This window comes from Marinobacter sp. SBS5, assembly GCF_048285575.1.
Taxonomy (GTDB): domain Bacteria; phylum Pseudomonadota; class Gammaproteobacteria; order Pseudomonadales; family Oleiphilaceae; genus Marinobacter.
In genome coordinates this window covers 1-114,871 of the sequence record NZ_JBLWAZ010000001.1, presented here as the reverse complement: position 1 = coordinate 114,871, position 114,871 = coordinate 1, and the positions used below count along the sequence as shown (strand labels likewise).

Annotated in this window: 110 protein-coding genes and 2 pseudogenes (1 of these 112 cut by a window edge); 54 read left to right on the top strand and 58 right to left on the bottom strand. The window is 54.2% G+C overall.

The features are described 5' to 3' along the window. From ACNQ6O_RS00560 to ftsY, 5 genes are all read right to left on the bottom strand, one after another. Positions 1-595: the 5' portion of an NAD(P)-dependent oxidoreductase gene (locus ACNQ6O_RS00560; RefSeq protein WP_418051313.1), read on the bottom strand. The gene continues 317 nt to the left of window position 1, outside the view; 595 of the gene's 912 nt are visible here — the first part of the coding sequence; its start codon is at positions 593-595; the stop codon falls past the left edge of the window. Positions 596-841: 246 nt separating this feature from the next. Further along, positions 842-1,702 (bottom strand): RNA polymerase sigma factor RpoH, encoded by an 861-nt coding sequence (gene rpoH / locus ACNQ6O_RS00555; protein ID WP_418051312.1) that lies wholly within the window; start codon positions 1,700-1,702, stop codon positions 842-844. Positions 1,703-1,907: 205 nt separating this feature from the next. Then, the gene (gene ftsX, locus ACNQ6O_RS00550) at positions 1,908-2,915 is read right to left on the bottom strand and encodes a permease-like cell division protein FtsX (RefSeq protein ID WP_418051311.1); all 1,008 of its coding nucleotides are present in this window, start codon (positions 2,913-2,915) and stop codon (positions 1,908-1,910) included. Then, positions 2,905-3,597, bottom strand: coding sequence for a cell division ATP-binding protein FtsE (gene ftsE, locus ACNQ6O_RS00545; RefSeq protein WP_114335269.1), 693 nt, complete (start codon positions 3,595-3,597; stop codon positions 2,905-2,907). The genes ftsX and ftsE overlap by 11 nt, the downstream gene beginning before the upstream one ends. Positions 3,598-3,624: 27 nt before the next feature. Further along, positions 3,625-4,806: a signal recognition particle-docking protein FtsY gene (gene ftsY, locus ACNQ6O_RS00540; RefSeq protein ID WP_418051310.1), complete on the bottom strand. Its 1,182-nt coding sequence runs from the start codon at positions 4,804-4,806 to the stop codon at positions 3,625-3,627. Between the two features lie 158 nt (positions 4,807-4,964). On the opposite strand from ftsY, the gene rsmD reads away from it, so the two are divergent. Beyond that, on the top strand, positions 4,965-5,603 hold the full coding sequence (rsmD, locus tag ACNQ6O_RS00535) for a 16S rRNA (guanine(966)-N(2))-methyltransferase RsmD (RefSeq protein ID WP_418051309.1): 639 nt from the start codon (positions 4,965-4,967) through the stop codon (positions 5,601-5,603). 82 nt (positions 5,604-5,685) lie between these two features. Here the strand turns inward: rsmD and ACNQ6O_RS00530 are convergent, their stop codons facing one another. Further along, the gene (locus ACNQ6O_RS00530) at positions 5,686-6,864 is read right to left on the bottom strand and encodes a fatty acid desaturase (RefSeq protein ID WP_418051308.1); all 1,179 of its coding nucleotides are present in this window, start codon (positions 6,862-6,864) and stop codon (positions 5,686-5,688) included. Between the two features lie 182 nt (positions 6,865-7,046). On the opposite strand from ACNQ6O_RS00530, the gene mutM reads away from it, so the two are divergent. From mutM to ACNQ6O_RS00500, 6 genes are all read left to right on the top strand, one after another. After that, complete coding sequence (gene mutM, locus ACNQ6O_RS00525; RefSeq protein WP_418051307.1) at positions 7,047-7,859, top strand: bifunctional DNA-formamidopyrimidine glycosylase/DNA-(apurinic or apyrimidinic site) lyase; 813 nt, start codon at positions 7,047-7,049, stop codon at positions 7,857-7,859. Positions 7,860-8,051: 192 nt separating this feature from the next. After that, the gene (locus ACNQ6O_RS00520) at positions 8,052-8,384 is read left to right on the top strand and encodes a hypothetical protein (protein WP_418051306.1); all 333 of its coding nucleotides are present in this window, start codon (positions 8,052-8,054) and stop codon (positions 8,382-8,384) included. Positions 8,385-8,470: 86 nt separating this feature from the next. Next, complete coding sequence (gene yrfG / locus ACNQ6O_RS00515; protein WP_418051305.1) at positions 8,471-9,157, top strand: GMP/IMP nucleotidase; 687 nt, start codon at positions 8,471-8,473, stop codon at positions 9,155-9,157. A 68-nt stretch (positions 9,158-9,225) separates the two neighbouring features. Further along, the gene (gene hslR / locus ACNQ6O_RS00510) at positions 9,226-9,633 is read left to right on the top strand and encodes a ribosome-associated heat shock protein Hsp15 (protein WP_418051304.1); all 408 of its coding nucleotides are present in this window, start codon (positions 9,226-9,228) and stop codon (positions 9,631-9,633) included. Between the two features lie 99 nt (positions 9,634-9,732). Continuing rightward, complete coding sequence (gene hslO, locus ACNQ6O_RS00505) at positions 9,733-10,587, top strand: Hsp33 family molecular chaperone HslO (protein ID WP_418051303.1); 855 nt, start codon at positions 9,733-9,735, stop codon at positions 10,585-10,587. A 173-nt stretch (positions 10,588-10,760) separates the two neighbouring features. After that, positions 10,761-12,296 carry a phosphoenolpyruvate carboxykinase gene (locus ACNQ6O_RS00500; RefSeq protein ID WP_418051302.1) on the top strand — a complete coding sequence of 512 codons (1,536 nt, stop codon included), beginning with the start codon at positions 10,761-10,763 and terminating at the stop codon, positions 12,294-12,296. 64 nt (positions 12,297-12,360) lie between these two features. On the opposite strand, the gene ACNQ6O_RS00495 is transcribed toward ACNQ6O_RS00500, so the two are convergent. Then, a complete protein-coding gene (locus tag ACNQ6O_RS00495; protein ID WP_418051301.1) occupies positions 12,361-14,427 on the bottom strand; it encodes a TRAP transporter large permease subunit in 2,067 nt (688 codons plus the stop codon). A gap of 27 nt (positions 14,428-14,454) precedes the next feature. Continuing rightward, positions 14,455-15,507, bottom strand: a complete 1,053-nt coding sequence (locus ACNQ6O_RS00490; protein ID WP_418051300.1) for a hypothetical protein — start codon at positions 15,505-15,507, stop codon at positions 14,455-14,457. A gap of 156 nt (positions 15,508-15,663) precedes the next feature. Between ACNQ6O_RS00490 and ACNQ6O_RS00485 the strand changes: the two genes are divergently transcribed. Next, positions 15,664-15,936 (top strand): HU family DNA-binding protein, encoded by a 273-nt coding sequence (locus ACNQ6O_RS00485; protein WP_418051299.1) that lies wholly within the window; start codon positions 15,664-15,666, stop codon positions 15,934-15,936. A 42-nt stretch (positions 15,937-15,978) separates the two neighbouring features. Here the strand turns inward: ACNQ6O_RS00485 and ACNQ6O_RS00480 are convergent, their stop codons facing one another. From ACNQ6O_RS00480 to gshB, 8 genes are all read right to left on the bottom strand, one after another. After that, positions 15,979-17,004 (bottom strand): putative solute-binding protein, encoded by a 1,026-nt coding sequence (locus tag ACNQ6O_RS00480; protein ID WP_418051298.1) that lies wholly within the window; start codon positions 17,002-17,004, stop codon positions 15,979-15,981. Positions 17,005-17,209: 205 nt separating this feature from the next. Next, positions 17,210-18,508 (bottom strand): dihydroorotase, encoded by a 1,299-nt coding sequence (locus ACNQ6O_RS00475; protein WP_418051297.1) that lies wholly within the window; start codon positions 18,506-18,508, stop codon positions 17,210-17,212. Beyond that, a complete protein-coding gene (locus ACNQ6O_RS00470) occupies positions 18,505-19,524 on the bottom strand; it encodes an aspartate carbamoyltransferase catalytic subunit (protein WP_418051296.1) in 1,020 nt (339 codons plus the stop codon). Before ACNQ6O_RS00470 ends, ACNQ6O_RS00475 begins: the two co-directional genes overlap by 4 nt. Positions 19,525-19,551: 27 nt before the next feature. Beyond that, on the bottom strand, positions 19,552-20,061 hold the full coding sequence (pyrR, locus tag ACNQ6O_RS00465; RefSeq protein WP_418051295.1) for a bifunctional pyr operon transcriptional regulator/uracil phosphoribosyltransferase PyrR: 510 nt from the start codon (positions 20,059-20,061) through the stop codon (positions 19,552-19,554). A 19-nt stretch (positions 20,062-20,080) separates the two neighbouring features. After that, entirely contained in the window at positions 20,081-20,512 is a 432-nt protein-coding gene (gene ruvX, locus ACNQ6O_RS00460) for a Holliday junction resolvase RuvX (protein ID WP_418051294.1), read from the bottom strand. Further along, positions 20,505-21,071 (bottom strand): YqgE/AlgH family protein, encoded by a 567-nt coding sequence (locus tag ACNQ6O_RS00455; protein WP_418051293.1) that lies wholly within the window; start codon positions 21,069-21,071, stop codon positions 20,505-20,507. The genes ruvX and ACNQ6O_RS00455 overlap by 8 nt, the downstream gene beginning before the upstream one ends. Next, positions 21,068-21,925 (bottom strand): TonB family protein, encoded by an 858-nt coding sequence (locus tag ACNQ6O_RS00450; RefSeq protein WP_418051292.1) that lies wholly within the window; start codon positions 21,923-21,925, stop codon positions 21,068-21,070. Before ACNQ6O_RS00450 ends, ACNQ6O_RS00455 begins: the two co-directional genes overlap by 4 nt. 47 nt (positions 21,926-21,972) lie before the next feature. Then, the gene (gshB, locus tag ACNQ6O_RS00445) at positions 21,973-22,923 is read right to left on the bottom strand and encodes a glutathione synthase (RefSeq protein WP_418051291.1); all 951 of its coding nucleotides are present in this window, start codon (positions 22,921-22,923) and stop codon (positions 21,973-21,975) included. Positions 22,924-23,234: 311 nt separating this feature from the next. Here gshB and pilG point away from each other — a divergent pair, with 311 nt between their 5' ends. The 12 genes from pilG (at position 23,235) to ACNQ6O_RS00385 (ending at position 39,978) form a co-directional block, all read left to right on the top strand. After that, the gene (gene pilG, locus ACNQ6O_RS00440; RefSeq protein WP_114335249.1) at positions 23,235-23,627 is read left to right on the top strand and encodes a twitching motility response regulator PilG; all 393 of its coding nucleotides are present in this window, start codon (positions 23,235-23,237) and stop codon (positions 23,625-23,627) included. Positions 23,628-23,659: 32 nt separating this feature from the next. Further along, positions 23,660-24,022 (top strand): twitching motility response regulator PilH, encoded by a 363-nt coding sequence (gene pilH / locus ACNQ6O_RS00435; RefSeq protein ID WP_114335248.1) that lies wholly within the window; start codon positions 23,660-23,662, stop codon positions 24,020-24,022. 21 nt (positions 24,023-24,043) lie between these two features. Then, the gene (locus tag ACNQ6O_RS00430) at positions 24,044-24,589 is read left to right on the top strand and encodes a chemotaxis protein CheW (RefSeq protein ID WP_418051290.1); all 546 of its coding nucleotides are present in this window, start codon (positions 24,044-24,046) and stop codon (positions 24,587-24,589) included. A gap of 93 nt (positions 24,590-24,682) precedes the next feature. Further along, positions 24,683-26,755, top strand: a complete 2,073-nt coding sequence (locus tag ACNQ6O_RS00425) for a methyl-accepting chemotaxis protein (RefSeq protein WP_418051289.1) — start codon at positions 24,683-24,685, stop codon at positions 26,753-26,755. A 27-nt stretch (positions 26,756-26,782) separates the two neighbouring features. Next, the gene (locus ACNQ6O_RS00420; protein WP_418051288.1) at positions 26,783-27,682 is read left to right on the top strand and encodes a CheR family methyltransferase; all 900 of its coding nucleotides are present in this window, start codon (positions 26,783-26,785) and stop codon (positions 27,680-27,682) included. Between the two features lie 11 nt (positions 27,683-27,693). Next, the gene (locus ACNQ6O_RS00415; RefSeq protein WP_418051287.1) at positions 27,694-35,238 is read left to right on the top strand and encodes an Hpt domain-containing protein; all 7,545 of its coding nucleotides are present in this window, start codon (positions 27,694-27,696) and stop codon (positions 35,236-35,238) included. Beyond that, complete coding sequence (locus tag ACNQ6O_RS00410; RefSeq protein WP_418051286.1) at positions 35,238-36,290, top strand: chemotaxis protein CheB; 1,053 nt, start codon at positions 35,238-35,240, stop codon at positions 36,288-36,290. Before ACNQ6O_RS00415 ends, ACNQ6O_RS00410 begins: the two co-directional genes overlap by 1 nt. A gap of 11 nt (positions 36,291-36,301) precedes the next feature. Continuing rightward, positions 36,302-36,763 (top strand): chemotaxis protein CheW, encoded by a 462-nt coding sequence (locus ACNQ6O_RS00405; RefSeq protein ID WP_418051285.1) that lies wholly within the window; start codon positions 36,302-36,304, stop codon positions 36,761-36,763. A 72-nt stretch (positions 36,764-36,835) separates the two neighbouring features. Continuing rightward, a complete protein-coding gene (locus tag ACNQ6O_RS00400; protein ID WP_418051284.1) occupies positions 36,836-37,327 on the top strand; it encodes a Fur family transcriptional regulator in 492 nt (163 codons plus the stop codon). After that, positions 37,320-38,093, top strand: coding sequence for a zinc ABC transporter ATP-binding protein ZnuC (gene znuC / locus ACNQ6O_RS00395; RefSeq protein ID WP_418051283.1), 774 nt, complete (start codon positions 37,320-37,322; stop codon positions 38,091-38,093). Before ACNQ6O_RS00400 ends, znuC begins: the two co-directional genes overlap by 8 nt. Continuing rightward, entirely contained in the window at positions 38,080-38,892 is an 813-nt protein-coding gene (gene znuB, locus ACNQ6O_RS00390) for a zinc ABC transporter permease subunit ZnuB (RefSeq protein WP_418051282.1), read from the top strand. The genes znuC and znuB overlap by 14 nt, the downstream gene beginning before the upstream one ends. Positions 38,893-38,973: 81 nt before the next feature. Beyond that, positions 38,974-39,978 (top strand): histidine kinase, encoded by a 1,005-nt coding sequence (locus tag ACNQ6O_RS00385; protein WP_418051281.1) that lies wholly within the window; start codon positions 38,974-38,976, stop codon positions 39,976-39,978. 4 nt (positions 39,979-39,982) lie between these two features. On the opposite strand, the gene ACNQ6O_RS00380 is transcribed toward ACNQ6O_RS00385, so the two are convergent. Further along, entirely contained in the window at positions 39,983-41,065 is a 1,083-nt protein-coding gene (locus ACNQ6O_RS00380; protein WP_418051280.1) for a patatin-like phospholipase family protein, read from the bottom strand. A 214-nt stretch (positions 41,066-41,279) separates the two neighbouring features. Here ACNQ6O_RS00380 and ACNQ6O_RS00375 point away from each other — a divergent pair, with 214 nt between their 5' ends. After that, on the top strand, positions 41,280-42,365 hold the full coding sequence (locus ACNQ6O_RS00375) for a GGDEF domain-containing protein (RefSeq protein ID WP_418051279.1): 1,086 nt from the start codon (positions 41,280-41,282) through the stop codon (positions 42,363-42,365). Here the strand turns inward: ACNQ6O_RS00375 and ACNQ6O_RS00370 are convergent. Next, a complete protein-coding gene (locus ACNQ6O_RS00370; protein WP_418051278.1) occupies positions 42,362-43,291 on the bottom strand; it encodes an alpha/beta fold hydrolase in 930 nt (309 codons plus the stop codon). The genes ACNQ6O_RS00375 and ACNQ6O_RS00370 overlap by 4 nt on opposite strands. Before the next feature lie 173 nt (positions 43,292-43,464). Here ACNQ6O_RS00370 and folE point away from each other — a divergent pair, with 173 nt between their 5' ends. The 12 genes and pseudogenes from folE to ACNQ6O_RS00310 all read left to right on the top strand — a co-directional run bounded on the left by folE (position 43,465) and on the right by ACNQ6O_RS00310 (position 58,211). Beyond that, positions 43,465-44,037 (top strand): GTP cyclohydrolase I FolE, encoded by a 573-nt coding sequence (gene folE / locus ACNQ6O_RS00365; protein ID WP_114335236.1) that lies wholly within the window; start codon positions 43,465-43,467, stop codon positions 44,035-44,037. A gap of 177 nt (positions 44,038-44,214) precedes the next feature. Continuing rightward, positions 44,215-45,033 (top strand): annotated as a pseudogene (locus ACNQ6O_RS00360) (SDR family oxidoreductase); the annotation flags it as partial. Positions 45,034-45,186: 153 nt separating this feature from the next. Further along, positions 45,187-45,903 carry an enoyl-CoA hydratase/isomerase family protein gene (locus ACNQ6O_RS00355; RefSeq protein ID WP_418051277.1) on the top strand — a complete coding sequence of 239 codons (717 nt, stop codon included), beginning with the start codon at positions 45,187-45,189 and terminating at the stop codon, positions 45,901-45,903. 31 nt (positions 45,904-45,934) lie between these two features. Then, complete coding sequence (locus ACNQ6O_RS00350; RefSeq protein WP_418051276.1) at positions 45,935-46,357, top strand: CoA-binding protein; 423 nt, start codon at positions 45,935-45,937, stop codon at positions 46,355-46,357. A 48-nt stretch (positions 46,358-46,405) separates the two neighbouring features. Then, positions 46,406-47,677: an HD-GYP domain-containing protein gene (locus ACNQ6O_RS00345; RefSeq protein WP_418051275.1), complete on the top strand. Its 1,272-nt coding sequence runs from the start codon at positions 46,406-46,408 to the stop codon at positions 47,675-47,677. Positions 47,678-47,765: 88 nt separating this feature from the next. After that, positions 47,766-50,012 (top strand): EAL domain-containing protein, encoded by a 2,247-nt coding sequence (locus ACNQ6O_RS00340; protein ID WP_418052244.1) that lies wholly within the window; start codon positions 47,766-47,768, stop codon positions 50,010-50,012. A 55-nt stretch (positions 50,013-50,067) separates the two neighbouring features. Then, complete coding sequence (locus ACNQ6O_RS00335) at positions 50,068-50,388, top strand: hypothetical protein (RefSeq protein WP_418051274.1); 321 nt, start codon at positions 50,068-50,070, stop codon at positions 50,386-50,388. A 319-nt stretch (positions 50,389-50,707) separates the two neighbouring features. Next, complete coding sequence (locus tag ACNQ6O_RS00330) at positions 50,708-51,139, top strand: MerR family transcriptional regulator (protein ID WP_418051273.1); 432 nt, start codon at positions 50,708-50,710, stop codon at positions 51,137-51,139. 3 nt (positions 51,140-51,142) lie between these two features. Then, positions 51,143-53,740: a heavy metal translocating P-type ATPase gene (locus ACNQ6O_RS00325; protein ID WP_418051272.1), complete on the top strand. Its 2,598-nt coding sequence runs from the start codon at positions 51,143-51,145 to the stop codon at positions 53,738-53,740. A 120-nt stretch (positions 53,741-53,860) separates the two neighbouring features. Beyond that, the gene (locus ACNQ6O_RS00320) at positions 53,861-54,310 is read left to right on the top strand and encodes a DUF411 domain-containing protein (RefSeq protein ID WP_418051271.1); all 450 of its coding nucleotides are present in this window, start codon (positions 53,861-53,863) and stop codon (positions 54,308-54,310) included. Between the two features lie 124 nt (positions 54,311-54,434). Beyond that, positions 54,435-56,162, top strand: a complete 1,728-nt coding sequence (locus ACNQ6O_RS00315) for a diguanylate cyclase domain-containing protein (protein ID WP_418051270.1) — start codon at positions 54,435-54,437, stop codon at positions 56,160-56,162. A gap of 63 nt (positions 56,163-56,225) precedes the next feature. Further along, on the top strand, positions 56,226-58,211 hold the full coding sequence (locus ACNQ6O_RS00310; RefSeq protein WP_418051269.1) for a ribonuclease R family protein: 1,986 nt from the start codon (positions 56,226-56,228) through the stop codon (positions 58,209-58,211). 12 nt (positions 58,212-58,223) lie between these two features. Here the strand turns inward: ACNQ6O_RS00310 and ACNQ6O_RS00305 are convergent, their stop codons facing one another. Then, entirely contained in the window at positions 58,224-59,117 is an 894-nt protein-coding gene (locus ACNQ6O_RS00305) for an acyltransferase (RefSeq protein ID WP_418051268.1), read from the bottom strand. A 183-nt stretch (positions 59,118-59,300) separates the two neighbouring features. Here ACNQ6O_RS00305 and ACNQ6O_RS00300 point away from each other — a divergent pair, with 183 nt between their 5' ends. The 6 genes from ACNQ6O_RS00300 to ACNQ6O_RS00275 all read left to right on the top strand — a co-directional run bounded on the left by ACNQ6O_RS00300 (position 59,301) and on the right by ACNQ6O_RS00275 (position 65,758). Next, the gene (locus ACNQ6O_RS00300) at positions 59,301-60,452 is read left to right on the top strand and encodes an alpha/beta fold hydrolase (RefSeq protein WP_418051267.1); all 1,152 of its coding nucleotides are present in this window, start codon (positions 59,301-59,303) and stop codon (positions 60,450-60,452) included. A gap of 68 nt (positions 60,453-60,520) precedes the next feature. After that, entirely contained in the window at positions 60,521-61,432 is a 912-nt protein-coding gene (locus ACNQ6O_RS00295) for a LysR family transcriptional regulator (RefSeq protein WP_418051266.1), read from the top strand. Positions 61,433-61,660: 228 nt separating this feature from the next. Then, positions 61,661-62,878, top strand: coding sequence for a Bcr/CflA family multidrug efflux MFS transporter (locus ACNQ6O_RS00290; RefSeq protein WP_418051265.1), 1,218 nt, complete (start codon positions 61,661-61,663; stop codon positions 62,876-62,878). Between the two features lie 263 nt (positions 62,879-63,141). Next, a complete protein-coding gene (tpx, locus tag ACNQ6O_RS00285; protein ID WP_418051264.1) occupies positions 63,142-63,642 on the top strand; it encodes a thiol peroxidase in 501 nt (166 codons plus the stop codon). Between the two features lie 297 nt (positions 63,643-63,939). Continuing rightward, on the top strand, positions 63,940-65,235 hold the full coding sequence (locus ACNQ6O_RS00280; RefSeq protein ID WP_418052243.1) for an MATE family efflux transporter: 1,296 nt from the start codon (positions 63,940-63,942) through the stop codon (positions 65,233-65,235). Positions 65,236-65,566: 331 nt separating this feature from the next. Then, on the top strand, positions 65,567-65,758 hold the full coding sequence (locus tag ACNQ6O_RS00275) for a CsbD family protein (RefSeq protein WP_418051263.1): 192 nt from the start codon (positions 65,567-65,569) through the stop codon (positions 65,756-65,758). Between the two features lie 85 nt (positions 65,759-65,843). On the opposite strand, the gene ACNQ6O_RS00270 is transcribed toward ACNQ6O_RS00275, so the two are convergent. Continuing rightward, on the bottom strand, positions 65,844-66,269 hold the full coding sequence (locus ACNQ6O_RS00270; protein ID WP_418051262.1) for a thioesterase family protein: 426 nt from the start codon (positions 66,267-66,269) through the stop codon (positions 65,844-65,846). Positions 66,270-66,553: 284 nt separating this feature from the next. On the opposite strand from ACNQ6O_RS00270, the gene ACNQ6O_RS00265 reads away from it, so the two are divergent. Then, entirely contained in the window at positions 66,554-68,194 is a 1,641-nt protein-coding gene (locus ACNQ6O_RS00265) for an MBL fold metallo-hydrolase (RefSeq protein WP_418051261.1), read from the top strand. A gap of 8 nt (positions 68,195-68,202) precedes the next feature. Here ACNQ6O_RS00265 and ACNQ6O_RS00260 read toward each other — a convergent pair whose 3' ends face one another. Next, on the bottom strand, positions 68,203-68,361 hold the full coding sequence (locus ACNQ6O_RS00260) for a YqaE/Pmp3 family membrane protein (protein WP_091998138.1): 159 nt from the start codon (positions 68,359-68,361) through the stop codon (positions 68,203-68,205). 184 nt (positions 68,362-68,545) lie between these two features. Between ACNQ6O_RS00260 and ACNQ6O_RS00255 the strand changes: the two genes are divergently transcribed. Both ACNQ6O_RS00255 and ACNQ6O_RS00250 read left to right on the top strand, forming a co-directional pair. After that, positions 68,546-70,000 (top strand): succinylglutamate desuccinylase/aspartoacylase family protein, encoded by a 1,455-nt coding sequence (locus ACNQ6O_RS00255; RefSeq protein ID WP_418051260.1) that lies wholly within the window; start codon positions 68,546-68,548, stop codon positions 69,998-70,000. Between the two features lie 41 nt (positions 70,001-70,041). Then, positions 70,042-70,971: a DMT family transporter gene (locus tag ACNQ6O_RS00250; RefSeq protein ID WP_418051259.1), complete on the top strand. Its 930-nt coding sequence runs from the start codon at positions 70,042-70,044 to the stop codon at positions 70,969-70,971. A gap of 6 nt (positions 70,972-70,977) precedes the next feature. Here ACNQ6O_RS00250 and ACNQ6O_RS00245 read toward each other — a convergent pair whose 3' ends face one another. Then, positions 70,978-72,165 (bottom strand): MalY/PatB family protein, encoded by a 1,188-nt coding sequence (locus ACNQ6O_RS00245; RefSeq protein WP_418051258.1) that lies wholly within the window; start codon positions 72,163-72,165, stop codon positions 70,978-70,980. A gap of 89 nt (positions 72,166-72,254) precedes the next feature. On the opposite strand from ACNQ6O_RS00245, the gene ACNQ6O_RS00240 reads away from it, so the two are divergent. Further along, positions 72,255-73,142, top strand: a complete 888-nt coding sequence (locus ACNQ6O_RS00240) for an AEC family transporter (protein ID WP_418051257.1) — start codon at positions 72,255-72,257, stop codon at positions 73,140-73,142. 79 nt (positions 73,143-73,221) lie between these two features. Beyond that, entirely contained in the window at positions 73,222-75,726 is a 2,505-nt protein-coding gene (locus ACNQ6O_RS00235; RefSeq protein WP_418051256.1) for an acyl-CoA dehydrogenase, read from the top strand. 18 nt (positions 75,727-75,744) lie between these two features. On the opposite strand, the gene ACNQ6O_RS00230 is transcribed toward ACNQ6O_RS00235, so the two are convergent. Continuing rightward, the gene (locus ACNQ6O_RS00230; protein ID WP_418051255.1) at positions 75,745-76,692 is read right to left on the bottom strand and encodes a LysR substrate-binding domain-containing protein; all 948 of its coding nucleotides are present in this window, start codon (positions 76,690-76,692) and stop codon (positions 75,745-75,747) included. Between the two features lie 134 nt (positions 76,693-76,826). Here ACNQ6O_RS00230 and ACNQ6O_RS00225 point away from each other — a divergent pair, with 134 nt between their 5' ends. Continuing rightward, entirely contained in the window at positions 76,827-77,789 is a 963-nt protein-coding gene (locus tag ACNQ6O_RS00225) for a DMT family transporter (RefSeq protein ID WP_418051254.1), read from the top strand. Here the strand turns inward: ACNQ6O_RS00225 and ACNQ6O_RS00220 are convergent. From ACNQ6O_RS00220 to ACNQ6O_RS00205, 4 genes are all read right to left on the bottom strand, one after another. Then, a complete protein-coding gene (locus ACNQ6O_RS00220) occupies positions 77,735-78,310 on the bottom strand; it encodes a gamma-glutamylcyclotransferase (protein ID WP_418051253.1) in 576 nt (191 codons plus the stop codon). The genes ACNQ6O_RS00225 and ACNQ6O_RS00220 overlap by 55 nt on opposite strands. Before the next feature lie 35 nt (positions 78,311-78,345). Continuing rightward, a complete protein-coding gene (locus ACNQ6O_RS00215) occupies positions 78,346-78,978 on the bottom strand; it encodes a MarC family protein (RefSeq protein ID WP_418051252.1) in 633 nt (210 codons plus the stop codon). 96 nt (positions 78,979-79,074) lie between these two features. After that, positions 79,075-80,109, bottom strand: a complete 1,035-nt coding sequence (gene rluF, locus ACNQ6O_RS00210) for a 23S rRNA pseudouridine(2604) synthase RluF (protein ID WP_418051251.1) — start codon at positions 80,107-80,109, stop codon at positions 79,075-79,077. A gap of 175 nt (positions 80,110-80,284) precedes the next feature. After that, positions 80,285-81,397: an NADH:flavin oxidoreductase gene (locus ACNQ6O_RS00205; RefSeq protein ID WP_418051250.1), complete on the bottom strand. Its 1,113-nt coding sequence runs from the start codon at positions 81,395-81,397 to the stop codon at positions 80,285-80,287. 90 nt (positions 81,398-81,487) lie between these two features. Here ACNQ6O_RS00205 and ACNQ6O_RS00200 point away from each other — a divergent pair, with 90 nt between their 5' ends. Both ACNQ6O_RS00200 and ACNQ6O_RS00195 read left to right on the top strand, forming a co-directional pair. Next, a complete protein-coding gene (locus ACNQ6O_RS00200; RefSeq protein WP_418051249.1) occupies positions 81,488-81,952 on the top strand; it encodes a winged helix-turn-helix transcriptional regulator in 465 nt (154 codons plus the stop codon). A gap of 160 nt (positions 81,953-82,112) precedes the next feature. Next, positions 82,113-82,775 carry an OmpW/AlkL family protein gene (locus tag ACNQ6O_RS00195; RefSeq protein WP_418051248.1) on the top strand — a complete coding sequence of 221 codons (663 nt, stop codon included), beginning with the start codon at positions 82,113-82,115 and terminating at the stop codon, positions 82,773-82,775. A gap of 80 nt (positions 82,776-82,855) precedes the next feature. Here the strand turns inward: ACNQ6O_RS00195 and ACNQ6O_RS00190 are convergent, their stop codons facing one another. Beyond that, positions 82,856-84,157 carry a DEAD/DEAH box helicase gene (locus ACNQ6O_RS00190; protein ID WP_418051247.1) on the bottom strand — a complete coding sequence of 434 codons (1,302 nt, stop codon included), beginning with the start codon at positions 84,155-84,157 and terminating at the stop codon, positions 82,856-82,858. A gap of 346 nt (positions 84,158-84,503) precedes the next feature. Here ACNQ6O_RS00190 and ACNQ6O_RS00185 point away from each other — a divergent pair, with 346 nt between their 5' ends. After that, positions 84,504-85,319, top strand: a complete 816-nt coding sequence (locus ACNQ6O_RS00185; RefSeq protein WP_418051246.1) for a prolipoprotein diacylglyceryl transferase family protein — start codon at positions 84,504-84,506, stop codon at positions 85,317-85,319. Between the two features lie 11 nt (positions 85,320-85,330). Here the strand turns inward: ACNQ6O_RS00185 and ACNQ6O_RS00180 are convergent, their stop codons facing one another. The 5 genes from ACNQ6O_RS00180 to ACNQ6O_RS00160 form a co-directional block, all read right to left on the bottom strand. After that, the gene (locus tag ACNQ6O_RS00180) at positions 85,331-86,782 is read right to left on the bottom strand and encodes a flavin-containing monooxygenase (protein WP_418051245.1); all 1,452 of its coding nucleotides are present in this window, start codon (positions 86,780-86,782) and stop codon (positions 85,331-85,333) included. A 186-nt stretch (positions 86,783-86,968) separates the two neighbouring features. Next, positions 86,969-88,534 carry an alkyl hydroperoxide reductase subunit F gene (gene ahpF, locus ACNQ6O_RS00175; RefSeq protein WP_418051244.1) on the bottom strand — a complete coding sequence of 522 codons (1,566 nt, stop codon included), beginning with the start codon at positions 88,532-88,534 and terminating at the stop codon, positions 86,969-86,971. A 229-nt stretch (positions 88,535-88,763) separates the two neighbouring features. After that, a complete protein-coding gene (gene ahpC / locus ACNQ6O_RS00170; protein WP_418051243.1) occupies positions 88,764-89,327 on the bottom strand; it encodes an alkyl hydroperoxide reductase subunit C in 564 nt (187 codons plus the stop codon). Positions 89,328-89,547: 220 nt separating this feature from the next. Then, positions 89,548-92,343, bottom strand: a complete 2,796-nt coding sequence (locus ACNQ6O_RS00165) for an EAL domain-containing protein (protein WP_418051242.1) — start codon at positions 92,341-92,343, stop codon at positions 89,548-89,550. Further along, positions 92,340-93,422, bottom strand: coding sequence for a hypothetical protein (locus ACNQ6O_RS00160; RefSeq protein ID WP_418051241.1), 1,083 nt, complete (start codon positions 93,420-93,422; stop codon positions 92,340-92,342). Before ACNQ6O_RS00160 ends, ACNQ6O_RS00165 begins: the two co-directional genes overlap by 4 nt. Before the next feature lie 170 nt (positions 93,423-93,592). Between ACNQ6O_RS00160 and ACNQ6O_RS00155 the strand changes: the two genes are divergently transcribed. Next, entirely contained in the window at positions 93,593-95,077 is a 1,485-nt protein-coding gene (locus ACNQ6O_RS00155; RefSeq protein ID WP_418051240.1) for a ShlB/FhaC/HecB family hemolysin secretion/activation protein, read from the top strand. Between the two features lie 82 nt (positions 95,078-95,159). Here the strand turns inward: ACNQ6O_RS00155 and ACNQ6O_RS00150 are convergent, their stop codons facing one another. Beyond that, on the bottom strand, positions 95,160-96,197 hold the full coding sequence (locus ACNQ6O_RS00150; RefSeq protein ID WP_418051239.1) for an NAD(P)H-dependent flavin oxidoreductase: 1,038 nt from the start codon (positions 96,195-96,197) through the stop codon (positions 95,160-95,162). Beyond that, a complete protein-coding gene (locus ACNQ6O_RS00145; RefSeq protein ID WP_323750420.1) occupies positions 96,194-96,853 on the bottom strand; it encodes a glutathione S-transferase in 660 nt (219 codons plus the stop codon). The genes ACNQ6O_RS00150 and ACNQ6O_RS00145 overlap by 4 nt, the downstream gene beginning before the upstream one ends. Positions 96,854-97,039: 186 nt before the next feature. On the opposite strand from ACNQ6O_RS00145, the gene ACNQ6O_RS00140 reads away from it, so the two are divergent. Next, positions 97,040-99,037, top strand: a complete 1,998-nt coding sequence (locus ACNQ6O_RS00140; protein WP_418051238.1) for a putative bifunctional diguanylate cyclase/phosphodiesterase — start codon at positions 97,040-97,042, stop codon at positions 99,035-99,037. A gap of 70 nt (positions 99,038-99,107) precedes the next feature. Here the strand turns inward: ACNQ6O_RS00140 and ACNQ6O_RS00135 are convergent, their stop codons facing one another. Together ACNQ6O_RS00135 and ACNQ6O_RS00130 are read right to left on the bottom strand one after the other, a co-directional pair. Continuing rightward, complete coding sequence (locus ACNQ6O_RS00135; protein WP_418051237.1) at positions 99,108-99,986, bottom strand: DMT family transporter; 879 nt, start codon at positions 99,984-99,986, stop codon at positions 99,108-99,110. Between the two features lie 56 nt (positions 99,987-100,042). Beyond that, positions 100,043-100,630, bottom strand: a complete 588-nt coding sequence (locus ACNQ6O_RS00130; protein ID WP_418051236.1) for a TetR/AcrR family transcriptional regulator — start codon at positions 100,628-100,630, stop codon at positions 100,043-100,045. 112 nt (positions 100,631-100,742) lie between these two features. Between ACNQ6O_RS00130 and ACNQ6O_RS00125 the strand changes: the two genes are divergently transcribed. Then, positions 100,743-101,285, top strand: a complete 543-nt coding sequence (locus ACNQ6O_RS00125; protein WP_418051235.1) for a carboxymuconolactone decarboxylase family protein — start codon at positions 100,743-100,745, stop codon at positions 101,283-101,285. Between the two features lie 92 nt (positions 101,286-101,377). Here ACNQ6O_RS00125 and ACNQ6O_RS00120 read toward each other — a convergent pair whose 3' ends face one another. From ACNQ6O_RS00120 to ACNQ6O_RS00090, 7 genes are all read right to left on the bottom strand, one after another. Beyond that, positions 101,378-101,689, bottom strand: coding sequence for a hypothetical protein (locus tag ACNQ6O_RS00120; RefSeq protein WP_418051234.1), 312 nt, complete (start codon positions 101,687-101,689; stop codon positions 101,378-101,380). A gap of 56 nt (positions 101,690-101,745) precedes the next feature. After that, positions 101,746-102,147, bottom strand: coding sequence for a hypothetical protein (locus tag ACNQ6O_RS00115; protein ID WP_418051233.1), 402 nt, complete (start codon positions 102,145-102,147; stop codon positions 101,746-101,748). Positions 102,148-102,182: 35 nt separating this feature from the next. After that, positions 102,183-102,683 (bottom strand): hypothetical protein, encoded by a 501-nt coding sequence (locus ACNQ6O_RS00110; RefSeq protein WP_418051232.1) that lies wholly within the window; start codon positions 102,681-102,683, stop codon positions 102,183-102,185. A gap of 31 nt (positions 102,684-102,714) precedes the next feature. Next, a complete protein-coding gene (locus ACNQ6O_RS00105) occupies positions 102,715-103,026 on the bottom strand; it encodes a cupin domain-containing protein (RefSeq protein WP_418051231.1) in 312 nt (103 codons plus the stop codon). Positions 103,027-103,074: 48 nt separating this feature from the next. Further along, positions 103,075-103,566, bottom strand: coding sequence for a DUF523 domain-containing protein (locus ACNQ6O_RS00100; protein WP_418051230.1), 492 nt, complete (start codon positions 103,564-103,566; stop codon positions 103,075-103,077). A 52-nt stretch (positions 103,567-103,618) separates the two neighbouring features. Further along, on the bottom strand, positions 103,619-104,215 hold the full coding sequence (locus tag ACNQ6O_RS00095) for a DJ-1/PfpI family protein (RefSeq protein WP_418051229.1): 597 nt from the start codon (positions 104,213-104,215) through the stop codon (positions 103,619-103,621). Positions 104,216-104,289: 74 nt separating this feature from the next. Then, positions 104,290-104,781: a DUF2938 domain-containing protein gene (locus ACNQ6O_RS00090; RefSeq protein ID WP_418051228.1), complete on the bottom strand. Its 492-nt coding sequence runs from the start codon at positions 104,779-104,781 to the stop codon at positions 104,290-104,292. A 79-nt stretch (positions 104,782-104,860) separates the two neighbouring features. On the opposite strand from ACNQ6O_RS00090, the gene ACNQ6O_RS00085 reads away from it, so the two are divergent. Then, positions 104,861-105,319 carry a helix-turn-helix domain-containing protein gene (locus tag ACNQ6O_RS00085; RefSeq protein WP_418051227.1) on the top strand — a complete coding sequence of 153 codons (459 nt, stop codon included), beginning with the start codon at positions 104,861-104,863 and terminating at the stop codon, positions 105,317-105,319. A 20-nt stretch (positions 105,320-105,339) separates the two neighbouring features. Here the strand turns inward: ACNQ6O_RS00085 and ACNQ6O_RS00080 are convergent, their stop codons facing one another. Both ACNQ6O_RS00080 and ACNQ6O_RS00075 read right to left on the bottom strand, forming a co-directional pair. Beyond that, positions 105,340-105,879, bottom strand: a complete 540-nt coding sequence (locus tag ACNQ6O_RS00080; RefSeq protein ID WP_418051226.1) for a DUF1569 domain-containing protein — start codon at positions 105,877-105,879, stop codon at positions 105,340-105,342. 120 nt (positions 105,880-105,999) lie between these two features. After that, entirely contained in the window at positions 106,000-106,404 is a 405-nt protein-coding gene (locus ACNQ6O_RS00075) for a GFA family protein (protein WP_418051225.1), read from the bottom strand. On the opposite strand from ACNQ6O_RS00075, the pseudogene ACNQ6O_RS00070 reads away from it, so the two are divergent. Then, positions 106,324-106,569 (top strand): annotated as a pseudogene (locus ACNQ6O_RS00070) (type II toxin-antitoxin system CcdA family antitoxin); the annotation flags it as partial. The gene ACNQ6O_RS00075 and the pseudogene ACNQ6O_RS00070 overlap by 81 nt on opposite strands. Before the next feature lie 34 nt (positions 106,570-106,603). Here the strand turns inward: ACNQ6O_RS00070 and ACNQ6O_RS00065 are convergent. The 4 genes from ACNQ6O_RS00065 to ACNQ6O_RS00050 form a co-directional block, all read right to left on the bottom strand. Next, the gene (locus ACNQ6O_RS00065; RefSeq protein ID WP_418052277.1) at positions 106,604-106,921 is read right to left on the bottom strand and encodes a hypothetical protein; all 318 of its coding nucleotides are present in this window, start codon (positions 106,919-106,921) and stop codon (positions 106,604-106,606) included. A 152-nt stretch (positions 106,922-107,073) separates the two neighbouring features. Then, complete coding sequence (locus tag ACNQ6O_RS00060) at positions 107,074-107,250, bottom strand: type II toxin-antitoxin system RelE/ParE family toxin (RefSeq protein WP_418051224.1); 177 nt, start codon at positions 107,248-107,250, stop codon at positions 107,074-107,076. Beyond that, a complete protein-coding gene (locus ACNQ6O_RS00055; protein WP_418051223.1) occupies positions 107,240-107,428 on the bottom strand; it encodes a GNAT family N-acetyltransferase in 189 nt (62 codons plus the stop codon). The genes ACNQ6O_RS00060 and ACNQ6O_RS00055 overlap by 11 nt, the downstream gene beginning before the upstream one ends. Before the next feature lie 265 nt (positions 107,429-107,693). Beyond that, complete coding sequence (locus ACNQ6O_RS00050) at positions 107,694-108,275, bottom strand: TetR/AcrR family transcriptional regulator (RefSeq protein ID WP_418051222.1); 582 nt, start codon at positions 108,273-108,275, stop codon at positions 107,694-107,696. A 99-nt stretch (positions 108,276-108,374) separates the two neighbouring features. Here ACNQ6O_RS00050 and ACNQ6O_RS00045 point away from each other — a divergent pair, with 99 nt between their 5' ends. Next, on the top strand, positions 108,375-108,857 hold the full coding sequence (locus ACNQ6O_RS00045; protein WP_418051221.1) for an HPP family protein: 483 nt from the start codon (positions 108,375-108,377) through the stop codon (positions 108,855-108,857). On the opposite strand, the gene merF is transcribed toward ACNQ6O_RS00045, so the two are convergent. The 8 genes from merF to ACNQ6O_RS00005 all read right to left on the bottom strand — a co-directional run bounded on the left by merF (position 108,854) and on the right by ACNQ6O_RS00005 (position 114,747). Next, entirely contained in the window at positions 108,854-109,048 is a 195-nt protein-coding gene (gene merF / locus ACNQ6O_RS00040; RefSeq protein WP_418051220.1) for a mercury resistance system transport protein MerF, read from the bottom strand. The two genes, ACNQ6O_RS00045 and merF, sit on opposite strands and share 4 nt — an antisense overlap. A gap of 4 nt (positions 109,049-109,052) precedes the next feature. Further along, a complete protein-coding gene (locus ACNQ6O_RS00035) occupies positions 109,053-109,259 on the bottom strand; it encodes a GDCCVxC domain-containing (seleno)protein (RefSeq protein WP_418051219.1) in 207 nt (68 codons plus the stop codon). 80 nt (positions 109,260-109,339) lie between these two features. Beyond that, on the bottom strand, positions 109,340-109,660 hold the full coding sequence (locus tag ACNQ6O_RS00030) for a hypothetical protein (RefSeq protein WP_418051218.1): 321 nt from the start codon (positions 109,658-109,660) through the stop codon (positions 109,340-109,342). A gap of 166 nt (positions 109,661-109,826) precedes the next feature. Beyond that, on the bottom strand, positions 109,827-110,597 hold the full coding sequence (locus tag ACNQ6O_RS00025) for an alpha/beta fold hydrolase (RefSeq protein WP_418051217.1): 771 nt from the start codon (positions 110,595-110,597) through the stop codon (positions 109,827-109,829). A 109-nt stretch (positions 110,598-110,706) separates the two neighbouring features. Next, positions 110,707-111,126: a GFA family protein gene (locus ACNQ6O_RS00020; RefSeq protein ID WP_418051216.1), complete on the bottom strand. Its 420-nt coding sequence runs from the start codon at positions 111,124-111,126 to the stop codon at positions 110,707-110,709. A gap of 43 nt (positions 111,127-111,169) precedes the next feature. Next, on the bottom strand, positions 111,170-111,658 hold the full coding sequence (locus ACNQ6O_RS00015) for a hypothetical protein (RefSeq protein ID WP_418051215.1): 489 nt from the start codon (positions 111,656-111,658) through the stop codon (positions 111,170-111,172). A gap of 198 nt (positions 111,659-111,856) precedes the next feature. Next, on the bottom strand, positions 111,857-113,629 hold the full coding sequence (locus tag ACNQ6O_RS00010; protein WP_418051214.1) for an ATP-binding protein: 1,773 nt from the start codon (positions 113,627-113,629) through the stop codon (positions 111,857-111,859). Further along, the gene (locus ACNQ6O_RS00005) at positions 113,629-114,747 is read right to left on the bottom strand and encodes a hypothetical protein (RefSeq protein WP_418051213.1); all 1,119 of its coding nucleotides are present in this window, start codon (positions 114,745-114,747) and stop codon (positions 113,629-113,631) included. The genes ACNQ6O_RS00010 and ACNQ6O_RS00005 overlap by 1 nt, the downstream gene beginning before the upstream one ends. Between the last annotated feature and the right edge of the window lie 124 nt (positions 114,748-114,871).

The following is a 114,871-nucleotide window of genomic DNA, read 5'->3' as shown; positions in this document are numbered from 1 at the left end:
CAGCGCCGCCCTTAGCCGCCAACAGCAAGGCTTCAGACACCGCACCAATGGTAATCCCGACAATCGTCTGATTCGCCAGCTTAGCCAACTGCCCGGCCCCCACCGGCCCAATGCGAGTGCACTTCCCCAGCACCTCAAACACCGGCAGTGCCCGCGCCACATCCTCCTCGGAACCACCGGCCATAATGCTCAACCGAGCTTCTGCTGCACCCACCGTGCCACCCGACACCGGCGCATCCAAATACCCCGCACCCTGCTCCGCCGCCAACGCCGCATGACGCCGAGCCACCGACGGCTGCACCGAACTCATATCAATCACCAACGCGCCGTCCTTCAACGCGTCGATAGCGCCCTGCTCCACTAACACATCGTCCACCACCTGCCCGTTCTCAAGCATCGTGATCACCACATCCGCATCGGCCACCGCTTCGGCGGGTGACTTGGCGATGGTGGCATCGTCGGCAAACGGCTCGCACTTACTCTCGGTGCGGTTCCACAACGTCATTGGATAGCCTGCGTTCAGCAGGTTTCTGGTCATAGGTGCGCCCATCAGACCAATACCAAGAAAAGCGATACGAGGAAGTTCTATAGTCATCTTTTGGAATCCCACTCAAAGGTCCGACGAAGGGGTTGGGGCAGCCTTTCCAAAAATGTGCGCAGCCATGGATGGCGGAGCAGAAGCGCCACAAGGACGTGCCGAAGGAGCGGTTTTTGGAAAGGCTGCCCCAACCCCGTCACCCCGGAGGCATGTTTTGTAACAGATGTGTAGATTATACAAACAAAAACGCCACCAACCGCGAAACGGTGGTGGCGTTTTCAAACACTCAACACAAAAGGGCTATCAGGCCGCTTCCGTCATCTGAGCCTTAATCTTCTTCATGGCGTTCTTTTCCAACTGCCGAATCCGCTCAGCAGAAACACCATACTTATCTGCCAGCTCATGCAGCGTCGACTTACTGTCCGTCAACCAACGCTCACGCAGAATATCCTGACTGCGCTCATCCAATGCACTCAACGCATGCATCAAACGGCCGTTGGAATCCTCAGACCAGTTGGAATTCTCAAGCAGCACAGCCGGATCACCACGACGATCCTCAAGATAGTGGGCAGGCGCCTGATAAACCGCATCGTCATCATCGTCCATCGGACCATCAAACGACGCATCACGGGAAGCCAACCGGCCTTCCATCTCGCGCACTACCTTAGGCTCAACACCCAAGTCTTCCGCGACCGCATTCAGCTCATCGTGACTCAACCACGCCAGCTTCTTCTTCTGACTGCGCAGATTGAAGAACAACTTACGCTGCGCCTTAGTGGTCGCGACTTTCACAATGCGCCAATTGCGTAAAATAAACTCGTGAATCTCAGCCTTGATCCAATGAACGGCAAACGACACCAAGCGCACACCGTATTCCGGATTGAAACGCTTAACGGCTTTCATCAAGCCAACGTTACCTTCCTGAATCAAATCCGCCTGAGCCAGACCGTAGCCCGAATAGCTGCGGGCGATATGGACCACGAACCGAAGATGAGAAAGCACCAATTGACGGGCCGCTTCCACATCACCGTCGTAATGCAGCCTTTCCGCCAAATCCCGCTCTTCTTCCACCGTAAGAACAGGAATGCGACTTGCCGCCTGAATATAGGATTCTAGATTCGCGCCCGGAACCAGTCTGTCAGCCAGCTGTAAACTCGTACCCATGCATTAACCTCCGAACCTGACGGTCTTAAAATATATCAACAAACTGCATGACCGCCAAGATCATAATAAGTTCCAGAGAATCCCAGTAAAACGTTAATTATCAACAATCTGGAAAACTCACCGTGCCTGCCTGAAACGCTACATTAGTCTAATCAAGCTACGCCAGATCAAGCTTTGAATTCAATACGGTATTCCCGTGACCAGGTCACCCTCCGGCAATCTCACCCGGCTCTATATCGTCCAGATGGCGTTTCACAGCCACCCAAGCGCCCAACCAGCCTAACAGCATTGCGATGATAATCAATGCTGCTGCACCCTCGAAGCCCAGTCCCTGCAGGGCGAACTCGCTCCGATACAAAGCGGCCAAGCGTTCGATCGGGCCATTCAGCCACCACAACGACGCCTGAATCAACACCCAGGCAACCAACCCGCCGCCCAGACCAAACCAAGCGCCGGCATACAAAAAGGGCCTGCGCACAAACGCATCTGTGCCGCCTACCAGCTTCGCCACCAAGATTTCATCGCGACGATTCTCAATCGCCAGCCGAACCGTGTTACCAATCACCAAAATCACCGCAGCGCCCAGCAACAGCGACAACGCCCACACGGCCCGAGCCAGAATGTCGGTCATGGCGTTCAAACGCTGCAACCAACCCAGGTCTACCTGAACCTGATCCACCCGGCCCAGGCCTTCAATAAAAGTCACCAGAGCTTGCACACTTTCAGCCGTGCGCGCGTTCTCCTGAGGCGTAATCAGCAAGGTATGCGGCAAAGGGTTCTCACCCAGAAAATCCAGAGCATCACCCAAACCCGACGCAGCGCGAAACTCGGCCAAGGCCTGATCACGCTCCACCAACTCGACTGACAGGATCCGACCGTCACTGTCTATTTCACGCGCGATATCACGTGCCTGCTGTACCGACGTGTCCATATTCAGATACGCCGTGATCCGAGCACTGCTCTCCCAGCCGGCGCTTACACCCTGCAAACTGGTAAGCAGCAGCAACAAAGCGACCGGCAAGGCCAGCGCTACGCCCATCACGGTCCATGTCATCAAGCTGGCTATCGGCGTTTTCAGCAAACGCTGCGCAGACGCGCGGGCCACCTTGCGATGGTGATCCAGATAACTTCTGGCTTGATTGTTAATTGGGGATTTCGTTCGCGTGGCAGCCCCACGGGGGTTGTCCGGTTTCTGCCTTGGATCAGCGGCCATTCAGACCTCCTCCCACCGGTGCACTGCCGCCTGCGATCAGCTCACCGTGATCCAGCGTCAGCCGGCGACGGCCCATTTTGTTAATCAATGCAATGTCGTGAGTCGCGATCAGCACCGTAACCCCAACCTGACTGAACTCGGTAAACAACTGCATAATGTCCGCCGACAATTGCGGGTCGAGGTTACCGGTAGGCTCATCCGCCAGCAGCACCGGCGGTTTATTGACCACAGCACGGGCAATGCCGACGCGCTGCTGCTCACCACCGGAGAGTTGCATGGGATTCATTTTTTCTTTACTCAGAAGCCCGACCTTGTCCAGCGCGGCTCGCACCCGGCGACCGATATCTCGCGGAGCAACGCCCATCACCTCGAGAGGCATGGCCACGTTGTCAAACACGGTGCGATCAAACAACAACTGGTGGTTTTGGAAGACCACGCCGATGTGGCGTCGAATGTAGGGAATCTGTCGTTTCGGAAGGCTATTAAGGCGCTGGCCGCCAACCACCACTTCACCCGCGGTCGGCCGCTCCATCACCATGATGAGTTTCAGCAGGGTACTCTTACCGGCGCCGGAATGGCCGGTAAGAAACGCCAACTCCCCCCGCCCCAAATGAAAGTTCACCTGGCGCAGGGCGGTGTGATCGGAGTCGTAGCGTTTGGTTACCTGACGAAACTCTATCATCTGGGCTGAGGCTCCTAGGCCTGAGTATCAGTCGTCGAACAGCGCGCTGACAAAGGTTTCAGCGTCGAACGTGCGCAAATCTTCGGCCTGCTCACCCACACCAATGTAACGAATCGGCAGCTGCAACTGACGCGCAATGGCAAATACGATACCGCCTTTCGCCGTGCCGTCCAGTTTCGTCAATGTAATGCCTGAAACACCCACCGCCTGCTGGAACACCTGAGCCTGGCTCAGCGCATTCTGGCCAGTACCGGCATCCAGCACCAGCATCACTTCATGAGGCGCTGATTCATCCAGTTTCTTCATAACCCGGACAACCTTAGTCAACTCATTCATCAGGTTGTCTTTGTTCTGCAAACGGCCGGCCGTATCGGCAATCAGCACGTCGGTGCCACGGGCTTTCGCGGACTCAATGGCATCAAAGATCACCGATGCACTGTCGGCACCGGTATGCTGGGCAATCACCGGCACATCATTGCGCTCGCCCCATACCTGCAACTGTTCCACCGCTGCGGCCCGGAAGGTGTCACCGGCGGCCAACATGACGGACTTGCCTTCGCTCTGGAACTTACGGGTCAGCTTGCCAATGGTGGTGGTTTTGCCCACGCCGTTTACGCCGACCACCAAAATGACATATGGCTTTTTGCCGGAATCGATTTCCAGTGGCTTGGTAACATCCTTCAGCAAACCGTGCAGCTCTTCGCGCAGCGCTTTGCGCAAGGCTTCACCATCTTTCAGCTGGTTACGCTCGAGTTTAGCGGTCAGTGAATCGATGATTTCAGACGTTGCTGTAACCCCAACATCCGCCATCAGCAATGAGGTTTCGATTTCTTCCAGCAGGTCTTCATCGATTTTCTTACCGACTGAGAACAGATCAGCAAGGCCGCCAGTCAGACTGGCTCGGGTTTTACCCAAGCCTTTCTTAATGCGCTCGAAGACACTGATCTCTGGCTCTGGCTCTGGCGCCGGGGCAACCTCTGGTTCGACGACCGCGGGCTCTTCAACCGGCTCTTCCGGCTTAACCTCCGCTGCCGGCTCGGCCATTTTTTCTTCTGCCTGAGGCACAGGTGCCGGGCCCTTTGCGATTTCCGGCTTGCGCTGCGGGACCGGCTTCGGGCGAGGAATCCGCTTACGATTGCCGGTAACATCCAGCACGAAGAAAAGAACAAGAAGGGCCAACAGGCCAATTGAAATCCACTCTGCCGTCATAGTCTTACCATCTGTCTGAAAATGGGCGCGCGAAAGAAAGCGCACATTCTAGCAGACTGCCGGCGCTAAGTGATGGGTCGTGCGGTTATCGCTCAGTTCTGGCTTTCCGGTACTATTACCCCCGAATTCAAAACTCTTCCAGCACCGCGGAGCAGATCATGGCGAAACGTAAATCAGCCCCTAGAAAACCTGGCGTCGGAGCTTCAGGAAGCACCGGCCAAGGCGGCAGTGGCGAGTTACGGATCATCGGCGGTGATTGGCGCAGCCGTAAATTGCGCTTCCCGGATGCCGGCGGCGTTCGCCCAAGCCCTGCCCGTATTCGGGAAACCCTGTTCAATTGGCTGAATTATCAGGTGGCCGGCAGTGACTGCCTCGATCTGTTTTCCGGCTCTGGCGCGCTGGGGCTCGAGGCGCTATCCCGCGGCGCGGCCCAAGCAACGCTGGTGGACCACACTCCAGTGCTGGCAAAAGCCCTACGGGATAACCTGAGGCTTCTGAAGTCCGATAAGGGCGCGGTTGTCTGCCAAGATGTTGAGCGCTTCCTGAGTAACCGTCAACAGCCACCGTTCGACATTATTTTTATGGACCCACCCTTTCGCCAAAGCTGGCTGGAAAAGCTGTTCCCACTTCTGGAATCGGAGCAATGGCTAAAGCCCGGTGGCTGGGTTTACGTAGAACATGAAAGTGAACTGCGCACGCCACCGGTCCCGAAAGACTGGGAACTGCATCGGCAAAAAACCGCAGGACAGGTTAGCTACAACCTGTACCGCGTGATTGCAGAGGCAGATTCGGAATAGGACCCACAGAAGAACCGCTCGCTATCAACGAAAAAAGCCCGGATGACGCAACCATCCGGGCTTTTTTCAATACTGCGGTTAATCAGCTCACAGGGCGTAGCGAATAGGCCCGCAGGTGCGCTGAAAACTCTTCCAGATACCGAATACCACTGGCCTCAGCATCCTTACACCACTCCATCAAGGCCTGCAGTTTTTCCTGAGGCTTCAGACCACGCTGACGCCACAGTAGTTGCAGCTCCTGATGCTTTTCATAGATCTGCCGGAGAATCTCATTGCGCTCCAGAACCGTTTCCAGATGCGCTTTCTCACGAGGCTTAATCAGAGCCTCTTCACGGTGCAGCAGGCGCTTCAGCTTGCGATACAGAGGGCGAATTTCCTCGTCCATCAACGCCCGCTGCTGGCGTAGAACCGGCTTCATGACGCGCTTACGATATTGGCGCATGATGTCGAAACGGTTGTTGGCGATGGCTTGCACCGTCTCCACATCCACTTCCAGTTTACCTGGAACATGGTGCGCAATCGGGCGGTAGCCTTTCGGCTTGGCCAAGCCAAACAACTGGAACAGACGGATGTAACCCCAACCAATATCCACTTCAAACCAACGGCGCGACAACTTCGCCGAGTTCGGATAGGTGTGGTGATTGTTGTGCAGCTCTTCACCCCCGATCAGAATACCCAGCGGTGAAATGTTGTGTGCATTATCCGCGCACTCGTAATTCCGATACCCCAAATAATGGCCAAGCCCGTTAACAACGCCAGCAGCCCAAACCGGGATCCACATCATCTGCAGCGCCCAAATCCAGATACCGTTCACGCCGAACAGCGCCAAGTTAATCACCGCCATCAGCGTGATACCCATAAACTTGTGCGGGGTATACACCTTACGCTCGATCCAGTCTTCTGGCGTGCGCTGGCCATAACGCTGGAGAATCTCTGGAGTGGCCGATGCCGCATACAGCTCGGCACCTTCAAAGAGCACCTTACGAACACCTAAAACAACCGGGCTATGGGGATCTTCTTCGGTTTCACATTTGGCGTGATGCTTGCGATGGATGGCTGTCCATTCTTTGGTGTTCTGGGCCGTGGTTAACCACAACCAGAAGCGGAAAAAGTGTTTCAGAACCGGGTGTAAATCCAGAGCGTTATGAGCCGAATGACGATGCAGATACAGCGTTACACTGACGATTGTGATGTGAGTCATCACCAAAGCAGTTGCAATCAACTGCCACACAGAAAGGTCTAAAAGACCATTAAACCACATAAACTTTCCTCAAAAATCAATCTACTTCGACAGACCGCACGCAAAAGGCTTTGGCTGGCATTCGAAGGGGTTGTACTCGCTACACTTTAGCTTACAGCTGTACGCCAGAACAACCATGTTTGGTGGACTTTTTGTTACCGTTTACACTTATTTTTTCGTAACCGGCGAATAGCGGAGGCTCTGTGCCCGAATTACCCGAAGTAGAAACCACCCGGCAGGGCATTGCTCCCCACTGCGAAGGCCAAACGATAACCCGCGTGCGGGTGCACAATGGCAAACTGCGCTGGCCAGTACCTGAAGACCTGCCCGCTCTGCTACAAAATCAAACCATCCGCGCCGTAGATCGTCGCGCAAAATACCTGTTTCTCCACCTCGACACAGGCACCGTGATCATTCATCTGGGCATGTCGGGAAGCTTGCGGGTCATTACTGACGATACCCCCGCCATGAAACACGACCACGTTGAGCTGTGCCTGGACAATGGCCGAATCCTTCGATTTAACGACCCCCGGCGATTTGGCTGCTGGCTTTGGAGCAAGGACTACAGCGCTCACCCGCTCATCCGGGATCTCGGCCCCGAGCCATTATCCCAAGACTTCAATGGCGCCCTGCTATTCCGGCTTTCCCGAGGCAAACAAACGCCGATAAAGTCTTTCATTATGGATAATCATGTCGTGGTCGGCGTCGGCAACATCTACGCCAACGAAGCGCTCTATAAAGCGGGCATTCACCCTAAGCGAAAAGCCGGGCGAATCAGCTTGGACCGCTACCATAAGCTGGCCGAAGCCATAAAAGAGACTCTCAGCGCTGCCATTTTGATGGGCGGCACCACGCTTCGAGATTTCGTCAACAGCGACGGTAAACCGGGATACTTTGCTCAGTCCCTGCTGGTGTATGGTCGGGCCGGCGAAGCCTGCCCGGAATGCCAGACTTCATTAAAAGAAATACGAATGAACAACCGGTCAACGGTCTATTGCCCAAGATGTCAGCGCTAGCCTTATGAATAATTCGTGAGTCAGCCCTCTTTTTAACCGGAAACCGTTTGAAATTGCGGCAATATGATTCATAGTTAACAGAGAATTCATGACCGTGCGCTATACTCATCCCTTACATCACTGAAATGCGTACAAAGATTTCGGGCTAGAAGTTCCGGTTATGCCGGGCGATTCGTTCAGGAGAGAATACCCATGATTCGCAAGTTTTCCCGCACACTGGTAGCCACCGTCGCCGCCTGCCTTCTCGCGTTTTCATCCATGGGCCACGCCCGTGCGATCGATGAAAGCCCTTCAGCCCTCGCGATGACAACCGACGCCATTCTTTTGCGCCCGGCACTGCTCGCAACCACCATTGTCGGCACCGCTGTTTATTTGGTGTCTTTGCCCTTTTCTGCCTTAGGCGGAAATGCCGGTGAAGCAGGCGAAGTTCTGGTGGTTGGCCCAGCCAAGGCTACTTTTGTTCGCTGTCTAGGCTGCACTCGCAGCGGCCGTAAGCAAGAAGCCGTGTCGCAATCCAACGACTGAGCACCACGCTCTCTCCGTATAATTCCGGCTTGCCAGAGGCCGGAATCTAAGGCAGCCTGAAGCGAAATTCTTCAGGCTGTTTTTTTATGGTTGATTGGTCAACACTCGACACGGTGTTCCTCGATATGGACGGAACACTGCTAGATCTGCATTTCGACTCTCACTTTTGGCTGGAGCACCTGCCAAAACGCTATGCAGAGCAGTTCGACCTACACCCACAGCAAACCAAAGATCAGCTAATCAGCATGATCATGGCCGAGAGAGGCACCCTGAACTGGTACTGCACCGATTACTGGAGTGAACGTCTATCGGTGGATATTACTCAGCTGAAAGCGGAAGTTGGCGATCGAATCGGCTACCGCCCCCACGTTCGTGATTTTCTGGCCGCCTTGCGACAGGCCGGGCTTCACTCAGTGATCGTCACCAATTGCCACCCTGACCCACTCGCCCTGAAACTGCACAGAACCGGGCTGGATCAGCATGTCGACATGATTGTCTCCAGCCATGAACTGGGCAAACCGAAAGAAGATCGGGATTTCTGGCGAGACCTTGCTAACCGGGTAACGTATAAGCGCGAACGAACCCTGATGGTCGATGACAGCTTCCCTGTCTTGGAGAGTGCGCAAGAAGCCGGCATCGGCCAATGCCTGGCGATTCTCTCACCCGACAGCACACAGGCAGCAAACCCTCATCACCCTGATATTCCGGGCATTTGTCATTTCGATGAAATTTTGCCGTCGCTGCAGTCCCGTCGGACACTGCCATCGGACTAACGGGGCAGTTATAATTTAATAGAGGATTGTCCGGAGCGCTCCTTGGAGCGCTCGTCAGGTGAGGCGTCATGAAGGCTACAAGCACTGAAGATCAGAAGGTACGACTCGACAAATGGCTGTGGGCGGCTCGTTTCTACAAAACCCGCTCTCTGGCGAAAGAAGCCATTGAAGGTGGCAAAGTCCATTACAACAGCCAACGAACCAAGCCGGGAAAGATTGTCGAGTCCGGCGCCAAAGTCACGCTTCGCCAAGGCTGGCAAGAAAAAATCGTTGTTATAGATGACATCAGCGACCGCCGTCGGGGAGCACCGGAAGCGCAAAAGCTGTACCACGAGACGGACGAAAGCACCAAAAAGCGGGAAGAACTGGCCTGGCAACGCAAAACCATGCAAGCGGCACAGTTGCCACCCGCGCGCCGGCCCAGCAAAAAAGACCGCCGCAAGATTCAACGATTTCGGGAAGAAAACGATTTGTAGCACACAGCTACAAGCACTGACACTCCGACAACACTACATAGAATTCTCTGCCCTAAACGGGCAATGACATCCAATTAACCAACATCTTCAGGAGACACCATGGCATCCCGAGACCAGTTTCAGCGTTTTATCTTTGAGCACAGCCAGGTTCGGGGTGCCTGGGTGCAGCTAGGCGACAGCTACAGCGAGATCACTCAGCAAGCACCCTACCCCGACGCTATCCGCCAGCTTCTGGGCGAAACACTGGTAGCCAGCGTACTCTTGAGCAGCACACTCAAATTCGAAGGTACAGTCGCTCTGCAAGCAGCGGGCGAAGGTGCCCTGCGCACGTTGATGGCCGAATGCAGCCACGACCGCAACATTCGCGGTTTGGCACGGTTTGACGAACAGGCCATGAGCGGCGGTTCTCTGAACGAATTGCTGGGCGAAGGCCGCATGGCGATCACCATCACGCCAGACAAAGGTCAGCGATACCAAGGCGTGGTTCCACGGGAAGCCGAAACGCTCTCCGGCTGCCTGGAAGAGTATTTCGAACGCTCCGAGCAGCTTTCAACCAGCCTGTTCCTTTTTGCCAACGAAGGCTCAGCAGCGGGCCTCCTGCTTCAGAGACTGCCGGGGCAAACCGAGGAAGACGACGAATTGTGGAACCGGGTCAACCATCTGGCCAGCACCGTCGAAGCTGAAGAGCTGTTGAATCTTGACAGCGAAACCCTGCTGCACCGCCTGTTCAACGAGGAGACCGTGCGCCTGTTTGACGCTGAGCCCGTGGCCTTCCGCTGCAGCTGCTCCCGGGAACGCACCCTTGGTGCCCTGGAGTCGATCGGCAAAGAAGAGTGTTACAGCATTCTGGAAGAGCAAGGCAGCATCGAAATGGACTGTCAGTTCTGCCACGCTAACTATCGCTTCGATAGAAACGATATTGACCACCTTTTCACCGGTCATACGTTACACTGACACCCAACCAAATTATCCGGAAGCCGCGCCAGAAGCGGCCTCCGGAGCAGTCGTTTTTTCCGGGCGTCTCTGGCATAATAGCGCGCCTGAATTGACCCGATTGTTCAGAATTCCGCCAATTTTTGGAAACGCGGACTGAGCAGTCACTAAGACATCCCGAGGGCGAGGTCGAAGTGAGCAACACTTATACTGATCTGAATACAGCACGGCTGGTCGAGCTGGCACTGGCAAGGAACGAAGGCCAACTGGCAGCGAACGGTTCTCTAGTGGTCACCACCGGTGAGCGTACCGGCCGGTCTCCCATGGACCGCTTTATCGTTCAGGAGCCCAGCACGGCTGACGATATTCATTGGGGCCCGATCAACCGTCCCTTTGATGCGGATAAGTTCGACGCCCTCTGGGATCGCGTTGAAGCCTACATTGCCGAAAAAGACCAATTCGTTTCTAACGTTCACGTAGGCTCAGACCCCGAGCATTACCTGGCCGTGAAAATGACCACAGAAACGGCTTGGCAGAACCTGTTCGGCCGCAACCTGTTTATTCGTCCGGAATCCTACAACCCGGCTGACAAGCAGGAATGGCAAATCCTCAATGCTGCCAACTTCCAGTGCGTACCTGAGCGTGACGGCACCAACTCCGATGGCTGCGTTATCATCAACTTTGCCAAGCGCAAAGTTCTGCTGGCTGGCATGCGCTACGCCGGCGAGATGAAAAAAGCCATGTTCTCTGTGCAGAACTTCCTGCTGCCAGAGAAAGACGTGCTGCCGATGCACTGTTCAGCTAACGTCAGCGAGAACGGCGACACCTGCCTGTTCTTCGGTCTGTCCGGCACTGGTAAAACCACGCTGTCTGCAGATCCGCATCGCTTCCTGATCGGTGACGACGAGCACGGCTGGGGCCCAGGCACTGTTTTCAACATCGAAGGCGGCTGCTACGCCAAGTGCATCGACCTGAGCCAGAAGAACGAGCCTATCATCTGGGACGCGATCCGCTTCGGCGCAATCGTCGAAAACGTGATGATCGATCAGGACACTCGCGAGCCGGATTACACAGACGTTTCCCTGACCGAAAACTCGCGTTGCGCTTACCCGCTTGAGCACGTAGAGAAGCGCGTTCTGGAAAACCGAGCTGGCGAGCCGTCACACATTATCTTCCTGACCTGCGATATGACCGGCGTTCTGCCTCCGGTCTCTATCCTGACTCGTGAAGCGGCTGCTTATCACTTCCTGAGCGGCTACACCGCACTGGTCGGCTCCACCGAGATGGGCTCTTCTTCTAAGCTGAAGTCCACTTTCTCTACCTGCTTCGGCGCACCGTTCTTCCCGCGTCCGGCTGGCGTATACGCTGAACTGTTGATGAAGCGTATCGATGAGTTCGGCAGCAAGGTCTTCCTGGTTAACACCGGCTGGACCGGCGGCCCCTTCGGTGAAGGTAAGCGCTTCAGCATTCCGACCACTCGCGCCATCATTGCTGCGATTCAGAACGGCGATCTGGACGACGTGGAAACTGAGCACCTAGACGCACTGAACCTGGACGTGCCCAAGCACATCCCGGGCGTAGACGGTGAACTGCTGAACCCACGTAACACCTGGACCAGCCCGGAATACTACGACGGTAAGGCTCAGGAGCTGATCGGTCAGTTCGTTGAGAACTTCAAGAAGTTCGACGTGGCGGATGCCATCGTTGAGGCTGGCCCGAAACTCGGCTGAGTTTCGGCAAGCTAAAAAAAGCGCCCTGCGAAAGCACGGCGCTTTTTTTATGCTCAAATAAACCTTAGCTGGCGTAGAACATCAAAGGTACGAACGCCACCAACACCAGAGAAATGCCCATAGCAATCAACGGCATAATGATGCGCTCGTGACGCTGGTAGAACGTACCCTCTTCGGCTTGTGCCGCCAACACCTCTGCTTCTCCGACGACTTGCCGTGTCAGCAGGTGGTTCAGCGCAACCGGCGGGCTCAGGTAGCCTAATTCAAACGCCACCAGCGTCACCATCCAGAAGTGCACCGGATGGATACCACTGGAATAGGCAATAGTTGCAACCGTCGCCGTGACCAGAATTACCGCACCAAACGCGTCCATGATCATCCCCAGAATGACCAGAATAACCACCATCAGCACCATCGCCGACCAAGCACTGTCAAATGCCTGCGGGAAGGCTTCCATAATGTGGGAACGCTCGATAACCCCACCGATACTGACCGACAGCCCTAATAACAACAGCAGGGCGCCGATTTCCGCCGTGGTGTCGTTGGTGGCATTTCGAACGCTTCGCTCCAGTCCTTGGTGAGCGTTATCGCTGGACGAGACAGCCCGCTCGCGCTTGCGACTCATGTGCTCAAACAACAAGATCGACAACATGATCACCGGCAGCAACCGCGGCGCCGAAAACTCATCCATTTTCACATCAAGTGCAAAGCGGTAGAGCAGTACCACCGACACAATAACCAACACGTATGGAATCAAAGGCCGCAGCGCCCGGATACTCGCCGGAAACGCCTCCGCACTTGGCGCGAGATTGAACTGACTTTGTCGGTTAACGGTTGTGGCGACTATGCCGAACAGTGTCGCGGTCAGCACGAACACCCAAATACCCCAGCCAAACAGTTCGTCGGTAGTGACCTCGCGATTCAGGTAAGCAATCACAACCACCAGCAAGCAAGGCCTTAACACCACCCCCAACGAGCCTGACATGGCGGTGGCGGCCAACGCCAGATGGCGCCGCGCACCCGCCGCGCGTAACTCGCCATAGATCACAGCACCGGCCGCGATTACGAAAATACCGGAAGCACCGGTGTAAGCCGTGGGAATCGCCGCAACCAAGACCGCAACCACCGCCAGCATTTCCGGCGGCATACGCCAGGGCCGAAACACATCGAAAACCAGAGTAGCCAGCTTGGTCTGCTTGAGCATCATCCCCACCCAAACATACAAACCGACATTCAAAAACATATCGGCCAACTCAACCATCTTGCCCAAATAGATACCAATGCCGGAGGAGTGACCAATAAGCGCAAAGTAGGTACCGGAAATCAGGCACATCACGGTATACAGAGGCACGGCCATAAACGCTTTGCTCGGACTCCCGCCGGGTTCCAAATCCTTAGGCGCACGGACAAGTCGATACAAACTCGCTAACGTCAGACAGGCAAAACCGGTAATCCAGAAGTTATGAAGCAGCATCTCCTCACTGGACAGGGCCGTACTGCTGGCGAGAGCAGACTGCCGGAAAATTACGCTGGACCCGAGCAACATCGCGTTGGCGATCGTTTGCAGGGTCATGGACACCGTATAATCCAGCCGGGTCTCCATCGCACGCATAGCAATATGGTGACGGGTCAGAGTGGCGGTGACCGCACACAACATCACCAAAATCACCAGAATATAACGCTGAGCAGCAAGCCCGAAGGCGATCAGGTCAGCCACAAACAACTCAACGGTCCTGTAGGCCTTCACCCCTGGCGTTAACTTGTCTTGTAGCTCAGCGTAACTGCTATGGGCGGCACGGCAATCGGCGACTGAACGCTCTATCGCCAGCCGGACTTCGGCAGGATCTTTCTCAAAATCTCCCAGTAACGCTGCCATGGGGTCGTCAGCCGGCGGCGCCTTAGCCATCTCCTTCGCCACCGCAGCATCCACATCTTGGACGACTTCGCATTGCGGCTTTACCGGATCCATCCGCAGCTTGTAGTAGCCACTCCACATCTGCTCCCCACCCCGGAGCATCTGGTTATGGATATCACTGCTGGTAGAGAACAGAACAACAGCAAGCAAAAGCAGACAGGCTGGTAGCGAAGAAAACCACTCCAGCCCACTACGGCTCATTCGACCCTGAATCATGACAACCCACTCTGGAAAATGACGGATTTACAGCAGATCGTCGAGATCCATGGTTTCAACTGGCGCTCGCTGGTCATCCCAGAACGAGCCGAAACGGCCGATCGGAGTCCGGTGCCCAGTGTTTTCCATCCACAGCTTGTCCGATATTGTCACCAGCATGTTTCCGGCCATGGCATCAATGAAACGCCAGTCTTCGCTAACCTCAACCGTTTTTTCTGACTCGGCGAAATCACGGATGATGTCTTTCACGAGAGCGATATCATTTTTGTTGGTGGCGGCAATGGCGTGGAAAACATGACCAAGGCGAACCCCGGCTTCTTTACCTTGCTCTTGAGCCGCGGCCAAACGCTCAAATGCATCCTCACCCTGCGGCTGAGTACCTGGAATCATGGCCCACACGGTGGCCCTCAGCCCCATAGGAGCGCCCCACCACTGATTGTTATCCAAACACTGGCTGGCGCGACCCACAACGGACCCTGTATTGAATGGCACGCCGATGGATGAAGCCGCCTGAATCTGCGAGCTCAGCGCCTGCATACCCGACAACAGCCCGGCCATGTAGATAAACTCATCCGTTTCATCGCCAAAGTCCGGACACTCACTGTCATCCGGGTTGCCGTAATGGGCGTTATGGTGCTGCCAGCCTTTGAAATAGCGCTTTGCTGCTACCATGTACGCGCGTTTTTTCTGGATAAACGCATCTTCGGCCCCGGTGCCGTCATTCGCATACATTTTGGCCATACCATCTAGCTCATGCCCGGTGGCCCTTTCTTCGGCACAGCCTCCGGCAGAGAGATACAGCATGACGGCAATTTGATCCGGCTCGCTGGTCACGCGACCAAAAGACATCAGCAGCGGGGCCGTAGCTTCGCTCATGGCGCAACCCATCGCCAGGTCGTCCGACTGCATCAGATAAGGTACGGTGTGATTACGGGAAAACCCTTGCATCACGTCACCCGTGGTCTTGTAGACCATGTGATTGACCACTCCACAGCCGCTTAGCGCCACACTGGTTGCAACCGCAGCAACCAAGCCTCGCAGCCGCGCACCTGACGCCATCTTTTTCCGGAAAACTGTCATATCAACTACACCCTTTTATTCTTATGCGTATTCGCAGATCACTGAGGCTCGAGTTTGCACATTCGCGCCAAACCCACTATAGATTGCATACGCTGCCCGCCTGCGCTTGGCAGCTCACACAAAGACAACAATCAAAACAAAAGACAGGAGTACCTTATGCGCAAACCTGAACTTTCCGCCGCTATCGCCGATCAAGCCGGGCTAACTCGAGAAAAAGCCAGCGAAGTGATCAACGCGGTAACCGATCAGATTACCGCAGCGGCCGCCCGGGGCGACGACATCAGTCTGATCGGCTTCGGAACCTTTACGGTTCGCAAACGGGAAGCTCGCAGCGGTAGAAACCCGCAAACCGGTGCGACCATACAGATCGCCGCCAGCAAGACCGTTGGCTTCAAGCCCGGCAAAGCCCTGAAAGACGCCGTTAACTGATTCGGCGATAGCCCGCTTATGCGGGCTATCTCTCTACCTAGCTCAGGAAGCACATTCCGATCTGGCGCCGTCAACCCGACAGCGTATCGCCTTCATCAACTTGATCGCACGCTCGTCGTAAACACCGTCCTCGAGCAACGACATGCGCACTTGGCGAAGCATCTTGTCGTACTCAGCTGTATCTTCCTGGGGCAAGTCCACCCATACGTTGTCGGGAATACCGGCTTCCGCCTCAGCGATAATTTCATAGGCCTCGTCAATGCGTTTGATGGACTCATCACGCACCATTTGGCCGGCATCCTCCGGGAATCGCTCGGTGTTGATAATCACCTGGAAGTTCATATAACCCAGCGCGTACTTGAACACCCCACCCTTATCGCCAATGCCCTTGTAGAGTTCGAGAGGCTGGTAAGCAACCGCCGGCGCATAAGCAAAATCGACACTGCCGTTATTGAACTTACCGGCAAAATTGGCCGAGTTTGAGCCAACAACCGAAGCACCTACATGCCGAACCATCCGCACCGAAGCGGTGTCGTAATCCAATGTGGCAACACGCTTGCCCTGCAGCTTTTCTACCGTGTCCAGCGTCCGGTCACGGGCATGCAGATACACGGCGCCACCGGGAAAGACTCCAGCCACTTCATACGGGCCGTCAATCAGGAACGGGCGTGCCTTGGGCTGACTCAAGGTATTGAACAGCAAACGCATTTCCTGCTCACCAGGAATCGCGCCCATGGCCTCGAGGGTCCCGGTAAATTTGTTGAATTCTCTGGCGCGAGTGCCCGTTAGCAAGACCGCGTCACACTGCCCAGCTTTAAAGTCTTCCGCCGCCACTTTCTCATCCGTGTATGCGCGAAGATTGAGTTTAATTCCACGCTGAAGGGCTACCGGCTGAAACTCTTTGGTAATGGAAAAGAGCGGACCATTGGCACCGACCGGATCGAACACACAGAAAGAGCGTTCGATGATGTCGGTCTGGGATTGGGCATGCCCCTGCATTGGAACGATGAAACTGGCGCATAGCGCGGCAGCCGTGGCAATTCGGCGAGTGAATCGAAGGGATTTCACGGAATGACTCCTGATTATTATTGTCTAGAGCATGTACTGGCTTGATACCAGAAACTCATTCGTTTATTCGGGTTATGTTAGATCGAGGTGATCTAGGATACGTTGGCTGAGGTGACTATCCGCAAGGCTTTTTGCGACTATTGGCTGGAATTTGTGATGGATTCGACAGAGGTGATGCCGCCTCTGTCGAATCCAGTGCGGTGAGTTAGTGGTCGCCCACCCAAACCGGACGGCCTGCCACCAACGTCAGCTCGACCTTTCCCGTCAGTTCGCAGCCCAAGAGCGGAGCATGCTTACCGGTGGAGACAAGTGTCTGCTCGGAAGGCTGCCAACTCGTAGCTGGGTTAAAGATGCATAAATCCGCGATAGCGTCTGGCGCTATCTCTGGCGACAAGCCAACAACGCGCCCCGGCCCAAGGGTAAGCGCGGTCAGTAAACGCTCCCGGCTCAGCTCACCACTTTTGACCAGCCTCAAGCCCAATGAAAGAACGCTTTCGATACTGGACAAGCCCGGTTCGGTGGCCGGCAACGGCGCTTGTTTGGCAGCTGTATCATGAGGCTGATGCTGACTAACGATGGCATCAATCACCCCCGCCTGGACACCTGTAACCAGAGCTTCCCGGTCAGCTTCAGAACGAAGAGGAGGACGGACATGAAAACGGCTATCAAAGCCGGCCAGCGCCTCTTCGGTGAAGCACAGTTGATGCATGGCCACATCCGAGGTGACCTGAACGCCTCGCTTCCGGGCATCCGCCACCATCTCAACACTGCGGCCACTGGATAACTGACTCAAATGCAGCTTCACGCCGGTTTCTTCCGCCAGCAAAAGCATTTCCATCACAGCGGCGGTTTCAGCCACCTCCGGTATACCCAACAAGCCAAGGCGAGTCGTCACCTGACCATCGTGGGCGTATCCATCCGCCGCCAGAGCCTGATTCTCCGGGCTGAACATGACCGTCAAACCAAATGTCTGGGCGTAGGCCATACAGCGGCGCAAAATCCGGGCATTTTTAATGCCACGGGAACCATTGCCCACGGCAATACAGCCCGCATTCTTCAATCCCGCCAGATCACTGAGCAGCTCGCCGTCCAGCCCCCGGGTAATCGCTCCAACCGGCAAGACTCGAACAGAACCTCGCGATGAGGCCCCATCACGAATCAGATGGGTCACCGCGCTGGAATCGTTGACCGGCGAAGTCTCCGGGGAGGCACACACCGTTGTGAAACCGCCATGGGCCGCTGCCATTGTTTCTGATGCAATGTTGCCCTTCTGGCCGTTACCCGGTTCGCGGAGATTGCAGCAAAGGTCGATGAACCCCGGAGCAATGACACACCCACTGGCATCGTATTGCTGGTCGGCATCGGCGTTCAGGGCATCCGCCCCCATGGCCACAATCTTGCCTTCTTTTATCAACAGCCCCGGGTTATCGCTCTCGGTGCCCGTACCATCGAACAGGGTACCGCCGGTGATTTTCAGGCTTTCGTATTGCGAACCCACCTTCATGCCCGGCCCCCTTCTCTATCCATCTGTTTTTGCTGCCGCTCCGCCATCTGACCACCCATCGCCATGGACATCACCGCCATGCGAATGGCGATGCCATTGGTGACCTGATTCAGAATCACCGATTGAGGGCCGTCAGCCACCGCTGACTCAATTTCTACGCCACGGTTAATAGGGCCGGGGTGCATCACGATGCAATCGGGTTTAGCCAACGCCAACTTATCCTGATTAAGCCCGTACAAGCGATAGAACTCCCGCTCGCTCGGCAGCAAGGCACCTTCCATACGTTCTTTTTGCAGGCGTAACATGATCACTACGTCCAGATCTTTCATGCCTCGAGCCATGTCGTATTCCACCGTGCACCCCAAATTCTCCACATCTCTCGGCAGCAATGTTCCAGGTGCAATCACACGCACTTCTTCCGCACCGAGTTCGTTCAACGCACGAATCTGGGAGCGGGCCACGCGGGAATGCAGAATGTCGCCCACGATGGCCACCTTCAGGCCGGCAAACGAGCCCTTGTGCTGACGAATGGTCAACATATCCAGCATCGCTTGCGTCGGGTGCGCGTGGCGGCCATCGCCCGCATTGATGATCGCCACCCCGGGGGTCACGCTCTCGGCGATGAAATGAGGGGCGCCGCTCTGGGAATGCCGGACCACGAACATGTCGCTGGCCATGGCCTCCAGATTCAACAGAGTGTCGGAAAGCGATTCACCTTTGGAGGTAGCCGACGTAGAAATGTCGAGGTTAAGCACATCTGCCGAGAGCCGTTTGGCCGCCAATTCGAAGGTGCTTCGGGTGCGGGTACTGGATTCGAAGAAAAGATTTACAACAGTGCGCCCCCTCAACAGGGGCACTTTCTTGATACTGCGCTCACCCACCTCGATGAAAGAATCAGCGGTATCGAGAATGTCGGTGAGCAATTCACGGTTCAAGCCATCAAGAGTAAGAAAATGTCGCAACTGACCACCCCGGGTCAGCTGCAAGTGGTTCGGGGAAGGGTCAATCGCGGTCATGGCTCGCCTGTTATCAATGGGAAGGTTTTACTGCCCGGTTTCCTGAAATTCAATGTGCAACGGCTCGGGACCGCGCAGTTTTACTCTCTGGTAGGTTTCCAGTTCAAGTACTTTACCGACCACATCCGGCTGGATCGGCAACTCTCTGGCACCCAAATCAATCAATGTGGCCAGTATGATACTGGCAGGACGGCCATAATCGAAGATCTCGTTCATAGCCGCCCGAATGGTACGGCCGCTCATGATGACATCGTCCACCAGAATAATGTCCCGACCTTCCGTGTCGAAATCCAGGCTGGACGGCGTCACCGTCGGGTTTAGCCCAATGCGACTGAAATCGTCACGATAGAACGAGATGTCCAGCTCGCCAAAGTCCTGCTTCAGGCCGAGACGCTTGTTCAGAATGTCGGCAATCCAAACGCCGCCGGTACGAATACCAATCAGCGCTGGATTCTCGATGCCCCGGCGCTCCAGAACATCACGCAAACCCGTTTCCAGTTCATCCAGCAACTGGTTGATATCAAGCAATGCGGTCATTAAAGCCTCGTTAATCAGCTCAGCCGGTTTGTTCCCGGCACCAGGTTTCCAAAATCAACACCGCCGCCAGATCATCCACACCATGACGGCCGAAGTCTCGACTACCACCATCGGCCATCACCTGACCCTTGGCCTCAAAACTGGTCAATCGCTCATCGACCATTTCAACCGGCACATGGTAGCGACCATGAATGCGCTTGCCGAACTTTCGGGCCCTGGCGCACATGTCGTTTTCTGTATCGTCCATATTCAACGGCAACCCAACCAAGACCAGATTTGGCTGCCACTCGGCCAACAACTTTTCGATCTGAGCCCAATCGGGCACACCGTCCCGGGCCGGGATCATGGCCAGCGGCTGCCCGGTGCCCAGCATTTCCTGACCGGTGGCTACGCCAATGCGCCGGGTGCCAAAGTCGAACGCCAATACTCTTCTGTTACCGACTTCAGGCATGCCCCACCGAATCGCTAAGCTGGCTCAAATCCACGCCGATCAACTGAAGGACGGCCTCGTAACGCTTTTCAATCGGCGTTCGGAACAACACATCGTCGCTGGCGGGACAAGTTAACCAGGAGTTGCTGCCCAACTCTTCCTCCAACTGCCCCTCACCCCAACCCGAATAACCGAGCGCCACCAGAAACTCCTGAGGACCATCATCCTGACCGATGCTTTCCAGCACATCGCGCGAGGTGGTCAACGAAACCTCGTCGGTCACCCGTGCTGTATGTTGCCACTCCCGCCCCGGTGAGTGCAGCACGAAACCCCGTTCAGGTTGGACTGGGCCGCCGGTGTACACCGGTATGTCCAGTTCCCCACCCTGCAGATCCAATTGTTCCAGAATTTCACCCAGATGGATGCCCAATGGCTGGTTGATCATCAAGCCTAAGGCACCCTCTTCTGAGTGCTCGCAGATGTAAATCACCCCACCGTGAAACCGGGGATCGGATAGCCAGGGCGATGCCACCAAAAAATGGTGCTTCAAGCTACCGGTAGCATTGGTATCTTCGATCATCCTGAACTGAGCCCCCGTTTCTGGAACGACCAGGTTCGTATAATTTCCAACTCATCCGCCTTTTCCCGCATGCCTTCCGGGAAAGGCGCGAACGGTGCAGCCATGCGTACAATACGAATGGCGGCATCATCCAGCACCGAGCTGCCAGACGATTGCAGTATCGCAATTTCCTTTATGGTGCCATCTTTGCGGATAGATACCAGCATTCTCAGGTCGCCATAAATACCGGCCCGACGAGCCTCGGTCGGATAATTGATGTTACCCACGCGCGTGACTTTGCCAACCCAGTCCTGAACGTACCAGGCGTTACTGGACTTCAGCGTGGAGGCAGCTGTCACTCGCATCACCCGGGGCTTGCGTGCGTAGGCCTGTCGCTGAGCATCGAGTCGGGCTTCAAGACTGGCAATTTCCAGGCTTCGCTCCATCAGGCTTTTGCGCTTGGCCCGAGGCAAAGGCTCAGGCTCTACCTGATCGTTTCGCTGCGCCACTTTTCGGCGGGCATTCTCACTTTCGACCACGGCCCGCTCCTGATTGGGCTGGGGCTCCGTTGTCGTTTTCGGCTCCGGCTGCACTTCAGCCACGTCCGGCTGACTGACATCGGTCGGTTGAGGCGACGTCATTTCCAGCGGTTCGTTTTCCGTGCCACTGCCCTGCTGATTGGTCTGGGCCAGAAAATCCGCTTGCTCCGGGGCCTGTTCGTCATCAAATTGCGACAGCGTGATTTCCATGGTTTGCGCCACAGAGCTGGGCAACTCCGGCGCAAACTTAATACCTAACACCACAATGGCATGCAGCGCCACCGCCATGAAAAGGGTAAATGAAAATCGATCGAAATCGCTTACCTGAACTGCCATCACATATCCTAATTCTGCATCTCGGAGCCAACAGGAATTTCTTCAGCTTACTGCTTCAGTCGCCGCTCAATGGCATCCATCAACAACGCAGAAATATCGATTCCGAACTGCGCATCCAACTCCCGAATGCAGGTTGGGCTAGTCACATTGATTTCGGTGAGATAATCACCGATGACGTCCAGACCAACAAACATTAAACCTTTCTGCTTGATTACTGGCGCCACCCGGGCACAGATTTCACGGTCACGGTCCGTTAGCTCACGCCCTTCGCCGCGACCACCGGCCGCCAGATTTCCGCGATTTTCACCCTGCGAAGGAATGCGGGCAAGCGCATAGGGCACCGGCTCACCGTCAATCAACAGGATCCGCTTATCGCCATCCGAGATTTCGGGAACAAACTTCTGCGCCATCGCCTGATGCTCACCGTAATTGGTCAGGGTTTCTATGATCACACCCAAGTTGGCATCATTTTCCTTAACCCGGAAAATTGACCGGCCACCCATGCCGTCTACCGGTTTCATAATGATGTCACCGTGCTCGGCGTAAAATTCCCGAAACCGCTGCGAGCTGCGAGTCACGATTAACGGTGGCGTTAAATCCTCAAACTGGGCGGCAAACAACTTCTCATTGCAGTCCCGGAGCGTTGCGGCCGGGTTAACGACCAGAGCCCCCTGCTGCTCCGCAGCGTCGAGTATATAAGTGGCCATCAAGAATTCACGATCAACTGGGGGGTCCTTACGCATCAAGATAACGTCGAGATCACCCAAGGCCCGATCCTGGCTGTCGCCGTAACTGAACCAGTCTTCCGGATTGTTACGCACGGTGAGGCTGCGAGTACTGGCCCGCGCCTGCCCACCGGCCAGATACATATCCTGAAGCTCCATGTACTCGAGTTCCCAACCGCGATTCTGCGCAGCAAGCAACATGGCCAGCGAGCTGTCTTTCTTGAATTGGATGTCCTCGATCGGATCCATTACGATCCCGAGCCGAATTGCCATAGAGTCTCCTGGAATATCAAGTTGGAAATTCGCAAAACAAACCACTGAAAACACGAACCAGGCAGCAGAGTGAATCGCAAATAAAGTGCTATGCTGATGATGGTATTGTACCCCAGCCACAAATGCATCCGGATAAATCCTGTGGCAATTACGTGACAGGGGGTGCAGAAGTACATTTGGTCACAAACAAATACTTTTTATCCAGCCATGGATACTCTATAAATGAGAAGGCTTTATAGAACAACCTTAAGGTTTGTGCTAAAACCCTCTCTAAAATAATGACACCCGCTCGAGCGCAAGGCAGTCGGACAATGGATGACAACTTCGAGAACTTGAAGATCATGGTGATCGACGATAGCAAGACCATTCGTCGCACCGCAGAAACCCTCTTGAAAAAGGTTGGCTGTGAGGTCATCACTGCCACTGACGGCTTTGACGCTCTGGCCAAAATCGCTGATTCCCAACCAGACATCATCTTCGTAGATATTATGATGCCTCGCTTGGACGGCTATCAGACCTGCGCCTTGATCAAGAACAACTCCACGTTCAAGAACACGCCGGTCGTTATGCTTTCGAGCAAGGATGGCCTGTTTGATAAAGCAAAAGGGCGCATCGTTGGCTCGGATCAATATCTGACCAAACCGTTCAGCAAGGATGAACTGCTCAACACCATCCGCCAATACACGCCTCAGGCGGAACAGTAAACCTGCTGCCACCCAGAACCATCGAGGAAACCATGGCTCGCATTTTGATCGTTGACGATTCGCCAACAGAAGTTAAAAAAATCTCCACCATCCTGGAAAAGCACCAACACGAAGTGCTGACCGCTGATAACGGCGCTGATGGTGTTGCTAAAGCCCGTGCCGAGACCCCAGACCTGGTGCTCATGGACGTCGTTATGCCGGGCCTGAACGGCTTTCAGGCTACTCGTCAATTAACCCGCGCACCGGAAACTGCATCCATTCCGGTCGTGATCGTGACCACCAAAGATCAGGAAACTGACCGAGTGTGGGGAACCCGCCAGGGTGCCAAGGGTTACCTGGTCAAACCAGTTAACGAAGACGACCTGATCAAAACAATCAATAACCTGATTGCCTGATCCTTCGCCGTGGAGTTAAGCATGTCCGCCGAGGCCGCCCCATTCGCCGTTCTGACGGATATCGCCCAGCGCAGCCGGGCAATGGCCTCGGGCCTTCCAGAGCAAGAAACAGCTGTTGAGTTGTGGAATGGAATCGGGTTCATTCTGGCCGGCCAACGCTATGTTGCTCCGATGGGCGATGTCACAGAAATCTTGCACGTGCCCCGATTCACTCACATCCCCGGGGTACGCCCATTCATGATGGGTGCGGCCAACGTTCGAGGCCGACTTCTCCCTCTGGTAGACCTCGCCAACTTTTTCGACATCCCACGCTCCTCACGCAGCCCGCGTGAACGCCGGGTGTTGGTGATAGAGCAAGGCGACATCTTCAGCGGATTGGTCGTGGACAGCGTTTTGGGTATGCAATATTTCGCCAAAGACAATTTCAGGGCCAGCCCGAAAGGGGTGCCCGACACCGTTCGACCGTTTGTAGATGGCGGTTACGAGCGTAACGAAGAGATCTGGAACGTGTTCTCAGCCGCCCATCTGGTGGACGACGAGCGCTTTCTTGATGTCGCACAGTGGTAGGGATGATGGTACTGGCAGGAACGTCACCCTGACCGTCTGCAACCCGATACAACAACTTGCCATTTCCAGAAGAAAAAGGCCGGGAGCCAGAAGATGAAAAACAGAGCCGGAAAACTCAGTATGGGACAGGGAGGCAACAAGCTGATTGCCGGCCTGATCGCAGCACTGATTGCACTCACTATCCTGCTCGTTGTGGTGCTGTTCATCATCAACAAAGACAGCCAGAACGATCAGGAGTACATCGCCAATACCGCAGAAATGCGCGTGCTTTCTCAGGAAATTGCGAAAAACGCGACCGAAGCGGCGGGCGGTACTGCCGAAGCCTTTAACCAGCTAAGGCGCTCCCGGGATGAATTCCAGCTTCTCTGGACCAGCGTTACCAAGGGTAATCCTGAAACCGGCCTCCCGCCCAGCGAGCTCGCACAGCAAAGTAACACGCAGAAGTTGTGGAACCGGGTGCGCGAAAACGCAGACAGCATCCTGTCAACTCAGGAAGCAGTACTTGGCCTTCACGAAGTTGCCCGTACCCTGAACGAGACCATTCCGCAGCTGCAGGTCGAGTACGATGACATCGTACAGATCCTGCTAGAGAATGATGCGCCGGCAGAGCAGATCGCTCTCGCACAGCGCCAGTCACTGCTGGCAGAACGGATTGTTCGCTCAGTGAACAACGTTCTTTCTGGTGACGAAGACGCCGTTATCGCCGCCGACCGCTTCGGTCGGGACGCCAGTCTGTTCGGGCGTGTACTGGACGGACAGCTGAACGGCAACCCCGGCATGGGCATTTCACAAGTGGCTGACGAAGACGCCATTTACGGCCTTGAAGCCGTTGATGAGCTGTTCGAATTCGTTTCCCAGAACGTTGACGCAATCCTTGAAGCCTCTCCCGACCTCTTCAAGGTGCGTCTGGCCGCCAGCGACATCTTCCAGAACTCGGAAGTTCTGCTGACCGAGCTTTCATCTCTGGCCAACGACTTCAGCACCCAAGCCGAATCGCGTCTGATTAACGCCACCCTGGCCTTCTTCATCCTTGCCGGCATGGTCGCCATCGTTGTGTTCATCGGTTTCGCTCTGTACCGCGAAACCCAGTCCCGTCTGACCACCACGCAAGAACAGAACGAACAGAACCAGAATGCGATCCTGCGACTGCTGGACGAACTGGCAGATCTGGCCGATGGTGACTTGACCACCGAGGCTACGGTAACCGAAGACTTCACCGGGGCAATCGCCGACTCCATCAACTTCGCGATCGACCAGATGCGCGGCTTGGTACAGTCCATTCGTGGCACCGCGGTACGAGTCGCTTCCGCTGCTCAGGAATCTCAGGCTACTGCTATGCATCTGGCCGACGCCTCCGAGCATCAGGCTCAGGAAATTGCCGGAGCTTCTGCGGCGGTTAACGAAATGGCCGTGTCCATCGACCAAGTATCCTCCAACGCAGCAGAGTCCTCTGCGGTTGCTGAGCGGTCGGTTGCGATCGCGAAGAAAGGCGCGGAAGTGGTACAAAACACCATTCGCGGCATGGACAACATCCGTGAGCAGATCCAGGAAACCTCCAAACGGATCAAGCGACTGGGTGAATCTTCCCAGGAAATCGGCGACATCGTATCGCTGATCAACGACATTGCCGACCAAACCAACATCTTGTCTCTGAACGCTGCGATTCAGGCCTCTATGGCCGGTGACGCAGGTCGAGGCTTCGCGGTTGTTGCGGACGAAGTTCAGCGTCTTGCGGAACGTTCCTCTGCGGCAACCAAACAGATTGAAGCGCTGGTTAAGACGATCCAGTCTGACACCAACGAAGCCGTTATCTCCATGGAGCACACCACCGCTGAGGTAGTACGTGGTGCTCGCCTGGCCCAAGACGCGGGTATCGCACTCGAGGAAATCGAGAACGTATCGATGAGCCTTGCGGAACTGATCCAGAACATCTCCAACGCGGCACGCCAGCAGTCCTCATCAGCTGCTCACATTTCCAACACGATGAACGTCATCCAGGAAATTACGTCGCAGACGTCTTCCGGTACCAACGCAACCGCGAAGTCGATCGGAAATCTGGCGGAAATGGCCTCCGAGCTTCGCTCTTCTGTTGCCGGCTTTACTCTGCCGGACGAAGAAGTGCTCAGTGAAGAAAACGAAAGTTTCGACGAATCGGTGGTCAGCTGATCACTGGCCCGGGGCAGCTAAAGGTTCATGGTTCAGACGCATAACCAAATGGCACCCTCAGACGGAATCTGGTCGCTGCGCAAACTCCCCGAGATGGACGATGCGCAATTCAGTCAGTGGCAAACCCTGTTGGAACATCGGACAGGCATGACTCTAACCCGCGACCGGCGGTCATTTCTGGAGACCAACTTAGGTATCCGGATGCGGGAAATTGGCTGCAACAGCTATCAGGCCTACTACGAACAGATCGTATCCGGCGCGGATGCGATTCAGGAGTGGGCAACTCTGGTAGACCGTCTGACGGTTCAGGAAACGCGTTTCTTCCGTGATCCTGATGCGTGCAAACTGGTGTCTGACTATGTGATGACCCGGCCCCGGGAAGGCCTGAAAAACCAGGCATTAGAAGCTTGGAGTGTAGGGTGCTCGACCGGCGAAGAGCCCTACACACTGGCCATGGTGCTTAACGAATGCATGGAACAGCTCGGCTTGCAGCCCCTGTATGGGGTGACCGGGTCTGACATCAGTCAGCCGGCACTCGTTAAGGCCAAATCCGGTTTGTTCAGCGCCCGTAAACTGCTGGGCATGGATGAGGCCTTGAAATCCCGGTACTTCCGGCCTGCAGAGCGGAATACCGTAGAAATCGTGAACAACATCCGTGACCGGGTGTGTTTTGCCAGGCTCAACGTATTGGACCTGAACAAAGCCCCTATGCACGGCATGAACATTATCTTCTGCCAGAACCTGCTGATTTACTTCCGCCGCTGGCGCCGGCGCGAAATTGTTAAACGGCTTTCAGAGCGTCTGGCACCGGGGGGGTTACTGGTGTTAGGCCAAGGTGAACTGACCGATTGGCAGCCACCGGGCCTGCAGAGGGTTCCCTCGGAACATGTACTGGCGTGGATCAAACGTCAGTCCGACGACGAATAACCGGAGTGGTTATGGGCAATCACCATGACAGTATCGCCCTCGACTGGGTTCGGGGCGAAATACAGGACACGCTGACCCAAGGCCAGCATGCTCTCGAAGCGTACGTTGATAATCGTGACGATACCACGCGCCTGCGCTTCTGCCTGAACTACCTTCATCAGGTGCACGGCACCCTGCAAATGGTGGAGCTCTACGGTGCCGCATTGCTCACCGAAGAGATGGAGAAACTCACCCAGGCCATTCTGAACGAAACCGTCGTTAACATTGATGACGCCCTCGAAGTTTTGATGCAGGCCATTCTCCAGTTGCCACAATACCTGGAGCATCTGGGCAGCAGCCGCGACGACTTTCCAATGGTGTTGTTGCCGCTACTCAATGACCTGCGAGCCGCTCGCGGTGAATCGCTGCTGTCAGACACATCACTGTTCAAGCCAAACCTGAGCGCAGCTCGCTTCACCGTAACCGGCAAAGTGTCAGAACGCCTTCAAGACCCGAAAGTGCTCGGTCATCTCCGAAAACTGCGGCAGATGTACCAATTTGCCCTAGCCGGTGTGGTTCGTGAAGAAGATCTGGACGCTCATTTTGGCTACATGCAGAAAGTCATCGACCGGCTCTCCCGCTTGTGCCAGAAAACCGCTCGGGGCGAACTTTGGAAGGCCGCCGGCGCCTTTGTTGAAACGCTCGAAGCACACGTCAACCCGGTCAATACCGCCGTAAAGTCGTTGTTGCGCGAACTCGATGGCGAGATACGCAAGCTAACCGACGAGCATGCAGACATTCTGCTTCAGCCTGTTCCCGAAGCCTTACTCAAGAACCTGCTGTACTACGTGGCTCGCGCCCGGGATCTGGATCGCCCGCAGGTCAACTACCTGCGTGCAGCTTACCAACTATCCGATGCTCTGCCCTCCGACGACGACGTCAGTGAAGCTCGCATGCGCGTTTCCGGCCCCGGTCGCGACGCCATTCAATCCGTCGTCAGCGCACTGAACGAAGAGCTTGGCCGATTGAAAGACCAACTCGATCTGTTTGTGCGTGCCGAGCATCGCCAGAATAACGAACTGGACGAACTGCTCCCGGGCCTTCGCCAGGTGGGTAATACTTTGGCAGTTCTCGGCCTTGGTATTCCTCGCAAAGTGGTGACGGAACAAATCGAGCTGGTTGAAAAGCTCTGTGGCCAAGCAGAAACGATTGATGACGGCACTCTGATGGATATCGCAGGTGCGCTACTCTACGTCGAAGCCAGCCTTGCCGGCCTCGACGTGGATCGCCACACCGAAGTCTCCGACGTTGCCGGCGATAGCGAACCCACCAACATCGGCTCTCGAGAACTCACCGAAGCCAACGAAGCCCTGATCCGCGAATCGCGAAATACGCTCGAACAAGCCAAATCCGCCATTGTTAACTTCATCGCGTCCCAATGGGACATTCAGGAAATCGAGCACGTTCCGGCACTGCTCCACAGCATTCGCGGTGGTCTTGGGCTGGTACCTATTGACCACATTCCGGACATGCTCGACTCTGCCGAGCGTTATATTTCCGACGTGTTGCTGTCGAGCCAACAGGTACCAGACTGGCGCCAACTGGACACCTTGGCAGATGCCATAACCAGTATCGAGTACTATCTCGAGCGGATCGCTGAAGGCATCGCCGATAACGACACGATCCTGCGCATTGCCCACGAAAGCTTAGCAAGTCTGGGCTTCCCTGTTGGTGAAGATCCAACGTGGAGCGAGCCCGCCCAGTCTGAAACGGCTGAATCGGAAGATGTCCCCGTTCTGGAGCCGGTGTTACCAGAAGAACCCGAATCACCACAAAAGGGCTCTGATGATGAGCTGCTGGATGATGAAATACTCGGCATCTTCGTTGAGGAAGCCGAAGAAGTTCTGGAAACCATTCAGGAATACTACCCTCGTCTGCGCCGGGATCACGGTGACCGAGACGCATTGACCGAAGTTCGCCGCGCCTACCATACCCTCAAAGGTAGTGGACGACTTGTCGGTGCTGCTAGCCTCGGCGAGGTTGCCTGGTCGGTTGAAAATCTTCTGAACCGGGTTATTGACCAAACTCTTAAACCCACAGACGACATGTTTGCGCTGCTGGACGACGTGAACGCACGTCTTCCAGAACTGATTCAGGATTTCCGTCAGGGCGAAACCACCGGTGACGTCGATGCACTGATGGCCCGAGCCGAAGCACTGGCGACAACCCGACGCACCGATGCAACTCCTCAGGACTCGACCAGCCCGTCTGAAGCATCGGACATTACTGCCGAGAAATCTGACGACGCGTCTGCTGCAGCCACTCCAGCAGAGCCGATAGCAACCGAGACAGCAGAATCACCCGAGCCAACCACCGACGATGAAGACGATCTCATCGACGATGAGATTCTAGAGATTTTTATTGAAGAAGCAGGCGAAGTACTCGAAACCATCAACGAGTACCTGCCCATGCTGCTGCGGCAATACGATGATCGCAGTGCCTTGGCTGAAGTACGGCGTGCCTTCCACACCCTCAAGGGCAGCGGGCGCATGGTCGGCGCCGGAGTCATCGGCGAATTGTCCTGGTCCGTGGAGAACGTGCTGAACCGGATTATTGAAGGCAGCATCTTCATGAACGACGACCTCGCTCAGCTACTTCAGGATGTGACCGAGGTCATTCCAACGCTGGTGAGCGATTTCGAAAAACGCACGGATACAAACGTCGAAACGGCCGCACTCGAAGCACGCGCTAACGCGTTGGCCAGTGGCGAGCTCCCGAACACCTCAGCCATGCCAGCGCCTGAATCCGCGGAGACAACATCAGACCAGATCGACACACCGGCCGACAGCGGTGAGGCTGGCCAACAAGATTCTGAAGATGCCGATCAGGTTCTGCTCGAAATTTTTGAGCAGGAAGCCCAAACTCATCTGCAAACCCTTCAGAGTTATCTGCTAGCTGCCCAAAACCAAACAGCGGCAGTCTATACCGACGACTTGTCCAGAGCCCTGCACACTCTGCGAGGCAGTGCCAATACAGCAGGCATTGCGCCGATCGCGGCCATCATTACGCCTCTGGAGCGCTTCATCAAAGAGGCCAGAGCGCAGAACAAGCGAGCCGATCACGAGGTACTCGAGTTAATTTCCCGAGCCAGTGATTTTCTGACCAATGGTCTGGCGCAAATCCACAACACGCCTCAAGCTGAGCTTGACGGAACCGCGGATTATCTCGACAAACTCGAGAAGGTCAGCACCTCCACGTTCCAGGGTCAGGCCTTGGACGATGATGTAGCACCCGCACATCAGGTGTCATCTCAACTGATTCAGCTGTTTTTGGGCGAAGGCCTCGACATCGTTCTGGATGCCGAGACCATTCTGGATGATTGGGCCGCCGATCCTCAGCAAAACGACGCCCTGTCTACCTTGCGAAGCGAACTTGAATCCCTGACCGACAGCGCAGCGGATGTAGGCTTGGCTGACGTGGCCAATCTTGCCGATGCGCTAACGCGCCTTTACGGCGCGGTTACCGTGTATGGATTGCCCTCCAACGGTGATTTCTTTGACACCGCACGGAAAGCCCAAGAACAGCTCATTAACCAGATGGATCAGGTGGCAGCGGGGCTGGCTACCGACCCCTGTGACGACATCATCCTCGAGCTTCATGCGCTGACTGATACGGTGAACCGGAACGACGAGCCGAACGAATTCGAGCAACAGTTCACCGAGGATCTCGAAGAGATAGACCTCAGTCTCGAGGACAGCGAATTTAGTCATCCGGAAATAGCCGCTGACGAACAGCGCAAGCTACCGGAAACCTCCGACGACAGTGATATGGATGAAGAGCTTGCGGCGATCTTCCTGGAAGAAGCCCGAGATCTCATCGACAGCACGGCCGAAGCACTGCAAAGCTGGAGTGAAGACACCGGCAATATCGATATTCTGCGCCTGTTGCAAAGAGACTTGCACACCTTGAAAGGTGGTGCACGCTTGGCCGATATCGAGGCCGTAGGCGATCTGGCCCATGAACTGGAAAACCTGTTCGAAGGCCTCACAGAGCAGCGGCTTTCGATCAACGACACGCTTTCCGACTTGCTGTTCCGCTGTCACGATCGTTTGGCCGGCATGGTTGATGCGCTCGAAGCTAAGGAACAGCCCAAACCGGCACCCGACTTGGTCCAGGAAATCCAGGACTACATGGCTGGTGCCCGAGGCATCCGGCCGGTTACCGATGTGGCTCCAGAGGTGGAAACGCTAACTGGATCTGGCGATACAGAACCGCAGGATTCGAATGATAAAAGCCTCCACGAAGACGCCGACAGCGATGTGGCTGACCTGTCCCATCTGGACCCGGAACTGCTCGGCATCTTTCTGGAAGAAGCCTACGATCTCATCAACTCCACCGGCAGTGCCCTCCATACCTGGAGCGAGAACTCAGCCGATCGCAGTATTGCCGCAGAACTGCAACGCGATGTGCACACCCTGAAGGGCGGTGCTCGAATGGCAGGGGTGGACGCAATCGGCGATCTGACCCACGTTCTTGAAGATCTGTTCGAGAAGGTTGCTGAAGGCCAACTTGCAGCCAGCAGCACCATGATCGACTTGCTGTTTGCATGTCACGATCGTCTGGCACAAATGGTCGAGCAGGTCGCAACGCAGCAGCCTTGCCCTGCGGCGAAACAGCTGGAGGCACAGGTAAAAGCCATCCTCCAAGGGGAAGAGGCCTCCGATACCGCTGATGTTAACGTTAAGTCCGAAAACGAGGCGCAGCCTGAAGAAGCGAGCATCGCACCAGAATACGATGACCTTGCCATGGAGTCCGAAGCCGAATCGCAGGCCGAGGATATCCTCAGTATCTTCTTGGATGAAGGGCTGGAAATTCATGACGCCATCGCAGAGAACCTGGAGCATTGGCACGACCAACCGAATGAGCTTGCTGCTGTTATTTCACTGCGACAAGAACTCCACACCCTTAAGGGTGGCGCTCGCCTGTCCGACCTCGATGCCATCGCGGATCTGGCCGAGGCATGGTCAGAACTGCTTGATGACACGCTTGCCGGCAGCAAACCGGCAGATACCGCACTGGCGCTGAGCGACCGCGCACAAGGCAGCTTCCGCTCCATGTTGGACGCCATTGAAGCCGGCAAGCAGCCAGAACTCGATTTCAGCCTCATCGATGCCATGTCTCAAACCGGGGATTTGTTCCCCGATCCGCGTCAGGACACTGAACAGGTTGAGCCCGATTCTGCGGATGCCCCGGATCCGGAAGTCCTGGAAATCTTCCTGGATGAAGCCGGCGAGATCATGGACCAGCTGGAGCAGCTGCTGGCCGATTGGCGCAAAGAGCCAAGCAACCATCATTTCAATCAAGAAGCTCAGCGCGCGATGCACACTCTCAAAGGGGGCGCTCGCCTGTCTCAGCTCTCAGGATTGGGAGACAAAGCACATGCCTTTGAAACGTTGCTGATTGATCTTGGCGGCAATGCACCCTCCGAAGCCCAGTGGCAAGAGATTAACCGTCAGCATGACGGAATCATCGCAGCCGTAGCCGCGGTTCGTGCTCACTACGAGCAAGGCGCTGCCCTACCCGAATCGGTGCAAGCAGAGCCACAAGATGTGCAAGCCGCCGAGGTGCCCGCTCCACAGCCAGCTGAGGTCGCCACCGAACAGCCCGGACCCGAGCCCAAACCTGTCGCCCGGAAACCTTCGAGGTCCCGTAACAATCGGGTCGTCGAAGCTCAACGTGCCGCTCAAGAAACCATTCGAGTGTCGGCTCCGTTGCTGGACGACTTGGTTAATCTCGCCGGTGAAACCAGTATTACCCGTGGCCGACTGGAGCAGCAGTCCAGCGACTTCAGCCATACTCTTGACGAGATGGCCGCCACCATCGAGCGTCTGCGCGAGCAGTTGCGCCGAATGGACATCGAAACAGAAACCCAGATTCTGTTCCGCGCCGAACAGGAACACGGCGCAGACTACGGCGAAGATTTCGACCCGCTGGAAATGGACCGCTATTCGTCGATCCAGCAACTTTCCCGGGCACTCACCGAGTCCTCGTCTGACCTTGCCGATCTGAGAGAAACGCTGGCCGACCGGGTGCGTGATACGGAAACCTTGCTGGTTCAGCAGTCCCGTATCAATACCGAGCTTCAGGAAGGTCTGATGAAGACCCGAATGATCCCGTTTGCGTCCACAGTGCCGCGGCTGCGCCGGATTGTTCGCCAGATCAGCGGCGAACTGGGCAAAAAGGTCGAATTCGACGTTCGCAACGCTGAAGGAGAAATGGACCGAAGCATCCTGGAGCGCATGATTGCGCCACTGGAGCACATGCTTCGCAACGCCTTGGATCACGGCATTGAAACCCCGCAAGAGCGCCGTCAGGCCGGTAAACCTGAAACCGGTGAAGTGGTTCTGTCGCTGACCCGTGAAGGCGGCGACGTGGTGCTTCGCATGATCGATGACGGCAAGGGCATTCCGGCTGAAGTGATCCGGGAAAAAGCCATTCGTCAGGGTTTGATGCACAAAAACGAAGCGCTGTCCGAGCGGGAAATCCTGCAGTTTATTCTGCAACCCGGCTTCTCCACCGCCGAGAAAGTTACCCAGATTTCTGGCAGGGGCGTCGGCATGGACGTGGTTGCCAGCGAGATCAAGCAGCTCGGCGGTAGCCTCGATATCGACTCTTCACTGGGTCGCGGCACCACCTTCACTGTGCGCCTTCCGTTTACTGTGTCGGTGAACCGTGCGCTGATGGTCGCCACAGGCGAGGATTTCTACGCGATCCCGCTGAATACCATTGAAGGTATCGTTCGGGTCAGCACCTATGAGCTGGAAGAGTATTACAAACCCGATGCACCCTTGTACGAGTACGCGGGTCAACAGTACCGCTTGCAGTATCTCGGCAACCTGCTGAACAGCGACCACCATCCCAAGCTGCAAGGTCAGGCATTGCCGCTGCCGGTCATACTGGTGCGCGGTGCCGAGCAGCCACTGGCGCTTCAGGTTGATCACCTGATGGGCAGTCGTGAGATTGTTGTTAAATCCCTCGGCCCACAATTCAGCACTGTTCGTGGCGTATCCGGTGCCACCATTCTGGGTGATGGCAACGTGGTGGTGATTCTCGACCTGCCGGCCATGATCCGTTCGGACATACTGTCTGACCGCCAGCGCATTGCCAATCTCGCCAAAGAACGCACGACCAGCCGCTTCGAAGAACAAGTGACAACGGTCATGGTGGTGGACGATTCGGTCACCGTACGGAAAGTGACATCACGTTTGCTGGAACGGAACGGCATGGAAGTGATCACCGCGAAAGACGGCTTGGATGCAGTGGCACAGCTGCAAGACCACCGCCCGGATGTCATCTTGCTGGATATCGAGATGCCCCGTATGGACGGCTTCGAAGTGGCCAGTTTTGTACGCCATGATGACACACTCAAACATACGCCGATTTGCATGATCACGTCCCGAACCGGTGAAAAGCACCGCGAACGGGCTCTGGCCATCGGCGTCAACGAGTACCTGGGCAAGCCTTTCCAGGAAACGGTGCTGCTTGAAACCATTAAACGGCTTACTGAGAGCGAGTGATGTCCGGCCACACCGGCCGACCAAAGGTCGGGATTGTTTCCGATGACGCGTTACAGCGCCGGCGGCTGCAAGAAGCCGCCGGAAAATTCGGATTGGAGAGCTGTTTCGCGGGTGATCCCGACCGGCTAATCGACTACCCGGAGTTTCCGGAGGCCGCATTGTGGCTGGTCACCCTGCAAGACGAAGCGGATCACCCGACCTTTTTTGATTACTTGCTCGGGCACACCGATGCGCCTGTCTTGTTCGGTGTCGATCTGGCGCCTAAGCCCGGTAGCAAAGATTTTGTCCGTTGGGGGCGTCGGCTTCAGGACAAGCTGGAGAAACAGCTGGGCCCTTTGGACGCACGGGATAGCGCCCACGATCTGGAAGCACTTGTTGATTCCGGGCCTGCACAAAAAACACCGCCGAGCCTGCCGAACGGGGTAACACCCGCGTCGCCCGGGTCGTTGGCCGACGAAATCTGGATTCTAGGCGCCTCTCTGGGAGGCCCTGCCGCCGTGAAAGCCTTCCTTGATCAGCTACCGCCGTGTTTGCCTGTGGGGTTCGTCTACGCACAACACATTGACGGTAATTTCACCGAGGTCCTGACTCGGGTACTTGGCCGTCATGCTCACTACCAGCTCAAAAAGGCCGAAGAAGGCTACCGGATACAGAATGGTGATGTGGTTCTGATGCCGGTCGAGAATGAGTGGACTTTCGACTCCGAAGGCCGCCTCGTGCAACTGGACACACCTTGGCCAGGCCCTTACGGCCCATCGATTGATCAAGTGCTGCTCAACGTGGCCGATCATTACGGCAAACGCTGCCACGCCATGCTCTTTTCAGGAATGGGCAACGACGGAGCCCTTGCAGCCCCCATGCTGAAAGCCTACGGTAGCCGGATCTGGGTGCAGGAAAGTCAGGGCTGCGGTAACAGCTCAATGCCGGATTCCGTCGCAGCAACCGGCTGCACCAGTTTTAGCGGCACACCGGAACAATTGGCCGAAGAGCTGATTAAAACCATCAAGAACAACAGCCTGCTCAAGAGCCGGCACAATCACGGTTCTGCCTGAGGACACACGCTATGAATGAAAACAGCCAACTCCTATCCTGCGTCATGGTACCCGTCAGCAACCGGCAATTGCTGCTCCCAAACGTATCCATCGCTGAAGTCGTCGATTTGAACAACACAAAAACTGACCGCGGCACACCCGATTGGTTGGTTGGGTTCATTGACTGGCGAGGCCTCAGCTTACCCGTGATTTCCTATGATGCCGCTAATGGCAAAGAACTGGTCGTGCCCGGAGGCAACCGAGGGAGAATCATTGTGATTAACACCATCGGCCCCAACCATAGCGAATTGCCGTTCATGGCCCTGGTGACTCAAGGGATTCCCAGTCAAACCCGCCTGACCGAGTCAGAAATCAAAAAAGTGGAAGGCCAGCCCGGGCCGGCAGACCTTATGCAAGTTGAGGTAGATGGAGAATCCGCATGGATTCCCAACCTTGAATATCTGGAATCGTTGGCGGTAGACGCCAAAGCTTGAAGTAACGGGGAGCCCCCATAGCGGCACAGCCTGCAAATGTTATAATGTTGCAAAATTTGCAGGAGCCACATCATGACTGAGCGCGCGCTTCCGTACCGCCCTCACAATCATCAAGCCTGCGTCAGCCAAGCTCTGGCTGACGCACAAGCGATCTGTCGCGACCAAAATGCCCGCCTGACCCCCATTCGGGAACGTGTTCTGGAGCTGATCTGGCAATCCCACAAGCCACTTGGTGCTTACGATATTCTGGCTCAGCTCGGTGCCGAAGGGCACAGTGCCGCGCCACCCACTGTCTACCGGGCCCTGGATTTCCTGCTCCAGTACGGTTTGGTGCATCGTATTTCGTCTTTGAATGCGTTTGTCGGTTGCGCCCATGCCGGAGAGCACCATCGCAGTACCTTTCTGATCTGCCGGGAATGCGGCATCGTGCTGGAACTGGCCGTCAACGCCGTTACCAAAGCCATCGAGTCAGCAGCTAAAGCGGAAGCTTTTCAGGTCGAAGACATCACGCTGGAAATCGCCGGTTTGTGCCCCACCTGTCAGGGAAGCACCGTCCATGCCTGACCATCTGGTACAGCTCAATCAGCTAACCGTGCGTTTTGATGAGCGGATCGTGGTCGATCAAGTCAATCTGGCGGTCGGTCGAGGCGACATCATCACGATTATTGGTCCCAACGGAGCCGGAAAAACCACGCTGATCAAAACCATTCTGGGCATTCAGAAAGCGTCCAGTGGTCAGGTATCTCTGGCCCCTGATCTGGTCATTGGCTATGTACCTCAGCATCTCTCACTCGAGGCTACCCTGCCCTTGAGTGTAAAACGCTTCATGTTACTGAGTGGGCGTCCACTAAATGCCTGTGAGGCGGCGTTGCAGCGTACCGGCGTAGGGCATCTGCTCAATGCCTCGGTGCACCATCTTTCCGGCGGTGAAAAACAGCGCTTGTTGCTGGCCCGCGCCCTTGCCCGCCAACCCGATCTGCTGGTTCTCGACGAGCCGGCTCAAGGGGTTGATATCAACGGGCAGGCAGCTCTGTACGAGCTGATAAGAGAGCTCAGAGACGAACTGCACTGTGGCGTGATCATGATCTCCCACGATCTTCATCTGGTGATGGCCGCCACGGATCAAGTCATCTGTCTTAACCAGCATATATGCTGCAGCGGACACCCGGCGGATATTTCCCATGATCCAGCCTTCATCGAAACCTTCGGTCACCAAGTGGCAGAATCACTGGCGGTTTACCACCACCGCCACAATCACAGCCACGATCTGCACGGCGATGTCGTAACAGGAAAAGAACCTCACGGAGCCTGCAACCATGACCATCATTGATCTGATCCTCGGTGATTTTTTCTGGCGAGCATTACTCGGTGGGCTTGGTGTCGCTCTGGTTGCCGGCCCTTTGGGTTGCTTTGTCGTCTGGCGGCGTTTAGCTTATTTCGGCGACACCTTGGCGCACTCAGCACTGCTGGGGATAGCCCTGAGCTTCCTGATCAGCATTCCGCTCAATCTTGGCGTTATCATCACCTGCCTTTTGATAGCGCTGGCTCTGGTGTTGTTATCCCGCACCCGAGCTCTGGCCACGGATACCTTGCTGGGCATTCTCGCGCACAGCGCGCTGGCCATCGGCTTGGTGACTCTCAGCTTCATGCCCGATATTCGGGTTGATCTCACCGGACTGCTGTTTGGTGACCTGCTCGCCATGAGCCGCCAGGACCTGCTCTGGATCTACGGCGGAGCCGCGGTGGTGCTGGCCCTGCTGGCCCTGCTCTGGCGCCCGTTGTTGATGAGCACTATTCACGAAGAACTCGCGCGCGTGGAAGGCGTACCCGTAGAGCGGCTTCGCTTGGCGCTGATGCTGATGTTTGCATTAGTCATCGCCGTAGCGATGAAGATCGTCGGTGTCTTGTTGATTACCGCTTTGCTGATCATCCCCGCTGCCACTGCAAGGCGGTTGGCAAAAACACCGGAACACATGCTCGGGCTGGCGATCGTGTTCGGATTTATCGCGGTATCAGGGGGCCTGACACTGTCTTGGCATCTGGACACGCCGGCTGGCCCGTCCGTTGTCGTCACCGCCTTTCTGACGTTCTTGCTGGTCTACAGCGGCGCCCGCAACACCAGCTATTAAACCCCACGGGCTTTCCCGATGGCGCAGACTGGTCTAGAGTGGATTAGCTGACCAACGGAAAGCCTGAGGGAGGACCCTGGCATGGGCAGCAGCCCGGACATTGTGTCACCAAGTTCAAGAATCCGCAGGGCTCTCTGGCCAGGCTTGTGGGTTCCTGTGGTTATCCTGCTGGCCGGAAGCGCACTCAGCTTTTCCGTCGCCAAACGGGTTTCCTCCCAAACAGAAGCCCTTGCCCAACAACACTATCATCTGCAGCATCAAGCGTTGGTTCACCTAGTCCTCGAGCACCTGTACCGCCACGGGAATGACGTTTCCCTGTTAAAAGTGCCGCTGGCCAAAGCCATGCCCCAGCACCTTAGCCTCCGCATCGACACGCTGGAACGGCACACCAAAAAACCGCTCCTGCAACTTGGCTCCATCCACGCACCTCTGGCTCGCCAAGCTCTTCGCAGTGAACTGGATATCGGCGGCCATCGTTCGATGGTAACGACCATGCCAGATGCCCAACTGCTAAAAGCCCCTGCACAAAACTTACGCTGGCTTGTTCTTGTTAGCGGTATGGCACTCACTTTACTGGCATTTGTGCTGTCACTTTACCTGTGCTGGCGCAACCATCAGCAGCGAAAGCTCGTTCAGTCGCACCGAAAAGACCTGAAAACCCAGAGCCAGAAAATCGCCAACTTGAATGTCGAAAAGGTCGCGCTCAGACAGGCTCTCAATGACAGCGAGAACCGATCACGGGATTTGATCAACCTCTCTGGCAACCTGATCGCTGAGCTGGATGAGCAAGGGCAAATTGGATACATCTCAGCCTTGGCCGCCGATATCTTCAAGCAGGCGCCTTCAGATCTGGACGAGAAACCCTTTCAGCAACTTGTCGTGCAAGTGGATCAACGGCGTTTCGTGGAATGCCTTGAAGCGGCTCGTGCAGACCAAGACATCACACAGGCAGATCTCGCACTGGCAGCAGACGATTCTGAACAGCCCGTGCCAGTCACCCTGCGCCTGAAAGCGTTAACCGATCCCGTGAGGGGCCTCGTAGGGTTTCGACTGAGTGCACAAATCAAAACCCGCCCACATGACTAGCGACTTACATGGGCTGAACTCGATCCAGAAGCCGTCCGGTCGCCAATAGCTCCAAAAACTCATCCCCTAGCCGATCACTTTCAGCAATCGCTCGGCGCCAAGACCTCTCACGCCCGGCATCATCCCCCAGGTACTTCTCGAAATCCTTACGATCCGGCAGCTTGCGATCTGGCAAGGCTTCAAGGTATTCACGGGACGGAGACAGCAATAGAACATCTTGCAGGCGAGTCGCGTCCCCTTTGCGCCACGGCAGCGTTTTATCAAACCAACCAGGCACCACCTTGTCAGTAAAATGGGGATAGAGCACGATCCCGGGCTGCTCGTAGGGAAGGTCAAGGTGGTAGTCCAACAACCCGCCGTCACGGTACACCCCCGCCGGGGCACCCGGAATGTTATGCACAGCCGACATCACCATCGGGATCGACGCCGAGGCCAGCAAGGCTGACAGCAAGTTGTCCGATGAGAGCGTCACCTCATGGCGCGGGAACTCCGCGTGGGTGGAAACCGGGGTCTTTTGCCGGGCGTCGTGAACAAAGCCTCGCTCCATAAACCGACTTAGATGGCGGCGACTGAGCATATTGGCGCTGATCGCGCTCATGAGCCCCATGCTCAGACGGCCTTTCGAATCATGCTGCAACAGGCCAAGGCTTCGAACCACCACCACACTGAGTCGATAAACAGGATGCGCCAACAAATAGTCTTCCCGGCCTCCGAGCAATTCCTGCAAAAACGCGATGCTTTTGCGACTGACTTCTTCCGCACTGACACCTTTGCTAAAACGTTGCTGGGTGTAGAGCTCCGCCAATTTGGTCAATTGGGCCCGAGGGTTATCAGACGATGCAACAGCGGCAAAGCGCCAGCTTCCGATTGATGAGCCTATCAGAGCGATTTCGTGTTCGGCTTCGGCTAACCAATCTCCGAAGATGGCTTTATCAAGGCCACTGATCCCCAGCGCTTTCGGTCCTCCGGCAGCTCCCGGAACCACATGAACATCAGACGCTTCCAGCGGTTTCTGCCGCAGCCGTTCCAACGCACGGCGGCCAGCCCGGATCGTAAGTGCCGGGGCACGGGTATGAACTGCAGTCATTCGATATCCTCTCATTAGCTGGCTGGAGTTTAACGAAGGCTCAAGGCCCCAGCCAACTGAACAAAATTCATGGCGCCCATTGGCTTCGTGCATAAAGCGTCGCGATGCACTCTAGAACGAGCAAATTTCGACTTTTACGTAAAAAGTGCCATGCTAGACTTTAATCAACAATGGCACAGGATGCGTGCCGTGGCATGTCAGCGGGAGCTGCACTGTGAATCTTCTTACCTCGCCTGAAACTATGGAATCTAACCCGAATCTTGCCGTTCTGGGGTTCAGGCGCCAATTGGTTTACCACTTACACTTTTGGGCCTTTATCGCCGTGGCTCCGCTGATTCTGATTCAGTGGCAGCATGGCAATCACCTGCTCGCAGCCTTTCTAGCCCTTTTTTGCGCCAATGCTGTGCTTGTCATTGGCTGCTTGCGGCTGACCGGGCGCTATTTTCTGAAAGGTCGCCTGTTTCCGATTTTGGCTGTGGTTTCAGCCGCCTACTCCACCGCAATCAATGGGCACGCCGGGCTTTACTGGGCCTACCCGGCCGCCATCGCTCTATTTTTCTTGCTCCCTTTGAAAGAAGCCAGCGTTTGCAACATCCTGTTTGTAGCAGTAATGGCTGTGACCTCATTCCTGAAATTCCCCGAAGCTGATTTCTGGCGCATCACCTTTTCTCTAGGGCTCAGCTGTGTGTTTGCGATGGTGTTTGCCTGGCTTGTCGGGCGCATGCAACAAGAACTGACGAAACTGGCCACCACAGACCCGCTAACCGGCTGCCTGAACCGCTCTCAACTAGAAGACATTCTGAACAATCAGATCCAAATGCGCGAACGGTATGAACGAGTCTCGAGTCTGGTTCTGGTTGATCTGGACTACTTCAAAGTCATCAACGATCAATGGGGTCACTTGGCCGGCGACAAGGTTCTGAAGGAGCTCGCATTGCGAATTCGAAAGCGGCTCAGGGAGAACGATCAACTGTTCCGCATTGGCGGCGAAGAGTTCATGATCGTGCTACCCGAAACCCGCCAAAAGGATGCCGACACCCTCGCCCATCAATTATTGAGCAGCATCAGCGCCACACCCTTCCTGGATGACATCCGCGTCACTGCCAGTGCGGGTGTGGCCGAAGTCTGTCAGGGTGAAACCTGGTCGATCTGGCTGAATCGGGCCGATCAGGCCCTGTATGCAGCAAAACATCAGGGTCGAAATCAGATTGTGAATGCCCCCAAACCGGGCACGACGGCTCCGACAACGAGTGAGCAAAGGCCGTTCCCGCCAATGAACGAGGGCGGCGAGGTGGCTTAACCCGGTAGCCCATTCGTCAATAGTTGCTTTCGAAAATCACGATAGGCTGAAAATACCTCCCAAGGCTTCTCGAAGTGAGGGTAATGCCCAACATGCCTTAAGCTGACCACATCCGCAGATGGCACCAGCTCGCGGTAACGTCTAACCATCGCAGCACCGGAAACCGGATCCGCCATCCCGGAAATGAGCCGTATTGGCTGTTCTGCCTCCTGCAACGCACCCACCCAACGATTACGATGGCACCGGCGTTCTTCCATAAACTGAATGAGCTCATGCAGAATCCCGCGCCCATTGTTATAGTTCACTAAGTGCCAGAAATCCGATAAATCGTCACGATCTGGCTGACTATCTGCTGCAAACAACCGTCGAAAACTTCGTTCAAACGTACCTTTCGTCAGTCCTCGGCTGATCAAACCACCCAGCGGGCTCTTGAGCACTTTCTGAATAAACAAAGGGGAGTGAACTTCCGGGAAGAGGCCGCCATTCAACAAACACACGCTGTTGATTCGGAAGCCCAACGCGCCTTCCTGCTCTCTGGCCAGCAGCTCCTGAACCACAGAGGTGCCGTAATCGTGGGCCATCAGATGCACTTCCGGCAAGCCCAGCCCTTCCAGCCAGCCCTGAACAAGATCCGTTTGGTCTTCGATGCTGTAACGATAATGTTGAGGCTTATCGGAAAAACCAAAACCCATCATGTCCAGCGCCAACACCTGGTAGTGGCGGGTAAGCATCGGCCAGAGACGACTCCAGTCCCAGCTTGCCGAGGGGAATCCATGCAGCAGCACCAGAGGTTCACCTTGGCCTGCCATGCGGCTGAAAACGGCATGGCCGCCATAGCTGAACCACTTTCCTGCTTGTTGCCAAGCCTCTAGTGTGGCAGCCACCTGATACGTTCCTGCCATCGACCCAGACATAACCTGTCCCATGATTTGCCCCGACACACCCTGTGAACAAACAACTTTAGTGCAAAGCACCGCCACTAGCCACCTTCACACCGAGCGCCCCCCGCATAAAGACCACCGAGCAGCCTAAATCATGGAGGTGAAGCGCGATTTGCCTTAAGCTTCACACTTTGACAGGCACACTATCGGGAACCACTATGTCTCTACCTCTTGATGATCTCACCGGCCATTACCACGCGATTCTAGAAGGCTTGGGAGAAAACCCCAGCCGCGAAGGCCTGATGGACACCCCAGCCCGTGCTGCAAAAGCCATGCAGTTTTTAACGCGCGGCTATCAACAGGACCTGCAGAGCCTAGTGAATAATGCAGTGTTCGAGTCAGCCATGGATGAAATGGTGGTGGTCCAGGACATCGAGCTCTACAGCATGTGTGAACACCATATGCTTCCTTTCATCGGCAAATGCCACATCGCTTATTTGCCACAAGGTAAGGTGCTGGGGCTCTCCAAGTTTGCGCGCATCGTAGACATGTACGCCCGCCGCCTGCAGATTCAGGAAAATCTGACGCGGCAAATCGCCGAAGCCGTTGAAAGCGTGACCGGTGCGAAAGGTGTGGGTGTGGTGATCGAAGCACAACATATGTGCATGATGATGCGCGGCGTCGAAAAACAAAACTCCCGCATGAAAACCTCCATGATGCTGGGTCAATTCCGCAAGTCTCAGGCAACCCGCAGCGAGTTTCTTACCCTGATTTCAAGCAACCGCGGGTAAGTTTGGCACATTACCCTACTGAAATTGGCGTTTTTGGCTGCTGGAAAACAGCCACGGTTCCGACAGGATAGAACGGTACCCGCGAAGAACAGCTCACCCCGATAGCCGCATACAAGCTTGTCAGTCTACTCGGAGGTGCGCTGTGTGCGAGCGAGCATTCACCGTTCAGGAGTCGTCATGCGTTCATTGAAAAACAAAACCATCATCATCACCGGCGCTAGCCGTGGCATTGGCCGAGAAGTTGCGCTGGTTTGTGCAGCGGAAGGCGCCAACATCGTCATCGCGGCCAAATCAGATCAACCCCACCCGACACTTGAAGGCACCATTCACTCTGTAGCCAAAGAGGTTCAGGAAGCGGGTGGCCAAAGTTTGGCCGTTAAAGTGGACGTGCGCAGCGAAGAAGATGTCGACAATTTGATTGCCCAAACCGTCGAGACCTTTGGTGGTATTGACGCCATCATCAACAACGCGGGCGCCATCGCCTTGTCCGGCGTCGAATCAACGCCGCTGAAAAAGCTCGACCTGATGATGCAGATTAACTTCCGCGCGGTGTTTCTGCTTAGCCAAAAAGCCTTACCTCACTTGAAGAAGTCTGAAAACGGACACATCCTGAGCTTCTCCCCCCCTCTGGATCTGGACCGCCGCTGGATGCGTAACCACGCCCCCTATACTCTGACCAAATACGGCATGTCGATGCTGACACTGGGCATGTCGGACGAGTTCAGGCGCTACGGCATTGCGGTCAACGCCCTTTGGCCTCGCACCGTCATCCATACCGCCGCCACGTCTTTCGGCGGCAAGCAATCGTTCGACCGGGCTCGCACCCCCAAAATCATGGCGGATGCCGCCTTCGCTTTATTGAAAACCGAAAACCGTGACATCACCGGCCAGCTGCTGATTGACGAAGACTTCCTGCGCACTCAGGGCGTGGAAGATTTCGAACAATATCGCGCCAACCCGGAGAGCGACAAAACGGACCTGATGCCAGATTTATTTGTTCAGGCGCCAGATGCTTACGTCCATGGCACGGTGCCACCGCTGGCTGGCTTATCCACAGAAGAATAAAAACAATCGAAAATCGACTGTCACAGAGAGCACTGCCTCTCTGTGACTGCTACAAAGAGTTATGCCTTACCGGAGGTTCTAGCTATGCCATTACTGAGCCTGAGCAACGATGGCAAAGTTGCGATTATTTCGATGGAGAATGGCAAGAATGCCAATAACCTGGCCTTTGCCCAGCAGCTGCTGGCCCTGCTCAATCAAGTTACCGACGACAAGACCTACAAAGCACTGATTCTAACGTCAAGCGACGAGAAAAATTGGAGCCAGGGCATCGATGTCAGCTGGCTAATGGGCAGCATTCAAAGAGGCAACCGAGACGACGTAAAAGCCTTCTTATCCACCATGGATGAGATTTACCGCGTCATGCTGCAATACCCCATGCCCATTATCGCAGCCATCAATGGCCATACTTTTGGCAACGGAGTCGTGATTGCAGCCGCTTGTGACTTCCGGTTTATGCGCAGCGACCGCGGTTACGTGTGCTTCCCGGAAGTCGATATGAGCATTCCGTTCGTGCCCGGCCTGATCGACGTGATCCTGAAAGCGATGCCTCAACACACGTTTAACGATATGATTTTGACCGGCCGGCGCGTTACCGCAAACGAATTGGCTGACGCGAAGTTCATTGACCGAACCTTCGAATCGGTTGAAGCTTTACAGGACGGCACGCTAGAGTTTGCAAGAACCTTCAAAAAAGGCCGTGCCATTTTTGCCGAACACAAAAAGCGCCTACACAAACCAGTACTGAACGCGCTGGCTGTAAAAAATCCGCCGGTCATTGAGGCGTTGGACATCCTTTTGTGACCACGCCAACGCGACTTCAAGGAGAACACTCGTGCCCATTGAGAACGATCAAGGCCTTCGCGACATTCTAGCCAGCGTCTGCACCATCGCTTTGGTGGGTGCCAGTGAAAAAAACAGCCGCCCGTCCCACGAAGTGATGGAGTACCTGCAACAAAAGGGCTATCGAGTAATCCCGGTCAACCCGCGGCTTGAAGGTAAGCAGTTGCTCGGCGAAACGGTGTACGCAGACCTCGCATCCATTCCCGAACCCGTCGACATGGCCGAACTCTTTCTGGCGCCAGAGCGCACCGATGCGATCATCGACCAGGCCATTGAACTGAAGATTCCCGTACTCTGGCTGCAAATTGGCGTCATTAACGAAGCCGGTGCGGAGCGTGCCGAGCACGCAGGACTGAAAGTGGTCATGGGCCGCTGCCCAAAACGGGAAATCCCCAGGCTCAACATTGCCAGTTGAGCCAACCTGCTCTATTCTGGAATTACTTCAGGACGTGTGAGCGGGTCTATGTCGTTCAAGGATCACCCAAGGAATGGGCAAGTGCCCCCAAGCAACTCCAATCACGGAGGATCTCGAGTAGAGACTTTCCTGCATAGGGCTCGTATTCCTGTCGACCTGCTGCAACTCGGCATGCGTATTGTGCAATTGGATCGCCCTTGGAACGATGTGCCTGTTCTCTTTCAAGGTTTTACGCTCTCGTCCCCCGAAGAAGCCAAAGTTCTCCGCCAGTATTGCACTTGGGTCGTTGTGGAAGATGAAGAAACCAAACTCGCGCCCGTTCTAAGCAAAATCCCTCAGCTGCGGCAAAAAACGACCGAACCACTGCCTGAAACCCGAACACTGGAACAGGAATTTCCACGAGCCAAGGAAACCTGGAGCCGAACTCAAGCTTTTGTCGATAAAATCACCGTCGACATTATTGAGAACAACACGCTGGAGCTTGGCCAAGCCCGCACTCTCATCAGATCCTGCGTTGAAAGTGTCAAAGCCAACGCCAGCGCCATGCTCTGGATGGGGCGAATTAAAAACCGGGATGCGTACACCGCCGAACACTGTTTACGGGTAGCCGTTTACGCCATCGCTTTCGCGCGTTTCCTGGGCATGCCGGACGAAGATATCGAAACCGCTGGCATGTGCGGATTGCTTCACGACCTCGGCAAGCTCAAGGTTCCGAGCGCCATTCTGAATAAGCCCGGCCCGCTTACCCCTGACGAATACGTCATCATGCAGTCGCACACTACACACGGCTTCAACCTGCTCAAACAAGATGACAGTCTGGAATCCATCATTCGTGATGTGACCCTGCACCATCACGAACGAGTGGATGGCAATGGCTATCCAACACACCTGCCAGAATCCCAGATCAGCCGCTTTGCCCGGTTAATATCCATCGTTGATACCTACGATGCAATTACCAGCGACCGCTGCTACCGGGACGGACGCTCCCCCGCCGAAGCCCTCAAAATTCTCTACCAAAACCGCGGCCAACAGTTTGATGCGGATATGGTGGAAGCGTTCATCCGAATGATCGGCATCTACCCACCAGGCACACTGGTCGAGTTAAACACCGGTGAAGTTGCCTGGGTGGTCAGCACGCACCCCGGGCGAAAGCTCAAACCCAAAGTTGAGATCGTGCTAGATAAAAACAAGCATAGAATGACGCCATATATTCTTGACCTGAGCGCACAGACAACAGAAGATGGTGAAGTTCGTGAAATTCGTAGTCCACTACCCGACGGTGCTTACGGAATAACTATAAACGAGCGAATTCACAACTAGCGACTCACGATAGAAAGGACTCTGCCGTTACCCCTAGGAATACGCCAAGGTAAACTCGGAGCAGAGCGTGACCCCAGCACAGCGCACCATGCCGTTTGTAACGCGCGTCCTTAAGGGCCCATTTTTCGCGGCTTTCATTTTTTTAGCCTTTCTCTCATTAGCTTGGGTACTGCGTACAGGCCTTATCCAAAAAGACACGCACCAGATACAGTCGAACTTGGCCAACGAGGCCACAGCCCTGTCCAACAACCTTGAACGTGAATTTTTAGTGCAAGTGGGTGCCCTTGGTCGGATGGCCCAGCGCATGTTCAACAACACCTACTCGAACGAACAACTTTGGCGAGCCGACGCCACGACCCACCTTAACGATTTTGGCATTTATCAAGCCATTGAATGGGTCGATGAACAGTACATCATCCGCTGGTTGGAGCCCTCCGAAGAAAATCAAGATGTCGTTGGCTACAACGTTGCGTTCAACGATCAGCGGAAACAAGCATTAGAGCAAGCTGCCGCAACCGGCCACTATGACATTTCCGGAATCATCGACCTCAAGCAAGGCGGGAAGGGCATCGTTACCTACCACCCGGTCGGCCAGGGTGCTGAGAATAACGGTTTTATCGCTGGCGTTTTCAGAATGGAGGTGTTCGCCAAGCAACTGTTAAGCAATCGGGTCATTGATCAGTTTCAGGTTGGGATTTTGCAACAAGGTCAACCAGCTTACGACCTCAACGCTTCCACCGATATCGACAGCGCTTTCAGAGAAACCGCCGTCGTGAACCTGCCATCACTCAACTGGCAGCTAACGCTGCAGCCAACCTACGCTTGGGTCGAAGCTCAGCGCAGCCAATGGCCGAACGCGGTGTTCTCAATCATTGTGTTGATGGGTGTGTTCATCAGTCTGACTACCTTACTAGGGCAGGTGGTTCTTAAACGCAATCGAAAACTGAGGGAAACCCAGCTTGAACTTGAGCAGCAAGTCGACGAACGCGTTGCTGTGCAGGTCGATCTGGAACGTCTGGAGTCCACCGACACCCTGACAGGCTTAGCCAACCGTCGCTTTTTCATGGAAGACCTGACACACACTCTCAGTATTGCCGATCGCCAAGCGCGCCAGGTCGCCTTGTTGATGATTGATCTTGACCGCTTCCAAGTTCTGAACGACACCCTTGGTCACCAATTTGGTGATGAGTTGTTGATCAAGGTTTCCGAAAGGCTGAATGAACTCAGTAGCGAAACCATTCTCGTCGCCTATTCGGGTGGTGACGAGTTCATGATCTGCCAGCAACAGATGGATGATATTGACGACGTTATTCACCTGTTAGGCCTCGTCAAACAGTGTTTTTCAGAACCCTTCGAGGCGCTCGGAGAGGTTCACCAAGTCACCGCCACCATGGGCGTCGCGGTTTACCCTCAAAGCGGGCACGATGCCGACACTCTGCTTCGCAATGCGGATATCGCCCTCTACCGGGCCAAGGATCAGGGCCGAAATACCTATCAGTTCTACACTGAGGGTATGCAAGAAAAAGAAATGATGCGGCTGGAGCTCGACAAGGACATCAGTCAGGCTTTGGCGAATGATGAATTCGTACTGTACTACCAGCCTCAGTTAAATCTCGAAACGGGCGAAATCAATAACGTTGAGGCGCTCATTCGCTGGCAACACCCTACCCGCGGCCTCCTGTCTCCCGTTGAGTTTATTCCGTTAGCCGAAGAAAGCGGGCGAATTACCGAGATAGGTCGATGGGTGGTGTTAGCAGCTTGCCGTCAGTTAGGTCGTTGGAAGGGTACGCCCTGCGGTCATCTTCGCATTGCGGTTAACCTGTCTGGCCGGGAACTGGAGGATGTCACGCTGGTTGACCACGTTCGGGATACACTGGCTGCGGAGAATGTCGCTCCTGACATGCTTGAGCTTGAGCTGACTGAAGAAATTTTCATTCAGAACATTGCCCAGAATCGCAGCCAGCTTTCGCAATTGCACGAGCTTGGTACGCGTCTGGCGATTGATGACTTTGGTGTGGGTTACTCTTCTTTGGGATACCTGCGCGATTTTCCTGTGGATTTACTGAAGATTGACCGGTCGTTTATTGCCAATGTTACCGAGCGCCATGACGATGCGGTCATTACTCGGGCGGTGATCAATCTTGCCCATAACTTGGGCATTCAGGTTGTAGGCGAAGGTGTGGAGACGGAAGAACAGCTAAACTTCTTGAAAGTTCACCGGTGCAATCTGGCGCAAGGGTATTTGATCAGCCGGCCGGTTCCGGGTGATGTGCTGGAGGAAGCGATTCGAGAGGAAACGCTGTTTACGGGTGAGCAGGCCACCTCCGAATTGTAATTATGGCGCCGGGCCTGCAAACTTTAGGGCCTACCTTTCTTTGAGTGTGATGTGTATGTCGGCCAGATATTTGTCTTCGGAGCAGGATGCGAAGCTTCGTCGCTGGGAGCGCTGGAACCGCAATTATTTCGTGTTTGCGTTTTTTGCGCTGATTCTGGTGCTGGTGTTCAGCAGTCAATTGGGGATTTCTTCTGGTGATGACTGGGGCGGCCTTGGGGTGCTTCTGGTGTTGCTGGTGATTCCTATCATTGTGTTGCAGTTGCGGCTGTCTTGTCCGGCTTGCGGCACGAAGATTGGCTGGCAGGCCAAGTTGATGGCGCCGGACCAATGTAAGTCCTGTGGTGTTTTTCTTCGTTCTAAAAACTCTGCTTCCTGAAACCTTTGACCTGTGAGTGGGTCATAGGTTTTAGTCTATCCTTGAAGTAGCGTGTTTGCCGTGCTGGCACGGGGTAAGTGCTTCCGAAAACCGCTGCGAGTACTTCCATGTAAGCTTGTCTCCGCCCCTCAGCGCTTATCGCTCCTGCGTCGCACTGAGGGTCCTGGGCAGGCCATCCATGGCCAGCCCGTGAAGAGCTTACGCTCTTCACCCATGGCTCCGAACATTTTCGGAAGCACTTACCCCGCACCAGCACTCCGCTGACTTGGTTCCTGGATTCTCCTGAATCCTGCTAGTCATTGTTCATTGGGTGCTGCCTATGAAAGTCAAAGAACTCGCCACCGCCGCCGATGTGACCCCGGATACGGTTCGGTTTTACACCCGGGAAGGTTTGCTGCGGCCCAGCCGTAATCCAGAGAACAACTATCAGCACTACGATACCGAGGACTTGCGGCGGCTGCGCTTTGCCCGAAAGGCTCGGCAACTGGGTTTTTCATTGCCGGAGATTCGGCAGATTCTAGGGCAAGCGGATGAGCATCATTCCCCGTGTCCGATGGTTCGGAATGTGTTTGAGCAGCGGTTGGCTGAGGTGGAGCGGGAGATTGGGGAGTTGCAGCAGTTACGCACTCGGATGGTTTCGGCGTTGTCGGCCTGGCAGGAGATGCCGGACGGGACGCCGGATGGGCATACGATTTGTCGGTTGATCGAGCATTGGGACGATCCCGTTACTTCTTCTGGTAAGGAGCATTGAATCATGGCTGAAGCACCTGTTTTAAAGACGGCACTGAGTATTTCCGGGGCGTCGTGTCAGGGCTGTGCGAAGAAGATTCGTAACGCTCTGGAGCCGTTAACCGGTGATATCAATCTGGTTGAGGTGAATCTGGAGGAGCAGACGGTCGCTCTGCCCGAAAGCGCGGATGCGGCTGAAGCTGCGAGGATTGTGACGGATACGGGGTATCCGGCAGAGCCGGTGACAGCAGCCGAGGAGAACACGTCTAGCTGCTGTACTTCGAAAAAAGAAGGTTCAGGCGACAACGACACAGATCCCTCAGAGAAAACAGAACAGATAGACAGCGCTCAGACCGCGGCACCCGAGAGCTCTAACAGCGATCAGGTGCACTTAGCGGTGACCGGCGCTACCTGCGCCTCCTGTGTAAATACCATTGAAAAGGCGCTGCTGTCGGTGCCCGGCGTGTCTCATGCGCACATGAATCTGGCAGACAATACCGCCACCGCCACGGGTGCTGCGGATTCTGCCCGGTTAATTCAGGCCATTGAGAGCGCGGGCTACGGCGCCAGTGAGATTGAGGACGAAGACGCGGCCGACGATCGCAAGCAAGAGGAAGACAAAAAACAGTACAAAGCCCTGTTGGTCAAAATGGCCATCAGTTTGGGGCTGGGTATCGCGTTAATGATTTGGGGCATGGGTTTTGGTTCGATGATGGTGTCGAGCGAAAACCAGATCACCTGGCTCAATCTCGGCATCCTGACCTTAGGCGTGATGATTGCGACCGGTGGTCACTTTTATATTGGGGCCTGGAAGGCGTTCAAGCATCACAACGCCAACATGGACACCTTGATCGCTCTGGGCACCGGCACCGCCTGGCTGTATTCCATCGTGGTGGTGAGCATTCCGGAGGCGCTGCCGGAGATGGCGCGGCATGTGTACTTTGAAGCGTCGGCGATGATCATTGGTCTGATCAACCTCGGGCAAGCGCTGGAGCTGCGTGCCAAGGGGAAAACCTCTGAGGCCGTGCGGCGGCTGCTGGACCTTCGGGCGAAAACCGCTCGGGTGATTCGGGACGGCGACGAGCAGGACATTCCCGTTGAAGAGGTTCTCAAAGGCGACCGCATCCGGGTACGCCCCGGAGAGAAGCTGCCGGTCGATGGCGTGATTGTTGAAGGTTCTACCCGCATTGACGAAAGCATGCTCACCGGTGAACCCATGCCCGCCAGCAAAGTCGAAGGCGATGAGGTGTCCGCCGGCACTCTGAACACCCACGGTTCCATTATTTATGAAGCCACCCGGGTGGGCAGCGAAACCGCACTGGCGCAAATCATCAAACTGGTGAAGAAGGCGCAAGGTTCAAAACCGGCTATAGGTCGGTTGGCAGATAAGATCTCTTCGGTGTTCGTACCCTCGGTGATGCTGATTGCCGTTGTCTCGGCGCTGGTCTGGTACAACGTTGGGCCAGAGCCGGCGGTGGTGCACATGATGGTGGCCGCCACCACGGTACTGATTATCGCCTGCCCATGTGCGTTGGGCTTGGCAACGCCTATGTCGGTGATGGTGGGCGTTGGTAAAGCCGCGGAATACGGCGTGCTGATTCGCCAAGGCGATGCCCTGCAAACCGCCGGTAAGATTGACCTGGTGATTCTGGATAAAACCGGCACGATCACAGAAGGTCATCCGGCGGTGACACGGGTTCATGCGCTTGATGGCGATGAAAATAAGCTACTGGCGTTGGCCGCCGGGTTGGAGCAGCACTCTGAGCACCCCTTGGCGGAAGCCATTGTGGCCAAGGCCAAGGAAGAAGACATCGCTCTCGAAACAGTAGCCGGCTTCGAGGCCCTGAATGGCAAAGGCGTTATAGGGCAAGCCAACGGCCAGACCCTACGCTTGGGTAACCGCCGTTGGCTGGAAGCCGAAGGCTTGTCCGTTGATAGCCTGTCTGACGCCGCAAAATGCATTACCGATGAGGCCGGCACACCGCTTTATCTGGCGCTCGGCACCGAACTACTCGGTGTGATCGGCGTTGCCGATGCCATCAAACCCGACTCCAAGGCGGCCATTGCCCGCCTGCATGAGTCCGGTATCAAAGTGATGATGGTAACCGGTGATATCGAGGCCACAGCCCGGGCTATCTCTGATGCCGCCGGTATCGACGATTTCCGAGCCGAAGTCCTGCCGGAAGACAAAGCCGACGTGGTCAATGACATGCGTAACAAGGGCTACACCGTAGCCATGGTCGGTGACGGCATCAACGATGCGCCGGCACTGGCGGCTTCCGATGTGGGCTTTGCCATTGGCACCGGTACCGATGTCGCCATTGAGAGTGCGTCAATCACCTTAATGCGCGGCTCGCTGCACGGGGTGCCTGATGCCATCGAGATTTCTCAGGCCACGGTTACGAATATTCGGCAGAACCTGTTTGGTGCCTTCATTTACAACACCTTGGGCATCCCCGTGGCGGCCGGTCTGTTGTACCCCCTTTGGGGCATTCTGATGAGCCCGATTCTGGCCGGCGCGGCCATGTCGTTGTCGTCAGTGACCGTCGTGTCTAACGCCAACCGCCTGCGGTTATTCAAAACCAGTCAGAAACCCGTTCAGCACAAGGAGCCGAACTCATGACAACTTTTCTGGTCAATATCAGCGGCCTTGCGCTCATGGCCGCCATTGTGTGGTGGTTCTGGCTTTCCGGTTCAGACAAAAATTCCACAGATAACCAACATCACCACTGAGGTAACCACCATGAACAAACACACCCTGGCCTTCGGCTTGATGGCCGCTCTCGGGTTCTCAACCACCGCCCTTGCCGGCGGCGCTGCCCCGAGTATTCACGTGTACAAATCCCCGACCTGCGGCTGCTGTGGAGACTGGATAGACCATCTGGAAGAAAACGGTTTTGACGTCACCGCTACCAACAGCAACAACATGGGCAGAATTAAAGCCGAAGCTGGCCTGATTCCAGGCTTAGGCAGCTGCCACACCGCAACCGTGAACGGTTACGTCATCGAAGGCCACGTACCGGCTGATGACATCAAGCGCTTGCTCAGCGAAACACCCAAGGCCACCGGTTTGAGTGTTCCGGGTATGCCGGCAGGCTCTCCGGGCATGGAGATGGGTGATCGAAAAGATCACTACAAGGTGATTCTGTTCAACGAGCAGGGCCAAACCCGGGTGTTTTCGGAACATCATTGACCCCATCAATACGGTGCCGAGGCTCGGAAGTCCCAGCACAAACTGCCTATTTTTTCTACACTCAGGCAGCCTAGTGTTCTATGATTGAGGTTCACGCAGACAGACGAATAACAGGGACACGTTTTTGAGCCTCAAAACTCGGTTTCTAGGCATCGTAACGCTGCTGATCGTAATCGCGGCAACGGCATCTTGGTTGGCCTATCAACACTTGTCTTCAAGCATTGTCGAGCGCTGGGGCAAACAAGTCGCAGAAATCCAGGTTCGGTACGACAGTGCTCGTCTTCTGCAATCGTTAGAACGGGAAATCGGCCTCGCCCGACAAATGGCACAATCCTCAGCCATTCTCCGTTGGGCAGAAAACCCCGAGAATGACCAAGCGAAAAAAATAGCCCTCAAGCAACTGGAAAGCTTTCGGACTAACTTCCGGGGTAAAAGCTATTTCGCGGCACTCAGAAACAACCACCACTATTACTTCAACAACGCAAAAAACGAATATGCGGATACCCCGTTTCGGTACGTGCTCGATCCCAATAAGCCCGATGACGCTTGGTTTTATCAGTTGATTGACGAGGGGCGAGACTTCCACATCAACATCAATCCGGATCAAGAGCTAGGTGTGACCATGCTCTGGATCGACGTGCTGATTCGCGATGAAAACAGCAATATCCTCGGTATGGTCGGTACCGGTCTGAATCTGGACAACTTTCTGGCAAACATTGTCGACCTGAACCAAGAGGGCATCACCACGCTGTTTGTGGATTACAACGGCGCCATTCAACTCTACCGAGACCGCAACTACATCGACTTTGCTAGCATCGTCAAACCCGAAGGCCAAAAAAACACCATCGACTTGCTGTTTGAAGCCTCCCAAGACAAACAAAAGATTCTGGGCATGCTGCAGATGCTCAAAAAACGCACACATGAGAATAGCCCGATTGAGAGTGGCTTCGTCACAATTAATGGAAAAAAGCACTTGGCTGGTGTCGCGTTTCTGCCAGCGATAGGCTGGTTCGAGATTACCCTGCTGGATTTGAATACACTCATCCCAACCAGCTTCCTTTGGCCGCTCATTGCTGTTTTTCTAGCCAGCCTGCTTGTTACTTTGCTGGTCTTTCACCAAATTATTCAATCACGCATCCTGAAGCCGGTGATGAACTTGGAACAAGGTGTCCAACGCTTACAAGATGGCCGTTTCGATCTGCCGTATCTGTCTAAACCGGATAACGAGATCGGCCGACTGGTCGATCACTTCGAGAAAATGACGACGGCCCTGCGGGACACCACCCACGACCTCGAAAGCAAAGTCATCCAACGCACAGAGGAGCTGCACAAACTCGCACGCATCGATGCCCTCACGGGTTTGAAGAATCGCCGAGGCCTCGACGAAGCCATCGGCTCGTCTATCCATAAATCACGGCGTGAAGGCACAGGCTTAGGTCTCATCTGGCTGGATATTGACCACTTCAAAACCATCAATGACACCGAGGGCCATCAAGCGGGTGACGAGGTCCTTCGGAATGTTGCTCGTTGGCTTGAAACCTCGGTGCGTCCCTATGATCACCTGGGCCGCTGGGGCGGAGACGAATTTGTTGTCGTGCTATCGCCGTGCGATGAAGAAATACTGGAACATATATGCCACCGCATACGAGCCTGTATTGAGCAGGAAAGTACTTACACCGGTACTCCGGTTACAGTGAGCGTGGGTGGCTATTTCTGCCAATCAAACGATAGTCTGGACACCGTCCTGCGCAATGCTGACAGTGCCCTGTATATCGCCAAGAATGAAGGTCGAAACCGGGTCTACATCCAGACCGGTATTGGCGAAGAGATCCAGACCTCCCGACAAATCTGACTCGCACTGGCAGAACCGTTATACTTCGCAGCATCATCCATTTTAAGCCCAGGTTACTTCTTCATGCTCAATGCCGACGCTCTCAATCAGTTGCGCCAGCTGAAAACCGATATCAAAGAAAACAAGGTGGTCTTCCCCGGTACCGTTAAGTCCACCAACGGGCGTTTTGGGTTCGTTGCCCTCGATGAAGGCCGGGACGTGTTCCTGCCTCCCGAGGAGATGCAGAAAGTACTACCCGGCGACCGAGTCAACGTCACTGAGCAGGAAGCCGACAAAGGCAAAACCCAGGGCGTCATCGACGAGCTTCTGGAAACCAATCTGACCACCTTTGTGGGCCGCTATCTGGTCAAAGGCAAAGGCCATTTTGTGGCACCGGAAACGCCGGGCATCAACCGCTGGATCTTCATTCCGCCGAAAGAGCGCATGGGCGCTGAGCCTGATGACTTCGTGTATTGCCAGATCCACCGCCACCCGATCAAGGATGGCAAAGGCCAAGCCAAAATCTTGCGTATTATCGGCAAAACAGGCGAGCCCGGAATTGAGCGCGCCTTTACCCTTGCCAACTTCGATCTGGCCGACGCTTGGCCGGAGAAAGTTCAGCAACAAGCCGACAGCCTGACGGAAGAGAGCATCGCCGCCGTCACAGACGGGCGCGAAGATCGCACCGACCAGCCGTACGTGACCATCGATAGCCCGGGCACTCAAGACATGGACGACGCCTTGAAGGCGACACCAAACGCCACCGGCTGGACTCTGTCGATCGCCATTGCAGATCCCTCGGCCTTGATCGAACCCAACAGCCCGGCTGAGCAGGAAGCCTTCAATCGAGCCACCGCGATTTATTTCCCCGGTGAGCCCTTGCCCATGCTGCCAGACAGCATCAGCACCCGCTTGTGCTCGCTGATGCCCGATGTTCCGCGCCTGGCTCTGGTGTGTGATCTGCAAGTAAACAACGATGGCAGCCTCGGCGAATACAGCTTCCACCAAGCGGTCATCCGCTCCAAAGGCAAGCTGAGTTACGAGCTGGTCGCCCACCTGATCGAAGGCCGGGAAGACGATGAGATCAACGCTCTTCCTGACGACGTCAGCAACAGCCTGGACCAGTTGCACCAGGTGGCCACGGCGCTTCGCAAGTGGCGCTCTGAACACGCACTACTAAGCAGCGATCGACCTGAATTCCGCCTGCGTCTGGATGAAAACCGCCGTATCCGCCTGATCGAGCCTTCGGTTCAGAACGAAGCACACCGTTTGGTGGAAGAGTGCATGGTCGCAGCTAACCGCTGTGCCGCAGACTTCCTGAGCCAGCAGAGCCATGGCCTGTTCATTCAGCACCCGGGCCTGCGCGACGACCGCGCCGACAACATTCGTAAACTGCTCGAAGGCTATGCCCCGCACTTGGCGGATATCGATGTCAGTAGCGCAGACGGTTTCAAAGCGTTGATGAAGCAATGCGAGCAACTGGACGCAGAAGTGCCAGTGAAATCCATCTTGTCACGGCAATTGGCTCGCGCAGAACTCAGCGCAGAGCCTGCACCGCACCAAGGTATGGGGCTGGCTGCGTACACCACGTTCACCTCGCCGCTGCGTAAATTCTCGGACTATTACGTGCACCGGTTGATCAAAGCCGCCCTTTGGGATACGCCCATCAAAGCGCTGAACAAGGACCAGCTGGAAACGCTGCAGGCGACTCAGTTCCGAGCACGCCAAGCCGCCAACTCGCTGGAAACCTGGCTGAAGGCCGACTTTGCCAAAACGCTAACGGATGAGCCGATGGAAGGCACCATCAGCCGCACCGTACCAGCTGGTTTCTTCGTGCGTTTGGACAGCAACGGTTTGGAAGGCTTTGTCAGTTGCCGGGATCTGGAAGGAAAGTTCGGGTTTGACCCGATCACTCTGCGACTGGTTCACAACAAGAACGGTCGCATCTTCCAGCTTGAGCAGCGGGTCACCGTCAGCTTCGTAGGCGTGGACGATGAGCGGAGGCAGATCAACTTCAAGCTGGTCAAGGCCGAGGAAATCGCCACCGGCCAAAACAACGAGGGCGGTTAATACCGCCCCGTTTTACTTCTCCAGCATTTGGGTCAGGCGGGCATCTTTAGCCTGCCAGACCTCACCCAACCAGCTCTTCATATTCTGACGGTGCTCAGCATCGTTGGTGTAGTCCCGCCCGTTCAGGTGCTCCGGAATATTCTGGGTTCGAATATCCATTTTGATTTCAGGCACCTTACCGCACAGAAAGTCCCAGAAGGTTGGCGCGCCATTCGGATAGGCGATAGTGACGTCCACCAGAGTTTCGATGGAATCACCCATGGCATCCAGCACAAACGCAGCCCCACCGGCCTTAGGGACCAACAAGTGCTGATACGGTGAACTCTGTTTGTCGTGTTTAGCCTTGGTAAAACGCGTGCCTTCCACAAAGTTCATCACGCTGACCGGCGTATAACGGAATTTCTCGCAGGCCTTGCGGGTAGCTTTCAAATCCTCGCCGCGCTTTTCCGGATGCTTGATCAGGTATTCCTTTGTGTAACGCTTCATGAATGGGAAATCGAGCCCCCACCAAGCCAGACCAATCACCGGCACCCAGATCAGCTGCTGTTTCAGGAAAAACTTCAGAAACGGCGCCCGGCGGTTAAATACCCGCTGCATCGCAAAAATATCCACCCAGCTCTGATGATTACTCAGCACCAAATACCAGCTTTCCCGCTTCAGGTTGTCGGCACCAATCACCTGCCAATCGGTATTTTGCGTCAGTTTCATCCAGCCGGTATTGCACGCCACCCAAGATTCGGAAATCCAGATGATCACTTTGGTGCAAAGCACACGGAAGCCTTTATGGGGAATCACCAGTTTCAGGAGTGCCGGGATATACAACAGCACACACCAGAACACCGTATTGATGGCCAGAAGGATAGAATTGAGCACGCCTAAAATAGGAGCTGGCAGAAAACTAAGCATTGATGGTCCTGTTTTGATTCTTGTCGCCAAAAGGAACGCCATCATAACAATCGACGGCGTCCTTGGGCAGTGGCCGAACGTGACCACTTCGCCGGCACTTTATGACAATTTCGCCATAGACTGAATATGGATTCAGTCCTACTCTTGATGCCATTCTGACTCTAGCGCACCAACGGACAACCTATGTTTAAGCCACTGAAGCTTGCCATCAACACGGCATCAGACCTCTCCCGCCAAAGCCGTCAATACGCCGGCAATGCCTTTGACCGTGTGTTCAAGGCAGCCAGCATGGTTCAGGCAGGGCAAACCCCGTTTGAAACCCTTCATACGAACGGGCTCGTCAGCCTCCGTTACTACCCACCACTAACAGACGATGCCATCGAAATTGACGGCACGATGATCCCGGTCGAACGCTCAGCGCACAAAACTCCGATCGTGATCATTCCCCCGTTAGCAGTGAACATGCTGATCTACGATCTGTTCCCGACCCGCAGTTTGGTGCGTTTTCTGCGGGCCAAGGGCTTTGAGGTTTATTTGATCGATTGGGGCATTCCCCAGCGGGAACATACGCACTACAACCTGCACACCTATGTTGCAGAACTGTTGCCCGAGTACCTGAACCGCGTCCGCGAACACAGTGGCGAGCAAGAATTGTCGCTGCACGGCTGGAGCATGGGTGGCATGTTCACCATGTTTTATTCGGCACTCAGCCAGGACCAGCACATTCGCAACGCCATCGTTGTCGGCCTGCCCATCGACAGCCACGCCTCCGGCGTTCTCGGCTTGATGTACCAGAGGCTGGCTGATATCGCCGGGGCTGTATACCGGCGCACCGGCTTCCACATCCACAAAGTAAAACCCCACTGGTTCCACACCCCGGGCTGGGCCAATACCATTGGTTTCAAGCTTTCCAACCCCATTGGCAGCGCCATGGGCTATTGGGAACTGCTGGTACGTCTGGGCGACCGAGAGTTTGTTACCAACCACGCCACCACCTCGGCGTTTCTGGACAAGATGGTGGCCTACCCGGGCGGTGTCATTCAGGACACCTTGGTTCGGGTCTGGATTGATAACCAGCTGGCCAAAGGTCAAATCCAGATTGGCGAAGACTTTGCGCGCCTAGAGAACGTAAACGCCAACCTGCTGGCCATCGCCGGGGAGAGCGACACTCTGGCAACACCCGACGCAGCAAAGCGAATCATGGACCACGTCAGCTCTGTGGATAAAACTTTCCAAATCGCGCCCGGCGGGCACATGGGCATTCTCGCCGGCAGCAAAGCCCCGAAAGCCAGCTGGTTTGCGTTGGCGGATTGGCTGGCCGCCCGCTCCAATTAAATCGTTGGAGTTGCCTCCCATGAGGGTGCGCCGTGACATTTCGGGCACCCTCACCTAAACTCCAATCGATGAAATCTGTTGATATATTAAATCTCGACCTGCGTTCGCTGGCGACCTTCATTGCCGTTCTGGACGAAAGCAGCGTATCCCGCGCGGCTGTTCGCTTAGGTGTCAGCCAGTCTGCGGTCAGCCACACCCTTGACCGCCTGCGCTTAGCCTTCGGCGACCCGTTGTTTGTGAAGTCAGGGCGAGGCATTGTGCCCACCGAATACGCGTTGCGTACCGGCCCTCACATTCGCCATCTGCTGGACGACCTCCGCACCCTGCCCTCGGGCCCACCGTTTGATCCGGCAACCGCTGAATTCACCTTCACCATCGCGGCCAATGATTACCAACGGGACTTACTACTGCCTGGCTTGGTGAAGATTCTTCGTGAGCAGGCACCGGGCATTCATTTGCAGGTGATTCCCTCGGGCATTCCCAACCCGGACATGCTCAGAAAAGAAGCCTGCGATCTGGTGATCAGCCCCCATGCGCCAGAAGCCACGGACATCATGCAACGCGGCTTGATGGCCGACCGCATCGTCGTGTTCTACGACCCAAACATGCGCGAAGCACCCGTGGGCATGGACGACTACATGAAAGCCGACCACATCACCGTGCTGTTCTCCGCCGGTGAAAAGCCTGGGTTGGACAGTACACTGGATACCCGAGGCGTTCAGCGCAGAAGTATGGTGACGGTCTCTAACTTCTCCGGCTTACCTGAGCTATTGCGAGGCACCAGCATGCTCGCCTCGGCCCCCGAACGCATGAGCACCCAGCTGATGCGCGACTTCGCCTACGTACCGCTGCCATTCGAATACAATCCCTTCACCCTGCTGATGCTCTGGCACCGCCGCCACCAAACCGACCCCGCCCACCGCTGGGTTCGCAACCAGGTGAATTCGGTCGCCGCCACCATGAATGGCTTGAACGACTAATCAATCAATTTCATTCATATATTAAATGAAAATCTGAGCGTTATTTTTTCGCGTTTATCCCCCTAGACTTCCGCACCATACGTTCGCCGGCGTTGTCGGGGGGAGTGCCTCCCAAAACTGTGCGGAGCCATGGATGGCGGAGCCCAAGCGTCACATGGACGTGCCGAAGGAGCGTGTTTTGGGAGGCACTCCCCCCGACAACGCCAAACACCAAAGCCGGAAGCAAGAATGCTCGCACTAACAAGTATCTGGACAACTATTTTACTGGCCGCTGCCGTTGCCCTCGCGCCAATGGCAATCGACATGTATTTGCCTGCGTTCCCACAAATAGGCAGCGACTTTGGTGCGAACACCGCGCAAGTTCAGTTAACACTGAGCATTTACATCGCAGGCTTTGCCTTCGCTCAGTTAATCTGCGGGCCATTGGCGGACCGGTTCGGGCGCAAACCCATCATGATCGGCGGCATGTTGATATTTGCCCTGGCGAGTATCGGTTGTGCACTGGCAACAAACATCGAAACACTGCAGCTATTTCGCTTTCTGCAAGCCTTGGGCGGCTCCGCAGGGCCGGTGCTTGCACGCGCCATCGTAAGAGACGTATACACACCCAGAGAGGCCGCCAAAATCCTCGCCATGCTGGCCGGCATGATGGCGCTGGCACCCGCCATTGCGCCTACGCTGGGCGGCTTTATCGTTGCCATCTTCGATTGGCACTGGATCTTCATCGTCATGGCCGCCTACGCCCTGATCATGGTTGCCGTCATCGCATTCGGCATCCCAGAGCCCCTACGACCGGAAAACCGCCAGCCGTTCCGGATGTGCAGCCTATTGCGTAACTACCGGTTAGTGAGCACCGACCCCACCTTTATCGGCTACGCGCTCACCAGTGCAGCGGTCTACGGCGGCCTGTTCGCTTACCTGTCTGGCTCTGCCTTCGTGTTGATCGAGGTGCTTGGCGTAGCCCCCGAACACTTCGGCCTCTACAACGCCGTCACCGCCGCTGGCTACTTGGTCGGCAACGTTGCTTCGATCCGTTTAACGAGCCGCTACACGCCCGATCAAATCCTGCGCTATGGCCTGCTGTGCGGCCTTGTCTCCGGCGCCATCATGGCAGCACTGGCTTATAGCCAGCTCTATAGCCCATGGGCCGTGGTACTGCCGCAAGCCGCTGTCATGGCCTCACTGGGCATGATCCTTCCCCAAAGCATGGCCGGTGCACTGGCCAACTTCCCGAAAATGGCTGGCTCCGCCTCGGCCTTACTCGGCTTCACCCAAATGGCCGCCGCAGCCACCGCAGGTGCCTTAGTCGGCCACCTGCACGATGGCACGCCCTTAGTCATGGCGACCATCATTACCGCCTGCGCGGCTCTGGCTCTGTTCGCCTACCTGTTTCTTGTACAGCGTTATCCTGCACAGGACTTTGAAGCACAGGGGGCTAAGTCGTAACGCCCCCTCTTATCTTTAACTCTTTGGGGACAGCACCGATGTTTGAAGCATGGTTGGGTGGGGCTTTCCAAAAATGTGCGCAGCCATGGATGGCGGAGCAGAAGCGTCACATGGACGTGCCGAAGGAGCGGTTTTTGGAAAGCCCCACCCAACCATGCCTCCCCAAAAATCAGATGACTCAAAGATCATAAAGATGAAAACTCTTTCGATTTAAGCTAAACAGGGTAAGTACACAACCTCAAAACCAAAAAAGGGAGCAACACATGCCAACTAACGTCACTCTCGACGGAAACCCGATCGAACTCAGCGGCACCTTCCCAAGTGCCGGCGACAACGCCGCCCCCTTCACCCTGACCACCAGCGGACTGGAAGAAGTCAAACTCGACAACTGGGCCGGCAAACGCAAAATCCTGAACATCATCCCCAGCATCGACACCGGTGTCTGCGCCGCCAGCACCCGTAAATTCAACGAAAAAGCTGGCAACCTAGACAACACCGTCGTCCTCGTCGTCTCTGCCGACCTGCCCTTCGCAGCGTCCCGATTCTGCGGCGCAGAAGGCCTGAACAACGTTGAAACACTCTCAACCTTCCGCAACTACAGCTTCCAGCAAGACTACGGCGTAGGCATCCAAAACGGCCCCCTAGCCGGCCTGTGTGCCCGTGCGGTTGTGGTTCTGGATGAGAACGACAAAGTTATCCACAGCGAACTGGTGAGTGAAATCAAAAACGAGCCAGACTACGAAGCAGCACTGAAAGTTCTCTAATAGCTCGAGAACATCCCAGCTTCGATGGAGTACCAACTCCTCCGTCGAGGCCGTTGGGCGAGAGTGCCCCTCCAAAAATGTGCGGAGCCAAGGATGGCGGAGCAGAAGCGCCCCATGGATGGGCCGAAGGAGCGGTTTTTGGAGGGGCACTCTCGCCCAACGGCTTACTCCAAAAGCCAGATCAACGCACCAACCCCATGACCTGTTAGAATCTGCGCCAAACCCCCAACCGAAGGCCCCAAAACCAACGTGCAACAAGCCCTACAAAACGCCTCCCTAGGCCGCCAGCTCTACCACATGACCTGGCCCATGCTGTTTGGTGTCCTCTCATTGATGACATTCCAACTCACCGACAGCGCCTTCGTCGGCCAACTCGGCCGCGACCCACTCGCGGCACTGGGCTTCACCGTACCCATGCAACAACTCGTCAGCGGCATGTACGTCGGCCTCGGCATTGCCACCACCGCCATCATCTCCCGCACCCTGGGCCAAGGTGACGAACAACGGGCACAACGCCTCGGGGGGCTCGTGATCGCCATCGGCGCCGGCCTCGCACTGACCTTGTGCATCTCAGTGTGGCTACTACAAACCCTGATACTCGATCTACTCGGTGCGGAAGAAACATTGCGCCCCGTCATCCGCGAATACTGGGCACCGTGGCTCACCTCCGCTTGGGTCGGCGCCATGGTCTACTTCAGCTATTCCATCAGCCGCGCCAACGGCGACACCCGATTACCCGGCTACATGATGATCGCAACCAGCCTGCTCAACATCGCACTGGATGCCCTCTACATATTCGTATTCGGCTGGGGCCTGCCCGGCGCTGCTTGGGCCACCATCACCGCCTTCAGCATCGGCGGCCTAATCATGTTTCCGATGCTGCTCAAACGCCAATGGTTACGATTCGACCTGCTCCAACTGCAATTACTCAAAGCATCTAAACAGCTCGGCGGCATCATGGCCCCCGCCATGGTCAGCCAGCTGATGCCGCCCTTGGCCGCCATACTGGCCACCGCCCTAGTCGCCGGATTCGGCTCAGCCGCCGTGGCCGCCTGGGGCCTAGGCACCCGGCTGGAGTTTTTCTCGATTGTAGTCGTGCTGGCACTCACCACGTCCATGCCACCCATGGTCGGGCGTTTGCTGGGGGCCGGGGAAATTGACCAGATCCGTAAACTGGTGCGCATTGCCGTGCGGTTTATCATCGGCTGGCAGTTGTTCATCGGGTTGGTCTGGCTTGGCGCTTCCGGCGTGGTATCCACTTTGTTCAGCTCTGATACCAACGTACAAGAAGTACTGGTCAGCTACTTGCTGCGCGTACCGTTAAGCTACAGCGGTTTAGGCGTGTGCATTCTGATGGTCTCCATCAACAACGCCTTGGGCATGTCCATGCGGGCATTGCTGATCTCGGTACTGCGGTTGTTCGCCTGCTACCTGCCAATGCTCTGGCTTGGTTCACAGATCGGCGGGCTACCCGGGCTGATGACCGGGGCACTGATCGGCAACCTGCTCGCAGGCATCATGGCCTACAGTCTGTACCGTCAGGGACAAAAAACGTTAGATTGCAGCGCACGGGATGACGCTCCCAAAAGGTGAGAACCACGGATTCAAAGATTCCGTGCCCCACCACCTTACCGGAAGCTAATAAAGTCGTAACAAGACTAAATAATATATAATTATCAACAAGATAAAAGCATTACAACCCATCTATGCTCTGCAGAATGAAGTACACATGTTGTCAGATAACGACACCTATGCCAGCCTGATTACCGAGCTACATTGCTCGACGACAAAGCAGCATCGTTTTACCTAGGGCTAAAGGCCGTCGCTTTCTCAAAGCCTCACTCCGAGAATCGACAAGGATTAAGGAACACCTGCCCCTTTAGCCCAGAATTCATGCAATTATTTTCAAGACGAGGATAAAGTTATGAATAACGACATTTTGGAAGGCAACTGGAAACAGCTCAAAGGTAAAGTGCGCGAACAATGGGGTAAATTGACCGACGACGACGTTGAAGAGATCGGCGGCAAAAAGGACAACTTTATCGGCAAACTTCAGGAAAAGTATGGTCTGAAGAAAGACGAAGCCGAGAAAGAGTGGAACAAACTCTCCAACTGATCAATATTTCCACACTACTGCAGTGGTTCAATGATTCCGAACCGATGGTGCACCCCGCGCCATCGGTTGCCTACCTACTAACCCCTTACGAAAACCGCGCGCGGAAGCTCTCCGGCACCGGGGTCACTTCACGAGTGTTGTAGTTAAAGAATACAAAGCCATATTTCGCCATAGCCACGGGCTGGCCACTGTCGGCTTTGGTTACCCGGAACACGAAGTCCCCACCGTACTTGTTGAAGTCCATCAGCCCCACTTCAAACCGCAGCATATCCGGATAAAACGATTCACCTTGGTACATGGTGGCGAGGTCGGTGACGATAATGCCATTACCACTCGGATCGGCTTCTTTGATGCCATTTGCCACGAGGAACTGCGCGCGAGCTTCCGACAGCATGGAAATCAGTGCATCGTTACCCAGATGATTGGCGCCGTTAATGTCGCTGATTCGAACGGGCAGCAGGGTTTCGAAGCTGAAGGCGTCGTCCGGGAATTCCAGTTTGATTCTTGCCACGGTGGTTTCCTGTTTTACGATCATTTTAACGTGGGTGCATCATACCCTTGCGGTTGTGACTTCTCATCTTATGTCGGTATCGGGTATCTTGGGTCTTGCCCTTGCGCTTTTGACTTTGGAGCGGGCAATGATTGGGGGTGGGCTTTCCAAAAACCGCTCCTTCGGCACGTCCATGTGACGCTTCTGCTTCGCCATCCATGGCTACGCACATTTTTGGAAAGCCCACCCCCAATCATCGCTCGACTATTCGAGGCGCATCTGGAATAACAAAACAAGAGTGATCTATGAGCATTCGTCCTGCGGCCACTTTGGCTCTGACTCGCGATAGCGAGAACGGTATTGAAGTCCTTCTGCTGCAACGCACCTGGGAAGCCATTTTCCTGCCCGGTTATTACGTCTTCCCCGGCGGGGCTGTGAACGAGCAAGAGCCCGAGTGTCGAGATCATGCCATCGGCGTGGAAGACTCCGCCATCAGCCAGACCATGAGTTTGGTCGGAGGCGGCGGTGTGGATTACATGCTGGCTGCGGTTCGGGAATGCTTTGAAGAATCCGGCGTTCTGCTGGCACTGGATAAAACCGGAAAGTTGATCGGTGCAGACCATCCTGTGCATGCAGATCGCGATGCCCTGTTCCGGGAAACCATCTGCTTGGCGGATTTGTGTAAGAAGCATGAGTTAACCTTGCCGCTCGACCACTTAGCGTATCTGAGCCACTGGGTCACACCACCGGGGCCACCACGCCGGTTTGATACCCGCTTTTTTGTTGCCGCGGCACCCGAAGGGCAAGCCGCCAGCCATGATGGCGAAGAAACCATCGATCACGTCTGGATTTCCCCGGCGCAGGCACTGGCGGAACACAAAGCCGGCCAACGGTTGTTGGGACTACCCACCATTCGAACCTTGCGGGTATTGTGCGACTTCAACACCACCTCCGAGTTAATGCGATACGCCCACGCCAATCCGCCCGATCCCTTCCCGACCGACCCGTGGCCGGCGCTTCGGAAAGGCCAACAGATATTTCTTGAGCCCAACGCCCCAGCCTATGATGAGGCGGTAAAGCTGGACCCGGAAGGGGCCGGTTCGGTGAGCGCCCAGATTACGCCGGGTGAACCGGTTGAAGTGGCGGCCGGCGTGGTTCGGCTGACCGCGCCGAACCCGGGGATGATGACCGGGCCGGGCACCAACACGTATATTCTGGGCTTCGACCGTTTTACCGTGATCGATCCGGGGCCTGCCAATGAGAGCCATATCGAACACATTCTTGAGGTAACCGGCGGCACGGTGGATCAGGTTGTGGTCACTCACACCCACCACGACCACTCACCCGGCACCCGACTGCTGAAAGAACGAACGAATTGCAGAGTATTCGGCTGGCCGGCGCCAGAAGGTGCCGGGCAAGACACGGGCTTCACCCCAGATGCCATACCCGAAGACGGAGAACTGATTGCCACAGAAGCCGGTGTGCTGAAAGTTCTGCACACCCCCGGCCACGCCTCAAACCATCTGTGTTATCTGCTAACGGATCAGGACCTGCTGTTTTCCGGTGACCACATCATGCAAGGCTCAACGGTGGTCATCAATCCACCGGACGGCGATATGAAGGCGTATGTGGAATCACTGTACGAATTGCTGGAAGAGAAGATTCAGTTCATTGCCCCGGCACATGGGTTTCTGATGGGGCAGCCGGAGGCCGTGGTGGATTATCTGATTACCCACCGTTTATCGCGCGAGCACAAGGTGTTTCGAGCGTTGGAAGCGTCAGCTCCGGTCACTCTGAAGGATTTAACCGCGAAGGCCTATGACGATGTGCCGGCCGCGATACACGGGCTGGCAGCGCGCTCAGCGCTGGCACACCTTCTAAAACTGGAGGCCGAGCACAGGGCATTCCAGAAAGGGGATCTCTGGCATACCAAGCGCCCGGCGTAACCGTCGGGCTATTTTTTAGCGATCACCCATACCGCGTGAACAATCCCCGGAATGTAACCGAGAAGGGTCAACAGGATGTTGATCCAAAAGTGCTTTCCGATGCCCACCTGTAAAAACACGCCCAGGGGCGGTAACAGAATCGCAATCAAAATACGCAAAAGGTCCATACAGTTCTCTCCTTAGTCTCGGTATAACAATACATACGATTGCAAGATAGTTCAGTTATACACAATCAGCGGTCTGAATTCGGCCCAGAATTATGAAATTGGCATTACAGCTTCTTCACAGCCGTATTCATTACTCCCCGCGAGCCCTATCCTAGGGCCGTTTGGTTAAAGTACTCGAGGATTTATGCTGTTTCAACGTCATCACCACCGCACTACCCACACGATGCTCGCCGGTTTTTTCCTGGCGCTGGCACCCTTCAGTGCATTGGCTGATAACCCGAATGCTCAGGCTGTTTCCGAAACGCCTGAACCTTTGGTCGCTCAACTGGCCGAGGACGAGAGTGTTGAGGATGTTGTTCATTCCGAGCCACGGCGCGACACCCAGAAAAAGTCATCACCAAAAGCCAAAGAACCAGCCCAGCCCGAAGCCAAGAAGGCCGCTAAAGCGGGAAAGCAAAGTACACCCACATCGGAACCCAATGCCACCAAGCCCAAGCAGCCAAGAAAAATTGCGCCTAATGTGGACCTGAAAGAAGTCGCGCCGATGCCAGAGCCGGAGCCAGAACCAGCTCCCGAACCTGTGCAAGACGATGCTACGACGACAGGCACCGCAGAACCACAAGAGCAAACACCACCCGCAGAAGGCGAGCCAGAGATGGCCGAAGCCGAGCCCATTCCTTCGGAAGCCTTCACCTTGCTCGGCAACGAAGTATTACCGGGCACCTCGACCCGGCTGGCTTGGACCCCAAACATTCAGATAGCCGGACTATCCCAAACCACACCAGTTCTGGTGGTTAACGGTGCCCACGCCGGGCCCACCCTATGTCTAACCGGCGCCATCCACGGCGACGAGTTGAACGGCATCGAAATCGTACGGCGAGCCATGTACGACCTGGACCCGGCCAAATTGAGTGGCCAAGTCGTCGGCGTGCCCATCGTAAACCTCACGGGATTCCAGCAAGGCAGCCGTTACCTACCCGACCGTCGTGACCTGAACCGGTATTTCCCGGGCCGCTCCGATGGCACTTTGGCGGACCGAATCGCTCACTCCCTGTTCAACAGTGTCATCCGTCACTGCGACATGTTGGTAGATATCCACACCGGATCCCTCAAGCGCACCAACCTGCCGCAATTGCGCGCCGACATGAACAACCCGGAGGTCGCCGAATTTACCAAGGGCTTTGACCGAATGGCCGTTGTGCACAGTTCAGGCTCTGAAGGCATGCTGCGAACAGCCGCGGTCAATGCGGGTATCCGGGCGGTGACGCTGGAAGCCGGGGAGTCGCTGCGCATTCAGGAGCACCAGATCAAAGCCGGCGTAAACAGCCTGAACAGCCTGATGGAAAAGCACGGCATGATCTCCCGCATGTTTGTTTGGGGTGATCCTCAACCCGTGTACTACGACTCTCTGTGGATTCGTGCCCAGCACGGCGGCATTCTTTTCAGCGAAGTGGAGTTAGGTGATCGCATCTCCGAAGGACAAATTCTGGGCTACGTGGCCGACCCCATCACCAACGAGCAATACCCGATTCGCTCAAATGCCAACGGCCGTGTGATCGGAATGGCGGTGGATCAAGTGGTGATGGCGGGATTTGCCGCCTACCACATTGGTACAGAGGCAGAAGTTCCAGGAGAGTAGTATGCTAGGCGTTTAATGCACCGAGCCTGAAGGATGTGAAAGTGGCTGCAGAGAACGCCGGCATCGTGCCCCGAACACCGGGGCTGGCCTATATCGGTTTAGTACTGACGCCCCTGTTCTGGGCGGGTAATGCGGTGGTCGCGCGTGGAACGGTGGACAGCATTCCACCGCTCTCCATGTCGTTCTGGCGCTGGGTCATCGCCCTGTGCATTCTGTTGCCTGTCGGGCTACCCGGCGTTTGGCGCCATAGGCAAGTGATTCGCCAGCACCTCGGCTCGATGCTGGCTTTGGCCACCTTCAGTGTGGCTGCGTTCAATTCATTGCTGTATTACGCCGCCCTGACCACCACCGCCACCAACATTGCACTGATCAACTCCACCATCCCGATTTTTGTCGCGCTACTCGCTTGGCTGCTTTTGGGCGACAGAACCCGCCCGCTTCAAGCCTTAGGCATTGGCTTGGCCATTTTGGGCATTCTCACGGTGGTGGCGCAAGGCGACCTGTCTGTTCTGCTCAACCTGCAAGCCCAGCCCGGGGATTTGATAATGGTGGCGGCCGTGGCCAGTTGGGGGCTGTTTTCAGTACTGCTCCGGCGACAGGCCGTACCACTGCCACCTCTGACCTTTCTCACCACTCAGATTCTGCTGGGCAGCTGTGTGCTGTTGCCGTTCTACCTGACTGATTTAGTGTTCTTTTCCGGCGGCTTCAGCTGGTCTGGCAGCACCGCTCTACCTCTGCTGTACTTCGCCATCTTCCCCGGTATTCTGGCGTACGGTTTCTGGAACTACGGCGTGCAGCAGATTGGCCCCGCCAAAGCGGCGATTTTCATGTACTTGGTGCCAGTGTTTGCCTCGGTTCTGGCCAGTATTTTTCTGGATGAAGCACTGGGCGCGCCCCACCTGATTGGCGGTGCGCTGATTCTGTCCGGGCTGCTGCTGGCAACCCGGGTAGGCCGGCGCCCGCCGGTCTAGCTCGTATTAACGCTGCGCCAAGGCTGCCTCTACACGGGCGAGTACCTGCTCCAATACCGCTCTAGGGCAACCGATGTTTAGCCGCATAAAGCCGCTACCCGGCTCACCAAAGGTAATGCCCGGGTTCAGGCCAACACCCGCTTGTTTAACAAAGAACCGTTTCAGCCCGGCGTCGTCTAACCCCAACTCCCGGCAATCCAGCCACATCAGATAGGTGCCTTCCGGCGCAGCCACCCGGATACCCGGCCACCGCGCGGCCACCTGTTCCAGCACGTAGTCCCTATTGGCCTGCAGATACGCCATCAGGTGATCCAGCCATTCGCCACCTTGGCGATAGCCGGCTTCAAAGCCTGCCACGCTGAACGGATTACACTGAGGCAGGTGCAAAGAATCAAACACCGCCTTCATCGCTTGGCGGCGTTTCGAGTCTGGAATCACCAGTGCTGACAACCCCAAACCGGGCATATTGAAGCTCTTGCTCGGAGCAATCGCCGTCACCAACACATCATCGGCCCCAGCCAAGCGGGCCAGCATGGTGTGGGCAGGCTTATCTGGATAAACCAAGTCGCAGTGAATCTCGTCGGTCAGCACCACCAATTGATGCCGGCGTGCAATATCGAGAACCGCTTTTAGCTCTGCCTCGGACCACACCCGGCCAACCGGGTTGTGAGGCGAACAAAACATCAGGATGCGGGCATCCGGCTGAGCCGCGCATTGCTCCAGATGCTGCAGATCCATGCGATATTGGCCGGTCTCTGCATCCTGCACCAACGGGTTTTCAATCACCGTTCGGCCGCTCTGTTGTACTGAGCTGAAGAACGGTGGGTACACCGGCGGCTGGATGATCACGCCTTCACCGGGCTCGGCATACGCCATGCAGGCCGCATGAAGCGAGGGCACCACACCCGGCGCCATCAAAATCCAATCTTTCTCGATGCGCCAATTGTGGCGCTCGGCAAACCAATCCATGATGGATTGATAAAGGCTGTCCGGGAAAATCGTGTAGCCGTACACCGGATGTTCGGCCCGGGCCTTCAACGCGGCTGTCACCGCCTCGGGCGCGGCAAAATCCATATCGGCGACCCACACCGGAATCACATCGTCACGGCCAAACACGGCCTTGCGCACATCAAACTTCACAGAAGCGGTGTTTTCTCGTTCTATCGGCTGGTCAAAATCCATAGCTACCGTCATTCCCCATTAGCCTTACTAACAGCTACTTGTCGAAACCGTTCAGAATTGCGAACCTGCCTAGTTTTAACGCAGCCCGCTCCGGAAAATTTATGATCGCGCAAATACTAGCCACCATGCTACCCGTATTCCTGATTGCTGGCTGCGGAGCATTGTACGGGCGTTACCGAACGCCGGACATTCAGGGCCTGAACCTGCTCAACATGGAGCTTTTCGTGCCCATGCTGGTGTTTGCGGTCTTGGCCGACCAGCAAGCCCCCTTGCAGCACTATGGCTGGCTGGCGCTGGCCGCAACCGTGGTGGTACTGGGCTCCGGCATTATTCTGTATCCGTTAGCCCGGGTGCTGGACCTGAACCTGAAAACCTTCCTGCCGCCGATGATGTTCAACAACTCCGGCAACATGGGCATTCCTTTACTGGTGCTGGCCTTCGGCGAAGCGGCCCTGCCCGCCGCCATCGTGTTGTTCATTGTCGAAATGCTGCTGCATTTCTCCGTTGGCCTGTACATGCTGGACCCACACACCTCCGTGCTGAAACGCCTGCGCCAACCCATCGTGTTCGCCAGCATCGCCGGGCTCGCGGTGAATTTCAGCGGTGTCGCCCTGCCCAGTTGGCTGCTGGAAGCCCTGAATATGCTGGGCGGCGTGTGCATTCCGCTGATGCTGTTTGCCTTGGGGGTGCGCATGCTGGACGTGGACTTCAGCGACTGGAAGCTGGGCATGATCGGCGCCATCGCTTGCCCCCTCAGCGGGCTTGTACTGGCCTGGCCGTTAATTGCCTTTCTCGACCTTCCGGGCTTGCAGGTAGCCGCGCTCTGGGTGTTTGCCGCCCTGCCTCCGGCAGTACTGAACTACATGGTGGCGGAACAGTATCGCCAAGAGCCGCACAAAGTCGCCTCTCTGGTGCTCATCAGCAATCTGGGCAGTCTGGTGGTAATGCCTATCGTGCTGGGCCTCGTGTTTGCTGCAGGTTACCTCTAAGCAACTTGCAACAACCCGTTTTATGGCCGATGGTTAGGGTTCAGCTTGCTGATTTCATAACCGATACGGAGGTCTTCCCTTGAGCGTTCTGCTTCTCGTTCTCAGTGCTTTGGTGCTGATTTATTTCAGCATAGGCGGGAAAACCGCAGCGATTGTATTGTCGGCAGCCACCTTGGTTGGCGTGGCACAAGACGACTGGCACATTCTCAGCTTTCTAATCGGTGGTTTGTTACTGGCGCTAGCCTTACTGATCGTACTGCCCAGCGACCTGCGCCGGGAGAAACTCAGCCGACCTCTGCTCAGCTGGGTACGTGGCCGCTTGCCCAAACTCTCCTCCACTGAAGAAGAAGCCCTCAAATCCGGGTCAGTAGACTGGGACGGCGAATTGTTTTCCGGCAAACCGGAGTGGAACAAACTGTTAGATGCTGCACCGGCGCACCTCACCAGCGAAGAACAAGCCTTCCTCGACGGACCGGTGGAAGAACTCTGCAAAATGCTGGATGACTGGCAGATAACCCATGAAAATTACGATCTGCCCGAAGACGTCTGGGCGTTTATTCGCAAGAACGGCTTTTTCGGCTTGGTGATTCCGAAAGAAGACGGCGGCAAAGGTTTCTCCAACACCGCCCATTCCGAAATCGTGATGAAGATTTCTACCCGCAGTGTCTCGGCCGCCGTCACCGTGATGGTGCCTAACTCCTTAGGCCCGGGCGAGTTGCTGATGCACTACGGCACCGACGACCAAAAACATCATTACCTGCCCCGCCTCGCCGGCGGCGAAGAGATCCCGTGTTTTGCCCTGACCTCCCCCATCGCTGGCTCCGACGCCGGCGCCATCCCGGACAAAGGCATCGTCTGCAAAGGGGAATGGAACGGCGAAGAAGTGATGGGCCTGAAGGTAACCTGGAACAAGCGCTACATCACGCTGGCACCGGTCGCCACCCTGATTGGCCTTGCCATCAAAGTTTACGACCCGGAACACTTACTCGGCGAACAAGACGAAATCGGCGTGACCTGTGTGCTGGTGCCCCGAGATACCGACGGTGTGCATGCCGGTACGCGCCACCTACCGATGAACACGGTCTTTATGAACGGGCCCACTTGGGGTACCGAGGTGTTCATTCCTATGGATCAGGTGATTGGCGGCCAGGACATGCTCGGCAAGGGCTGGACCATGCTGCTGGAATGCCTGTCCATCGGCCGCTCTATCTCGCTGCCTGCTTTGGGCACCGGTGCCGGCAAACTGGCCAGCTTGGCCACGGGTTCCTACGCCTTTACCCGGGAACAGTTTGGCCGCACCATCAGCCAGTTTGAAGGGGTTCAGGAAGCACTGGAGCCCATCGCTGGCTACACCTACATGATGGACGCCGCGCGCCTGCTCACCGTGGGCATGCTCGACCGAGGCGTGCGCCCGGCCGTGCCTTCAGCCGTCTTGAAGTACCGCAACACCGACCTGATGCGAGAAGTGATTAACCACGCCATGGACATTGTGGCGGGCCGTGGTGTGATCACCGGCCCCCGTAACTTCCTGGCCAGGGCCTACCAAGCTGTGCCGATCGGCATCACCGTGGAAGGCGCCAACATCCTGACCCGCAGCCTGATGATCTTCGGTCAGGGCTCCATTCGCTGCCATCCGTTCATCGTGGATGAGATCGAAGCCGCCGGCATGGAAGATCAAGAAGCAGCGACGAAGAAGTTTGACGATATTTTCTACAGCCACCTGGCCCACACCACCCGCAACTCGTTGCGTGCATTTGTGCTGGGGCTGACCAAGGGCTGGCTGGAAACGGCCCCCAGACAAGGCGATATCCAGAGTTACTATCGCCAACTTGGCCGCTTCTCGGCTGCCTTCGCCATGATGACCGACGTAACGCTACTGACGGTAGGCGGTGGTCTGAAAGCCCGGCAGCGGCTGTCTGGCCGCATGGCCGACTGTCTGGTGCACCTGTACTACGCAACCGCGGTTATCAAACAATGGCACGAAGAAGGTTACCCCGAGGATCAACGCGACTTGGTGGAATGGAGCCTGCAAACCTGCCTGCATGACCTGCAGAACTCCATGCGCGAAGCCATCATCAACTTCCCGGTACCCGCACTTCGCTGGCCGTTGCGCATTTTGGTATTCCCGCTCGGTGCGACCGGCCTGAACGGTCCTGATGACAAGCTCGGCACGAAAGTGGCCGCCACCATCGTGGACGACACACCGGTACGTGAGCGCATCAGTCGGGGCACTTTCACCACCCAGGACCCGAACGATCCTTTAGGGCGAGTGTTGAACGCTTACCGACTGGCCAACGAAACCCACGAGATGCGCCAGCGTCTGCACGAAGCCATTCGCAGCCGCAATGAGGATGAACTGGATGGCATCGCCCTGCTAATGGGCCATCAACGCAAAGAACTGGTGGACTGGGCCTGTGCTCAGGGCATAGTAACGGCGGATGAGTGCCCGAAACTGGAAGAGGCGCTTACTGCGCTGTACGACGTGATTCGCGTTGATGCGTTTGAGCCGGACGGCCTGAAGTCTCTGGCCCAAACCGCCAAGGGCAAGCGGAAGGTGGTAGAACGGCCCAAGAAAAAACACTAACCGCTCATTGGGGGGCGATCACTCGCCCCTCAAGCCACCCCGAATCGCTTCGTCCACCAACCAGCGGCGCAACGTCTGAATTCCCCGTTCCCGCCGGCGACTGGTTTTCCAGGCAAAATAGAACTTATCACCCGTCACCACCGCATGAGCCGGCAGCCGCACAAAGTCTTCCGAATCCTTACGAGTACTGAGCATGTAATCGTTGGTCAACGCGATGCCCTGATTGAAGCGCGCCGCCTCCAACGCCAGCAGCATATGGCTGAAATGCTGAACGCGGGTGCCGCTGGGCAACGACTGATCCACCGTACGGAACCAAGCAGCCCAATCACCGGCCTGCTTATCAAAAATGCTGTGGGTCGATAACAGCGGAAACCGGGCAATCTGCTCGGGCAAAATGGGCAGCTCGCCGCGGGCATCGGGCTCCGTGTCCCAGCCCATCTCCCGCCGTATCCGCTGCCAATAATCCTGGCTGCACACCGGGAACAAGCGCTCGGTGTACAAGTGCTCGTAACTGTAGGCCGGGGCCGAGGTGTAAATGGTAATAAAACAATCCGCGACCCGGTCCGACAACACCGGGTTCTGACTGCTCATCTCCAGCGCGAGATCAATCTGCGGGTGCAAACGCTGTAACTCGGGCAGTCGTGGCACCAGCCAACGTACGGCGAAGGAGCTGAATACCGACAACCGCAACCGCGATTCTTCATGCCCCAACAGCTGCTCACTGGCCCGCTCGATCTGCAGCAGCGCCGAGCCAATGGCATCGAAATACTGACGGCCTTCGTCAGTCAACGTCACCACCCGCCCCGAACGCCAGAACAAAGGCTCACCGAGATAGCTTTCCAGCTGCTTGATCTGATGGCTGACAGCACTTTGGGTAATCGACAGCTCATCGGCTGCCGCGGAAAAACTGGTCAGCCGGGCAACCGCTTCAAACACCGGCAGGGCTTTCAGGGGCGGGAGTCTCATCTATCTAATTTTCTAATAGTAAGTGAATAATGATCATTTTATCGGATAGTAAATCATAGATAGACTTGCGTTCACAGCTTATAGAGGCAACCGGCCTCTTACTCACCAATCAACAGATAAAAAGGGGGGATTGAATGTCAGGCAAAACCGTTAATAGCGCTATCTTGTTACTGGTCATCGGCAACGCTATGGCTATCCTCTCTGATATTTTTATCAAAACGTTGGAGCCGGGCGGGTCCGTTTTCCAATTCGCTTTTCTGCGTATCGTTATCACGCTCTTCTTCTTGCTTCCGCTCATCCGCAAGCTGAACCGTGACCACCTGTTCAGCGGATTCGGTATCCACGCTGTCCGCGCTCACGTGCATCTGGCAGGCATACTGGTGATGGTCATCGCGCTCACCAACTTGCCATTAGCCACCGCGAACGCACTGTTTTATGGCGCCCCCATCATGGTGATGGCGTTGTCTGCCGTATTCTTCAGGGAAAAGCTCACACGTTTGAGCATGGCCGCCGTGATCAGCGGCTTTGCCGGCATCATCGTTATCCTGCGTCCGGTCGAATTCAACTGGGCCGCCATCGCGGCACTGGTATCAGCCCTGACACTGGCGATCAACGCCGTGCTGGTGCGCAAGTTGCCGCAAGAACAAAGCACTGTGCACAAGCTGTTTTTGAACTACCTGCTGATCATTCCAGCGGCAGGGGCTTTGGCACTTTGGGAAGGCGCCGAATGGCACCCGGAAATGTTGATCAGCGCGGCAGGTTCGGCGTTCTTCATTCTGGGTTACAACATCGCCGTGTTGCTGGCTTACCACCAGGTCGATGCCAATCAGGTTACCAGTGCCGAATACACCGGGCTGATCTGGGCGGTTGCGATTGGTTGGATATGGTTTGGCGAAGTGCCCGACGTGTGGTTCATTGTCGGCAGCTTGATGATCATCGTTCCATTGGTGCTGATCGGACTGCGCAACCGTAAACGTTCACCGGCGCGGGGCTTTAACCCCGCACCGCGCGACCGTGAGCGCTCAGCCAGCCACCAGAAAAATCAACGTTCTGACGAGAACTGTTCTTTCAAGCAGGACTCAATCGCAAAGGTGTGATCGCAGTGGTCACCCAGCGCACGGAGTGACTCGGCCAGTCGAAGTAGATAATCGGTGTTGGGGCCACTGGGCCCCAATGCCTGAGCAATCTGCCGGGCAATGTCTTCAGGCGGGGCTTCGCCCAAAAAGGCTTCGTTGTCTTCCGTGGCGATATACACCAAACCTTCAGCCTGGCCGCCATCCTCAAAGGTCATAGTGGTGCTGAAGCGCAGATAGCCGTTCTTCTCCCGCACATCCAGGTGTTCGAACACCTTCGGTGCTACCCGGAACGCCATGCCTTTACACACGGCTCCGGGCTGCTCAATCAAGGTCACGACTCGACCCGGTGCCTCCGGAGTGCCCCGATGATCGTGAGAACCTTGCCAGAAACGCCGCGCCCAGCCTCGAATGGTGGCAGGCTTTTGCTCCAGAAAGGGAAAGTCCACCTTATAAATCAAGGAGCCATACCCAAACAGCCACACCGAATCGATACCGTCGAAATTGTGGCGGGTGCGATTGTGGTCAATGGTATTGGCAGGCATACCTATCCTCTTTTCCCAGCAACGAGCACAGTGTGTCAGGCTGCCTGAGTGCTGGCAATAAAGCCTGCAACACCCGTCAGAACGATTTCAGCGGCCATGGCAGATAGAATCAACCCACTGATTTTCGACATAATGTTCAGTCCGGTTTTACCCAGTGCCTTCTCAAGATAACCCGATAATCTGAGCAAAATACCCAGAATCACCAAACTGGATACCAGCCCCAACAAGCCCCCCATGACTTCAGGCACCGCTTTCAGCTCTGCACCGTAAACCAGGATCGCACCAATGGTGGCCGGGCCGATCATCACCGGAATGGCCAAGGGAACCACCGCGACGTCTTCACGATCTTCGTCTGGCAGGCTGGTCGCGTGATTACGCGTACCGCTGGTGACCAAACTGATGGCCGTCAGGAACAACAAAGCACCGGCACCAATCCGGAACGAGTTCAGGGTAATGCCAATCGCACTGAACAGCAGCGGGCCGGCAAAGAACAAGATAAGGCCAAGAATCAGTGCTGAAACACAGGCGCGACGGATGATCGATGCTTTCTCCGACGCGGGTAAGCCCCGGGTCAGTGCCAAAAACATAGTCACCACGAAGAAGGGTGCGATCAGGAACAAAAAGCGGATAGTACTGCTGAGGTAGGTGGAGAAAAACGTTTCAAGCATCCAAGGAAATCCGGCAGAGAAGTGTTCCGATAAGGATAGCGCTTAGCACCACATTCTGCCGTAAGGAAGAGAACCTATTTCCCATCCATCAAGCACTTAACGCTTGATGGACGGTTTGCGAGGCTTTTTCGGTTTTGCCGGCCGCCCCTTTGGACCAGTAGGGTTACGCCCGCCCGCTTTAGGGCCATCAACCGGCTTACCTCCGGGCCTGCCGGGCCCTTTACCGGGCGCTGGACCTTTACCTCGGCCCTTGCCGGAGCCTTTTCCGGGCGCACCACCCGCGCCCTTCCCGCCTCGGCCAGCAGCCGGTCGTCCTCCGGGCTTGCCACCCGGACGCGGCGGTTTTCCGCCAGCCCCCGAACGGGCAGGCTTCTTCTTGGGCTTGCTCGATGCTGGCTCGGGCGCTTCGGACGAGGAGTCCCGCACGGCATCCAGCAATGTACTCAGCTCTTTCTCGGTCAAATCACGCCAAGCACCTACGGGCAAACCACTGAGGTTCACGTTCATGATCCGCACCCGCTCCAAGCGGGTGACTTCATAACCGAAGTGCTCCGCCATGCGGCGAATCTGGCGGTTTAACCCTTGCACCAGAGTGATGCGGAAAACAAAGCGAGAGACTTGCTCGACCGGGCAGGGCTTGGTCACCGTACCGAGAATCGGAACACCACTGCTCATGCCTTTAATAAATTCTTTCGTCACCGGCTTATCAACGGTAACGATGTATTCCTTGGAATGGTTGTTACCCGCCCGCAGGATCTTGTTCACCAAATCGCCATTGCTGGTCAAAAAGATCAGGCCTTGGGAGTCCTTATCGAGCCGGCCAATGGGAAAAATTCGCTCACTGTGGCCAACAAAGCGAACAATGTTGTCTCGCTCTGCGCTGTCGGTGGTGCTCACCACACCCACCGGCTTGTTCAACGCAATAAAAATCAGGTCTTCTTCATCCCGCGGCTCCACCACCTGGCCATTCACCTTCACGGTATCGCCCGGCATCACTTGGTCACCGACTTGCGCTCGGCGCCCGTTAATGTGGACGTTGCCTTGCTCAATGTAGCGATCCGCATCCCGTCGGGAGCACATCCCGCTTTCGCTGATGTATTTGTTCAAACGGGTGGATGTTTTGGTGGCCATGAAGTCCTGCCGGTGCTGGTGGTTGAGTAAGTAACGAGAGCGCAGTCTGCACAGGGGGCATCATCCCACCGAGATACGGTTACGGCAACCGCCTATGCCGGATAACTTTCAGACATAAAAAAGCCACGGGCCCGAAGGCGCGCGGCTCAATGCGATCGCAGAATCGAAGGAGCGATCAGTAAAGCTTGGCCAGTGACTTCTTGGCGAAGGCGTCCACCTCGTTCAAACGGCCTTCTTTCACTTTCACCAGCCACTCCGGGTCTTGCAGCAGTGCACGACCTACCGCGATCAATTCGAATTCGTGGTTGGTCATGCGCTCAACCAATTCATCAATTCCAGACTGCTCGACCGCTTCTTTCTGGCTAGCAAAGGTGCCGCTGATGAAGTCTTCGGTCAGGCCAACACTGCCCACCGACATGGTCGGAATGCCTGTCAGTTTCTGAGTCCAACCGGCCAAATTCAAATCGGAACCTTCAAACTCTGGCTCCCAGAACCGGCGCGTCGAGGCGTGGAAGATATCCACACCGGCGTCTGCCAAAGGCTTCAGAAACTGTTCAAGCTGTTCAGGGCTGTTCACCAACCGAGCTTCATAATCCTGCTGCTTCCACTGAGAGAATCTCAGCATGATCGGATAATCCGGGCCTACGCGGTGGCGCACTTCTTCAACAATCTCGACCACAAAACGCAGACGGTTTTCCATGCTGCCGCCGTATTCGTCGTCACGCTGGTTAGTGCCTTCCCACAGGAACTGGTCCAGCAGGTAACCGTGAGCACCGTGAATTTCCACGCCGTCGAAACCGAGCGCCTTGGCGTCCTGAGCGGCATCACCAAAGGCTTTGACCACGTCCTTGATGTCTTCTTTGCTCATCGCTTTGCCGTTGGGCTTACCCGGCGCAAACAAGCCGGATGGGCTGTAACCTGGCTCGGATGGATCCGGCTCCGTGCCTTCTTGACGAACCGCACCCACGTGCCACAGCTGAGGGAAGATCGCGCCACCCGCTTCGTGCACGGCATCAACCACCTTCTTCCAACCGGCCAAGGCTTCTTCGCCGTGAAAAGCCGGTACATTCGGGTAACCGTTAGCGCCGGCATGGTTCACCGTGGTGCCTTCGGTAATGATCAAGCCAACCCCGGCTTCCGCACGGCGACGGTAGTAATCCACCACGTTTTCGCCCGGTACACCCTTGGGTGAGAAATTCCGGGTCATCGGGGCCATGGCTACGCGGTTGCGCAGCTTGAGGCTGTTGAGTTCAAACGGTTCAAACATCGGGCCTAGATTCATACTCATAATTCGGTGCAACCTCGTTAATTTGGTTTCTTAACGCAACCCTATTCAAATTGGTTTCATTATGCAACCCTATTCGGTACACTCACCTACATGGCCAGAAAACGTTTTGATGACTCCAATTGCTCCGTTGCCCGCGCACTCAATGAAGTGGGCGACTGGTGGTCCCTGCTGATTGTGCTGCACGCTATGTACGGCACCCGCCGGTTCGTGGATTTTCAGCAACAGCTGGGGATTGCGAAAAACATCCTGTGTGACCGCTTAGGCAAACTGGTAGATAACGAAGTGCTGCGTAAAGTGGAAGTCGGTGAACACGGCTCCCGCTTTGAATACCGGCTAACAGAGAAAGGCCGGGACCTGTTTCCGGTGGTCGTTGCCCTGCGCCAGTGGGGCGACAAGTGGAATCCAGCACCCGATGGCGAGCAACTTGACCTGCGTGACCGTGCAACCGGTCAGCCTATCCAGCCAGTCACGGTGCAAAACAACGAGGGCGAGCCCTTAAGCATTCGTGATGTACTGGTGGCGAAAGACCTGAAGGCAACAAAAGATACTGGCTGAATAGTGTGGAATGCCACATGCCGTATGGCTTTTTGAGCTATATCAATACCTCGTTCCTCGCCTTCCCCCCGCTTTGAGTTTTTTGCGCTAAATCAAAAACACACACGCCATCACCGGTAAATTGGAGTCATCAATTAATGGCTCAATTTTGGAGATGGTTATGTCTCGTGGTTTCAAACTAGGTGTTCTGGCAGCTGCCGTCATGGCCGTTGCACCGGCCGCTCAGGCGTTCGAAGCGGGTGATGTTGTTCTGCGTGCCGGTGCTATACATGTGTCACCGGATGATTCCAGCGAACTAATTACCGTTGGCTCTGTCGCAGCATTGGGCTCAGATGCGCGTGTCGCGGTCGATGCCAACACACAGCTGGGGCTTCGTGGCACCTACATGCTCACCAGCAATCTTGGCTTAGGACTACTGGCAGCGACGCCTTTCAAACACAACATCAGTGGCGCCGGTGATATTGCGGCCTTGGGTGATATTGGTGAAACCAAACATTTGCCACCTACGCTGACGCTGCAGTACTACCCGATGAAAAGCTCATCCGCTGTCCAGCCCTATGCAGGGGTCGGCGTGAACTACACGACCTTCTTCGAAGAAAAAACGGTGCTGGGTGAACTGGATCTGGATGACAGTGTGGGTGTCGCGGTTGAATTTGGCGTGGACTACATGCTGAATGAGGAATTCGGCCTGAACGCCGCCGTGTGGTGGGCTGACATCAATACCGATGCGCAGGTAACGCTTGCTGACGGCACGAAAACTGACAAATTCGAAGTCGAGATCGACCCCATGGTCTACATGGTCGGTTTCACCTACAAGTTCTGATTCAGGCTACTTTTTCAGCGCGAAGAAAAAAGCGGGACTTTTCAGCCCCGCTTTTTTAATGCCCGGAAAACCGGTTCAGCTTACGCGCTCTGGCGCTGAGCTGGGCGACCACTTCTGCCCTGCCCTTGGCCCTGGCGACCGCCACTGCGACCGGCTGGCTTAGGCCCGAAGCTCTTGCCGTTACCACCCTGTGGACGACGGCTGCGAGCCTTGCTCGGATCAGCCTTGGCTTTCGGCTTAAGCGGAAGGTTGTTTTTAGGCTCAAAGCCTTCCACTTCCTTGCGCGGCAACTGCTTTTTAATCAGCCGCTCAATGCCCGCCAGCATCTTACCTTCATCAGCACTCACCAATGACAACGCATGACCACTTTCGCCGGCGCGGCCAGTACGACCGATGCGGTGCACGTAGTCTTCCGGCACGTTCGGCAGTTCAAAGTTCACCACCTGCGGCAGCTGCTTAATATCCAGGCCACGAGCAGCAATGTCGGTCGCCACCAGCACTCGCACTTCACCAGCTTTGAAGTCTGCCAGTGCGCGAGTACGGGCACCCTGAGACTTGTTGCCGTGAATAGCGGCAGCGGTAATGCCGTCTTTTTCCAGCTTCTGGGTCAAGCGGTTGGCGCCGTGCTTGGTGCGAGTAAACACCAATACTTGCTCCCACGCGTTGTCACGCACCAGCTTGCTCAACAAAGCCGTTTTCTGGCTCTGATCCACTGGGTAAACCGACTGCACGATGCTTGCCGCAGAGGTGTTACGCGCTGCCACTTCCACCTGTACCGGGTTATCCAGCAGGCCTTCGGCCAAACCGCGGATCTCGTTCGAGAAAGTCGCAGAGAACAGCAGGTTCTGACGTTTGGCCGGCAACAGCGCAAGAATCTTGCGAATGTCGCGGATGAAGCCCATGTCCAGCATCCGGTCGGCTTCGTCCAACACCAGAATTTCCACTTCGTTGAAGCGCACAGCGTTCTGCTGGTACAGATCCATCAAACGGCCCGGTGTCGCCACCAGAACGTCCAGACCTTTGCGCAACTTCATCATCTGCGGATTAATTTTTACACCACCAAACACCACAGCGGCTTTGGTAGGAACGTATTTGCTGTAAAGGTTCACGCTGTCGTGAACCTGTGCTGCCAGCTCCCGAGTAGGCGTTAGAATCAGCGCGCGGGGGCCTTTGCCAGTGCGCGGGTTTTCAGACAAGCGCTGCAACAGGGGCAAAGTAAAGCCGGCCGTTTTACCAGTACCGGTCTGGGCCGCAGCCATCACATCTTTACCAGAGAGAACCGCAGGAATCGCTTGTAGCTGAATGGGAGACGGGGTTTCATAACCCTGATCGGAAGTGGCACGAACCAGCTGCTCGGACAAACCGAGAGAAGAAAAACTCATAAACGATGTACTCTTGATTAATTCTGCCTCCACGAACACCGTCGTAGGCGAATGCGGGCAGATGCCATGAAAATTCATGGGATATTAGACGACTACGGTCACGCGCCGATAATGGGGTGACGTCCTCTGACAGGTCGTATGGATAGTTCGCAAAGCGGCTTAAAGCCAAAAACTGCGGAATCCCTAGAGGCAGGATGCAAGCACGGTAACAGAGCACCTGTTAAATAGCCATAGGTGGTTATCATTAGCAGCCATCCTATCTTTCCACCGTCACGGAACTCCCGAAACGGTCTCCGGTCAGTAACAGCCACAACCTCTTACCCTGCACACGGAAATTGGAGACCACATGCTCAGCGTTGGAATCGGCCCCCTTAGCCTCTCAATCGGGCACCTGCTTCTGGTACTGGCCTTCATGGTCGCTCTAATTGTCGGCGCTCTGACCGGCCGTAAACGGCAAACCCCGGTGTCCGGTACCCTGGCCGATATTTTTCTGGTGGCCATGGTCAGTGCTCGGGTCGGTTTTGTGATTCGCTACTTCGAGCACTACCAGAATGACTTGTGGGGCATTATCGATATTCGTGATGGCGGCTTTGATATGGTCACCGGCGTTATTGCGGCGCTGGCCTTCACGGCTTACCTGATGTGGAAACACGCTGCTATGCGTCGTGCGCTGGGCTCTGCCATGGCGGCGGGACTAATTACCTGGGGCTTTACCACCGGGGTGATCGGCCTGATCAATCAGCAAACCCAGGGCTTACCCGAAGTGGCGCTAACGGACCTCAGCGAGAAGCCGGTCAGCCTGGAAGCCATCGCCCAGAACCGCCCCACGGTGGTGAACCTCTGGGCCACCTGGTGCCCACCCTGCATTCGCGAAATGCCGGTGCTGGAAGAGGCCCAACAGCGCCACCCGGGCATCAATTTCGTGTTTGCCAATCAGGGTGAGCACCCGGAAACCATTCGCAAGTTCTTGATGGAACAGAATCTGAACCTCAGCCATGTACTCAGCGATCGCCAAGGCCAGTTCGGTCGGGTTGTCGGCAGCTACGGCTTACCCACAACCCTGTTCTACAACGCTCAAGGCAACTTGGTCGATACCCACTTGGGTGAACTCTCACACGCCAGTTTGGCCCGAAGCCTTGAGCGCTTTGATAGCGTTCCCTAGGGAGCGGTTAATCAGCTGAACTTCAGGTAGCCATCGTCAACTGCATCTGAGCACAACACCCGGGTGTCCCGCTGATAATCCTGAACCGTTAGCCAGGGACCATAGGTACCCTGGCGGGGCAATTGGTCGGCAGCACGCTTCACATAGCCGGCGCCCAACGAGTCCATCATGGTCTCCTCACTTCGACTATTCTCCGCACCCGATGGCACCGCCATCTTGCAGTTCGCCCGGTCCATGTGATTGAGTAGTCGGCACAGGTATTCGCACGCGATATCAACTTTTAGAGTCCAGGAGGCGTTGGTGTAACCAATGATCACACCAGCATTGGGCACCCCTTCCACCATCACGCTTTTGTAGAGCACCCGGTCTTTGAGCTCAACGTCCTGACCATCCACCGTAGGCTTGATACCGCCCAGCATCTGAAGGTTCAGCCCGGTTGCAGGAATGATGATGTCTGCGGCCAGCGCTTCTCCCGATTTCAGGAGGATGCCGGTTTCCGTGAAGCGGTCAACGTGGTCGGTCTTAATAGACGCCTTGCCTGCTTTGAGGGCCTTGAACAAATCGCCATCCTTCACCACACACAAGCGCTGATCCCAAGGGTTGTAGTTAGGAGTGAAATGGCGCATATCCGCTTTGCCCTTCAGTTCGCGTTTCACAACCCATAAGAGAAACCGCCGCATGGCTCTCGGGCTTTTACGGGAGCGTTTGTACAACTGTCGTGAGATAAAGAGGTTTCGGGAGCGGGTCAACTTGTACGACAGTTTCGCAGGCAGCACCTTTTGCATTGCAAGGGTGACCCCATCTGTCGACGGCAGAGGCATCAGATAAGACGGCGAGCGCTGAAGCATGGTCACATGGGCGGCGCCTTCCGCCATGGTAGGCACTAAGGTAATCGCGGTGGCTCCACTGCCAATCACCACCACCTTTTTGCCGGTGTAATCCAGGTTTTCAGGCCAATGCTGCGGGTGCACCACCTGGCCTTTGAAATCGGCCTCGCCCGGAAAATCCGGCTTATAGCCTTGGTCATAATTGTAATAACCGGTGCAGCTCACCAGGAAGTCGGCGGTCCAGGTTTCGGTTTCACCCGTTTGTTCATTTTCGGCGCGTAGCGTCCAGCACTTATGGGCACTGGACCAATTAGCGGTTTTTACCGCCAAGCCATAGTGAATATGGTTATCCACACCCTTCTCACGGGCGGTATCGGCCAAATACTGTTTGATCGAGGCTCCATCCGCCAGCACCTTGCCCCCGGACCAAGGCCGGAATTTATAGCCAAAAGTGAACATATCCGAATCAGAACGAATGCCAGGATAACGAAACAGATCCCAGGTGCCGCCGAGCGATTGGCGGCGCTCCAAAATGGCAAATCGTTTATTCGGGCACGATTTCTTGAGATGGCACGCCATGCCAATGCCTGAAACCCCTGCACCGATGATCAGGACATCATAATGTTGCTCACCCATTCGTGTTGGCTCCCTATCGTTGTTTTGTTATCTGGGCCCTCCAACACTACTTGCTTTGTTCTGCTCTTCGATTGGCCTGAAACGCTCCTGGGGCAGTAAAACAAGTCACTAATAAAAAAACCGGTAGCCGCATCCTGCGGGTACCGGTTTCAGGGGTCAGCCTGAAGCTTTCAGGCTTGCGTAAACCTACTCTGCCGAGTTGCGGATCAAGAAGTCAAAGGCACTCAGAGACGCCTTGGAGCCCTCGCCCATCGAGATGACAATCTGCTTGTAAGGCACCGTGGTGGCATCTCCGGCAGCGAACACGCCCGGAATCGAGGTTTCGTTGCGCTCGTTGATGATCACTTCACCGTGCTGGCTCAATTCGATGTCGCCCTTCAGCCACTCGGTGTTCGGCACGAGCCCGATCTGAACGAACACGCCTTCCAGCTCTACGTGGTGCTCCTCACCGGTGGTGCGATCCTTATAGTTCAGGCCGCTCACCTTGCCGTTTTCACCCACGATCTCTGTGGTCTGGCCAGAGGTAACGATGTCGACATTCTTCAGGCTGCGCAGTTTTTTCTGCAGCACTTCGTCCGCACGCATCTGCTCACCGAACTCGATCAGGGTTACGTGGCCGACAATACCCGCCAGATCGATGGCCGCTTCCACACCGGAGTTACCGCCACCGATAACCGCTACGCGCTTGCCTTTGAACAGAGGGCCGTCACAGTGCGGGCAGTAAGCCACACCCTTGTTACGGTACTCTTCCTCACCCGGCACGCCCATCTGGCGCCAGCGAGCACCGGTGGACAGAATCACCGTTCTGGACTTCAATGAGGCGCCGTTCGCCAAGCGTACTTCGTGCAAACCGCCCCTGTTCTCGGCCGGAATCAGCTTTTCTGCACGCTGCAGGTTCATCACGTCTACGTCGTATTCGTTAACGTGCTGCTCCATAGCAGACACCAGCTTCGGGCCTTCGGTGTAAGGCACAGAAATCAGGTTTTCGATGGACATGGTGTCGCCCACTTGGCCACCGAAACGCTCAGCAGCCAGACCCGTGGAAATGCCTTTACGGGCCGCGTAGATCGCCGCCGCAGAACCGGCGGGGCCACCACCGATGACCAATACATCGAAGGCCTCTTTCTGGTTCAGCTTCTCGGCTTCTTTCGCGCCTGCGTTGGTGTCCAACTTGGCTACGATCTCTTCCAACGTCATGCGGCCCTGACCCCAAGGCTGGCCGTTCAGGTACACACTAGGCACCGCCATCACTTCACGCTGCTCGACTTCGTCCTGGAACAGGGCGCCGTCGATGGAGGTGTGCTTAACCTTCGGGTTCAGAACGCTGATCAGGTTCAACGCCTGCACCACGTCAGGACAGTTCTGACACGACAGCGAGAAGTAGGTTTCGAACTCGAATTCACCATCCAGTTCCTGGATCTGCTCGATCAAATCCTGTGAAGCTTTGGACGGGTGACCGCCCACCTGCAACAGCGCCAGTACCAAAGACGTGAACTCGTGGCCCATCGGAATACCGGCAAACCGAACACTCACATCGGTGCCAACCCGGTTGATGGCAAAAGACGGGCGACGCACATCCGCAGACTCTTCATCCCGCAGGCTGATCTTGTCTGACATGCTCGCAAGCTCTTCCAGCAGCTCTCTCAGCTCCTGCGACTTGTCGCTGTCGTCATACGCTGCCACCAATTCAATCGGCTGTTGCAGCTTGTCCATGTAGGCGTTCAACTGTTGCTTGATATTGGCGTCTAACATATGTGTTCTTCCCCTCAACTCAGGTGAAATCAGGTGTTTGCGTGATTAACGGTCGCAAACTGAATATGCATCTAAGATAAAGACTCACTATTAAAAGCTCAAATTGATTAGCCGAAAGCATTTGATAGTAAATCCCTATAACTATAGTTCAGGCCAGTGCTTGCCAAATTCCCAATAAAAAAGGCCCGCGAGGCGGGCCTTTTCGTTAGCTTTACCGTTAAGGCAAAACTTAGATCTTGCCAACCAGATCCAAAGACGGAGCCAGAGTAGCTTCACCTTCTTTCCACTTAGCCGGGCAAACTTCGCCAGGATTGTTGCGAACGTACTGAGCGGCTTTTACTTTGCGCATCAGGTCGTCTGCGTCACGGCCGATACCTTCAGCAGTGATTTCCATAGCCTGGATGATTCCATCCGGATCGATCAGGAAGGTGGCGCGGTCTGCAAGGCCTTGGCCTTCACGCATCACACCGAAGTTGTTGGTGATGCTGCCGTTCTGGTCGCCAACCATGTAGTAGTTGATCTTACCGATAGTTTCAGAAGCGTCGTGCCATGCTTTGTGGGTGAAGTGGGTGTCAGTAGACACGGAGAACACTTCTACGCCCAGCTTCTGCAGTTCTTCGTACTTGTCTGCAACGTCGCCCAGCTCAGTCGGGCAAACGAAGGTGAAGTCAGCTGGGTAGAAGAAAAAGATCGCCCACTTGCCTTTCACGTCGGCTTCAGAGATTTCTACAAACTCGCCACGCTTGAAAGCGGTTGCGTTAAACGGTTTGATTTCGCTGTTAATAATTCCCATCTCAGAATTTCTCCTGTTGGTACACGTGCATGTTAATGAATCTACGGTGCCTAGACTAGGCAACGAGACACCTTTAGTAAAATTGATTATTCAAAAGATCAAGATAGGCTTGACCTATCTCCTGATCCAACGTCAGCGTGATCATCTATGGTAGGAGCTTCGCAAATATTCGCAATAGGGATAGTAACCACTAGACTCGCTGATTAGCTGCAGCACTTAGTCAGGAGGAGGCCATACGCCTGGTTTGGGCGTGCTTGCGGTCCGCCAGCCAACGGTCAAAATCCGGCAATGCCATCGGCTGCGCGTACAGATACCCCTGCACCAGATCACATCGACTCTCCCTCAGGAACCGCTCGTCTTCGGACGTCTCCACGCCCTCGGCCACAACGGTCATACCGAGATTATGAGCCATGTTAATGGTTGAGCGCACAATCACCTGATTATTCGGGAAATCCTGAATGTGTGATACGAACGATTTGTCGATCTTTAGAACCGATGCCCGCAAACTCTGCAGATACGCCAGCGATGAATATCCGGTGCCGAAATCGTCAATCGCAATGGTGGCACCGCATTCCACCAATTCACTGACCATCGCCTGTGCGAAGCCTTCGTTGTCCAATAACGCCGTTTCCGTTATTTCACACTCAATGTCGAAATAACCGCCGCTGGAGCGCAGCAGATCTTTCAGGCCATCAAAGAACACTCGGTCCTTAAACAAGCGCGGAGACAAATTGAGTGCCAGGTGTCGTGGGCGACCGGCTTTTTCCCACTCGGCTTCTTGGGCTAGCAAGGTTTCCACCACCCAGCGGGTTAACGGCACAATTTGCCTCGAATTCTCCGCCACCTCTATCAACTGGGTGACCGGTATGGATTCCCGGGCACTTTTCGGCCACCTCAACAGTGCTTCACAGCCCATCGGCGTCAGCGTATTGAGGTCCAGCTTTGGTTGATACACCAAATTAAAGGCGTTGTTATTAATGTGCGTTCGTATCGCCGGCACCAGTTTCAATCGCTGCAAGGCCGCCTGTCGGTCAAGTTGGCTATAGCACCGCACCGCGAGGCCTTCCTGTTTACCCAAGCGCATGGCGTCTGTGGCCTGACGCAGCATAATTTCAGCGGGTGTCGAAGAGCGGTCATCACCGGCCTTATCCTCACCGTATTCTTTACTGCAATATTCCGCCGCCCCCGCGGTTGCCGACACCTCCACAGATGCTCCCGCAGCAAGGGACAGCGGAAGTGGTCGCTCGAGATGCTCCAGCAGGCTCTCGCAGAACTGCGATCCCCCCGACGTAAAACGCAGGCCCGGCAACCACAAGGCAAAACCGTCGCCGTCTATGCGCGCGCAATAACCCAAGTTAGCGACATAACCGGTGATGCGTTCGGCGATCACGGTTAGCAGCTCATCACCCGCCGAATGGCCGTAGGTGTCGTTCACTTCCCGGAAATAATCAATATTAAGACAAATCAGGCACCCCGCGGGGCTATCCTTGAGCGATTCATTAACCTTGTCAAAGAAAGCCGAGCGGTTTAACAGGCCGGTCAGTGCGTCGTAGCTGGCGCGGTATTCCAGTTCCCGCTCCCGCTCGACCCGCTCACTCAAATCCCGAAGCACCACCGTGAAAATCGCATCCCCAGACACGGCCACCCGGCTAACCGTCGCCTGAGCCGGTATGTGGTGCCCGCTTCGGGTTACCAGATGAGTATCGAACGGCTGATCTGGCAACGTAATCACCCCATGCCGGGCATCGGGCATAATTTCGTCCAGGGCAGCGCTTTCCAGCTCGCTTTCAGAGAGGTCGCACAGAGTCTGGATGGCCTGATTCGCCTTGGTAATCCGACCATTGCGATCCACGCACAAAATATAATCGTTGGTGGTCGCCACAATTCGGTTTAGCAGTGCTTCGTTATCTCGCAGGCTCACTTGCAACCAGAACCGTTCCAACATAACGGTATCAAGCCGGGCAAGATTAACCGCCACATACACCAACGCAACTAACAAAACAGGCTTGAACACATCCAGCAACAGGTGCATGTCAACGTAGGCCCAAACAAAGACACCTAGCCAAACACCGATGGCCAACCCCAAGGTCAACAGACCGCGCCGCCAGTTACAGCGACTGAAGACTAGCGCGGCCGCCAGGAACACCAAAGCAAAAATGAGAAACGCCGCCAACGGCGAAAGGGCAAACAAGCCTCCATTACGCAGAGTTTGGGCCCCCAACGCTTGAATCACCACGCCCGGAAGCACCTGATGAATCGGTGTTGCCAGATTGTCGCCCAACTCAATGGCGGTGGAACCAATCAAGACATCCCTGCCACGCAGAACGTCCTCCGGTACCCGACCTTCTAACAGATCTATAAAACGGACATAACGAAAAGACTCTGGAGCAATGGTGTAATCCACCCAGGTTCCATAGTCCGCCTGTCCTGCCAACGCACTCCAGGCGCCGCGATAGAAGTCCTCTTGCCAACGGAATCCGACAGGGAGAGCGCGCACCAAACCATCGCCCGAGGGATGCATGTTCACGGAGACCAACTCAACGCTTTCAGCCAATTCGGGCTTTGGCCGGCGAATCATCAGCTCGGCTTCGGTCTGGCTACGCCGTTGAACAAACACCGGTAAAAAGGTGGGCACGGTTTGTCCAATGGCTGAGACGGCTTGCTCCAGTTGCGCCCCCCCACCCAGACTGGATTCTGCACTGAAATCCACATCAATCATCAGCGAGCGAATACCTGCGTCCGCAAGCTGGTTTATTGCCGTTGCGTATACACTTCGGGGCCAAGGCCACTGCCCCACCGCCTCAATACTGGCGGAATCAATCTCCAGAATCAGCAGATTGCTCGGCTGCTCCGTCATCAGATGACTGATAATCCGGTCTCGCAGCCCGGTTTCCGGGCGCTCCAGCATGCCTGGCCAAAGCAGCAGAAGGAAAATGGCAAGAGCCAAAAAGGCTGCAAGAACAACCTTCAGGGCCGAACGAAGTCGGCTGAAAATATCACTCCTTACAGAACTCATAGCATCGAATTCAGAGGCTTCAGAACATTCTCAAGCAAACCATTGTCGTCCTGGCCATCATCTTGGTCCTGATCAAAGCCATCGTCGACATCGAAATCATGACCATCGTCATTGTCGATGAAGGCCGGGCCGTCTTCGAGGCCCAGGTCCAGACCAACATCCAGATCAAGGAGATTCTCTCCCCCCACATCGAGATCCACGCCTAGCCCGTCGCCCACACCCAAGCCAAGCCCCAAATCAAGAGCACCACCCACGCTGATGCCCGCATCGAGGCCTAAACCATCACCCGGCATGTCCCGCTCACCCTGGCCCATTTCAGCATCCGAATTTTCCGACAAACCGCCACCCGCATCATCACCACGGGAGCCCATCATCGGCACACTACCCAGCTCAACCAGCTCTTCGAGCTGATCTTCGAATCTGGCTGGCTCCTGGACGACCACCGGCTTAGCACTACTGGTGCTCTCGCCTGCCGCAGCCTTATTTTTCTGCTCGGACTGCTGGAACGTTTGAATGCCTGCCTGCACCTCACCCACACCCACCACATCACCGGGCGCCATCATCTGAGTTTGCTCGCTGGCAATATCGAGGACTTCGAGGGCTCCCTCGGTTAACGTGACCAAAGACGACGTTTCGGTCGTCACGATCACAAAACGGGTGCCTTTTACGGTAGAAACCAGAAACGGTGTCTCTACGCTAAACTCATCCGGCTGGCGTTCAATTCGATAAAACACCGTTCCGAACCATTGTTTTATGCGGTTAACCAGCCCGTCCGGCTCAGACGGGTTTGCGTGCAGCGCAATGCGAGCGCCACCTTTCAGCTCGAATTCGGAGCCTGCCTGGCTCAACAGCGCAGAACCATCCGCCAGAGCCTGAAACTCGACCGGCGCCTGGACAGACAATCCCTTTTCAGCTGGTTTCCAGGGATCATGATCATTCACCCGGTACTGGACCTGGCCGGAGACTGACTCAAGACGAACGGGCTCCAAGGCCATGGATAAGGTGGCGAGTAACAAAAGGGACACGCCCACAAGGAATCGACAAGCTTTGCTCTTGGTATGACTGAAAAGGGTACGCATAACTTCTCCCATTTTCTCAGTCGCGGTACTGAAACGGCTGATACTGTTCTATGCTTGGAGGGGATTTTCCTAACTATCATTCAGTAAAATACATTAAAGACCCAAACTCATTGGCTGTAAAATTTATGGACGCGTAACAATTGCGACAAAAGGTCAGACACGTTCTCATCTTGATCTTGGCGCTCTTCCTGCCCGTATCTCACGCTTCGGCAGAGGCGCCAATTTTAGGTGCGGTTATTTTCAAAGGTGTCACCACCTTTAGCCCACCTCAATTACTCTCGGTCTACTCCGACAGCCTGGGCCAGCCGACCGATTCACAGCAACGATCGCGGCTGCACACTCGCGTGCGCGACCACTACCTCGATCAAGGATTCCTCCCCCCTGCCGTGGTGATCGATTCACACCCCGATAGCGCTCACATCCTCGTCGTCAGTGTCACGGAACCGAAAATAGTCGACGTTCAACTAAGCGGTGGCACGCTTGATCAACGGGGGCAGGTCCGTACACGCCTGGCACCCTTGCGGGAACGAGCTCCAATTTCGCACCACGACATTAACCGGTTTACCCGAGCGCTCGAGCAAGCGATCGGTGTAGGGCTTAAAACGGCCATTGAAGAAACGTCACCGGGCCACCACCGAATCGCCTACATCCTGAAGCCACAAGTTCATGGCGAACTCACCTACAGCGCCGAGGGCAGTCAAACCCTAGGGAAGCACATGGTCGCCGGAAACGTCCGTGTCACAGGTTTAGGAGCTGGGATTAGTGAGATTTACCTGTTCGGCCTTCACACCCTTGAATCCAGTGGGTACCGCAACCTCGGCGCGGGCTTGTCTTATAACCCGACCGACACGGATACCGTTTATGCCGACGTCAGCAGTTCACGGGCCGTTCCGCAAAACCAACCAACCCAGCCTGACAGAGTGTACAAGCGAATCTGGTCCCAGCTTTTGTGGCGTCATCGGCTGTTGGACTCCACCACCTTCACACTGAGCCTCGACAGCAGCCTGATACTGCGGGATTACACTCGCGAATACAGAACCGATACCGAAGTGGACGAGCAACTGCGTATGGCCAGTTTAGGCACACTTGCCTATGCAAAAAATAAGAACCGATTATCGAGATTCGGCGTATCGGGCCGAGTGGGTGTGGATAACTTCGGCGCAAGGCGCAGTGGTTCCCAAACGAACGACGCGCTGGATCTCAACTTCCAGATTCTCCAAGCTTTCTACACGCTTTGGCAGGAATTGCCTGCTGAATTCTCCCTGAAACTTGACCTGTCCGGCCAATATTCCAGCGATAACCTGCCCTACTCTCAACGGTTCTCTATCGGTGGCAGTAACATCGCACTGGCCTATGAGCCCGGAGAATTCAGCGGTGACTCCGGGCTGGGCTCCAAGCTGGAATTACGACGCGGCTTCAGCAGTGAACGGTGGACACCTGGCACGCGCTGGGTGCCATACGTCTACTATGGCGTAGCCCGTGCCTACCAAAACCAAAGCGGTGATCGCGAATCCGGTGCCGCCACGGGCGCCGGGCTTCGCTTTCTGAACCGCAAGGTATCCGCCTATATCGAAGTAGGCCAGCCGCTGACTGCCGCCTCGACATACAAAGACAACGACCTTCGCATGACGGGCCGCCTCACCACCTACTTTTAAACAATTACGGCGTGCGCAAGGCGCTGCTTGTGAAGAGGGCGCCGTGCAAAGCTTGGGGATCGCATTGGCGCAACGATGCGCTCTATACGCCCGTTGCCAACTCCTGAGTTAGATCAGCGGCTGAAATTTCCTTGCACCCACTGACATTCTGGCCCGCCCATAGCGGCGAGAAATCACCACAATTTTTTTGTTCCGCTTTAGCTCGCAGAGGAGCCAATGCAGCCGAGGCTAGCGGAAACGCCGGCGCAACCGGGCTTATAGGCCCAAGCTCTTTCATAACGCGGTTCACAATGCCCCGAGCCGGCCGCCCGGAGAACACATTGGTCAGCGCGGTCACCGCCGCTGAATCGCTCTTGATCGTCGCCCGGTGAACGGCACTCGTATTCGCTTCCGGGCACAACAGGTAAGCCGTGCCCGCTTGCACGCCAGCAGCACCCAAGGCCATAGCCGCAGCCACCGCTTTGGCATCGGCGATGCCTCCGGCCGCAATAACCGGTACCTTCACCGCCTGAACAACCTGTGGCAGCAACGCAAAGGTCCCTAGCTGGGTGTTGAGATCCTCAGACAGGAAAATCCCGCGATGCCCTCCGGCTTCCAAACCTTGCGCGATAATCGCATCTACTCCGTTCGCTTCGAGCCAGCGCGCCTCCTCCACCGTGGTCGCCGTAGAGAGGATTTTCGCGCCCCAGCCGCGCACGCGGTCCAGCAAATCCTGCGCAGGCAGGCCGTAGTGAAAACTGACCACGGCGGGTTCGAATTCCGCCAACACGTCCGCGGCTTCCGCACCAAACGGCAAACGCCCAGCCCCACCGGTAACGGCGTTTTCGTCGATGCACAATTCCTGATAATAGGGCAACAGGGCGGCTTTCCATGCCGCATCCTGTTCCGCATCCGGCTCGGGTTGCGTATGACAGAAGAAATTAACGTTGAAGGGCCGGCTTGTCTGCGCCTTGATCGCTGCCAATTCCTTGCGCATGGCATCAAGACTGAGCATGCCGCACGGGAGTGACCCCAAGCCACCGGCCTCAGATACCGCGATTGCAAGTTCGCTACCCTGCACGCCCGCCATTGGCGCCTGGATGATGGGAAGCTCTATACCTAGAAGTTCCTGAATGTTCATAGAGCGCCTCTTTCAGTTGGTTGCGGAAAGACCACAATGTCATCGCCTTCCTGCCACGGTTGATATTTGACCATGATCTGCTGAAACACCGGGTGTTCCAGCCAATCCCTCAGCCACTGCTGGAGATTCGGATAGGGCAAGCTGTAGAACACCTCACGATCAACATGGGCGAACTGGCGTACAAAAGGCATGACGCCAATATCGGCAATGCTAACGCGGGGGCCCAGCAAATAGGTGTTGCGGGTTAACAACATCTCCAGCTCCTGCAAAAAGGCTTCGCCCTGTTGCCGATACTCCAGTTGGCTTTGTTCGGGATGGCGATCCGCGTATTTATAACGATCCAGCCAGTGCTTGAATTCGTGATCGTTACGTTCAATCAAAGCATTCGCACGAACCAAATCGGTGTTTAGCAAACCGAGCGGGTCGTTTTGCTCCAGTGCCCATTCGAGAATATCCCGGCTTTCCTCGATCACACGCCTTTTGGCGCCACCACCCTCAACCAGCTCCAGAACGGGCACCGTGCCTTTGGGGCTGATAGCCAGCATCTGCGCCGGCTTGTTTTTCAGCACGATCTCCCGCAACTCGACCGCTAACCCAGCAAACACAATACCGAGCCGGGCGCGCATGGCGTAGGGACAGCGACGGAAAGAGTACAAGCGATTCTGTGATGTGGTAATAATGCGCTACCTAGCTAAATTAAGTTGGGCGCTCATTATAGAGAGCAGCGTTTTTTCAGATCAAGGTAACCGATCTTGATCTCGTCGCAAAAAACAGCGATAACGCCCCAGTTTCCTATACTCAGTACAAAACCAAACGTTAACAACGGAATGAGCAGCAGATACATGGTCATAAAGGGACTGCTTCCAAGTTGGGCTATCCAACGCCAGCAACCCGAGCTCACCCAACAATTGTACACAGAGCTCCGCGGCTATGAGTACTTGGGGACAAGCGCTGCGGTTCTGGTATTGCTGGTTTTCTGGGAGAAAACCGCCGCCAACCATCTTCATTTATTCTTGGTCATTTGGCTCGGCGTTATGTTTTGCCTCTACACACTCCAATGGAGGCTACTCCGTGAGGCCGGGCCAGAGCTGTCTTACGAAGCCACCAAACGCTGGGCACCGCGTAATCGCGTGATGGCCTTCCTAATTGCTGGTGGCTGGGCGGCGCTAGGGCCCCTGCTGATCTGGCAACTGGACCCGTGGCAAACCCTCGCCTTGGCCCTACTGCTGTTCTCCGTCCTAGCCATGCCCGTGTCTGCATACAGCAACGACTACCCTTCGGCGCTCTTGAGTGTGCTGGCCATCGCCGTCCCTACGCTTACCGTTCTGCTCATCAAACAATTCAGCCAGCCTATTGCTTCACAGTTCTGGCTTCTTGCCACCTTCGGCACCGGCGCCCTACTCTGCCTGTTAAGTGGCCATCGCCTTTCACAAGCCAGACGCCGCGCGATCAATGAACAAAACGAGCTGATCAAAGCGCGGGTCAACATCGCCAGCATTGAACGCGAACTCCGGCGTGAAAGGGACACCGATCCGCAAACAGGACTGGGTAACCGCCGCTGGTTTGAACACTACCTGCAGCAAAACTATGTAGCGCCCGCAACCCCCTTCTACATCATCGCCCTGAGTATTGACCGATTTTCCGACGTGACCCCTTCGTTTGGACGGCACGCAGCGGATTTCATTCTGCAAGATCTGGCTGGTCAGCTAAACCATCCCGAGGCGCTTCGACAACTGGCGGCCCGAGGTGATTCGGACTGCTTCCTGATTCTGTATGAAGGAATGGAGTCTGGTCTGGAGATCGAGGAGACCGTCAGCCAGCTGTTTAAACTCTTCAAATCACCATTCTGCTGGCAAAACCAGCCACTGACATTTACTTGTTCCCTCGGGGTTGCCGGCTGGCACTCGCACCTTGACGACAGCGCCCACGTGATCGAAAACGCTCTGCTATCGATGCGCGAAGCCGCAAAAACGCTTGGTAATTCCTTTCGAATGCATGATTCGAAATTGCAGGAAAACGTAAAGCGGCAAGCTATTCTTCGTCGGGAACTAGTCGAAGTTACCGAGCGCGACGAGCTGTTTCTCGCCCTGCAACCCAAGGTGATACTGGCGTCAGGGCAAGTCACGAGTGCGGAAGCACTGTTGCGATGGATGCACCCGGAGCTAGGCTTTGTCAGCCCGGCGGACTTCATTCCTCTGGCAGAATCGACGGGGGAAATCATTGTGCTTGGCCGGTGGGTCATCAACGAGGCGACACGCTTGTTGTTAAAGCAAGACATGCCCTCGGGCTTTTGCATGGCAGTGAATGTCTCCGTTCTCCAGTTCACCGACCCGGAACTGATTCCAACCGTGGCTCGTGCTCTGAAAAAACTGGAGGGCAGCGGCTGTACTCTGGAAATCGAAATCACCGAAAGCGTGTTTATGGAAGATTCGGCAAGGGTTATCAAAGCCGTCAAAGAGCTGATCGAACTTGGCGCTAAAGTAGCGCTGGATGACTTCGGCACCGGCTATTCTTCGCTGGCCACGATCAGCCAACTGCCCCATCACACACTGAAACTCGACAAGAGCTTTGTTGACGCTATAACCACCGATCAAAAACAGGCAACGATAGTCAAAGCGATTATCCAAGGCGCGTTGTTAATGGGTGTGGATCTGGTCGCGGAGGGCGTAGAAACCAAAGCCCAATGCGAACTACTGCGAGACTTTGGTTGCCAGTTGATACAGGGCTATTACTTCGCCCGGCCCATGAAAGAAGACGAATTCTTCTCCTGGATCAAGAATTACGGGCACGAACCCGATCTTGAGTCGCTGGAAAAAAGACTGTCCGTTAGCGTTACTTAAAGCCCCGCGTCGCGACGGGTTTGCAGCCTATCCAGGCAGCCCGGAAAACTTCTCCATGCGTTTTGGTTTGTTATCCTGTTTTTGATGTCCGCGATACAAAATAGTTTCTACCCAAGATGACCGTTAGAATACCACCAAGAACTAAAGCTGATGACTCTACCAAGCGCAGAGTAATCAATTCATTGGTAAATATTACACCCCCTATCGCTGCAACTATCGGAACAAACAACTGAACAACAGCTGCCTGTGTTACAGAAAGCCCTTTAAGGGCGATATACCAAACCGCGTACCCAACGCCAGAAGCAATCGCGCCAGATAATACCGCCAATAGGACGCCCTCCTGAGATAGATTGGCGTCCTGTAAAGTGAAAATAAGTAAAACAAGAACAAATGGGGAGGTTCGTAAAAAATTATAAGCTGTGTCGGCAAGGGGTTGTGTGGAAGACCTTCCGATCAGTGTATAAAACCCCCACGCCATACCCGAAACCGTCATAAGAATGAAGCCCATTAATGATGGAGTGGTGACGCTGGGTATGATCAAATAAACAAAACCTGAAAACGCAATGAATACGCCCAACCACTCGGCATAATGCAGCCTGTTCCCTAATACCACACTAACGGCAATCATGGTGATCTGAACAGCAGCAAACAAGATGAGCGCGCCGGTTCCTGTGTCTAAAGAAATGTATCCATACGAAAAAGCCACGGCGTAAACAAACAACATGCTTGCGCCCAGCCAACTACCTGTAGATTGGGTGTTTTTCGTTTTTCTCGTCATTGCAACTGCGATCATTAAAATGAAGATTCCAGATAGCAGCCGTATGATCGTAAAGCTTGCAGCGTCAATCGACTTTTCACCCAAGGCTAATCGGCAAAGCACTGAATTTCCAGCAAAGGCTAAAAGCGCGAAAATGGTGCATACAATGATTTTTATAGTATTGTCATTCATTAGATAAACATTCCACCTTCACCTAAAACCATTTAACAGTCACATTTAAACTAATTTCATAATGATTTTATTAGCACAAACATTTGACTGATCATGGGCTGAGCCAATTGCTCTACACCAGGGCGATTAAAGTAACTACGCAAACCTGTAAATTGAACTTGGAAAAATCGGGCATATTCAAGCCCGGTAATATTTTTATTTAACTCTCCATTGCTTTTAGCTTTCTCAAACAATATCGACAAATAGTTTTCAAACTGAGCAGACAAATACAAACCTAACTCGTATAAGCTTGAGTCCCTATCTGCAAATTCACCATTTGCTTTAACCAACATGCAAATGGCACTTGGACTGCAATCCTTTTCTTTAATTAAAACACTTTCTACAAACGCACGTAATCCGCCAAGCACCGTATCGGAGTCTGATAAAAAACCTTCTATTTTGGCTTTCATTTGTACGGTGTAATCTTTCAGTGATTCGCTGTACAGCCCTTCTTTCGAGCCAAATGCAGAGTAAATGCTGCCCGGGCGCATGTTCACCGCTTCCTGTAAATCACGCGTGGATGTGGCATGAAAACCCTTTTTCCAAAACAGCTCGCTCGCAACGCGCACAACGTTCTCGCGCTCAAACTTGACCTTATTCGCCATAGCATTTTCAACCAAAATGAACGATTGCTCAACTTTAACTTGAGCGATCGCTCAAAATCAACTATCGTGCGTACTGAAGTCACTCAGAACTGTTAATTGTTAGGAGCTACTAATGGCAGAATTTACTCTATACACCAAAGAAAACGCACCGGAAGAAGCAAAGCCGTTACTCGCGGATTCCATCGCCGGATTTGGTATGATCCCTAACCTTCATGCAGTCATGGCTGAAGCACCCACATTGCTTAAAGGTTACCAAGTACTGCATGATTTGTTTCAAAAGACATCATTTAATGCTGAAGAGCTAACCGTGGTATGGCAATCCATTAACGTAGAACACAATTGTCATTACTGTGTTCCTGCACACAGCGGTATTGCAGCAGCAATGAAGGTCGACCAAGATATTGTTGATGCTCTTGTAAACAAAACACCACTTGCAGATCCTAAGCTAGAAACACTACGTGAAACGACGCTAGCAATGACACGTGAGCGCGGTGTTATCAGTGATGAGCAAATTGAGAAGTTTTTTGCAGCGGGTTATGGAAAGCAGCAACTACTCGAAATCATTGTAGGCTTATCTCAAAAAGTAATGAGCAACTATACGAATCACCTTGCTGATACGCCAGTAGATTCGGCATTTAAAAAATACGTAAAATAAATGCAGTTTTGTATCGTGAAAAAGGCAGCTCAGGCTGCCTTTTTCATTTTTCGTTAGCCGGGAAACAGGATGTTAACTCCGCACATCTCGCTTCAGTTTTGCTCCGTTTCGGTTTCATCCAGACTACATGTCGACGACTTGAACTCAAGCGGCGCTGCGGGCCCGACCCACCCCGGCATCCTTAGTGTTACTCTTCTCTCGAATAGGGCTTCGCAGTCATTGTCAAAGCGCACAATGAACTTTTCAAAGTCGATCGATTTCAAAGTAGCCATAACTTTCCCATGACTTCTGGCGAAGTTAACCAACACCTCAAAATCTCTCTCATTTTGATATTCGGGCGCTAATGCGGCCACTGACGTTAGTGGCAACAACATAATCACGACGAACAGGGTGATTTTTCTCATAGGCATCTCAATTTAAAACCCGATTTTTGCCGGGTGATCGCAACGCAGCATTCGCATTAATCCTCAACAATAATCACGTCATATTTTTCGTCGTAGCTGTCGACCGCGAGAGCGTATTTGTTGCCGAAATAGAGCGTGGCTTTACCCTTCTCGTGGGCCGTCAAATTGCAAGTTTCTCCACCAAACAGGACCCCGGGTTCACGAAAGGGGATCGCGCTTCTCGCATTTTCACAGTCAACACTGGCTATTTCTGGCTCGGATGAAATCACTCCCGGATAATACCCCCACCACCCGGGAAACCCATTGCCAATCGCTAAAAGTTCAGCGGTGTCGCCCTTCTTCAGGCGCAACACGGAGGTATTGTTATTCTCTTCGATCAAGCTGGTATAGCTGTATCTTGTTCCAGCGCAACCCTGAAGAAGGCAGGATACTAACAACAGGTAAGCGATTTTGTTCATGTATTGACCTGATTTTGGGGCCTTGTCAGGCATTGCTAGGCACAGCCTTCCACATAGTGAATTGAATGCTCATAGCCAGAGTAGATTTCGACAATATGCCCTTTAAACACCTCAAACCGCATGGCTATCGACCTGTCTGTTGAAAACAGCTTTATTGTTCGGGTTTCCGGACCTTCGTAATGGTGCGGCTGGTCATCCAGCCGGTTGCCGAACGTTTTTTTCAGCTTTGAAATGCTGTCACCTACTCGGATACCCGACGGAGTAACCGCCTCGTTTGAGTTGGTCTCGATACGGACAATCCTGTTGTTATCCAGCATGAAAGATAGCCCTGCCATGGGATCATAGTAATCGCAGCCCGCACTGACATCCGGCTCTTGAACCTGCCCCAGCGGGCGTAAACTTGTATACGCCTCATCGGCTGTCATTCCAATTTTGACAGGCCCATAGCTATTCATCGTGAGCCAAACTTCAGAAGCCAGCGCAAAACCAGGTGCCAGCAGCAAAACCATGACGAGTAACCAGCCTGAGTGCTTCATTGCTTTCTCCTCGCTTTGTTGATTGGCCTTGTTATACGCTGCCTTCAGACTCCACAACTAAAACTCTAGCTTCGCCTCTGGGATGTGCGACATGCTCCGTACCAACAGAAGCATAGAAAATATCCCCCACATTTAATGTGGTAGACAATTCGATACCACTTTCTTTATAAAACATATCAACAACGCCATCTAAAACAACAAACACCTCCTCTCCATCATTGACATGCCATTTATATGGCTTATCGGTCCAATGCAAACGAGTGGTAATGCCGTTCATATTAGAAATGCTTTTAGCACCCCAAGCTCGAGTAGCTGTAAATTCTTTACTTCTGATTATTTCCACCAGACTCCCTCATTAATTGGCAACTATAAGTGGCGTATCACGCCGCCATCACGCGCTTGTCGCGTGGATGGCCTTGTTAGCATCTGCTATCTCATGTTGGCTAAACACTTGAATACGATTCCGACGAAGCAACGCTGCCGTAACACCCATACCGGGAATTCGGTTACCTGAAAATCTACCGTCATAGATGAAGGAGCTTCCGCAGGAAGGACTAGACTCAGCCAGTATCGCTATTTCAATGTTGAATTTTTTGCACAATTCCAGGGCAATCGAAGCACCAGCTATGAAATCGTCGGTGACAATACCCCCGTCCTTTTCAACAACATCAGCCTCGCCGTCTAATACACGGCTGCCGCTTCCTTCGAAAATCTCTGCAGGCTTCCTGGGGATACTCATTCCGGCCTCAACTTCGGGGCAAACTGAAACAATCCGGCCTTCAGATATCCACCCCGCTATAAGCTCGTCATTCACCGAAAGGCTCCCACCATCGTATCGAACCCTTTTGCCTAAAAGGCAAGCACTCATCAATACTTTTTTCAAAAGACTAGACTCCAGTATTGTGGTGTTATCGCTGAGCGAAGGGACGCCACCCTCACGCGGTTGGATATGTGTTTTTTGTCCTTGTGAACTCCATCTGTTGCGCCGTTTTCACCGCCAATTCCTCGCCGCGCAACCGACTAACCAAATGTAAACTCATATCAATGCCAGCAGATATCCCGCCTGAACTCACAATATTGCCCTCATCGACCCATCGCACACCGTCGACCACGTTAAGCCGGCTAAACATGTTCCGGAGATCCGGAATGTCATCTCGGTGAGTGGTGACTGTGCAGGACAAGGATTGAACAGCTTTCGCTAGCAAGAAAATGCCCGTGCAAACCGTAGCGATGAGCTTCACGGAGTGAGCTTGGCGCTCGATCCAATCGGTGACCACTTTATTGTGCATTTCGGAAGTGTGCACCCCGCCGGAAATTACCAACACATCCAGGGGCGGATGATCCTCAATAGAGTAATCGGGAAGCACTTTAAAACCGGCTCGGGCCGACACCACGGCATTGTGTTCCGCGATTAAAAATACCGTGAACGGCTTGCTCCCGTCACACACGCGCGAAGCGGTGGAGAACACTTCGTAAGGCCCTGAAAAATCGAGCACTTCGGCATCGGGGTAGATAAAAATTCCGATATTCAATCAATTCACCTCAAACACATAATTTCGGATATAAGCAGTAATATACATTTTATTTCCTGAGTTTAGTTTCGATTCTATATGGACTTGAGAAATTGTACTGCCCAAGCCGAAAAATACAGGCCGAGACCAAAAACTGCATGTGTTAACAGACTCTGTAGGCGGGCAGACGCCGGATGTTGTGTGCGAGAGGCCGCCAATCCGGCACCCATGCCCGGCTGCATCAGTAGGAAGGGTGCTGCAACGGTACCGATGCCAACTGCAAGCGCAGGGCCAAGCGTTGGGTTATCAGACCATGAGTCCCCCCAGATACCAATTAATAAGGCAGCGAATGCGATGCCTATCAAGTAGTGAGCTGTCCAACCTATGACGCGCTCTCCACGCACAGGAGGAGATGCAGCAATCGCGTCGTGACGGAATTGCCCGTCTGCCATGTGGGCTATCCAACGTCCCACCATCCCGTAGTTTGGGAGCGGAATGCCGAGCATTGGCTTGCGAACGATGCTCCACAAGTCCATTACTGCGGTAGCTCCAATACCGATGAACAATACGAGTTGTAGATTGCTCATAACTTTCTCCCTTGCTTGTCTTAATTTGAGGCCAATGCTAGCGTACAACCTCAAGTCAACTTGAGGTCAAGGAGAAATTATGGATATTGCCGAAGTGGCCAAACGTTCTGGTGTGCCTGCCTCAACGTTGCGCTTCTATGAGGAAAAAGGGGTAATTTCCTCGATTGGCCGGCAGGGGTTACGCCGGGTTTTCGATGCCAACATATTGGAGCGGCTAGCGCTAATTGCGCTGGGCCAAGCAGTCGGGTTTTCGCTGGATGACATCGCCCGCATGATAGGGTCTAAAGGCAATCCTGATATTGATAGAGAATTACTGATCAATAAGGCCGATGAACTGGACAGAAACATTCAAAAGCTGACAGTGATGCGAGACGGTCTTCGGCATGCGGCCGTTTGTTCTGCGCCAAGCCATATGGAATGTCCGAAATTTCGTCGTCTGCTTGGATTGGCTGGTGATGGGGTAATTGGTGGTCACGGTAAGGGAAAGCTTCCACAAAGGCCACGCTCTAACAAAGCGTTGCACCGGACAAGCCGGTGAACGCAGCATAAGCTGCACCGTCAGCTTAATACGTTTGTTACCTCAATTTCTTGTAAATGATTGTTGAAATGCATCACATGTGCCATTTCATATTGCTGTTTAGTCAACTGTCCATATGCAAAATGTGGGGCTAAAACACCTTCGTGCATTTTAAAATCTATTAGTGACTTCTTAAAACGCTCGAATGCATCAGCAATATTCTCTTCATTAGAAAAATTCGGTGCGCCAGGGATAGCTTCATCTAATGCATGTGTCATTTTTCTTTTTGAACTAAACAGAGAAAATGCAGCTTTTCCGACGGTATTTTTAAAGATATCAGACTTATGCTCAGGATAACCCAGCATCGAATATTCAACACTTTGCGCGCAATGAGTGAACACTTGATAAAGGCTCCACTCACCGGTAGTTGTTAGATTCTGCTTCATTAACTTACTAAGATTCGATAGCGCAAAATCAATATCGAGAGGTTCTTGGCTCTGCTCTATGCCAAGCCAAGCTGCACCACTGCCAATAAAAACCCCGCTGGCAATCGACCCCAATATAAGCTTTCGTCGATTCATAAGCATACCTTTTGGAAGCAAACTCTAAACGAAGCGGCACACCTCATGCCTCCGTCTACCTTGGCTTGTTAAAACCTGCCATCAGGGTCGGTTTACTCGATTTTTTGGGCGTTATCCCACCTACTCAGTCGGCGGATAACGATCGAATACCGGCAGTTCGTGGGCACGCTCCATCCAGCTAATTCTCTCTGCAACCTGAATATGAACCCGCGCTGGAATCTGTTCCGGCGCATCGTAAGTACCACTCTGAATATCGATCAGGCCAGGCAACACTTGGGAATTAGAATAGAACAGCCCGGTCCCGCAATCTGGGCAGAACTGTCTCCTCCCGTGTTCAGAAGATTCGTAAATCTTTGGCGTGCCTTTAGTGATGTTCAGAGCTTCCTGAGCATACATGGTCCACCCCACCATTGGCGCACCAGCATGACGCCGACAATCTGAGCAATGACACAGCGCATGAGTGTACGGCTCACCTTCAACTTCGTAGCGGACAGCGCCACAATGACATCCACCTGCGAGTTTCATAGCTCATTCCTCTTATCAATGATCGAACTCCAGCCACATGAGCAACCAGAGGCTCCAACGGCCAATCTATACAATATAGCCGCACCCCAAAAAGCCGCCAATTTGCCGGTTAACAGCGATTTGTTGAAGAAGGCACGCACTCTGAGCATCAACCTCTCTGCGACCCTTGAGGGTGCATCGAAAGATGCGTCCGCTTTTATTACTTTTTTTCCAATCTGGCTTTTGCGGCCATATATTCGGGCGTGCGCCCAACGTCTTCGTATATGGGCTCACCCTCTTCAATTCGAATCACTTTATCGCCAGCCACGTAGGGCATTTGTTCTTCTACTTCCAACAAAGCAGTGTGGATGAGATTGGCCAGCAAATCACTGGCAGGCAATTCGTACGTCTCGGCAAGCGCCTCTATCTTGATCAGGTCCACCTTATTGAGAACAACCTCGGTACTTACCTGCTCTTTGACATGGTTTGAACGTAGCTCCCAATCATCGAGCATTTTCTTGATCAAGTTACTGGTCATGTTGGACTCCAATTAATTTTCTAAGGAAGCTTTGATTAAGCCAGAGATGTCCAAGGTCTCGGGGTATACCGTGTTTCCTCGAGCGTTAACACAGCTCCCCTCTAACTAGCTTAGCACTTATGGTTTATAGAGCTCCTGGCAGTCCTTTGAAATCATGCTCGAAGTGACAGTTTTGCGGCTGCTTCGAAGTCCACGACTGCCAGCTGCATACGCAGCTTTGTGGCGTGGTCAGGCTGTATGCCGGGCGTATTGGCAGACGAGTAGAACCGTTTCAGTCCTTTGTGACGGAATGATTTAATTATGAGGTGACCATTGGATCTAGAACCCAACAACGGTCAGTGACTGTAATCGCTTACCTACCCCTGATCGCTGATAACTCTGATGAACAGCAAAATCTGACAGGGAGCAGGCATAATGAAAATCCGTGACACTGGGAGCGATACCGATCAACAAATCCTCATCCCAAGCGCTTATGGTGAGATTGGAGTTGGCAATCACTCTCTCCATACACCCTCGGTCATGGGTTGGCCGTGATTGATTTTTCAGCTCATAGTCATACCTATCCTTGGTAATTAACGCTTTTCCCAATACTGCTAATTGTTATATTTTTATGCGTTCGATTTAGTAAGTGCAGACTTTACAATTATAAACCCTAAAAGCCCCAATATAGCGCTAGTAAACCTGTTCATGTAATAAGATAACTTTGCAAACTTTTTTCTTACCTTTGAGGATACGCTCAATTGGCTTCACCGTTCCCGAAACCGTCCTCAACTTATTTATTGGCAATACGACACTGTAAAAAACGCTCCAGTATTCCTTTGGCTTCCAACGCTGCGTCAAGATTTCCCTGGACATGAGCCATCGATATTGATCCTTCCTTAAGCAGAACAACCAAGTTTGTGACCTCCATTAACATTTCATCTGGAAGGGATAACTCATCAACATGCTTTCGAATCAGTGCCGTTATACCAGCTTTGTGTTCAGCGCAGGCCTGATGGATAACACTGTCTCGGTCACCGAACTCGGCGCTAGCATTGATGAAGAAGCAGCCGTTGAAGTGTTCGATATCTGGCACCCGGCTGTGAAACCAGTCATTCAAGGCATTAAATAGCTCTAGTAAAGCGGGCTCGCCTGCAGGCACAGCTTCCAGTCTAGATATAAGCCATTCTCGGTAACTGAGATCACGGTAATGAACTGCCGCCTCTATTAGATGCTCCTTGCTGGGGAAGTGATGGTAAAGCGTTCTTTTGGCTATGCCGGACTCTGCTAACACTAGATTCACACCCACGGCGTGGATACCGTGAGTATAGAATAATTGAAAGGCGGTACGAACTAGCAGCTCTTTCTTGTCCATAACTATCACCACATTTTGACCAGATAATTGAATCTTGACATAGGTATACCACTCTGTCTACCATTGTAGACCATTCTGTCTACTTTGAGATATAATCTTATGTACCAACGGTTGATCACTTCACGTCATTTTGTCCCGTTGTTAGCAGGCTTTGGGGCAATGCTGTGTATTACCACTCTAAGCAGCTTAGGTAGCGCAGTTCAGTCCTCTGTTTGGCTAATGGCTCCCTTTGGCGCGACCATGGTGATCCTATTTGGGTTGCCCGAAAGTCCATTAGCACAGCCTAGGAATATTATCGTGGGACATCTGTTAACCACTGCAATTGGGCTTTCCGTTGCAACGTTAGTAGGCGTTACCCCTTGGACTTTAGGGTTGGCCGTAGGGCTAGCTGTAAGCTTGATGATGCTAACCAATACTATTCACCCCCCAGCAGGGGCCAATCCGCTGGTTGTCATGCTCGCGGGTGAACACTGGGATTTTCTGTTGATGCCTGTTGCGGCAGGAGCTGTTCTGATTGTGGTGTTTGGGGTGCTATACCATCGAGTTATTTCTGGGAAACAATATCCGAAGCGATGGCTCTAAACAGCTTTCTTAGACGGTCTGAAGACTAGAAACAGAGCAAGTAATGGAAAAAGCACGTAATCCAAATATCCCACCAACGCTGAAGCTCCAATAATCGCAAACAACCAAACAAGAACCGGAGTGAAACAGCAAAGTGCCGTAACTACGCTGCCAACTGCACTAATCTTTATTAGCCTGCTTCCGTTCTTCATGATCTCAACAGCACGACTGATCTAGTTGTATGGGAGGGCACGGCGTGTCGCCATAAGAACAGAATACACAGCAATCACCATGCTTGGGTTTAAGCAGGGTTTTGCAGCTCTTGCATTCATAAAAATACTGGCAAGAGTCCTCTGGCATTGTCTCAACTTCTCTATGCCCGCATTCCGGGCACGTTATCTCGGACCTGAGTTTAGGTTTCATCATTCCCCCTTTATCTCGACGGAATTTTGCCCTGACGACATAACGCCCTCAGGGCTAGGCTGCCTTTGCTTGTTATGAGTTTACTTGCAGCCACTAGGAACTAGCGCCTCAATTTTGATGATTTTACTTATATGAACGGTTTCGTCATATAAAGCTTCGATTCCGTCAGGTTCTTCATAGTGTGGATGACCAATAAACTCTATGTAAATTGGTTGATAAGGCTCTTTTGTCGATTTTTTATAGAACCCTTTAAGATCAGAATTAACTGAGCCCCAACCGTGACTTACCCAAAAACTATCAGGCAAGTTACAAGTCTTAAATAAATCAACCTCATGGCCATAATAATAAAGCCCCTTGTATTCACTGCCTTGTGATAACTCCATTTTTGATATTAACAACACGAAAGCGGCTAAGATTTTTTTTCAACGTATTAAACTCCATATGACTCATAACGCCCAATTACGGTGTGAACAACGCTGACACCTAACCTAAGCCATTACACTGAAAACACAAAACTTACCTTGAACTGAGAACGACAAGCGTTGCGAATCACTCTTAAATCGTTTGTTAATTTTTGTGCTGCGACATAAACTTTTTTACCATTTCACCTACTAACTCAGGCGATTCTTGATGGGATGAATGAGCCGTCAGTGGAATATTGGCAAAACTACAACCTGCAATTTTTGACTTTAAGGCTACTGCTTCATCCAACGAAAATAGGAAGTCGTTATCGCCCCTCATGACCAATGTTGGGCAGCAGATTTTTTCGACCAGAGCACACGGATAACCAGATTCTGTTGTATCAAGCCAAACTGCTTTTACCGCATCCACCAGTTTAGGAAAATTCGGTTCAGGGTTTGTAGCTTCGTAAAAAGCAACATCATCGGCAAACCTTGAAGCCCAAAAATCAGCTGTTAAGCCACTTAACAATTCTATTGATGGGTCATTTGCCTCTAGTCGCCACTGTGAACCTAGTGTAACCAAACAAGAAACTTTGTCTGGCTCTTGTGCGGCTAGCCGATAACCCACGATGCCGCCATCACTAAAGCCAAAAATTGAATATTTATCAATGCCCAGATTGCTAAGAACATGTTGAATATCTTCTTGGTACTGCATGTAACTAAGTGGGCGATCACCTAAAAAAGATTTTCCATGCCCACGAAAGTCGACACTTATCAACTGATAATCAGTAGCTACATATTCGTAAATGCTGCTTAGCTCATTCAGCGAACCAAGACCACCATGTAGCATCAATAATGGCTCGCCATTGGGATTGCCAGAAACTTCGAAATAAATCTCCGAGCCATTGACGCCTATATAACCGTTTCTATTTTCCATTTTATTGACCAACTGCGTATTTATTGATTTAACCTAAAAACGGACGCACCGCTAAACGGTGAGGGTTAGCGAGTCCAATGTAGGCTGCGCTTTTTACAGCCGGAACGAACTACAACAACTTGTTAAGTGATTCCAGGCTTTCAGGCCCACCATCCAGCCGAACGCACTCGGCAGACTCTCGCTCCCAAGGGGCAGCAGACTTTGTATGAAGGTGAGCAGAAATCCTCGATGCATCCAATTCATCGAGTAAACCGGCAGGAATCCAGAGCATTCCGCTGCCCCTCAGGATGTTAGGAACCGGACTTCCGCATACTGAACAGAAATCGCTTCGGAAGCCGCTGGGCTTTTTGTAGGATCTGATATCACTTTCGCCTGACACCCAACGAAAAGCGCTTCCCTGCACAAAAGTGGCAGCATTAGCGGCTGCTCCCGTGGCTTTGCGACACAACGAACAGTGACATTGATAGAGGTTGCGAATTTCCTCTTCAATTTCGAACTTCACGTTTCCGCAGAGACATTCACCTTTCATCGGTCAATCCTTTGACACTGACCTGACTTGTTAAAACCGGCCATTAGGAACCACCGGGCTTAGCCAGCCGCACCGCAACATTGCTGTGTTGCGGTCCAGTTTCACTCTCATGTTGCGAGCCGAAGAGATTGACCCACTGCCCCGTAATCAGGAGCAACTCCCCGTTGCCAGAGCTGCTCCCATTGCCCGTAGTGTAATTCCCAGCATAGTTAAATAGGAATTGGTCGGGCGAGCCTGCGACTGGCTTGAGCTCATATCCCATCGACAACTCGTTCGCAGAAGCAAAGCCCTTCTCTTTGTTCGATACGCTAACCTTTAAAAGACTCGACTCCTTCAGAAACTTGGGCAAAAGGTCAGAGGGTTCGCTGTCGGTTTTAGTGGCCTGGCACTCACAATACCGGATTTCCAATACCAGCGGCTTACTAGCGAGATAGTCTTCAGGGAACGAGTTTCCGGCAAGGGCAAAGCTAGGGAGCAAGGATAGAAAGAGCAGATTAACCCGCCAAATAGTTTGTGATGCGATCCGTTGCATGTGACCTCCTATGTTCTCGTTTTAACGCTCGCAACACCGGACAATTTGGAGAAAAGCGGAAAATTGTTCCGAGTGCTTACGCTTGTTATACGTGATATGAATCATTATCTCCATGTCAAAGTTCGGCCATAAGCGGACATTCGACAAAAAACGTATAATGGTAGATTCCGTCCCGTTTACCGCTTTTACCGCACCTTACTAAGACCATAAGTCTTCCAGATCCACATCTTCACTGTCGGGCTGGTACTCTTTAGTTAATTGCTCGATCTGAAAAACCATTGGCAAATCAAAGGAGGTCCCGGTCACAATACAACAACCTTTCGCAAGACTAGGGATCATACTTTTTGAGAGGTTGTCTAAAGTGCTTATTGTCGAATCCAGCAAAAATAGATCTTTATCATTAACCAGGCGGTGGATAAAGAAGTTATGGATTTGCGACATTATCGTTGGTGAAATATCTGCTGGGCGCTGGCTGGCTAATGTTAAAAACATACCAAACTTTCGCCCTTCTTTAATAATCTCCTCAAAAAGCTCTAATCTGTAGTCTTTCCAACTTTCTTGCTCTCTGGTGGACTGCTCAGAGAGTATGTTATGAGCTTCATCAATTATTAGATGTAATGTTCTATCCGGAGGATTTCCGACGTTATTTTTATGCTGCTCATAAAAGTGCTTTGCTAACAGTAGCGGAACGATCTTTTTTATTTCTTGGTTACACTTCCGCAACGAAATCACAGTCAACAACGGTAGCTCTGCATTTTCACCATCGATTCTTATCACGCGTGAAAGCGCAGTCATTGATGATTCAATTCGTTTCAGCAGCGGCTGGATATGTTCAAATTGAACATATCCGAAGAGCAAATCATTTATGAGTTGTAAATTTACTCTTATTATCAGCTCACCAAATGCATCCAAGCCTTGCAGGTTAATTGCGTCTACACTCTGTCTGAAGACATTATCGTAGTCATGTTCATGACCATCAAAATAGACTGTCCCCGCAGGCCCGGGATAGGAAAACTTACTTTGATCCCCTCTCCACACTAATCGATTAAGAATATTTTTCAAAGTTTGATTGTCGATAGTATCAACGACCGCTTTCAACAGTTCAGCCGATTCTCGTCTGGGATTAGTAGTCGTAAATGATCGATGAAAGGTAGTTTTTATATAATTTTCTAAACTTTGAATATCCCCGCCAAACCTTTCTCGGCCACTCACAATCCTGTTTATAAAGGGGGTCTGCGTATTTGCAGTTGCCTTAAAAAGAATGGCTAGCGTTTCTTTATTCCAAAACTCTCCTTCTGACAAGGGAAATCTGCCGCCATCATCATTTCTCGTATCTAAGTTGAATGTTGTTTTATCTTCCTCACTAACTAACTGATTCCCTGTATATTCGCCATTAAAGTCTATTACTGTAAATGTACTTTTCCCCCTAATAAGTGCTTTTTTGTTTGCGAATAACGTTGTGTATAGCTTAGCCAGTGTATTCGACTTACCACTTCCTGTATTCCCAAAAATTCCTATATGCGTATTGAATAGCCTTTTCCATGGTAAAGAAATAGGAAGCCCTTCCTTAAGCATTTCACCAATGACGAATCCGTCCTCCTGACCAGGTCCGAAAATAGTTTCAATCATTGACTCAGAAGAAAGGTATGCTGGATCCTTGATCATAGGTAGATATTTGATACCCTCATAAAACTTTTCTTCCTGAAAATATCCTATTGGTCGAACATCTACCTTTCTTATATATAAGACTTTTTGGTTATCCGTCTCGAAACGCTTTTCGTCGAGGTGTTCTCCTTCAACGCGGCACACAATATCCCTGAAACCCCGTCGAATAATTACGTATTCCCGGATCGATATTCCTTTGTACTTATCGCCGTTATAAAAAAGCGTATCCTTACTCGACTCATCAAATATTCTTAATACTACCTTTACACCATTGACCTCGATTACTTCACCAACTTGAATCGTCATCAGATAGCTCCTGACGTTCCTACTGGTGTAAATACTTCGGAATTGAACTTGGTAAAATCCAAATCTTCATCAAAAGCAATACAAACCACATTCGGGTATTCGATGAAACGGGCTTCCATTGCATTCTTTTCTGACTCATTAAAGCAGCAAACATAAAGTTGAAGTGTGGGATTCGATAGGGATCGTTGAACTAAATGCAATATATGCTCATCAGAAAATGAGAATCCAAATGTAATTAATACTGTATTTTGCTTTTCAAGCTCATAACTTAATAGACGCAGCATCTGATAGTAGTGCTCTTCAAATACAGTCTCGTAAAACTTCCATTTTGTTGGATTTACAATGGGTAATTTCTTATAGGCATCCCAGAAGGGCTCAATCTCAGTATTATCTGCCTGTAAGCCCACCACATCTAAGTAGACCTTCGAATCATCATCGATAATTTCAGAGAGGGCATCAACAGGAGAATCATTTATTACGTTTATTTTCATGTCTTCTGCGGAGACTAAATAGTCAATCTGGATACGATCAGCCTGCTTTTTCCAATGAACGGATCCATGCAAATTAATTAGATTTATCTGAGGAATGTCTGTTTTGTGCTGGTTAAATATTCCCGTTTCGTAAGTAAATGAATTGAAGTTCCGTGCATGCAAATAGCGCTTTCTAAATCCTCTCGCTCCATCATTGAGAACAAAGTTCATCTTATCTTGATAGATTAATCGATCAGCAGCATGAACAATGCAGCCGTCATAGTTCGTGGTAAAGATATTACTATTCTTAGTAGATGATTGACTTCGGCCCATACAGTACAGAACCGTTCTTAGGAAAGAAATATAGTTATCTAATACTGTCTGTTGCGCGGGGCCAAGGTTATCGAAATCAATTTCCATGGCCGGTTCGATACACATTTTGTAGTAATGCATGAAGAGGAGAGTGTCTACTTCTAGCTTTTCCTCATCCTTTAATCGAGTCGATAGCGTTTCAATAGTGAAAGTATTTCCACCTTCGTCTTTAACTCGTAAAGCGAGGGTGGGGAGCAATCCCACGCTCGCTCCAGAACCGATGAGGAAGTTAATATTCTTGTCGTAAATTTCCTCTAATTTTATTCGTTCAGTCATTTTTCTTCCTTGGAGGGCTATTTTTAGGCTGTGCAAATTCCGGGGATAATTTACTTAAGTCAGGTCCGCTTTGGGTCGAAAGTGGACTTACTAGCCCCACCGTATAACGAGGCTGTAGAAAAAC

Excerpts from the sequence above, each read along its gene's own strand:
- rpoH (WP_418051312.1), bottom strand. The coding sequence starts at position 1,702 with ATGGGTACGAGTTTACAGCTGGCTGACAGACTGGTTCCGGGCGCGAAT.
- ftsX (WP_418051311.1), bottom strand. The coding sequence starts at position 2,915 with ATGGCCGCTGATCCAAGGCAGAAACCGGACAACCCCCGTGGGGCTGCC.
- ftsE (WP_114335269.1), bottom strand. The coding sequence starts at position 3,597 with ATGATAGAGTTTCGTCAGGTAACCAAACGCTACGACTCCGATCACACC.
- ftsY (WP_418051310.1), bottom strand. The coding sequence starts at position 4,806 with ATGACGGCAGAGTGGATTTCAATTGGCCTGTTGGCCCTTCTTGTTCTT.
- rsmD (WP_418051309.1), top strand. The coding sequence starts at position 4,965 with ATGGCGAAACGTAAATCAGCCCCTAGAAAACCTGGCGTCGGAGCTTCA.
- ACNQ6O_RS00530 (WP_418051308.1), bottom strand. The coding sequence starts at position 6,864 with ATGTGGTTTAATGGTCTTTTAGACCTTTCTGTGTGGCAGTTGATTGCA.
- ACNQ6O_RS00520 (WP_418051306.1), top strand. The coding sequence starts at position 8,052 with ATGATTCGCAAGTTTTCCCGCACACTGGTAGCCACCGTCGCCGCCTGC.
- yrfG (WP_418051305.1), top strand. The coding sequence starts at position 8,471 with ATGGTTGATTGGTCAACACTCGACACGGTGTTCCTCGATATGGACGGA.
- hslR (WP_418051304.1), top strand. The coding sequence starts at position 9,226 with ATGAAGGCTACAAGCACTGAAGATCAGAAGGTACGACTCGACAAATGG.
- hslO (WP_418051303.1), top strand. The coding sequence starts at position 9,733 with ATGGCATCCCGAGACCAGTTTCAGCGTTTTATCTTTGAGCACAGCCAG.
- ACNQ6O_RS00495 (WP_418051301.1), bottom strand. The coding sequence starts at position 14,427 with ATGATTCAGGGTCGAATGAGCCGTAGTGGGCTGGAGTGGTTTTCTTCG.
- ACNQ6O_RS00490 (WP_418051300.1), bottom strand. The coding sequence starts at position 15,507 with ATGACAGTTTTCCGGAAAAAGATGGCGTCAGGTGCGCGGCTGCGAGGC.
- ACNQ6O_RS00485 (WP_418051299.1), top strand. The coding sequence starts at position 15,664 with ATGCGCAAACCTGAACTTTCCGCCGCTATCGCCGATCAAGCCGGGCTA.
- ACNQ6O_RS00475 (WP_418051297.1), bottom strand. The coding sequence starts at position 18,508 with ATGAAGGTGGGTTCGCAATACGAAAGCCTGAAAATCACCGGCGGTACC.
- ACNQ6O_RS00470 (WP_418051296.1), bottom strand. The coding sequence starts at position 19,524 with ATGACCGCGATTGACCCTTCCCCGAACCACTTGCAGCTGACCCGGGGT.
- pyrR (WP_418051295.1), bottom strand. The coding sequence starts at position 20,061 with ATGACCGCATTGCTTGATATCAACCAGTTGCTGGATGAACTGGAAACG.
- ruvX (WP_418051294.1), bottom strand. The coding sequence starts at position 20,512 with ATGCCTGAAGTCGGTAACAGAAGAGTATTGGCGTTCGACTTTGGCACC.
- ACNQ6O_RS00455 (WP_418051293.1), bottom strand. The coding sequence starts at position 21,071 with ATGATCGAAGATACCAATGCTACCGGTAGCTTGAAGCACCATTTTTTG.
- ACNQ6O_RS00450 (WP_418051292.1), bottom strand. The coding sequence starts at position 21,925 with ATGGCAGTTCAGGTAAGCGATTTCGATCGATTTTCATTTACCCTTTTC.
- gshB (WP_418051291.1), bottom strand. The coding sequence starts at position 22,923 with ATGGCAATTCGGCTCGGGATCGTAATGGATCCGATCGAGGACATCCAA.
- pilG (WP_114335249.1), top strand. The coding sequence starts at position 23,235 with ATGGATGACAACTTCGAGAACTTGAAGATCATGGTGATCGACGATAGC.
- pilH (WP_114335248.1), top strand. The coding sequence starts at position 23,660 with ATGGCTCGCATTTTGATCGTTGACGATTCGCCAACAGAAGTTAAAAAA.
- ACNQ6O_RS00430 (WP_418051290.1), top strand. The coding sequence starts at position 24,044 with ATGTCCGCCGAGGCCGCCCCATTCGCCGTTCTGACGGATATCGCCCAG.
- ACNQ6O_RS00425 (WP_418051289.1), top strand. The coding sequence starts at position 24,683 with ATGAAAAACAGAGCCGGAAAACTCAGTATGGGACAGGGAGGCAACAAG.
- ACNQ6O_RS00420 (WP_418051288.1), top strand. The coding sequence starts at position 26,783 with ATGGTTCAGACGCATAACCAAATGGCACCCTCAGACGGAATCTGGTCG.
- ACNQ6O_RS00415 (WP_418051287.1), top strand. The coding sequence starts at position 27,694 with ATGGGCAATCACCATGACAGTATCGCCCTCGACTGGGTTCGGGGCGAA.
- ACNQ6O_RS00410 (WP_418051286.1), top strand. The coding sequence starts at position 35,238 with ATGTCCGGCCACACCGGCCGACCAAAGGTCGGGATTGTTTCCGATGAC.
- ACNQ6O_RS00405 (WP_418051285.1), top strand. The coding sequence starts at position 36,302 with ATGAATGAAAACAGCCAACTCCTATCCTGCGTCATGGTACCCGTCAGC.
- ACNQ6O_RS00400 (WP_418051284.1), top strand. The coding sequence starts at position 36,836 with ATGACTGAGCGCGCGCTTCCGTACCGCCCTCACAATCATCAAGCCTGC.
- znuC (WP_418051283.1), top strand. The coding sequence starts at position 37,320 with ATGCCTGACCATCTGGTACAGCTCAATCAGCTAACCGTGCGTTTTGAT.
- znuB (WP_418051282.1), top strand. The coding sequence starts at position 38,080 with ATGACCATCATTGATCTGATCCTCGGTGATTTTTTCTGGCGAGCATTA.
- ACNQ6O_RS00385 (WP_418051281.1), top strand. The coding sequence starts at position 38,974 with ATGGGCAGCAGCCCGGACATTGTGTCACCAAGTTCAAGAATCCGCAGG.
- ACNQ6O_RS00380 (WP_418051280.1), bottom strand. The coding sequence starts at position 41,065 with ATGACTGCAGTTCATACCCGTGCCCCGGCACTTACGATCCGGGCTGGC.
- ACNQ6O_RS00370 (WP_418051278.1), bottom strand. The coding sequence starts at position 43,291 with ATGGGACAGGTTATGTCTGGGTCGATGGCAGGAACGTATCAGGTGGCT.
- folE (WP_114335236.1), top strand. The coding sequence starts at position 43,465 with ATGTCTCTACCTCTTGATGATCTCACCGGCCATTACCACGCGATTCTA.
- ACNQ6O_RS00355 (WP_418051277.1), top strand. The coding sequence starts at position 45,187 with ATGCCATTACTGAGCCTGAGCAACGATGGCAAAGTTGCGATTATTTCG.
- ACNQ6O_RS00345 (WP_418051275.1), top strand. The coding sequence starts at position 46,406 with ATGTCGTTCAAGGATCACCCAAGGAATGGGCAAGTGCCCCCAAGCAAC.
- ACNQ6O_RS00340 (WP_418052244.1), top strand. The coding sequence starts at position 47,766 with ATGCCGTTTGTAACGCGCGTCCTTAAGGGCCCATTTTTCGCGGCTTTC.
- ACNQ6O_RS00335 (WP_418051274.1), top strand. The coding sequence starts at position 50,068 with ATGTCGGCCAGATATTTGTCTTCGGAGCAGGATGCGAAGCTTCGTCGC.
- ACNQ6O_RS00330 (WP_418051273.1), top strand. The coding sequence starts at position 50,708 with ATGAAAGTCAAAGAACTCGCCACCGCCGCCGATGTGACCCCGGATACG.
- ACNQ6O_RS00325 (WP_418051272.1), top strand. The coding sequence starts at position 51,143 with ATGGCTGAAGCACCTGTTTTAAAGACGGCACTGAGTATTTCCGGGGCG.
- ACNQ6O_RS00320 (WP_418051271.1), top strand. The coding sequence starts at position 53,861 with ATGAACAAACACACCCTGGCCTTCGGCTTGATGGCCGCTCTCGGGTTC.
- ACNQ6O_RS00310 (WP_418051269.1), top strand. The coding sequence starts at position 56,226 with ATGCTCAATGCCGACGCTCTCAATCAGTTGCGCCAGCTGAAAACCGAT.
- ACNQ6O_RS00305 (WP_418051268.1), bottom strand. The coding sequence starts at position 59,117 with ATGCTTAGTTTTCTGCCAGCTCCTATTTTAGGCGTGCTCAATTCTATC.
- ACNQ6O_RS00300 (WP_418051267.1), top strand. The coding sequence starts at position 59,301 with ATGTTTAAGCCACTGAAGCTTGCCATCAACACGGCATCAGACCTCTCC.
- ACNQ6O_RS00295 (WP_418051266.1), top strand. The coding sequence starts at position 60,521 with ATGAAATCTGTTGATATATTAAATCTCGACCTGCGTTCGCTGGCGACC.
- ACNQ6O_RS00290 (WP_418051265.1), top strand. The coding sequence starts at position 61,661 with ATGCTCGCACTAACAAGTATCTGGACAACTATTTTACTGGCCGCTGCC.
- tpx (WP_418051264.1), top strand. The coding sequence starts at position 63,142 with ATGCCAACTAACGTCACTCTCGACGGAAACCCGATCGAACTCAGCGGC.
- ACNQ6O_RS00280 (WP_418052243.1), top strand. The coding sequence starts at position 63,940 with ATGACCTGGCCCATGCTGTTTGGTGTCCTCTCATTGATGACATTCCAA.
- ACNQ6O_RS00275 (WP_418051263.1), top strand. The coding sequence starts at position 65,567 with ATGAATAACGACATTTTGGAAGGCAACTGGAAACAGCTCAAAGGTAAA.
- ACNQ6O_RS00265 (WP_418051261.1), top strand. The coding sequence starts at position 66,554 with ATGAGCATTCGTCCTGCGGCCACTTTGGCTCTGACTCGCGATAGCGAG.
- ACNQ6O_RS00260 (WP_091998138.1), bottom strand. The coding sequence starts at position 68,361 with ATGGACCTTTTGCGTATTTTGATTGCGATTCTGTTACCGCCCCTGGGC.
- ACNQ6O_RS00255 (WP_418051260.1), top strand. The coding sequence starts at position 68,546 with ATGCTGTTTCAACGTCATCACCACCGCACTACCCACACGATGCTCGCC.
- ACNQ6O_RS00245 (WP_418051258.1), bottom strand. The coding sequence starts at position 72,165 with ATGACGGTAGCTATGGATTTTGACCAGCCGATAGAACGAGAAAACACC.
- ACNQ6O_RS00240 (WP_418051257.1), top strand. The coding sequence starts at position 72,255 with ATGATCGCGCAAATACTAGCCACCATGCTACCCGTATTCCTGATTGCT.
- ACNQ6O_RS00230 (WP_418051255.1), bottom strand. The coding sequence starts at position 76,692 with ATGAGACTCCCGCCCCTGAAAGCCCTGCCGGTGTTTGAAGCGGTTGCC.
- ACNQ6O_RS00225 (WP_418051254.1), top strand. The coding sequence starts at position 76,827 with ATGTCAGGCAAAACCGTTAATAGCGCTATCTTGTTACTGGTCATCGGC.
- ACNQ6O_RS00220 (WP_418051253.1), bottom strand. The coding sequence starts at position 78,310 with ATGCCTGCCAATACCATTGACCACAATCGCACCCGCCACAATTTCGAC.
- ACNQ6O_RS00215 (WP_418051252.1), bottom strand. The coding sequence starts at position 78,978 with ATGCTTGAAACGTTTTTCTCCACCTACCTCAGCAGTACTATCCGCTTT.
- rluF (WP_418051251.1), bottom strand. The coding sequence starts at position 80,109 with ATGGCCACCAAAACATCCACCCGTTTGAACAAATACATCAGCGAAAGC.
- ACNQ6O_RS00205 (WP_418051250.1), bottom strand. The coding sequence starts at position 81,397 with ATGAGTATGAATCTAGGCCCGATGTTTGAACCGTTTGAACTCAACAGC.
- ACNQ6O_RS00200 (WP_418051249.1), top strand. The coding sequence starts at position 81,488 with ATGGCCAGAAAACGTTTTGATGACTCCAATTGCTCCGTTGCCCGCGCA.
- ACNQ6O_RS00195 (WP_418051248.1), top strand. The coding sequence starts at position 82,113 with ATGTCTCGTGGTTTCAAACTAGGTGTTCTGGCAGCTGCCGTCATGGCC.
- ACNQ6O_RS00190 (WP_418051247.1), bottom strand. The coding sequence starts at position 84,157 with ATGAGTTTTTCTTCTCTCGGTTTGTCCGAGCAGCTGGTTCGTGCCACT.
- ACNQ6O_RS00185 (WP_418051246.1), top strand. The coding sequence starts at position 84,504 with ATGCTCAGCGTTGGAATCGGCCCCCTTAGCCTCTCAATCGGGCACCTG.
- ACNQ6O_RS00180 (WP_418051245.1), bottom strand. The coding sequence starts at position 86,782 with ATGGGTGAGCAACATTATGATGTCCTGATCATCGGTGCAGGGGTTTCA.
- ahpF (WP_418051244.1), bottom strand. The coding sequence starts at position 88,534 with ATGTTAGACGCCAATATCAAGCAACAGTTGAACGCCTACATGGACAAG.
- ahpC (WP_418051243.1), bottom strand. The coding sequence starts at position 89,327 with ATGGGAATTATTAACAGCGAAATCAAACCGTTTAACGCAACCGCTTTC.
- ACNQ6O_RS00165 (WP_418051242.1), bottom strand. The coding sequence starts at position 92,343 with ATGAGTTCTGTAAGGAGTGATATTTTCAGCCGACTTCGTTCGGCCCTG.
- ACNQ6O_RS00160 (WP_418051241.1), bottom strand. The coding sequence starts at position 93,422 with ATGCGTACCCTTTTCAGTCATACCAAGAGCAAAGCTTGTCGATTCCTT.
- ACNQ6O_RS00150 (WP_418051239.1), bottom strand. The coding sequence starts at position 96,197 with ATGAACATTCAGGAACTTCTAGGTATAGAGCTTCCCATCATCCAGGCG.
- ACNQ6O_RS00140 (WP_418051238.1), top strand. The coding sequence starts at position 97,040 with ATGGTCATAAAGGGACTGCTTCCAAGTTGGGCTATCCAACGCCAGCAA.
- ACNQ6O_RS00135 (WP_418051237.1), bottom strand. The coding sequence starts at position 99,986 with ATGAATGACAATACTATAAAAATCATTGTATGCACCATTTTCGCGCTT.
- ACNQ6O_RS00130 (WP_418051236.1), bottom strand. The coding sequence starts at position 100,630 with ATGGCGAATAAGGTCAAGTTTGAGCGCGAGAACGTTGTGCGCGTTGCG.
- ACNQ6O_RS00125 (WP_418051235.1), top strand. The coding sequence starts at position 100,743 with ATGGCAGAATTTACTCTATACACCAAAGAAAACGCACCGGAAGAAGCA.
- ACNQ6O_RS00120 (WP_418051234.1), bottom strand. The coding sequence starts at position 101,689 with ATGAGAAAAATCACCCTGTTCGTCGTGATTATGTTGTTGCCACTAACG.
- ACNQ6O_RS00115 (WP_418051233.1), bottom strand. The coding sequence starts at position 102,147 with ATGAACAAAATCGCTTACCTGTTGTTAGTATCCTGCCTTCTTCAGGGT.
- ACNQ6O_RS00110 (WP_418051232.1), bottom strand. The coding sequence starts at position 102,683 with ATGAAGCACTCAGGCTGGTTACTCGTCATGGTTTTGCTGCTGGCACCT.
- ACNQ6O_RS00090 (WP_418051228.1), bottom strand. The coding sequence starts at position 104,781 with ATGAGCAATCTACAACTCGTATTGTTCATCGGTATTGGAGCTACCGCA.
- ACNQ6O_RS00085 (WP_418051227.1), top strand. The coding sequence starts at position 104,861 with ATGGATATTGCCGAAGTGGCCAAACGTTCTGGTGTGCCTGCCTCAACG.
- ACNQ6O_RS00080 (WP_418051226.1), bottom strand. The coding sequence starts at position 105,879 with ATGAATCGACGAAAGCTTATATTGGGGTCGATTGCCAGCGGGGTTTTT.
- ACNQ6O_RS00075 (WP_418051225.1), bottom strand. The coding sequence starts at position 106,404 with ATGAAACTCGCAGGTGGATGTCATTGTGGCGCTGTCCGCTACGAAGTT.
- ACNQ6O_RS00065 (WP_418052277.1), bottom strand. The coding sequence starts at position 106,921 with ATGACCAGTAACTTGATCAAGAAAATGCTCGATGATTGGGAGCTACGT.
- ACNQ6O_RS00055 (WP_418051223.1), bottom strand. The coding sequence starts at position 107,428 with ATGGAGAGAGTGATTGCCAACTCCAATCTCACCATAAGCGCTTGGGAT.
- ACNQ6O_RS00050 (WP_418051222.1), bottom strand. The coding sequence starts at position 108,275 with ATGGACAAGAAAGAGCTGCTAGTTCGTACCGCCTTTCAATTATTCTAT.
- ACNQ6O_RS00045 (WP_418051221.1), top strand. The coding sequence starts at position 108,375 with ATGTACCAACGGTTGATCACTTCACGTCATTTTGTCCCGTTGTTAGCA.
- merF (WP_418051220.1), bottom strand. The coding sequence starts at position 109,048 with ATGAAGAACGGAAGCAGGCTAATAAAGATTAGTGCAGTTGGCAGCGTA.
- ACNQ6O_RS00035 (WP_418051219.1), bottom strand. The coding sequence starts at position 109,259 with ATGAAACCTAAACTCAGGTCCGAGATAACGTGCCCGGAATGCGGGCAT.
- ACNQ6O_RS00025 (WP_418051217.1), bottom strand. The coding sequence starts at position 110,597 with ATGGAAAATAGAAACGGTTATATAGGCGTCAATGGCTCGGAGATTTAT.
- ACNQ6O_RS00020 (WP_418051216.1), bottom strand. The coding sequence starts at position 111,126 with ATGAAAGGTGAATGTCTCTGCGGAAACGTGAAGTTCGAAATTGAAGAG.
- ACNQ6O_RS00015 (WP_418051215.1), bottom strand. The coding sequence starts at position 111,658 with ATGCAACGGATCGCATCACAAACTATTTGGCGGGTTAATCTGCTCTTT.
- ACNQ6O_RS00010 (WP_418051214.1), bottom strand. The coding sequence starts at position 113,629 with ATGACGATTCAAGTTGGTGAAGTAATCGAGGTCAATGGTGTAAAGGTA.
- ACNQ6O_RS00005 (WP_418051213.1), bottom strand. The coding sequence starts at position 114,747 with ATGACTGAACGAATAAAATTAGAGGAAATTTACGACAAGAATATTAAC.